The sequence below is a fragment of the Streptomyces sp. NPDC058284 genome (assembly GCF_042881135.1).
Taxonomy (GTDB): Bacteria; Actinomycetota; Actinomycetes; order Streptomycetales; family Streptomycetaceae; genus Streptomyces.
The window spans coordinates 3,483-118,825 of record NZ_JBHVYE010000005.1 but is presented as its reverse complement, the minus strand read 5'-3'; the positions used below and the strand labels follow the sequence as shown (position 1 = coordinate 118,825).

At 71.0% G+C, this 115,343-nt stretch carries 95 protein-coding genes and 1 riboswitch (1 of these 96 only partly in view); of the genes, 31 read left to right on the top strand and 64 right to left on the bottom strand.

From position 1 onward, the window contains the following. Window positions 1-536, top strand: partial view of a class A beta-lactamase gene (gene bla / locus ACFVYR_RS09845; protein WP_384249812.1) — the 3' portion only. Its footprint begins 382 nt before the window's first position; the window shows 536 of its 918 coding nt (coding positions 383-918); its start codon lies beyond the left edge, outside the window; it ends in the stop codon at window positions 534-536. 99 nt (window positions 537-635) lie between these two features. Here bla and pruA read toward each other — a convergent pair whose 3' ends face one another. Then, complete coding sequence (pruA, locus tag ACFVYR_RS09840) at window positions 636-2,267, bottom strand: L-glutamate gamma-semialdehyde dehydrogenase (protein WP_384249810.1); 1,632 nt, start codon at window positions 2,265-2,267, stop codon at window positions 636-638. Between the two features lie 40 nt (window positions 2,268-2,307). After that, entirely contained in the window at window positions 2,308-3,234 is a 927-nt protein-coding gene (locus ACFVYR_RS09835) for a proline dehydrogenase family protein (protein WP_384249807.1), read from the bottom strand. A gap of 163 nt (window positions 3,235-3,397) precedes the next feature. Here ACFVYR_RS09835 and ACFVYR_RS09830 point away from each other — a divergent pair, with 163 nt between their 5' ends. Both ACFVYR_RS09830 and ACFVYR_RS09825 read left to right on the top strand, forming a co-directional pair. Next, complete coding sequence (locus tag ACFVYR_RS09830; protein WP_384249805.1) at window positions 3,398-4,603, top strand: PucR family transcriptional regulator; 1,206 nt, start codon at window positions 3,398-3,400, stop codon at window positions 4,601-4,603. Window positions 4,604-4,699: 96 nt separating this feature from the next. Next, window positions 4,700-5,050, top strand: coding sequence for a hypothetical protein (locus tag ACFVYR_RS09825; RefSeq protein WP_384249802.1), 351 nt, complete (start codon window positions 4,700-4,702; stop codon window positions 5,048-5,050). A 40-nt stretch (window positions 5,051-5,090) separates the two neighbouring features. On the opposite strand, the gene ACFVYR_RS09820 is transcribed toward ACFVYR_RS09825, so the two are convergent. After that, a complete protein-coding gene (locus ACFVYR_RS09820) occupies window positions 5,091-5,675 on the bottom strand; it encodes a TetR/AcrR family transcriptional regulator (RefSeq protein ID WP_384249800.1) in 585 nt (194 codons plus the stop codon). 95 nt (window positions 5,676-5,770) lie between these two features. Between ACFVYR_RS09820 and ACFVYR_RS09815 the strand changes: the two genes are divergently transcribed. Continuing rightward, window positions 5,771-7,333: an MFS transporter gene (locus ACFVYR_RS09815; protein ID WP_384249798.1), complete on the top strand. Its 1,563-nt coding sequence runs from the start codon at window positions 5,771-5,773 to the stop codon at window positions 7,331-7,333. A gap of 78 nt (window positions 7,334-7,411) precedes the next feature. On the opposite strand, the gene serA is transcribed toward ACFVYR_RS09815, so the two are convergent. From serA to ACFVYR_RS09785, 6 genes are all read right to left on the bottom strand, one after another. After that, entirely contained in the window at window positions 7,412-9,016 is a 1,605-nt protein-coding gene (gene serA, locus ACFVYR_RS09810) for a phosphoglycerate dehydrogenase (protein WP_384249795.1), read from the bottom strand. 250 nt (window positions 9,017-9,266) lie between these two features. Continuing rightward, window positions 9,267-10,265 (bottom strand): ketol-acid reductoisomerase, encoded by a 999-nt coding sequence (gene ilvC, locus ACFVYR_RS09805; protein WP_384249793.1) that lies wholly within the window; start codon window positions 10,263-10,265, stop codon window positions 9,267-9,269. A gap of 93 nt (window positions 10,266-10,358) precedes the next feature. Next, entirely contained in the window at window positions 10,359-10,886 is a 528-nt protein-coding gene (gene ilvN, locus ACFVYR_RS09800) for an acetolactate synthase small subunit (protein ID WP_030785263.1), read from the bottom strand. 29 nt (window positions 10,887-10,915) lie between these two features. Then, entirely contained in the window at window positions 10,916-12,763 is a 1,848-nt protein-coding gene (locus tag ACFVYR_RS09795; protein WP_384249789.1) for an acetolactate synthase large subunit, read from the bottom strand. A 234-nt stretch (window positions 12,764-12,997) separates the two neighbouring features. Continuing rightward, a complete protein-coding gene (locus ACFVYR_RS09790) occupies window positions 12,998-15,949 on the bottom strand; it encodes a putative bifunctional diguanylate cyclase/phosphodiesterase (RefSeq protein ID WP_384250209.1) in 2,952 nt (983 codons plus the stop codon). A gap of 429 nt (window positions 15,950-16,378) precedes the next feature. After that, window positions 16,379-17,332: a 2-hydroxyacid dehydrogenase gene (locus ACFVYR_RS09785; RefSeq protein ID WP_384249786.1), complete on the bottom strand. Its 954-nt coding sequence runs from the start codon at window positions 17,330-17,332 to the stop codon at window positions 16,379-16,381. Window positions 17,333-17,456: 124 nt separating this feature from the next. Between ACFVYR_RS09785 and ACFVYR_RS09780 the strand changes: the two genes are divergently transcribed. Together ACFVYR_RS09780 and ACFVYR_RS09775 are read left to right on the top strand one after the other, a co-directional pair. Further along, window positions 17,457-18,488 (top strand): aldo/keto reductase, encoded by a 1,032-nt coding sequence (locus ACFVYR_RS09780; RefSeq protein ID WP_384249784.1) that lies wholly within the window; start codon window positions 17,457-17,459, stop codon window positions 18,486-18,488. 197 nt (window positions 18,489-18,685) lie between these two features. Beyond that, window positions 18,686-19,816, top strand: a complete 1,131-nt coding sequence (locus tag ACFVYR_RS09775) for a PQQ-dependent sugar dehydrogenase (protein WP_384250205.1) — start codon at window positions 18,686-18,688, stop codon at window positions 19,814-19,816. Here ACFVYR_RS09775 and ACFVYR_RS09770 read toward each other — a convergent pair whose 3' ends face one another. The 7 genes from ACFVYR_RS09770 to ACFVYR_RS09740 all read right to left on the bottom strand — a co-directional run bounded on the left by ACFVYR_RS09770 (window position 19,817) and on the right by ACFVYR_RS09740 (window position 29,710). Beyond that, entirely contained in the window at window positions 19,817-20,044 is a 228-nt protein-coding gene (locus tag ACFVYR_RS09770) for a DUF6191 domain-containing protein (protein WP_384249781.1), read from the bottom strand. An 80-nt stretch (window positions 20,045-20,124) separates the two neighbouring features. Next, window positions 20,125-23,241: an AAA family ATPase gene (locus ACFVYR_RS09765; RefSeq protein ID WP_384249778.1), complete on the bottom strand. Its 3,117-nt coding sequence runs from the start codon at window positions 23,239-23,241 to the stop codon at window positions 20,125-20,127. Window positions 23,242-23,362: 121 nt separating this feature from the next. Beyond that, complete coding sequence (locus tag ACFVYR_RS09760) at window positions 23,363-23,545, bottom strand: hypothetical protein (protein ID WP_384249776.1); 183 nt, start codon at window positions 23,543-23,545, stop codon at window positions 23,363-23,365. A 195-nt stretch (window positions 23,546-23,740) separates the two neighbouring features. After that, window positions 23,741-24,433, bottom strand: coding sequence for a hypothetical protein (locus ACFVYR_RS09755; RefSeq protein ID WP_384249774.1), 693 nt, complete (start codon window positions 24,431-24,433; stop codon window positions 23,741-23,743). A gap of 67 nt (window positions 24,434-24,500) precedes the next feature. Next, on the bottom strand, window positions 24,501-25,082 hold the full coding sequence (locus tag ACFVYR_RS09750; protein ID WP_384249771.1) for a GNAT family N-acetyltransferase: 582 nt from the start codon (window positions 25,080-25,082) through the stop codon (window positions 24,501-24,503). Further along, a complete protein-coding gene (locus ACFVYR_RS09745; RefSeq protein ID WP_384249769.1) occupies window positions 25,051-27,324 on the bottom strand; it encodes an MMPL family transporter in 2,274 nt (757 codons plus the stop codon). The genes ACFVYR_RS09750 and ACFVYR_RS09745 overlap by 32 nt, the downstream gene beginning before the upstream one ends. Window positions 27,325-27,574: 250 nt before the next feature. Further along, window positions 27,575-29,710 (bottom strand): phosphocholine-specific phospholipase C, encoded by a 2,136-nt coding sequence (locus ACFVYR_RS09740; RefSeq protein ID WP_384249767.1) that lies wholly within the window; start codon window positions 29,708-29,710, stop codon window positions 27,575-27,577. 348 nt (window positions 29,711-30,058) lie between these two features. Here ACFVYR_RS09740 and ACFVYR_RS09735 point away from each other — a divergent pair, with 348 nt between their 5' ends. Then, window positions 30,059-30,454 carry a PPOX class F420-dependent oxidoreductase gene (locus ACFVYR_RS09735; protein WP_384249764.1) on the top strand — a complete coding sequence of 132 codons (396 nt, stop codon included), beginning with the start codon at window positions 30,059-30,061 and terminating at the stop codon, window positions 30,452-30,454. A gap of 102 nt (window positions 30,455-30,556) precedes the next feature. On the opposite strand, the gene gatB is transcribed toward ACFVYR_RS09735, so the two are convergent. The 9 genes from gatB to ACFVYR_RS09690 all read right to left on the bottom strand — a co-directional run bounded on the left by gatB (window position 30,557) and on the right by ACFVYR_RS09690 (window position 41,474). Further along, window positions 30,557-32,071, bottom strand: coding sequence for an Asp-tRNA(Asn)/Glu-tRNA(Gln) amidotransferase subunit GatB (gene gatB / locus ACFVYR_RS09730; RefSeq protein WP_384249762.1), 1,515 nt, complete (start codon window positions 32,069-32,071; stop codon window positions 30,557-30,559). Window positions 32,072-32,088: 17 nt separating this feature from the next. Further along, entirely contained in the window at window positions 32,089-32,328 is a 240-nt protein-coding gene (locus ACFVYR_RS09725) for a hypothetical protein (protein WP_384249760.1), read from the bottom strand. Next, window positions 32,325-33,818 carry an Asp-tRNA(Asn)/Glu-tRNA(Gln) amidotransferase subunit GatA gene (gene gatA / locus ACFVYR_RS09720; protein ID WP_384249757.1) on the bottom strand — a complete coding sequence of 498 codons (1,494 nt, stop codon included), beginning with the start codon at window positions 33,816-33,818 and terminating at the stop codon, window positions 32,325-32,327. The genes ACFVYR_RS09725 and gatA overlap by 4 nt, the downstream gene beginning before the upstream one ends. Window positions 33,819-33,822: 4 nt before the next feature. Next, entirely contained in the window at window positions 33,823-34,119 is a 297-nt protein-coding gene (gatC, locus tag ACFVYR_RS09715) for an Asp-tRNA(Asn)/Glu-tRNA(Gln) amidotransferase subunit GatC (RefSeq protein ID WP_010984178.1), read from the bottom strand. A gap of 212 nt (window positions 34,120-34,331) precedes the next feature. After that, entirely contained in the window at window positions 34,332-36,683 is a 2,352-nt protein-coding gene (locus ACFVYR_RS09710; protein WP_384249755.1) for a putative bifunctional diguanylate cyclase/phosphodiesterase, read from the bottom strand. Window positions 36,684-36,997: 314 nt separating this feature from the next. Continuing rightward, a complete protein-coding gene (gene ligA / locus ACFVYR_RS09705; protein WP_384249753.1) occupies window positions 36,998-39,181 on the bottom strand; it encodes an NAD-dependent DNA ligase LigA in 2,184 nt (727 codons plus the stop codon). 31 nt (window positions 39,182-39,212) lie between these two features. Beyond that, window positions 39,213-40,226: a methionine synthase gene (locus ACFVYR_RS09700; RefSeq protein WP_384249751.1), complete on the bottom strand. Its 1,014-nt coding sequence runs from the start codon at window positions 40,224-40,226 to the stop codon at window positions 39,213-39,215. After that, window positions 40,223-40,921 carry an SDR family oxidoreductase gene (locus tag ACFVYR_RS09695; RefSeq protein WP_384249748.1) on the bottom strand — a complete coding sequence of 233 codons (699 nt, stop codon included), beginning with the start codon at window positions 40,919-40,921 and terminating at the stop codon, window positions 40,223-40,225. The genes ACFVYR_RS09700 and ACFVYR_RS09695 overlap by 4 nt, the downstream gene beginning before the upstream one ends. Before the next feature lie 7 nt (window positions 40,922-40,928). After that, complete coding sequence (locus tag ACFVYR_RS09690; RefSeq protein ID WP_384249745.1) at window positions 40,929-41,474, bottom strand: TIGR00730 family Rossman fold protein; 546 nt, start codon at window positions 41,472-41,474, stop codon at window positions 40,929-40,931. A gap of 61 nt (window positions 41,475-41,535) precedes the next feature. On the opposite strand from ACFVYR_RS09690, the gene ACFVYR_RS09685 reads away from it, so the two are divergent. Further along, window positions 41,536-41,865: a DUF427 domain-containing protein gene (locus ACFVYR_RS09685; RefSeq protein WP_384249743.1), complete on the top strand. Its 330-nt coding sequence runs from the start codon at window positions 41,536-41,538 to the stop codon at window positions 41,863-41,865. Window positions 41,866-41,871: 6 nt separating this feature from the next. Here the strand turns inward: ACFVYR_RS09685 and ACFVYR_RS09680 are convergent, their stop codons facing one another. Next, window positions 41,872-42,864, bottom strand: a complete 993-nt coding sequence (locus ACFVYR_RS09680) for a GlxA family transcriptional regulator (RefSeq protein ID WP_384249741.1) — start codon at window positions 42,862-42,864, stop codon at window positions 41,872-41,874. Between the two features lie 112 nt (window positions 42,865-42,976). Here ACFVYR_RS09680 and ACFVYR_RS09675 point away from each other — a divergent pair, with 112 nt between their 5' ends. Next, a complete protein-coding gene (locus ACFVYR_RS09675; protein WP_384250203.1) occupies window positions 42,977-43,912 on the top strand; it encodes an NADP-dependent oxidoreductase in 936 nt (311 codons plus the stop codon). Here ACFVYR_RS09675 and ACFVYR_RS09670 read toward each other — a convergent pair whose 3' ends face one another. Beyond that, window positions 43,913-44,386, bottom strand: a complete 474-nt coding sequence (locus tag ACFVYR_RS09670) for an ATP-binding protein (RefSeq protein ID WP_384249738.1) — start codon at window positions 44,384-44,386, stop codon at window positions 43,913-43,915. It abuts the gene before it with no gap. Window positions 44,387-44,659: 273 nt separating this feature from the next. Here ACFVYR_RS09670 and ACFVYR_RS09665 point away from each other — a divergent pair, with 273 nt between their 5' ends. Genes ACFVYR_RS09665 through ACFVYR_RS09650 form a run of 4 tightly spaced genes read left to right on the top strand, consistent with a single transcriptional unit; the run spans window position 44,660 to window position 46,241 of the window. Further along, window positions 44,660-45,514, top strand: a complete 855-nt coding sequence (locus tag ACFVYR_RS09665) for a helix-turn-helix transcriptional regulator (protein WP_384249736.1) — start codon at window positions 44,660-44,662, stop codon at window positions 45,512-45,514. 15 nt (window positions 45,515-45,529) lie between these two features. Continuing rightward, a complete protein-coding gene (locus ACFVYR_RS09660) occupies window positions 45,530-45,727 on the top strand; it encodes a DUF397 domain-containing protein (protein WP_384249734.1) in 198 nt (65 codons plus the stop codon). 50 nt (window positions 45,728-45,777) lie between these two features. Then, a complete protein-coding gene (locus tag ACFVYR_RS09655; RefSeq protein WP_384249731.1) occupies window positions 45,778-45,984 on the top strand; it encodes a DUF397 domain-containing protein in 207 nt (68 codons plus the stop codon). Between the two features lie 50 nt (window positions 45,985-46,034). Next, entirely contained in the window at window positions 46,035-46,241 is a 207-nt protein-coding gene (locus ACFVYR_RS09650; RefSeq protein WP_384249728.1) for a DUF397 domain-containing protein, read from the top strand. Window positions 46,242-46,315: 74 nt separating this feature from the next. Here ACFVYR_RS09650 and mnmA read toward each other — a convergent pair whose 3' ends face one another. Beyond that, window positions 46,316-47,446: a tRNA 2-thiouridine(34) synthase MnmA gene (gene mnmA / locus ACFVYR_RS09645; RefSeq protein WP_384250200.1), complete on the bottom strand. Its 1,131-nt coding sequence runs from the start codon at window positions 47,444-47,446 to the stop codon at window positions 46,316-46,318. Between the two features lie 67 nt (window positions 47,447-47,513). Here mnmA and ACFVYR_RS09640 point away from each other — a divergent pair, with 67 nt between their 5' ends. Continuing rightward, a complete protein-coding gene (locus ACFVYR_RS09640; protein ID WP_384249725.1) occupies window positions 47,514-48,221 on the top strand; it encodes an N-acetylmuramoyl-L-alanine amidase in 708 nt (235 codons plus the stop codon). Here the strand turns inward: ACFVYR_RS09640 and ACFVYR_RS09635 are convergent. From ACFVYR_RS09635 to ACFVYR_RS09625, 3 genes are all read right to left on the bottom strand, one after another. Next, window positions 48,218-49,387 (bottom strand): cysteine desulfurase family protein, encoded by a 1,170-nt coding sequence (locus tag ACFVYR_RS09635; protein WP_384249722.1) that lies wholly within the window; start codon window positions 49,385-49,387, stop codon window positions 48,218-48,220. The genes ACFVYR_RS09640 and ACFVYR_RS09635 overlap by 4 nt on opposite strands. Window positions 49,388-49,435: 48 nt before the next feature. Beyond that, complete coding sequence (locus tag ACFVYR_RS09630; RefSeq protein ID WP_384249720.1) at window positions 49,436-49,744, bottom strand: hypothetical protein; 309 nt, start codon at window positions 49,742-49,744, stop codon at window positions 49,436-49,438. A 102-nt stretch (window positions 49,745-49,846) separates the two neighbouring features. Beyond that, window positions 49,847-50,008, bottom strand: coding sequence for a hypothetical protein (locus tag ACFVYR_RS09625; protein ID WP_384249718.1), 162 nt, complete (start codon window positions 50,006-50,008; stop codon window positions 49,847-49,849). A gap of 108 nt (window positions 50,009-50,116) precedes the next feature. Here ACFVYR_RS09625 and ACFVYR_RS09620 point away from each other — a divergent pair, with 108 nt between their 5' ends. Both ACFVYR_RS09620 and ACFVYR_RS09615 read left to right on the top strand, forming a co-directional pair. Continuing rightward, window positions 50,117-50,767: a TetR family transcriptional regulator gene (locus tag ACFVYR_RS09620; protein ID WP_384249716.1), complete on the top strand. Its 651-nt coding sequence runs from the start codon at window positions 50,117-50,119 to the stop codon at window positions 50,765-50,767. A gap of 50 nt (window positions 50,768-50,817) precedes the next feature. Continuing rightward, on the top strand, window positions 50,818-51,672 hold the full coding sequence (locus ACFVYR_RS09615) for an alpha/beta fold hydrolase (protein WP_384249714.1): 855 nt from the start codon (window positions 50,818-50,820) through the stop codon (window positions 51,670-51,672). Here the strand turns inward: ACFVYR_RS09615 and ACFVYR_RS09610 are convergent. The 12 genes from ACFVYR_RS09610 to ACFVYR_RS09555 form a co-directional block, all read right to left on the bottom strand. Continuing rightward, entirely contained in the window at window positions 51,626-52,609 is a 984-nt protein-coding gene (locus ACFVYR_RS09610; protein ID WP_384249712.1) for a helix-turn-helix transcriptional regulator, read from the bottom strand. The genes ACFVYR_RS09615 and ACFVYR_RS09610 overlap by 47 nt on opposite strands. Window positions 52,610-52,672: 63 nt before the next feature. Then, entirely contained in the window at window positions 52,673-53,569 is an 897-nt protein-coding gene (locus ACFVYR_RS09605; RefSeq protein ID WP_384249709.1) for a thioesterase family protein, read from the bottom strand. Window positions 53,570-53,640: 71 nt separating this feature from the next. Continuing rightward, window positions 53,641-54,315 (bottom strand): trimeric intracellular cation channel family protein, encoded by a 675-nt coding sequence (locus ACFVYR_RS09600; protein WP_384249706.1) that lies wholly within the window; start codon window positions 54,313-54,315, stop codon window positions 53,641-53,643. Between the two features lie 191 nt (window positions 54,316-54,506). After that, window positions 54,507-55,904, bottom strand: a complete 1,398-nt coding sequence (locus ACFVYR_RS09595) for a M1 family metallopeptidase (protein ID WP_384249703.1) — start codon at window positions 55,902-55,904, stop codon at window positions 54,507-54,509. 109 nt (window positions 55,905-56,013) lie between these two features. Then, on the bottom strand, window positions 56,014-57,324 hold the full coding sequence (locus ACFVYR_RS09590; protein WP_384250198.1) for an ABC transporter ATP-binding protein: 1,311 nt from the start codon (window positions 57,322-57,324) through the stop codon (window positions 56,014-56,016). Window positions 57,325-57,377: 53 nt separating this feature from the next. Next, window positions 57,378-58,475 carry an ABC transporter ATP-binding protein gene (locus ACFVYR_RS09585; RefSeq protein ID WP_384249701.1) on the bottom strand — a complete coding sequence of 366 codons (1,098 nt, stop codon included), beginning with the start codon at window positions 58,473-58,475 and terminating at the stop codon, window positions 57,378-57,380. Beyond that, window positions 58,472-59,473, bottom strand: coding sequence for an ABC transporter permease (locus ACFVYR_RS09580; protein WP_384249698.1), 1,002 nt, complete (start codon window positions 59,471-59,473; stop codon window positions 58,472-58,474). Before ACFVYR_RS09580 ends, ACFVYR_RS09585 begins: the two co-directional genes overlap by 4 nt. Window positions 59,474-59,625: 152 nt before the next feature. After that, window positions 59,626-61,380 (bottom strand): ABC transporter substrate-binding protein, encoded by a 1,755-nt coding sequence (locus ACFVYR_RS09575; protein ID WP_384249696.1) that lies wholly within the window; start codon window positions 61,378-61,380, stop codon window positions 59,626-59,628. A 101-nt stretch (window positions 61,381-61,481) separates the two neighbouring features. Next, entirely contained in the window at window positions 61,482-62,486 is a 1,005-nt protein-coding gene (locus ACFVYR_RS09570; protein WP_384249693.1) for an ABC transporter permease, read from the bottom strand. A 347-nt stretch (window positions 62,487-62,833) separates the two neighbouring features. Then, window positions 62,834-63,565: an enhanced serine sensitivity protein SseB C-terminal domain-containing protein gene (locus ACFVYR_RS09565; protein WP_384250196.1), complete on the bottom strand. Its 732-nt coding sequence runs from the start codon at window positions 63,563-63,565 to the stop codon at window positions 62,834-62,836. A gap of 282 nt (window positions 63,566-63,847) precedes the next feature. Next, complete coding sequence (locus ACFVYR_RS09560) at window positions 63,848-64,627, bottom strand: enhanced serine sensitivity protein SseB (RefSeq protein WP_384249691.1); 780 nt, start codon at window positions 64,625-64,627, stop codon at window positions 63,848-63,850. A 48-nt stretch (window positions 64,628-64,675) separates the two neighbouring features. Then, window positions 64,676-65,380 carry an AAA family ATPase gene (locus tag ACFVYR_RS09555; RefSeq protein WP_384250193.1) on the bottom strand — a complete coding sequence of 235 codons (705 nt, stop codon included), beginning with the start codon at window positions 65,378-65,380 and terminating at the stop codon, window positions 64,676-64,678. Between the two features lie 148 nt (window positions 65,381-65,528). Next, window positions 65,529-65,636, top strand: a riboswitch (glycine riboswitch). A gap of 150 nt (window positions 65,637-65,786) precedes the next feature. Here ACFVYR_RS09555 and gcvT point away from each other — a divergent pair. From gcvT to ACFVYR_RS09535, 4 genes are all read left to right on the top strand, one after another. After that, window positions 65,787-66,917 (top strand): glycine cleavage system aminomethyltransferase GcvT, encoded by a 1,131-nt coding sequence (gcvT, locus tag ACFVYR_RS09550; RefSeq protein ID WP_384249689.1) that lies wholly within the window; start codon window positions 65,787-65,789, stop codon window positions 66,915-66,917. 111 nt (window positions 66,918-67,028) lie between these two features. Further along, complete coding sequence (gcvH, locus tag ACFVYR_RS09545; RefSeq protein ID WP_384249686.1) at window positions 67,029-67,409, top strand: glycine cleavage system protein GcvH; 381 nt, start codon at window positions 67,029-67,031, stop codon at window positions 67,407-67,409. Between the two features lie 23 nt (window positions 67,410-67,432). Beyond that, a complete protein-coding gene (gene glyA, locus ACFVYR_RS09540; protein ID WP_384249684.1) occupies window positions 67,433-68,695 on the top strand; it encodes a serine hydroxymethyltransferase in 1,263 nt (420 codons plus the stop codon). A 198-nt stretch (window positions 68,696-68,893) separates the two neighbouring features. Continuing rightward, entirely contained in the window at window positions 68,894-70,279 is a 1,386-nt protein-coding gene (locus ACFVYR_RS09535) for an L-serine ammonia-lyase (protein ID WP_384250191.1), read from the top strand. A gap of 17 nt (window positions 70,280-70,296) precedes the next feature. Here ACFVYR_RS09535 and ACFVYR_RS09530 read toward each other — a convergent pair whose 3' ends face one another. Beyond that, window positions 70,297-71,895, bottom strand: coding sequence for an alpha/beta hydrolase (locus ACFVYR_RS09530; RefSeq protein WP_384249682.1), 1,599 nt, complete (start codon window positions 71,893-71,895; stop codon window positions 70,297-70,299). 254 nt (window positions 71,896-72,149) lie between these two features. Here ACFVYR_RS09530 and ACFVYR_RS09525 point away from each other — a divergent pair, with 254 nt between their 5' ends. Then, on the top strand, window positions 72,150-72,362 hold the full coding sequence (locus tag ACFVYR_RS09525; protein ID WP_358709394.1) for an EF-hand domain-containing protein: 213 nt from the start codon (window positions 72,150-72,152) through the stop codon (window positions 72,360-72,362). Window positions 72,363-72,476: 114 nt separating this feature from the next. Here ACFVYR_RS09525 and ACFVYR_RS09520 read toward each other — a convergent pair whose 3' ends face one another. Both ACFVYR_RS09520 and leuA read right to left on the bottom strand, forming a co-directional pair. Then, window positions 72,477-73,289, bottom strand: a complete 813-nt coding sequence (locus ACFVYR_RS09520) for an ABC transporter ATP-binding protein (RefSeq protein ID WP_384249678.1) — start codon at window positions 73,287-73,289, stop codon at window positions 72,477-72,479. Next, on the bottom strand, window positions 73,286-75,091 hold the full coding sequence (gene leuA / locus ACFVYR_RS09515) for a 2-isopropylmalate synthase (protein ID WP_384249676.1): 1,806 nt from the start codon (window positions 75,089-75,091) through the stop codon (window positions 73,286-73,288). Before leuA ends, ACFVYR_RS09520 begins: the two co-directional genes overlap by 4 nt. A 404-nt stretch (window positions 75,092-75,495) precedes the next feature. On the opposite strand from leuA, the gene ACFVYR_RS09510 reads away from it, so the two are divergent. Further along, complete coding sequence (locus ACFVYR_RS09510) at window positions 75,496-76,188, top strand: FadR/GntR family transcriptional regulator (RefSeq protein WP_384249673.1); 693 nt, start codon at window positions 75,496-75,498, stop codon at window positions 76,186-76,188. A 73-nt stretch (window positions 76,189-76,261) separates the two neighbouring features. Here ACFVYR_RS09510 and ACFVYR_RS09505 read toward each other — a convergent pair whose 3' ends face one another. Continuing rightward, on the bottom strand, window positions 76,262-76,546 hold the full coding sequence (locus tag ACFVYR_RS09505) for a nuclear transport factor 2 family protein (protein WP_384249671.1): 285 nt from the start codon (window positions 76,544-76,546) through the stop codon (window positions 76,262-76,264). A gap of 87 nt (window positions 76,547-76,633) precedes the next feature. Between ACFVYR_RS09505 and ACFVYR_RS09500 the strand changes: the two genes are divergently transcribed. Continuing rightward, window positions 76,634-77,293 carry an NADPH-dependent F420 reductase gene (locus ACFVYR_RS09500; protein WP_384249669.1) on the top strand — a complete coding sequence of 220 codons (660 nt, stop codon included), beginning with the start codon at window positions 76,634-76,636 and terminating at the stop codon, window positions 77,291-77,293. Window positions 77,294-77,351: 58 nt separating this feature from the next. Here ACFVYR_RS09500 and ACFVYR_RS09495 read toward each other — a convergent pair whose 3' ends face one another. The 7 genes from ACFVYR_RS09495 to ACFVYR_RS09465 all read right to left on the bottom strand — a co-directional run bounded on the left by ACFVYR_RS09495 (window position 77,352) and on the right by ACFVYR_RS09465 (window position 84,708). Then, a complete protein-coding gene (locus ACFVYR_RS09495) occupies window positions 77,352-77,903 on the bottom strand; it encodes a glycoside hydrolase family 25 protein (protein WP_384249667.1) in 552 nt (183 codons plus the stop codon). Between the two features lie 146 nt (window positions 77,904-78,049). Further along, window positions 78,050-79,234 carry a YncE family protein gene (locus ACFVYR_RS09490; protein ID WP_384249665.1) on the bottom strand — a complete coding sequence of 395 codons (1,185 nt, stop codon included), beginning with the start codon at window positions 79,232-79,234 and terminating at the stop codon, window positions 78,050-78,052. Further along, window positions 79,234-80,052 carry a polysaccharide deacetylase family protein gene (locus tag ACFVYR_RS09485; protein WP_384249662.1) on the bottom strand — a complete coding sequence of 273 codons (819 nt, stop codon included), beginning with the start codon at window positions 80,050-80,052 and terminating at the stop codon, window positions 79,234-79,236. Before ACFVYR_RS09485 ends, ACFVYR_RS09490 begins: the two co-directional genes overlap by 1 nt. Window positions 80,053-80,426: 374 nt before the next feature. Next, window positions 80,427-81,029, bottom strand: a complete 603-nt coding sequence (locus tag ACFVYR_RS09480; protein ID WP_384249660.1) for an ATP-binding protein — start codon at window positions 81,027-81,029, stop codon at window positions 80,427-80,429. Window positions 81,030-81,203: 174 nt separating this feature from the next. Continuing rightward, window positions 81,204-81,971: an enoyl-CoA hydratase/isomerase family protein gene (locus ACFVYR_RS09475; RefSeq protein WP_384249657.1), complete on the bottom strand. Its 768-nt coding sequence runs from the start codon at window positions 81,969-81,971 to the stop codon at window positions 81,204-81,206. A gap of 110 nt (window positions 81,972-82,081) precedes the next feature. Continuing rightward, the gene (locus ACFVYR_RS09470) at window positions 82,082-83,320 is read right to left on the bottom strand and encodes an Ig-like domain-containing protein (RefSeq protein WP_384249654.1); all 1,239 of its coding nucleotides are present in this window, start codon (window positions 83,318-83,320) and stop codon (window positions 82,082-82,084) included. Window positions 83,321-83,538: 218 nt separating this feature from the next. Continuing rightward, window positions 83,539-84,708, bottom strand: a complete 1,170-nt coding sequence (locus ACFVYR_RS09465; protein ID WP_384250189.1) for an Ig-like domain-containing protein — start codon at window positions 84,706-84,708, stop codon at window positions 83,539-83,541. A 197-nt stretch (window positions 84,709-84,905) separates the two neighbouring features. Between ACFVYR_RS09465 and glgX the strand changes: the two genes are divergently transcribed. The 3 genes from glgX (at window position 84,906) to ACFVYR_RS09450 (ending at window position 89,761) form a co-directional block, all read left to right on the top strand. Beyond that, on the top strand, window positions 84,906-87,215 hold the full coding sequence (gene glgX / locus ACFVYR_RS09460; protein ID WP_384249651.1) for a glycogen debranching protein GlgX: 2,310 nt from the start codon (window positions 84,906-84,908) through the stop codon (window positions 87,213-87,215). 65 nt (window positions 87,216-87,280) lie between these two features. Then, window positions 87,281-88,234, top strand: coding sequence for a LysR substrate-binding domain-containing protein (locus ACFVYR_RS09455; RefSeq protein ID WP_384249649.1), 954 nt, complete (start codon window positions 87,281-87,283; stop codon window positions 88,232-88,234). A gap of 153 nt (window positions 88,235-88,387) precedes the next feature. Beyond that, on the top strand, window positions 88,388-89,761 hold the full coding sequence (locus ACFVYR_RS09450) for a carbohydrate-binding protein (protein ID WP_384249647.1): 1,374 nt from the start codon (window positions 88,388-88,390) through the stop codon (window positions 89,759-89,761). Between the two features lie 4 nt (window positions 89,762-89,765). On the opposite strand, the gene ACFVYR_RS09445 is transcribed toward ACFVYR_RS09450, so the two are convergent. The 4 genes from ACFVYR_RS09445 to ACFVYR_RS09430 are packed head-to-tail and all read right to left on the bottom strand — an operon-like array spanning window position 89,766 to window position 93,414. Next, window positions 89,766-90,398, bottom strand: coding sequence for a response regulator (locus tag ACFVYR_RS09445; RefSeq protein ID WP_384249644.1), 633 nt, complete (start codon window positions 90,396-90,398; stop codon window positions 89,766-89,768). Continuing rightward, the gene (locus ACFVYR_RS09440) at window positions 90,388-91,656 is read right to left on the bottom strand and encodes a sensor histidine kinase (protein WP_384249641.1); all 1,269 of its coding nucleotides are present in this window, start codon (window positions 91,654-91,656) and stop codon (window positions 90,388-90,390) included. The genes ACFVYR_RS09445 and ACFVYR_RS09440 overlap by 11 nt, the downstream gene beginning before the upstream one ends. Window positions 91,657-91,693: 37 nt before the next feature. Further along, window positions 91,694-92,515 (bottom strand): ABC transporter permease, encoded by an 822-nt coding sequence (locus tag ACFVYR_RS09435; RefSeq protein ID WP_384249639.1) that lies wholly within the window; start codon window positions 92,513-92,515, stop codon window positions 91,694-91,696. Further along, window positions 92,512-93,414: an ABC transporter ATP-binding protein gene (locus tag ACFVYR_RS09430; protein ID WP_384249637.1), complete on the bottom strand. Its 903-nt coding sequence runs from the start codon at window positions 93,412-93,414 to the stop codon at window positions 92,512-92,514. The genes ACFVYR_RS09435 and ACFVYR_RS09430 overlap by 4 nt, the downstream gene beginning before the upstream one ends. A gap of 197 nt (window positions 93,415-93,611) precedes the next feature. On the opposite strand from ACFVYR_RS09430, the gene ACFVYR_RS09425 reads away from it, so the two are divergent. After that, window positions 93,612-95,681: an ABC transporter ATP-binding protein gene (locus ACFVYR_RS09425; RefSeq protein WP_384249633.1), complete on the top strand. Its 2,070-nt coding sequence runs from the start codon at window positions 93,612-93,614 to the stop codon at window positions 95,679-95,681. Next, a complete protein-coding gene (locus tag ACFVYR_RS09420) occupies window positions 95,678-97,618 on the top strand; it encodes an ABC transporter ATP-binding protein (RefSeq protein WP_384249631.1) in 1,941 nt (646 codons plus the stop codon). The genes ACFVYR_RS09425 and ACFVYR_RS09420 overlap by 4 nt, the downstream gene beginning before the upstream one ends. Before the next feature lie 863 nt (window positions 97,619-98,481). On the opposite strand, the gene ACFVYR_RS09415 is transcribed toward ACFVYR_RS09420, so the two are convergent. Continuing rightward, entirely contained in the window at window positions 98,482-99,246 is a 765-nt protein-coding gene (locus ACFVYR_RS09415) for an alpha/beta fold hydrolase (protein ID WP_384249628.1), read from the bottom strand. 149 nt (window positions 99,247-99,395) lie between these two features. Between ACFVYR_RS09415 and ACFVYR_RS09410 the strand changes: the two genes are divergently transcribed. From ACFVYR_RS09410 to ACFVYR_RS09400, 3 genes are all read left to right on the top strand, one after another. Further along, the gene (locus ACFVYR_RS09410) at window positions 99,396-100,301 is read left to right on the top strand and encodes a LysR substrate-binding domain-containing protein (protein WP_384249626.1); all 906 of its coding nucleotides are present in this window, start codon (window positions 99,396-99,398) and stop codon (window positions 100,299-100,301) included. Window positions 100,302-101,177: 876 nt separating this feature from the next. Continuing rightward, entirely contained in the window at window positions 101,178-103,250 is a 2,073-nt protein-coding gene (locus ACFVYR_RS09405; protein WP_384249623.1) for a M4 family metallopeptidase, read from the top strand. A gap of 329 nt (window positions 103,251-103,579) precedes the next feature. Beyond that, window positions 103,580-105,199: a M4 family metallopeptidase gene (locus ACFVYR_RS09400; protein ID WP_384249621.1), complete on the top strand. Its 1,620-nt coding sequence runs from the start codon at window positions 103,580-103,582 to the stop codon at window positions 105,197-105,199. 98 nt (window positions 105,200-105,297) lie between these two features. Here ACFVYR_RS09400 and ACFVYR_RS09395 read toward each other — a convergent pair whose 3' ends face one another. The 5 genes from ACFVYR_RS09395 to ACFVYR_RS09375 form a co-directional block, all read right to left on the bottom strand. Next, window positions 105,298-105,864 (bottom strand): hypothetical protein, encoded by a 567-nt coding sequence (locus ACFVYR_RS09395; RefSeq protein ID WP_384249618.1) that lies wholly within the window; start codon window positions 105,862-105,864, stop codon window positions 105,298-105,300. Window positions 105,865-105,870: 6 nt separating this feature from the next. Further along, complete coding sequence (locus ACFVYR_RS09390; RefSeq protein ID WP_384249616.1) at window positions 105,871-106,428, bottom strand: barstar family protein; 558 nt, start codon at window positions 106,426-106,428, stop codon at window positions 105,871-105,873. Between the two features lie 7 nt (window positions 106,429-106,435). Then, window positions 106,436-110,959, bottom strand: a complete 4,524-nt coding sequence (locus ACFVYR_RS09385) for a DUF6531 domain-containing protein (protein ID WP_384249613.1) — start codon at window positions 110,957-110,959, stop codon at window positions 106,436-106,438. A gap of 126 nt (window positions 110,960-111,085) precedes the next feature. Beyond that, entirely contained in the window at window positions 111,086-113,710 is a 2,625-nt protein-coding gene (gene glgP, locus ACFVYR_RS09380) for an alpha-glucan family phosphorylase (protein ID WP_384249611.1), read from the bottom strand. A 105-nt stretch (window positions 113,711-113,815) separates the two neighbouring features. Further along, a complete protein-coding gene (locus tag ACFVYR_RS09375) occupies window positions 113,816-115,159 on the bottom strand; it encodes a carboxylesterase/lipase family protein (RefSeq protein WP_384249608.1) in 1,344 nt (447 codons plus the stop codon). Between the last annotated feature and the right edge of the window lie 184 nt (window positions 115,160-115,343).

The following is a 115,343-nucleotide window of genomic DNA, read 5'->3' as shown; positions in this document are numbered from 1 at the left end:
TCGAAACCGGCATGACCGTACGGGAGTTGTGCGACGCGGCCATCACGTACAGCGACAACAGCGCCGCCAACCTGCTGCTGCGGCGCCTCGGCGGCCCGTCCGGCATCACCGGGTTCGCGCGCTCCCTCGGCGACACCCGCACCCGCCTCGACCGGTGGGAGCCCGACCTCAACAGCAACATCCCCGGCGACCGGCGCGACACGACGACGCCCGCCGCCATGACGGCGAATCTGCACAGGCTCGTCGTCGGCGACGCCCTCCACCCGCTCGACCGCGGCCAGCTGACCCGGTGGCTCGTGGAGAACACCACCGGCGACAAGCGGATCCGGGCCGGGCTGCCCACGGGCTGGCGGGCCGGCGACAAGACCGGCTCCCCGGCCTACGGCGGGGTCAACGACGTGGCCGTCGCCTGGCCGCCGCGGAATGCGCCCCTGGTGATCTCCGTCTACACGACCCGCCTCGACGCGGACACCCCCGGCGAGGACCGCATCGCCGAGGACATCACCCGCGTCGTCGTCGACGCGCTCGGCGGCTGACCCCGGACTCGCGGGCGGATACGACGCCGCCTCCGACCGGGGTGGGGCCCAGGTCGGAGGCGGGGTTCGGGGGCGGGCCGCAGGGGCTCGCGGCGGGCGTCAGCCCATGTGCGGGTAGCCGTACTCGGTCGGCGGGACCAGCGTCTCCTTGATGGCGCGGGTCAGCGTCCAGCGCTGCAGGTTCTGCGGGGCGCCCGCCTTGTCGTTGGTGCCGGAGCCGCGGCCGCCACCGAAGGGCTGCTGGCCGACGACGGCGCCGGTCGACTTGTCGTTGATGTAGAAGTTGCCCGCGGCGTAGCGGAGCTTCTCCATCGTGTACGCGGCGGCGGCGCGGTCGTTCGCGATGACCGAGCCGGTCAGCGCGTAGTCGGAGACGGACTCCATCTGGGCCAGCATCTCGTCGTACTTGGCGTCGTCGTAGACGTACACGGCGAGGAACGGGCCGAAGTACTCGGTCGTGAAGACCTCGTTGGCCGGGTCGGTGCACTCGACGACGGTCGGGCGCACGAAGTAGCCGACCGAGTCGTCGTAGGTGCCGCCCGCGACGATCGTGCAGGTGTCGTCCGCCTTGGCGCGGTCGATGGCCGCCTTGTTCTTGGCGAACGCGCGCTCGTCGATGACCGCGCCGATGAAGTTCGACAGGTCGGTGACGTCACCCATCTTGATGCCGTCGACCTCGGCCGCGAACTCCTCCTTGAACCCGTCGTTCCAGATGGAGGCCGGGATGTAGGCGCGCGAGGTCGCCGAGCACTTCTGGCCCTGGAACTCGAAGGAGCCGCGGGTCAGCGCGGTCTTGAGGATCGCGCGGTCGGCGCTCGGGTGCGCGACGACGAAGTCCTTGCCGCCCGTCTCGCCGACGAGGCGCGGGTAGGTGCGGTACTTCTTGATGTTCTCGCCGACCGTCTTCCACAGGTGCTGGAAGGTCGGGGTCGAGCCGGTGAAGTGGATGCCGGCCAGGTCGCGGTGGTTCAGGGCGACCTCGGAGACGGCGATGCCGTCACCGGTGACGAGGTTGATGACGCCCTTGGGTAGCCCGGCCTCCTCCAGGAGCTGCATGAGCAGCACGGCGGCGTGGGTCTGCGTGGGGCTCGGCTTCCAGACCACCACGTTCCCCATCAGGGCGGGGGCGGTGGGGAGGTTGCCCGCGATGGCCGTGAAGTTGAACGGCGTGATCGCGTAGACGAAGCCCTCGAGCGGGCGGTGGTCGAGGCGGTTCCAGACACCCGTGGCGTTGGCCGGGGGCTGCTCGGCGAGCAGGTCACGGGCGTACTTCACGTTGAAGCGCCAGAAGTCGACGAGCTCGCACGGGGTGTCGATCTCGGCCTGCTGGGCGGTCTTCGACTGACCGAGCATCGTGGAGGCGGCCAGCGTCTCGCGCCACGTCGTGGAGAGCAGCTCGGCGGCGCGCAGGATGATCGCGGCGCGGTCGTCGAAGGACATCGCGCGCCACGCCGGGGCGGCGGCGAGGGCCGCGTCGATCGCGTCCTGGGCGTCCTGCTGCGTGGCGCCGCGGCCGTTGCCGATGACGACCTTGTGGTTGTGCGGCTGCACGACCTGGAAGGGCTCGCCGCCCCCGAGGCGCTTGACGCCACCGATGGTCATCGGCAGCTCGATCGGGTTCTCGGACAGCTCCTTGAGCTTGGCCTCGAGACGGGCGCGCTCCGGGGAGCCGGGCGCGTAGCCGTGCACCGGCTCGTTGACCGGCGCGGGGACCTGGGTCACAGCGTCCATGAGTTCCGTATCTCCTTAAGGGGGGTCGGGGGAAGGGAGCTCAGCCCTTGGTGAGGATGGAGCGGCCGAAGAAGAGGAGGTTCGCCGGCTTCTCCGCGAGACGGCGCATGAAGTAGCCGTACCAGTCGGTGCCGTAGGCGGTGTACACGCGCATCCGGTGGCCCTCCGCCGCGAGGCGCAGGTGCTCGTCGCTGCGGATGCCGTACAGCATCTGGAATTCGTACTCGTCCAGTTTGCGCCCCGCGCGCCGCGCGAGCTCCTGTGCGATGGAGATCAGGCGCGGGTCGTGGGACCCGATCATCGGGTACCCCTCGCCCTCCATCAGGATCCGCAGGATCCGGACGTACGCCTTGTCGATCTCGGCCTTGTCCTGGTACGCGACCTCGGCAGGCTCCTTGTAGGCACCCTTCACGATACGCACCCGGCTGCCGTTTTCGGCGAGCCTGCGGGCGTCGGCCTCGGTGCGGAAGAGGTAGGCCTGGATGACGCAGCCGGTCTGCGGGAAGTCCTTCCGCAGCTCGTCGTGGATGGCGAACATCGAGTCGAGGGTGGTGTGGTCCTCGGCGTCCAGGGTGACCGTGGTGCCGATGGCCGCGGCGGCCTCGACGACGGGCCGCACGTTGGCGAGGGCGAGCTCGTGGCCGCCCTCAAGCGCCTGGCCGAACATCGACAGCTTCACCGACATCTCGGCCCTCGTGCCGAGCCCGAGGTCCTTCAGGCGCTCGATGAGCTCCAGGTAGGCGTCGCGGGCGGCGTGGGACTGCTCGACGGTGGTGATGTCCTCGCCCACCACGTCGAGGGTGACCTCAAGGCCCTTGTCGGCGGCGTCGACGACGACCGGGACGACCTGATCGACGCCCTCACCGGCGATGAACCGGGCGACGACCTGCTTGGTGCCGGGGGCCGCCGAGACGAAACGGCGCATCTTGTCGCTGCGTGACGCGGCGAGGATCACGGGACCCAGCACGGGGCACCTCCACGGGTGTACGAAATCGATGGCTGTACCGACATGGCCCCACACGTAGGGGAATGCGGCGGTACGGCACGGAGAACCACCGTGAAATCTAAGGATCCACCGGAACGCGGGCCATCGACAGCTGTCACGCATCCGTGCCCTGGATCTCAGACAGATGTCTGAAGAACTGCGCGGGGTGCGTGAGAATGGGGTGGTGAAGGGTGATTACCAAGAACTGGTCGACGAGATCTCGGCGCTGCTCGGCGCCCCGGCGACCCTGGAGAACCGCGATTTCGAGCTGATCGCCTTCGGTGCGCACGACGGCGGCGGCGACGGCGAGAGCGGCTTCGACGCGAGCGTCCTCGACCCGGTCAGGACCCGCTCGATCCTGACCCGCCGGTCCACGGCCGAGGTCCGCTCCTGGTTCGAGAGCTTCGGCATCACCCGCGCCACGGCCCCCGTCCGCATCCCGCCGACCCCGGAGGCGGGCGTCCACCGGGGGCGCGTCTGTCTTCCCGTGCGCCATCGCGGCTTCGCCCTCGGATACGTATGGCTCCTCGACGGCGAGCCGGGGCCGAGCGAGCAGCAGCTGACCGCCGCCATGGAGGTGGCCACCCGGATCGGCGCGCTGCTCGCCGACGAGGCGCAGGCGGGCGCCGACCTGACCAGGGAGTTCCGCGCGGTCCTGACGGCGGAGCGCGGCTGGCAGCGCGACATGGCGGTCGCCGCCCTGCGCACGGCGCTCGGCGCCCGCGGCGACGGACTGCACGCGGTGGTCTGCGTGGCCCCGTGGCGCTCGGCCGACCCGGACGACGCCCCGGCGGCCCGTACGGTGCCGGGCGCGGCGGCGGTGTGCACGGTGCCGTGGGGCACCACCGCGCAGTCCCTGGCCGCCCTGGTGCGGCTGCGCTCGGCCGACGCGCTGTCCCCCGCGCACACGGCGGCGTCCCGCCTCCTGGACGCGGTGCCGGGCGCCGCGGCAGGCATCGCGGGGGCCAGGCACGGCCTGGAGGAGCTGGGTGCCGCCTGGTGGGAGGCGTCGGGGGCGGCGCGGGCTGCGCTGGCCGAGCGGCGCTTCGCCCCGGTGGCCCAGTGGTCGGACGTGGGCCCCTACCGCCTGCTGACCGCACTGCCCCCGGAGGCCGCGCACGACCCGGTGGGCAAGGAACTCCTCGGGCCCGCGCACCGCGAACTCGCCCGCACCGCCGAGGTGTTCCTCGACTGCGCGGGCCAGGCGGGCCGCGCCGCCGCGGACCTGGGCATCCACCGCCAGACCCTCTACTACCGGCTCTCCCGCGTGGAGCAGCTCACCGGCCTCGATCTGGACGACGGCGAGGACCGGCTGCTGCTGCACATGGTCCTGAAGTCGTCACGACTGTAAGAGCCGCGCAACGGACCGCCATGTCCATGATCGGGAGGCGGTACGGTTCTCCGCGTCCGAAGATCCATCCCTTACACACGGGAGAACCCACACCTCATGAAGTTCAGGCTGTTGGCCCCCGCGGTCGCCTTCTCCGCCCTCGCCCTCGTCGGCACCACCGTCGCCACGAGCGGCACCGCCGTCGCCGCGTCGAAGCCCGACTGCTCCCGCGGCATCGTCAACGTCCCCGCCAAGGAGGCGGTCAAGGTGCGCACCCACGCCAAGGTGAACGCCACCGCCGTCAGCCAGTGGAACAAGGGCAAGAAGGGCTACCTCTGCAGCGACGGCCACTTCTTCACGGGCCAGAAGTACAAGCTGTGCGGCAAGACCAGCACCAAGTGGCTGTACGGCAGCGAGTTCAACAAGAAGCGGGGCTGGGTCCCCGCCGCCTGCATCAAGTGGTCTTGACCCCCACTGCCCTGAGGCCGGTCCGCACCGCGGGCCGGCCTCAGCCGGTCCTGGCCGCCCGGTCCATCACCCGCCGCAGGCCCTCGGTGAGCTGCTCGGCGGTCGTCGCGGATTCCGGGTCGAAGAGCCACTGCACCATCAGGCCGTTGAGAAGCGTGGTGTAGAACCGGCCCTCGCTCTCCACGACGTCGTCCGGGAGCTCGCTCTCCTCGATGCCGGTGAACAGCGCCGCGAGCCCGCTGCGCCCCTCCTTCTGCGCCTCGATCAGCAACTCGCGGATCCCCGCGAGACGTTCGCCCTGCGTGACGACCTCCAGGGTCATCATCCAGATGGGCCGCGACTCGGGCACCGAGCGGATGATGTTCTCCCACACCTTCCGGAAGCGCTCAAGCCCGCCCGGCTCGCCGCCCTCCTCGGCCCGTGAGCCCTCGAACCCGTCACCCATCGGCTCGACGAGCGCGATGAACGCCTCCACCAGCAGCGCGTCCTTCGACCCGTAGTGGTAGCCGATGGAGCCGAGGTTCGTCCCGGACTCCTTCACGATGTCGCGGGCCGTCGTGCGCATGAACCCCTTCTCCAGCAGGCAGCGCTTCGCCCCTTCGAGCAGATCTTCACGGTGTCCCATGCGGGCACCCTACGCCGGGCCATACGGCCGTCCTACACGCATGATCTATACAGACGTACTAGACAAGCGTCTAAGACGCCCGTACTGTCCTCGCCATGCAGACGAACCCGCGCGCCACCCGCAAGGAATGGACGGCCCTTGCCGTCCTGATGCTCCCGCTGCTCCTGGTCTCGATGGACGTCTCCGTCCTGTACTTCGCGATCCCGGAGATCAGCGCCGACCTGCGCCCCAGCGGCACTCAACAGCTGTGGATCTTCGACATCTACGCCTTCGTGCTCGCCGGACTGCTGATGACGATGGGCTCCCTCGGGGACCGCGTCGGCCGCCGCAGGCTCCTCATGTTCGGCGCCACGGCCTTCGGCGCGGCCTCGCTCACCGCCGCGTACGCGGACAGCGCCGAGACGCTGATCGCGGCCCGCGCGGTCCTCGGCATCGGCGGCGCGACCCTGATGCCGTCCACACTGGCCCTCGTACGCACCATGTTCCGCGACGCCGGCCAGCGCGCGAAGGCGATCGGCATGTGGCAGGGCGTGATGGTCGCAGGCATCGCGCTCGGCTCGGTGCTGAGCGGCGTACTCGTCGAACACTTCTGGTGGGGCTCGGTCTTCCTGGTCAACCTGCCCGCGATGGTGCTGCTCCTGGTCCTCGCGCCGGTCCTCATCCCGGAGTCCAAGGACCCGAGCCCCGGCCGGTTCGACCTGCTGAGCGTGCCGCTCTCCATGGCCGCCGTACTGCCGCTCGTCTGGGGCCTCAAGGAGCTGCCGATCGAGGGCATCGAGGTCCCCTACGTCGCGTCGGTCGCCGTCGGCCTCGGCTTCGCCGCCCTCTTCGTCCGCCGCCAGCGCACCGCCGCCTCTCCGATGGTCCCGCCGGACCTCTTCCGCGGCCGCGGCCGGGCCTTCGGCGCCGCCGTCTCGCTGAACCTCATCTCCTCGCTCGCGATGATGGGTTCGGCCTACTTCACCACCCAGTACCTGCAGTCCGTGCTCGGCAACAGCGCCCTGGAAGCGGCGCTGTGGGCGCTGCTGCCCTCGGTCCTCATCGGCTTCGCCGCGCCCGTCGCCACGGCACTCGTCCAGCGCGGCATGAACCGCGCCCATGTCGTCGCCACCGGCTTCGCCCTCTCCGCCTGCGGCTACGGCCTGCTCGCCGTCACCGGCACCGATTCCCTCTGGCTCGTCCTCGCCGGAGCGGGCGTCCTCGCCTGCGGCGCCGTCATCGTCGGCTCGCAACTCACCGACCTGGCGCTCGGCGCGGCCCCGCCGGAGAAGGCGGGCACCGCGTCCTCTCTCCTGGAGACCGGCCAGGAGTTCGGCGGAGCCATGGGCATGGCACTCCTCGGCTCCATCGGCAACGCGGTGTACCGCGCCCGGATCCCCGGCTCCGCCCCGGCCGAGGCCCACGAGACGCTCGGCGGCGCGGTGGCGGCGGCGCGGCATCTGCCGGCCGACGCGGCGGACGCCCTGCTGACCGTCTCCCGCACCGCGTTCACCGACGGGATGCACGCCGCGGCGGTGACGGGGGCGGTACTTCTGCTGGCAGCGGCTCTGCTGGCCTCGACGGCACTGCGCGGCGTAACGGTCCGTGAAGCCCAAACGCCGGACGAACCGGAAGTACCCGAGCATGAGCGCGGGATTTCCAGCCCGTCCGGCGTGTGAGGACGAACTCGGCGAAGCCGGTGATCTACGGCAACCGAAGGCGCGGCGTACTGGGCGTACTAGGACGCATTGGGCGTACTAGTCCGTGAGGTCCACCGCGCGCGCGGACTCCGCCCCCGTCTCCGCCGCAAGCTCGTTGAGCACAGGCTGCGGCACCGTGTCGTCGACGGTCAGGACGGCCAGCGCCTCCCCGCCCACGTCGGCCCGCGCGACCTGCATGCCCGCGATGTTGATGCCCGCCTCGCCGAGGACGCGGCCCACCGTGCCGACGACGCCCGGACGGTCCTGGTACCGCAGGACGACCATGTGGTCGGCGAGGGCCAGGTCCACGTCGTACTCACCGATGGCGACGATCTTCTGGAGGTGCTTGGGACCGGCCAGCGTGCCGGAGACGGCGATCTCCTCACCACCGGCGAGCGTGCCGCGCACGGTGACCACGTTGCGGTGGTCGGGCGACTCGGAGCTGGTGGTCAGGCGGACCTCGACGCCACGCTCCTGGGCGAACAGCGGCGCGTTCACGTACGACACGGTCTCGTCGACGACGTCCTCGAACACGCCCTTCAGCGCGGACAGTTCGAGCACCTTGACGTCGTGCTGGGTGATCTCGCCGTACACCTCGACGTCGAGGCGGGCCGCGACCTCGCTCGCGAGGGCGGTGAAGATCCGGCCGAGCTTCTCGGCGAGCGGCAGCCCGGGGCGGACGTCCTCGGCGATGACGCCGCCCTGCACGTTCACCGCGTCGGGGACGAGCTCACCGGCGAGGGCGAGCCGCACCGACTTGGCGACGGCGATGCCCGCCTTCTCCTGTGCCTCGTCCGTGGAGGCGCCGAGGTGCGGGGTGCAGACGACCTGGTCGAACTGGAAGAGCGGGGAGTCCGTGCAGGGCTCCTTCGCGTACACGTCGAGACCGGCGCCCGCGACGCGGCCCTCCTTGAGGGCGGAGTGCAGCGCCTCCTCGTCCACGATGCCGCCCCGCGCGGCGTTGACGATGCGGACGCTCGGCTTGACCTTGTGCAGCGCGTCGTCACCGATGAGACCGAGGGTCTCGGGGGTCTTGGGCAGGTGGACCGTGATGAAGTCCGAGACCTCGAGCAGCTCGTCGAGGGAGAGGACCTTCACGCCCATCTGCGCGGCACGCGCGGGCTGCACGTACGGGTCGTAGGCGACGACCTTCATGCCGAAGGCACTCATGCGCTGGGCGACGAGGGCGCCGATCCGGCCGAGGCCGACGACGCCGAGGGTCTTCTCGGCGAGCTCGACGCCGGTGTACTTCGACCGCTTCCACTCGCCGTTCTTCAGGGCGGTGTTGGCCTGCGGGATGTTGCGCGCGGTGGCCAGGAGCAGACCGCAGGCCAGCTCGGCGGCGGTGACGATGTTCGAGGTCGGGGCGTTGACGACCATCACGCCGGCCTTGGTGGCGGCGGAGACGTCGACGTTGTCGAGACCGACGCCCGCGCGGGCGACGACCTTCAGCTTCCTGGCGGCGGCGATGGCCTCGGCGTCGACCTTGGTCGCGGAGCGGACGAGGATCGCGTCGACGTCGGCGATCGCGGGGAGCAGCTCGCCCCGGTCCGCGCCGTTGCAGTGGCGGATCTCGAAGTCCGGGCCCAGGGCGTCGACAGTCGCGGGCGACAGCTCTTCAGCGATGAGTACGACGGGTTTGCCGTTGGCAGCAGTGCTCACGTGAGTCCTCACAAGTCCCTTGCGGACGGCCGTCCCGACGGCCGCAGGCGGAGTCGCTTAGCCGCGTGGAAGACGCACGACGCTGTGGGCCCGACGCGAATGTTGAACAGAAGTGTAGTGGCGTGCCGCGACCGCTTCCCCCGCTCCGGGGGAAGGATCACTCGCACGGGGAGCATCAAGCCCCTCCGGCGTTTGAGGAGCGGGGTCCGGGGCGGAGCCCCGAGGCATCAGCCCCGGACCCGAGGAACACTCACTCCTCGTCGTTGACCCAGGACATGAGCTTGCGCAGCTCCTTGCCCGTGGTCTCCAGGAGGTGGTTCTCGTCCTGGGTCTTGTACTCGTTGTACTTCTTCAGGCCGCCGTGGTACTCGTCCATCCACTGCTTGGCGAAGGTGCCGTCCTGGATCTCGGTCAGGACCTTCTTCATCTCGGCCTTGGTGGCGTCCGTGATGATCCGCGGGCCGGTGATGTAGTCGCCCCACTCGGCGGTCTCGGAGACCGACCAGCGCATCTTCTCCAGGCCGCCCTCGTACATGAGGTCCACGATCAGCTTCAGCTCGTGGAGGCACTCGAAGTACGCGATCTCCGGCTGGTAGCCCGCCTCGGTCAGGGTCTCGAAGCCCGCCTTGACCAGCGCGGCGGTGCCGCCGCAGAGCACGGCCTGCTCGCCGAAGAGGTCGGTCTCGGTCTCCTCGGTGAAGGTCGTCTTGATGACGCCCGCCCGCGTGCCGCCGATGCCCTTGGCGTACGAGAGCGCCAGCTGGAAGCCGTTGCCGGTGGCGTCCTGCTCGACGGCCGCGATACACGGAACGCCGCGGCCCTCCTCGTACTGGCGGCGCACCAGGTGGCCCGGACCCTTGGGGGCGACCATGCAGACGTCGACGCCCTCGGGGGCCTGGATGAAGCCGAAGCGGATGTTCAGGCCGTGGCCGAAGAACAGCGCGTCGCCGTCCTTGAGGTTGTCCTTGATGGACTCCTCGTAGACCTGGGCCTGGATCGGGTCCGGCACCAGGATCATGATGACGTCGGCCTCGGCCGCCGCCTCGGACGGGGTGACGACCCGCAGGCCCTGCTCCTCGGCCTTGGCCTTGGACTTGGAGCCCTCGTGCAGACCGACGCGGACGTCGACACCCGAGTCACGGAGCGACAGCGCGTGGGCGTGGCCCTGGCTGCCGTAACCGATGACCGCGACCTTGCGGCCCTGGATGATGGACAGGTCGGCGTCGTCGTCGTAGAACAGCTCGGCCACTGGGAATCTCCTATGTGTGCTGGTGTTGCGTCCCACCGTACGGCGGGCGTGGGATGGGAAGTCTGCCGGTCTCGCCATGCGGTCCGGTTCTCGTTACGCGGACCGGTCCAGGGCGCGCAGGCTGCGGTCGGTGATGGAGCGGGAGCCCCGGCCGATCGCGATGGTGCCGGACTGGACGAGCTCCTTGATGCCGAAGGGCTCCAGCATCTTGAGCATGGCCTCCAGCTTGTCGCTGCTGCCGGTGGCCTCGATGGTGACGGCCTCCGGGGAGACGTCGACGGTCTTGGCGCGGAACAGCTGGACGATCTCGACGATCTGGGAGCGCGTCTCGTTGTCGGCGCGCACCTTGGCGAGGACGAGCTCGCGGGCCACGGCGGCGCCCGGCTCCAGTTCGACGATCTTCAGGACGTTGACGAGCTTGTTGAGCTGCTTCGTGACCTGTTCGAGCGGCAGGTCCTCGACATTCACGACGATGGTGATGCGGGAGATGTCGGGGTGCTCGGTGACGCCCACGGCGAGGGAGTCGATGTTGAAGCCGCGGCGGGAGAACAGGGCGGTGATCCTGGCGAGGACACCGGGCTTGTTCTCGACCAGGACGGAGAGCGTGTGCTTGGTGGACATGACGCGTGGTCTCTCTTTCGCTCTCGGTCTCAGTCGTCTTCGTTGTCGCCGAAGTCGGGGCGGACGCCCCGCGCGGCCATGACCTCGTCGTTCGAGGTGCCCGCGGCGACCATCGGCCAGACCTGGGCGTCCTCGTGGACGATGAAGTCGACGACGACCGGGCGGTCGTTGATGGCGTTCGCCTCGGCGATGACCTTGTCCAGGTCCTCGGGCCGCTCGCAGCGCAGCGCCACGCAGCCCATCGCCTCCGACAGCTTCACGAAGTCCGGGACGCGCGTGCCCTTGTTGGGGCCGATGTCCTCGGGACCGCTGTGCAGGACGGTGTTGGAGTAGCGCTGGTTGTAGAACAGCGTCTGCCACTGGCGGACCATCCCGAGGGCGCCGTTGTTGATGATGGCGACCTTGATCGGGATGTTGTTCAGGGCGCAGGTGGTGAGCTCCTGATTGGTCATCTGGAAGCAGCCGTCGCCGTCGATCGCCCAGACCGTGCGGTCCGGCCGGCCTGCCTTGGCGCCCATCGCGGCTGGGACCGCGTAGCCCATCGTCCCGGCGCCGCCGGAGTTGAGCCAGGTGGCGGGCTTCTCGTACTCGATGAAGTGCGCGGCCCACATCTGGTGCTGGCCGACGCCCGCGGCGAAGATCGTGCCCTCGGGGGCGAGTTGCCCGACGCGCTCGATGACGTGCTGCGGGGAGAGCGAGCCGTCCTCGGGCTGGGTGTAGCCGAGGGGGTAGGTGTCGCGCCAGCGGTTGAGGTCGTTCCACCAGGCGGTGTAGTCACCGGTGTGGCCCTCGGTGTGCTCGGCCTGGACGGCCTGGACGAGGTCGGCGATGACCTCGCGGGCGTCACCGACGATCGGCACGTCGGCGGCGCGGTTCTTGCCGATCTCGGCGGGGTCGATGTCGGCGTGGACGATCTTCGCGAAGGGCGCGAAGCTGTCCAGCTTGCCGGTGACGCGGTCGTCGAAGCGGGCTCCGAGGGCGACGATCAGGTCGGCCTTCTGCAGCGCGGTGACGGCGGTGACCGCACCGTGCATGCCCGGCATTCCCACGTGCAGCGGGTGGCTGTCGGGGAATGCGCCGAGCGCCATCAGGGTGGTGGTGACGGGCGCTCCGGTGAGCTCCGCCAGGACCTTCAGTTCGGCGGTGGCCCGGGCCTTCAGGACGCCGCCGCCGACGTACAGGACCGGGCGCCTGGCGGCGGTGATGAGCTTGGCGGCCTCGCGGATCTGCTTGGCGTGCGGCTTGGTGACCGGACGGTAGCCGGGCAGGTCCTGCTGCGGCGGCCAGGAGAACGTGGTCTGCGCCTGCAGCGCGTCCTTCGCGATGTCCACGAGGACCGGGCCCGGGCGTCCGGTCGAGGCGATGTGGAAGGCCTCGGCGATGGTGCGTGGGATGTCCTCCGCCTTGGTGACCAGGAAGTTGTGCTTGGTGATCGGCATCGTGATGCCGACGATGTCCGCCTCCTGGAAGGCGTCCGTGCCGATCGCCTTGGAGGCGACCTGGCCGGTGATCGCGACCATCGGGACGGAGTCCATGTGGGCGTCGGCGATCGGGGTGACCAGGTTGGTGGCGCCGGGGCCGCTCGTCGCCATGCAGACGCCGACCTTGCCGGTGGCCTGCGCGTACCCGGTGGCCGCGTGGCCCGCGCCCTGCTCGTGGCGGACCAGGACGTGCCGCACCCGGGTGGAGTCCATCATCGGGTCGTACGCCGGAAGGATGGCTCCGCCGGGAATGCCGAACACCGTGTCGGCCCCGACTTCCTCGAGAGAACGAATCAGGGACTGCGCACCCGTGACGTGCTCGACGGGGGTGGACTGCTGTCCTGAGGTTCGGGGCCGCGGCTGCGGATGGTGGGCCCCGGAGGCCTGCTCGGTCATCGGCATTCTCTTCTCGAAGCTGAGGGTTTTTGCGGGGTTTTTGCGGGGGTTTGGCGGGTGCCAGTGCAACAAAAAACCCCTCGTGCCGTGAGGCAAGCGAGGGGAGCGCGCCGGGTGCGGTCGCAAGGACTCCGGTGTTCGGACCGGTCAGTCCCAGCTTCAGCCGACGCGCTTTCCAAGTACGAGAATTCGGGTGCGCATGGCATTGACCCTCCCCCCGGCACGCAGTGCGTGTCAAGTAGGTGGGATGGGGGTCTCATTATGTGAACGGGCGTAGGCGGTGGGACCACCTGTGTACGCCACCGGAGATCCGCTGTACGCCACCGCGGGCCCACCCGCGTACATCCCGGAGGAGCTGCTCGCGTACGCCACCGGAGACGCGCCGGCGAGCACCGGTTCGGCCGGACCGAGCGGCACCGGATACTCCCCGAGCGAGAGCGCCCGGCGCAGCCGGTACTCGTCGAGGGGCCCGGTGAACGCCATGCCCTGTCCGTGCGTGCAGCCCATCGCGCGCAGCGCGACCACCTGTTCGGGCAGGTCGACGCCGTCGGCCACGGACATCAGGCCCAGGTCGCCCGCGATGCGCAGCAGCCCGGACGTGATCTTGTTCAGCCGCGCGGACTCCACGACACCCTCGGTCAGGCCGCGGTCCAGCTTCAGGATGTCGACGGGGAGCCGGCGCAGGGCGGTGATCGCCGCGTAGCCGTTGCCGAAGCCGTCGAGCGCGATGCGTACGCCGAGTCTGCGCAGGGACGCGAGACGGCGCTCAAGATCGTCGAGGGAGACTCGGGCGTCGATTCCGGCGAGCTCGACGATGAGCGCCCCGGAGGGCAGCCCGTGCCTGGTCAGGAGCGCCTCGACGGACCCCAGCGGCATGGAGCGGTCGAGGAGGCGCCGGGCGCTCATCCGGACGGCGACGGGCACGGCGTGGCCGGTCCTGCCGCGCTCGGCGGCCTGCTCGACGGCGGCCTCGACCATCCAGCGGCCGAGCTCGGCCGCGCGGCCGCCGTCCTGGCGCTCGCCCCGCTCGGAGACCCGCAGGAACTCGGCGGGCGTGAAGAGGACGCCCTGCGCCGAGCGCCAGCGGGCCTGGGCCGAGACCGCCGTGATCCGGCCGTCGTCGAGGGAGACCACCGGCTGGTGGAGCAGCGCGAACTCGCCGTCGTGCAGGGCGGCGCGCAGCCGGGTGGCGAGCTCCGCCTTGCGGACGACGTCGGCCTGCATCTGGGGTGCGTACAGCTCGACGCGGCCCTTGCCCGCGGCCTTGGCGCGGTACATCGCGAGGTCGGCGTTGCGCAGCAGCTCGCCGGCTCCGATGCCCGGTTCGGCGAAGGCCACGCCGATGGACGCCGCCACGCGCACGTCGTTGCCGTCGATGGCGTAGGGCTGGGACAGGGTGATTCTCAGCCGGTCGGCGAGCTCATAGATGTGCCGTTCTCTCGCGGCCTGGTCCCGGGTCCCGTCGCCGACGATGAGGGCCGCGAACTCATCGCCGCCGAGCCGGGAGGCGGTGTCGCCCGAACGCACCGCCTCCTGAAGTCTGCGCGCGGCCTGGATGAGGAGCTCGTCACCGGCCTGGTGTCCGATGGTGTCGTTGACGGCCTTGAAGCCGTCGAGGTCGATGAAGAGCACGGCCGTGCCGCGGTCGGTCACCCTGCGGCCGGTCAGGGCCTGGCCCACGCGGCGGGTGAACAGGGCGCGGTTGGGCAGGTCGGTGAGCGGGTCGTGCTCGGCGTTGTGCTGCAACTGGGCCTGCAGGCGCACCCGTTCGGTGACGTCCCTGCTGTTGAAGATGAGGCCGCCCTGATGGCGGTTGACGGTCGATTCCACGTTCAGCCACTCGCCGTGGCCGGATTTGAAACGGCACTCGATGCGGGTGGTGGGCTCCTCGACAGGGTCGGCGGCGAGGAATCTGCGCACTTCGTGGACGACTCTGCCGAGGTCCTCGGGGTGCATCAGCGTAGCCAGTTCGGAGCCGACGAGCTCTTCCGCGTCGCGGCCGTAGACCCCGGCGGCGGCCGGGCTCACGTACCGCAGGATGCCGTTCGGCGCGGCGATCATGATGACGTCGCTGGAGCCCTGGACCAGGGACCGGAAGTGGTTCTCCTTCTGCGCCAGCTCCTGGGTCAGCGTGATGTTGTCCATGAGCATGATGCCCTGGCGGACCACGAGGGCGAGGACCACGGTGCCCGCGGTGACGAGCACGACGTGGTCGACTCGCTGTCCGCTCAGTACGTTGTAGATGATCCCCAACGTGCAGACGGCCGCGGCCAGATAGGGCGTGAGGGCGGCGAGCGATCCGGAGATCGGCCGGGTCACGGCGGCTCGCGGCTCCTCGGGCCCGCTGTCGTACGACACGCGCCCGTGGCCCGGTCCCTGCGGCCCGCGCGCGTGCCAGGGGGCCGCCCAGGGCGCGTACGCGAGGAGCAGCGAGCCCGCGAACCATCCCGCGTCGAGCAGCCGCCCGGAGCGGTAACTGTCGTGGAGGACGGGTGAGGTGAAGAGCGCGTCGCACATCACGGTGAGGGCGAGCGCGCCGATCGCGGTGTTCACCGGGGTGCGCTGGGCGGACGACCGTCTGAAGTGCAGCGCGAGGACCATGCTGACCAGCGCGATGTCGAGCAGCGGGTAGGCGAGGGAGAGCGCGTCCTGAGCGACGCCCTGGTCCTCGAACCGCGCGGCGCTCGCGAGCGCCAGGCTCCAGGAGAGCGTGAGGAGCGAGCCCCCGATGAGCCAGGCGTCGAGTCCGAGGCAGACCCAACCGGCCCGCGTCACCGGGCGCTTGGCCAGCACGAGCAGGCCGATGATGGCGGGCGGCGCGAAGCACAGGAAGAACACGTCGTCGAGGCCGAACGGCGGCACGTGCCGGTCAAGGACGACCTCGTACCAGCCCCACACCGCGTTGCCCAGTGACGCCATCGTGGAGGAGAGGGCGAACAACAGCCATGCGGGTCGAAAGCGGCTGTGGCGCGTGCGGGCGTACCGGAAGCAGGAGACCGCGGCGGTCGCGGCGGCGGCGCTCAGCCCGAAGTCGCCCATGAAGGAGGCGAGACGCCCGGACCCCCACCCGAGGGCGGAACCGATGGCGTACGAACCGCAGATCAGCAGGAGCGCCAACTGCGCGGCCAGACCGCGGCCGCCCGGCAGCGGCCTGCGGAACTGTGTTCTGGACGCCAGCGCCGCCACGCCACCGCCGAGGACGGCGGTGGAGCTCACCCGGGCGCTCACCGGGCCGCCTTGACCCGTACCGCCCCCGTGTCCGCCCGGCCCGTGCGCCGGCCGGGCCGACAGAGGCGCTGGTGCGTGCGGCGACGGCCGCTCACGCGGCTCCCGACTCGCCTGCGCCTGCGGGCCGGTGTGCGCCAGAGTCGCGGGCTGCGCTCCCGCTGCGTCGGATCTTTCGCCCATAGGCCGTACATCGCCCGTCGCCCCCCTCGCGGTTTGCTGTGTCATCCCCGGCGCCGAACGGTCCACGGCGCATCCCCAGTCGGGACGATACACCAGACTCGTCACTCAGGGACATAGCTCCTCTACGCTCCGTGACTGTCGGCGGACAAGTGGACACGGGGCGCACGCGGGCGGATGCGGAGCGTGCACAAAGCGACAGTCGGGCGATCAACTGCCCGTCGTCAGCACGATGTTGTCGAGGGGCTTCCCCGTCGCGTACGCGGTCAGCTGCGAGGCGAGGAGTCGCTTGGCCCGCGGCCGGAACGCGGACGTGGAGCCGCCGACGTGCGGACTGATGAGCGCTCCGGGAGCGTGCCACAGAGGGTGACCCGCGGGCAGCGGTTCGGGATCGGTCACGTCGAGTGCGGCGGTTATCCGGCCGGACTCCAGTTCGGCGAGGAGCGCTTTCGTGTCGACGACGGGACCGCGGGCGACGTTCACGAGCAGCGCGCCGTCCTTCATGCGGGCCAGGAAGTCGGCGCCGACCAGCCCGCGGGTGGCCTCGGTGAGCGGTGTCGAGAGGATGACGACATCCGCCTCCGGCAGCAGGGACGGCAGGTCGGCGAGCGGATGCACGGGGCCGCGCTCCGTGGCACGGGCAGAGCGCGCGACGCGCGCCACCCGCGCGCATTCGAAGGGGGCGAGCCTGTCCTCGATGGCGGAACCGATCGATCCGTATCCAACGATGAGCACGGATTTGTCGGCGAGCGCCGGATAGAACCCGGACCGCCACTCCTCCTGCCGCTGCCCCTCGACGAAGCGCGGAACGCCCCGCAGGGAGGCGAGGGTCAGGGTGAGCGCGAGCTCGGCGGTGCTTGCCTCGTGCACCCCACGGGCGTTGCACAACCGCACACCGGGCGGGAGGAACCCGATGCCCGGCTGCACATGGTCGATGCCCGCGGTGAGCGTCTGTACGACGCGTACGGACGTCATCGCGGGCAGGGGGCGCACGGCGGTCTCCGTGGCCTTCATATAGGGCACCACGTAGAAGGCGCAGTCGGCCGGGTCCGCGGGAAACTCCGGGCCACCGTCCCAGAACCGATAGGTGAGCCCTGCCTCGGACGCCTCGGGCAGCCCATGGATCTCGTGCGCTTCGTAAGGAAGCCATACATCTGTGTTCATGCCTGGAGGTTAGGACCTCTCCGCCGGGCCGGTCACGGGCCGCTCGGGGAGGCAGCGCTCGGGGCCGGGGAGGCAGCGGCTAGTTTTGATGATCTCCGGACGGGGAGTGGGAGGGTACGGCCAGGTGGAGCGCAGGACGATCGGCGCGGGGGCGCTCGAAGTGGGCGCCGTCGGACTCGGCTGCATGCCGATGAGCTGGGCATACACCGGCTCGCGGCAGCGGGGCGACGCGTCGATGCGTACGGTGCACGCCGCCCTGGACGCGGCGGGCGCCGGTGCCGGTGGTCGCGGGGTGACGCTCCTGGACACCGCGGACATGTACGGGCCCTTCACCAATGAGCTGCTGATCGGCAGGGTGCTCAAGGAGCGGCGCGACGAGGCGTTCGTGTCGACGAAGTGCGGACTGCTCGTCGGCGAGCAGCACATCGTCGCCAACGGCCGCCCCGGCTACGTGAAGCGGGCCTGTGACGCGTCGCTGCGGCGGCTGCAGACGGACCACATCGACCTGTACCAGCTGCACCGCGCCGACCCCGAGATCCCCATCGAGGAGACCTGGGGCGCGATGGCCGAGCTCGTCGCCGCGGGGAAGGTGCGGGCCCTCGGGCTGTGCGCGGTGGGGGCGCGTTCCCACCGGCGCGCGGCGCCGGGCCGTCCGTCGCCGGGCCTGCACGACGCGACGATCCGGCAGCTGGAACGGATCCAGCAGGTCTTCCCGGTCAGCGCGGTCGAGGCCGAGCTGTCGGTGTGGTCGCCCGAGGCGCTGGACGCGCTGCTGCCGTGGTGCGTGGCGCGCGGGGTCGGCCTCCTCGCGGCGATGCCGCTGGGGAACGGTTTCCTCACGGGGACGCTGACGCCCGGCCAGGGCTTCGAACCGGACGATCTGCGGGCCCGCCATCCGCGCTTCACCGCCGAGATGATGGCGGCCAACCAGCCGCTGGTGGTGGGACTGCGCCGGGTGGCGGAGCGGCACGGAGCGACCCCGGCGCAGGCCGCGCTGGCCTGGGTCCTCGCTCAGGGCAGGCACGTGGTGCCGATCCCCGGGGCCAAGCGGGAGCGCTGGGCGGTCGAGAACGCCGGGGCGGCGGCGGTGCGGCTGACGGAGGCGGACCTGGCGGAGATCGCGGCGCTGCCGGCCGCGTTGGGCTCGTGGGACTGACCCCTTCACCGAGCCCCGGCTCCACCTTCCCCCGCGGCGGACCCGAGCCCATGACGGCGGACTCCGCGCCCGGGAGAACGGACTTTCGATCTCATGGCAGCGTGAGGGGAACTTGAGAGGCGCGAGCGGTGTATGAACAGTAGAAGCGCTGCGTCGAAGGGAACCTGATGGTGCAACGACCTGCTGTGACAGCCGTGATGGCCGCTGCCGCCCTCGTGTTCGCGGCCGGGTGTTCGTCCGGCGGCGATGGGCCGGACCGCCGCGAGAGCCCGGCGGAAGGAAAGACGTCCAGCCGTTCCCCCACCGGCAGGGCGGGCGAGGGGGTCCCGCCGGCGAAGGGCTCCGCGAAGGTCACCCGCACACTCGCCACGGACCTGAAGTCACCATGGGGCCTCGCGCCGCTGCCCGGCGGCGACCTCCTGGTGTCCTCGCGCGACGAGGGGACGATCACGCGCGTCGACGGAAGCACGGGCAAGAAGACGGAGCTCGGCTCGGTGCCCGGCGTCTCCCCCGGCGGCGAGGGCGGCCTGCTGGGCCTCGCACTCTCCCCGTCGTACGCATCGGACCACATGGTGTACGCGTACTTCACGACGGAGTCCGACAACCGCATCGCCCGCATGCTGTACGACGAGAAGAAGCCCCCCGGCGAGCAGCTCGGCGCACCGGACACGATCTTCAAGGGCATCCCGAAGGGCATGATCCACAACGGCGGCCGGATCGCCTTCGGCCCCGACAAGATGTTGTACGCGGGCGCGGGTGAGACCGGCGAGACCGGCCTGGCCCAGGACAAGAAGTCCCTGGGCGGCAAGATTCTCCGCCTCACCCCGGACGGCGACCCGGCCCCCGGCAATCCCTTCGACGACTCCCCCGTCTATTCGTACGGGCACCGCAATGTGCAGGGACTGGCCTGGGACGAGCAGAAGCGGCTGTGGGCGTCGGAGTTCGGCCAGGACACCTGGGACGAGCTGAACGAGATCGAGGCCGGTGGCAATTACGGCTGGCCGGACGCCGAGGGCAAGGGCGGCGGGAAGGGGTTCCGCGATCCGGTCGCCCAGTGGAAGACCTCGGAGGCCTCACCGAGCGGTGTCGCCTACGCCGAGGGCTCCGTCTGGCTGGCGGGGCTGCGCGGGCAGCGGCTGTGGCGCGTCCCGGTGCGGGGCGTGGACGGCGAGCCGGAGCCGCAGGCCTTCCTGAAGGGCGAGCACGGCCGGTTGCGGACGGTGGTCGCGGCGGGCGGCGACAAGCTGTGGCTGGTCACCAGCGAGACGGACTCGCGGGGAACACCGGAGAAGGAGGACGACAAGATCCTGGAGGTGGAGGTGAAGTAGTCAACTGCCCGGCTCGTCGGAGGTCTCCGTCTCCTCCGCGCCAGGTGACTCCTCGGACCGAGGGGACGGGACGGGTGGGCGTACGACCACCTTTCCCGAGGTCAGGTCTATCGGGCCGCGCCCCGGGTCACCGTCGGCGAGGTCGACGCGGGTCAGCTCCAGGCGTTTCTGCTCGTCGTCGGTGTGCTTGCGCCCCGGCGCGAACAGGGCCTCGATCGCGTTGAACACTGGGCCTCCCAGGAGCCGAGTCTCTGCCGTCAAGCGTAAGCGAGGGCGGGGCAAACCGGACGGGACGAGGAACGCCCAGGTCAGCGCGTGGCCGGAGTCCGCTCGCCGGCCCCGGCCCCGGCCCCGGTCACCGGGAACAGCCGCAGCCGGTGGGCGAGTGCGGCGGCCTCACCGCGGCCGGTGACGGACAGCTTGGCGAGGATGTTGGAGACGTGGACGCTCGCCGTCTTCGGGGAGATGAAGAGCTCCTCGGCGATCTGGCGGTTGCTGCGGCCCACGGCGACGAGTCGCAGGACGTCCCGCTCGCGGCTGGTGAGGCCCAGTGCCTCCGCGGGGTCGGCCGGAGCGGTTTGGGCGGCCGAGGCGCGGGTGGTTTCGGTGGGGTGCAGGGTGAGGCGGGCTCGCTGGGCGAGACCGGTGATGGCCTCGGAGAGGGGACGGGCGCCGAGCCGGTCGGCCACTTCGCCTGCCTGGCGGAGCAGTTGGGCGGCGCGGTCGCGGTCGGTGGTGTCCGGGGCGAGGAGGGACTCGGCCAGGCGCAGGCGGACGCGGGCGAGGTCGTAGGGGCGGTCGAGGGGTTCGAGGGCGGTGATGACGGCGGACCAGTCGGTGGGTGTGTCGCGGCCCTCCGAGCGAAGGAGTTCGGCGCGGGTCCATTCGTCGTAGACGCGCCAGAGCGGGACGGGGGTGGCGAGCGATGTGGCGGCTTTGCGTATCTGTTCGACGACGGCGGGGCGGCCGGGCTCCGCAGCGGGCAGGCCGCGCGCGTCGGCCTCCATGGAGGCGGCGGCGAGCAGCAGGGGCCAGCCGTACCGCTGGGTTCCGACGGGGAACCCGGTGGCGAGGGCGCGTGCGAGTTCGGCACGGCCGTCCAGGACCCGGCCTTCACCGGCGGCGATGCCGATGGCCATGCGGGTCAGCGGCAGGACGTACTGCGGCTGCGGGTCGTGGCTGCCGTAGTGCTGGTGGGCGGAGTGGATGTGCCGGGCGGCGGCGGCGTAGTCGCCGCGGGCGAGCGCCATGCGCGCGGAGCACTGGTCGGCGGAGCCCCGGGGCTTGGAACTCTGCGCGCAGCGGTGGGTCCGTGCGACGGCTTCGGCGCACTCGTCCCAGCGGCCGAGGCCGAACAGGGACTCGGCGGCATTGCCCCAGACCCAGCCCTCGGTGTCCACCAGACCGTACTTCCGGCAGAACTCGATGCCCTCCATCGCGGCCTTCACGGCCTCGGCGGAGCGGCCGACGCCCTCCAGGGCGGAAGGGAGGTTGATGAGCGCCCGGCTCAAGTCGGTGACCAGGGCGTCTTCGATGACGCGCGCCCTGACCTCGTACATCTCGGCGAGGCCGGCCTCGGGGTCGCCGGCCTCGATGAGGAGGTTGCCGCGGGTGAGGCGGGCGTTGAGTTCGATGGCGTCGGCCTTGACCATGCGGGCGTACTCGACGGCGCGTTCGGCGGCGGCCATGGTCTCCGGGCCCGGGTCGTGCAGCATGCCCCAGGAGGCGCGGCGGACGAGGATGTCCGCGTGCACCTCGGAGGGCGGCAGGCCGCGCATCAACTCCTGGGCCTTGGCGATCTCCGTCCAGCCGTCGCCGCGGCCGAGGGTGGAGACGAGGCCGGAGCGGGTCGCCCAGAACCAGGCGGAGCGCAGGGGGTCGTTCTCGCCGTCCAGGAGGCGCAGGGCGCGCTTGGTGATCTTCAGGGCGCGTTCGCGTTCGCCGCAGAGGCGTCCGGCGACGGTGGCCTCGGCCATCAGGTCCAGGTAGCGCAAGGGGGTCGCGGGATCGCATCCGCAGGCCGGGTAGCCCTCGACGTAGTCGGCGGGGCGCAGTTCGTCGCGGGTGGTTTCGGGGGCGTCGTCCCAGATCTCCATCGCCCGTTCGAGCAGGCGCAGTTGCTCGGCGTAGGCGTGCCGGTGGCGGGCTTCGACGGAGGCGGCGAGTACGGCGGGCAGGGCCTTGGCCGCGTCGTGCGCGTAGTACCAGTAGGTGGCGAGGCGGGCGGCGCGCTGGTCGGCGGAGACGAGGGCGGGGTCGGCCTCCAGGGCTTCGGCGAAGCGGCGGTTGATGCGGGAGCGTTCGCCGGGCAGCAGGTCGTCGCTGACCGCCTCGCGGACCAGGGAGTGCCGGAAGCGGTAGCCGTCGCCGTCCGGGGAGGCGAGGAGGATGTTGGCGCCGACGGCGGCCCGCAGCGCCTCGATCAGGTCGTCCTCGGCGAGGCCCGTGACCTCGGCGAGCAGTTCGTACTCGATGGTGGAGCCGCCCTCGGCGACGATCCGGGCCACCCGCTGGGTGTCCTCGGGCAGTTCCTCGACGCGGACCAGGAGGAGGTCGCGCAGGGAGTCCGTCAGGCTCGCGCAGCTCCTGCCGTGGGAGGCGACGGCGAGTTCCTCGACGAAGAAGGCGTTGCCGTCGGAGCGGTCGAATATGTCGTCGACCAGGCCCTGTTCGGGCTCGGCCGCGAGGATTCCGGCCATCTGGCGGGCGACCTCGTCCTTGCTGAAGCGGCAGAGTTCGATGCGGCGCACGGTGCGCAGCCGGTCCAGTTCGGCGAGGAGGGGGCGCAGCGGGTGGCGGCGGTGGATGTCGTCGGCCCGGTAAGTGGCGAGCAGGACGAGACGGCCGCCGCGCAGGGTGCGGAAGAGGTAGGCGAGGAGGTGGCGGGTCGAGGCGTCGGCCCAGTGCAGGTCCTCCAGGACCACGACGACCGTGCGGTCGCGGGAGAGGCGTTCCAGGAGGCGTGCGGTGAGTTCGAAGAGGCGGGCCATGCCCTGTTCGTCGGACCGGCCGGCGGGGCCGTGCCCGTGCGGGGCGGGTCCGGCGAGTTCGGGCAGGATCCTGGCGAGTTCCTCCTCCTGTCCCTCGGCCGCGGCGGCCAGTTCGTCGGGGAGCCGGCGGCGCAGCGAGCGCAGGGCGGCGGAGAAGGGCGCGAACGGCAGGCCGTCGGCGCCGATCTCGACGCAGCCGCCGAGCGCGACGACAGCGCCCCGCTTCTCGGCGGCGGCGGTGAACTCCTCGATGAGGCGGGTCTTGCCGACGCCCGCCTCACCGCCGAGCAGCAACGCCTGCGGCTCGCCCCGGCCGGCGGGCTGTTCGGCGGGGGCGCCCGTGGCGCGGGCGAGTGCTTCGTTCAGTGCGTCCAGTTCAGCGGTGCGGCCGACGAACACGGGACTGACGGACTTGGTCTCCACAGCCGTGAGCATCGCACAGCGGGTGGACGGCGCGGCACCCGTTATGCGTGGAGCGGACACCTGCGCCCGCACCGGTGCGGGCGCAGGCACCCTTACGCGCGCCGGCTCCGGTTCGGGTCCTGGCTCCCGCACTTCAGGCGGCCCGGGTGAAGCGGGACTTCAGAAGCGACGACGTACTCACCTGCCCCTCGGCTTCGTCGCGGGCTGCGCGGCGGGCGGCAGCGCGGATCTTGCGGGCCTCGCCGATCAGGCGGTGGTGGGCGCCCTCCCGGCTCAGCTCGGCGGCGCGCATCTGGTGCATCTCGTAGTCGAACATCTCGAACCCCTCGGGTTGTCGGTGGTACCGCCGGTCTCTCCCGGCGATGTCTCCACTTTCGTTTCCCAGGGGGGTCGCCCGCATCGGGCGGCTGCCGCATCTCCGGTGGGCGCGGGGCCTTAGATACGACGTAGGGCGGGGCGGGAGCCTTAGCCCCTGCCCCGCCCCTGCCTTATGCGCGGGTGCGGCGGTGGTTCAGGAAGGTGCTGACGGGATGCCGAGCAGCAGATCGCTGTACTTGGCGACGGCGAGGACCAGTCCGATCACGCCGAGCGCGACACCCGCCCACGCCACGGACTTGATCCACGGCGCCTGCTCCTTGCCGGGAGCGCCGAACGCGGGCCTGACGAGCACCAGGAAGCCGACGACCAGCGCGGAGAGCGCGAAGAGGCCTGCGACCAGCGCGGTGGCCTGCCAGGAGTCGCCGTACATGGCCTGGAGCTGGTCGGAGACGCTCGCGGACTGCTTGGTCTCCAGCTGCCCCATGATGTTGGAGCGGGCGCCGGCGATCGTGCCGAGCCAGCCTCCGGAGAGGCCGATCACACCGAGCGCGGCGGAGACGACGGCCGCGGCGCCCTGGCCGACCCCGGTGGACCCGGCGGCCTTGCCCGTGGCGTCGTACGCGTGGTCGGCCTCGGCGGCGTCCTCGTCCTCACCGGCACCGGCACCGGCTTCGGCACCGGTTTCCGCTTCCGCTTCCGCTTCCGCTTCCGCTTCCGCTTCCGCTTCGGGGACGGTGGCGGACGGCTCTCCGGCCTTCGTGACGTCGGCCTTGGCCTCCGTCTTCGCTTCCGACGTGTCGGAACCAGTCACTTCCTCGCTCCGGTCGGCGTCCTTGGCCCCGGTGGCATCCTGCGCCCCGGTCGCGTCCTCTGTCTTGGTACCCATGTTGCGCACCGTACGGACGGAGTCTGAGAGCTCCCTTAACGGACTCACGAGCTGATGAGCTGACGAGTTAAGGCGCCGAGGCCCCCGGCCGCCCCGCGCCCTCGCGCGCCGCCCGCCACTCCGGGGCGAGGACGGACCAGACCTCCATGTCGTGCCGGGTCCCCTGCCAAGGGAAGCTCTCCCGCAGCACGCCGTCCCTGGTGAAGCCGAGCCGCGCGGCGGTCGCCTTGCTGCGCTCGTTGAGCGAGGAGACGAGCCACTCCACGCGGTGCATGCCGCGCTCGTCCACGGCCCAGTCGATGAGGATCGTCGAGGCCTTCTGGGCGAGGCCGCGCCCGGCGGCCGACGGCTCCAGCCAGACGCCGATCTCGCACCCGTCGACACTCGTGTCGAAGATCCGGAAGAGGACGCCGCCCACGAGCGTGCCGTTCAGCCAGATGCCGTAGAAGCGGCCGGTGTCCTCGGCCTGCTTGTCGGCGTACTTCTGCAGGTGCCGCCTCGCGGACTCGAGGTCCTTCACCACCGCGGTGAAGGGCACCCACGGCGCCGTGTACTCCCGGGCCCGCTCGACGTTTTCGAAGAACTCCTGCGCCTGCCACGGTTCGAGCGGCCGCAGCTCAGCGCCCTCGCCCAGCGATATCGCGAACATCCTGCTCCTTCGGCCCACTCGCGTCGTCGTCCACGTCGTCATCCACATCCCGCTGTCCCGGGATCCTCGCACGTGCGCCGCTCGGATTCGAACGACATTCGGGCGGCTCGATGCTGATGCGCGGAAGGACGCGGTCCAGGCGGCGCGGCAGCCACCAGTTGGCCCCGCCGAGCAGGTGCATCAGCGCGGGCACGAGCAGCGTCCGCAGGACGAAGGCGTCCAGCGCGACGGCCGCCGCGAGCGCTATGCCGAACATCGCGACGACCCGGTCGCCGCTGAGCACGAAGGCGAGGAAGACCGAGATCATGATCACGGCCGCGGAGTTGATCACCCGACTGGTCTCGGCGAGGCCGACGCGGACGGCCCGCCGGTTGTCACCGGTCTCCAGCCACTCCTCGTACATCCGGCTGACCAGGAAGACCTGGTAGTCCATGGAGAGGCCGAAGAGGACGGAGACCATGATCACCGGCAGGAAGGGCTCGATCGGCCCGGCCCTGCCGAGCCCGAGGAGTTCGCTCCCCCAGCCCCACTGGAAGATCGCGACGACGATCCCGAAGGCGGAGCCGACCGCGGCGACGTTCATTACGGCGGCCTTGAGCGGGATGCCGATGGACCGGAAGGCCAGCAGGAGCAGGAGGCAGCCGAGCCCGATGACCACGCCCACGAAGAGCGGCAGCTTGCCGATGATGATCTCCGCGAAGTCGTCGTAGCTCGCGGTGACACCGCCGACGTACAGGTCGAGGGAGCTATGCGCCTCGGCGCGCGGCAGGACGTCCTCGCGCAGCCGGTCGACGAGCGCGCTGGTCGCCTCGGACTGCGGAGCCGAGTCGGGGACGACGGTGAGGTAGGCGGCGCGGCCACCGCCGTCGTACGTCACCGGGCTCACGGAGGCGACGCCCTCGGTCGACCGCAGCGTCGTGGCGAGGTCGTCGAGGGCCACCCGGTCACCGGCCCCGTAGGCCTCGCTCACCAGTGTCAGGGGCCCGTTCACACCGGCGCCGAACCCGTCGGCGAGGAGGTCGTACGCCTGCCGTGTGGTGGCCTTCGCCGGGTTGTTGCCCTGGTCGGACGTGCCCAGGTGCAGCGCGAAGGCGGGCAGCGCGAGCACCGCCATGACGAGGACCGCGAGGGCGCCGAGCAGCCGGGGCCTGCGCTCCACGAAGGCGGCCCAGCGGGCGGCGAACCCGGCAGGCAGCTCCGGTCGCGGCCCGTGCTCGGCGAGCCTGCGGCGTTCGCGACGGCTGAGGGCGCGCGGGCCGATCCAGGCGAGGAGGGCCGGCAGCAGGGTCACGGATGCGGCGACGGTGAGGACCACGGTCAGGGAGGCGGCGATCGCCACGCCGTTGAGGAAGCCGAGCCGCAGGGTGAGCATGCCGAGCAGCGAGATGCAGACGGTGGCGCCCGCGAAGACGACCGCGCGCCCGGTCGTGGCGACCGCGCGTTCGGCGGCGACGGCCACGGGCAGTCCGCGTCGGAGGCCCTTGCGGTGCCGGGTGACGATGAAGAGGGCGTAGTCGATGCCGACGCCGAGCCCGATCAGGGTTCCCAGCATCGGCGCGAAGTCCGCGACGGTCATCACGTGGCCGAGCAGGACGATGCCCGCGTACGCGGTGCCGACGGAGACCAGGGCCGTGGCGATGGGCAGGGCCGACGCGGCGAGCGAGCCGAAGGCGAGGAAGAGGACGACGGCGGCGACGGCCACCCCGACGACCTCGGCGATCCGGGTGCTCTTGGACTCGGTGAGCCCGATGGCGGTGCCGCCGAGCTCGACCCGCAGATGGTCCGACCGGGCCTCGGCGGCGGCGTCGACGACGGCCTGCGCGTCGGACTTGGCGAGGTCGTCGGCCTGCTCGCGGAAGGTGACGGTGGCGTACGCGGTGCGGCCGTCGGCGCTGATCCGACCGGCGCCGCCACTTTCGTACGGGCCGGTCACCGAGGCCACGGCGGGCAGTTCGGAGATCTTGCCGAGCGCGTCGGTCATCGTCTGCTCGACATCGGCGGCGCGGACGGTGGTGCCGGGTCCGGTGTGCCAGACGACGGTGTCGCTGTCGCCGCCGAGGCCGTGGAAGTTCTCGTTCAGGAGCCCGGCCGCGCGGCCCGACTCGGTGCCCGGCACCTCGTAGTCGTTCGAGTACGCGGATCCGGCGACCGCGGCGGCGGACGCGGCACCGCCGAGCGCGAGGAGCCACAGCAGGACGACGACGAGACGGCGCCTGACGCACCACCGGGCGAGTGCTGCCACGGACTGACTCCCTGGATGTTTCGTGGATCTTCACCGGGAGCAGCAGTCAACCAACTGGGGGGCCCGCAAAGAACGCATGAGTGGCGACATCAGCGCCGACGTCACTTTGGCAGCCATTGAAGATCCTTGGTCCGTTTCGTGGCCCTAATCACAAGGGCACAAGCGGGACCGGACGCGCCGCACGGGGCGCGGGGACCCACCCGGCCCCCGCGCACCGCACACGACCCACCGCGCCCTCGAAGACGGGCTCTCAGCCCGAGACGCTCGCGCGTCCGTTCTCGATGTGGCCCATGAGCCGCCGCCGGAAGGCGGGGTCGCCGTCGGCGGTCACCTCGACGTCGTACCAGCCGTGTTCGCCGACGGTGTGCCAGGCGACCGTGCGGCTGCTGCCCGCCTTGACGCGGACGGTCCGCGTCCGGGACCGGATGTCCGATTCGTCCACGTACCCGAGAGGCTTGACGGTGAAGACGAGGGCGTGGCGGCCCCGGTTGGCCAGGGTGAGGTGGATCTCGCGATGGGTGATCGCCGAGGCGAGCCGCGCGCCACCGTCCTTGCCGCTCCCGCTCCCCTTACCGCTCCCGCCGCTCTTGCCGCCCGCGAACTCGCGCCGGAAGCCGTTCGGGCCGGTGATGGTGAAGGCGTACGCGTCACCCGGCACCGGCACGCTCCAGCTGCCCTTGCGCACGACGTCCTGATGCTGCGGGACCTCGAACTCCCCCGCGTACGGGTAGAGCGCGAAGTGCGCGCTGGAGCTGCCGCCGTTGCGCAGCCGCACGGTGAGCGTGCCGTCCTCGGCGGGCCGCGCGTCCGCGTCGGGCTGGTACGGCAGCGGGCGGGCGCGGCGGGCGCCGGGCTCCTGGACCGGCATGGACTGCTTCAGGGGCGGCTGCGGGGCCCAGCGGCCACTGAACGCGGGGATGGCGCCCGGCCGTTCGACGTCGGGCTGCCGGTGGCCGCGCCGGAAGTCGAAGGCGCCGGTGAGATCGCCGGTGACCTTGCGGCGCCAGGCGCTGATGTTGGGTTCCCGCACCCCGGTCCACTTCTCCAGGAAGCGCACCACGGACGTGTGGTCGAAGACCTCGGAACAGACGTAGCCGCCGACGGTCCACGGCGAGATGACCAGCATCGGCACGCGCACGCCGAGCCCGGTGGGCCTGCCCTCCCAGCGCTCCTCCCGCTCCTCGGCGCTGTCCCCGCCGGGCACGGGCGGCGGGACGTGGTCGAAGAAGCCGTCGTTCTCGTCGTAGTTGATGAAGACGGCGGTGCGGCGCCAGACCTCCGGATGGGAGGCCAGGGCGTCGAGCACCTTGTAGACGATGGTCGCGCTGTGGATGGGCGAGGAGACGCTGGGATGCTCGGAGTCCTGGGCGGAAGGGACCAGATAGGTGACTTTCGCGAGCTTGCCACCGGCGACATCCTTGGCGAACTCCTCGGCGAGCTTGCCGGTCGGCACGCGCCGCAGACCGCGCTCGAAGAGGGAGCGCTCGCGCTTGCTCAGCGTGGCGACGCCCCTCTCCAGGGTGGCGAGCAGCTCGGCGCGCGCGGTCTCGTCCCTGGCGTCGCGCACCTTGGCGTAGAAGGCCTCCATGTAGGTGAGGCCCGTCGCGGCCAGGGCCTTCCTGGCGATGGCCTTGAAGGTGGTGAAGAACTCGATCTGGTTGTCGGTGAAGTTCTCCCACTCGGTGTACGTCTGCCAGCTCACGCCCGCCTTCTCCAGGCGCTCGGCGTACGTGCCCCAGCCGTATCCGGGGTGGGTGCCCTCGTCGTAGGCGTCATTGCCGACGGCCCGCTTGCCGTTCGCCTCGTAGCCCGTCTTCCCGCTCCACAGGTGGTTGCGGTTGGGGCTGGTGGAGCTGTGGATGGAGGAGTGATAGGCGTCGCAGACGGTGAAGGTGTCGGCGAGTTCGTAGTGCAGCGGGATGTCCTCGCGCGTGTAGTACGCCATGGTGGCCGCCGTCTTGGCGGTGATCCAGCCGTCCATCCAGCCGTCGTGCCAGGCGGTGGCGCCGCCGCCCCAGGAGTGGTCGAGCGCGCCGATGTACTGGAGGTCCTTCTTCTGCGTCTCGGCGGCCTTGCGGACGGGGAAGGGCAGGATCGTCCGCAGGGCTCCGGGCTGCTCGAAGACCGGCTTGCCGCCGGGGAGTCGTATCGCGTTGCGGTCGCCGAAGCCGCGTACGCCGCGCAGGGAGCCGAAGTAGTGGTCGAAGGACCGGTTCTCCTGCATCAGGATGACCACGTGCTCGATCTTGTCGAGGCCGCCGTGCTGCGGCGGCTCGTGCGCGAGCGCTTCCTGGAGCGAGGGCGGCAGGAACGAGCCGACGGTGGCGGCGCCGAGCGCGCCGCCGCCGATCGCCATCAGGCGTCTGCGCGAAATCTCCGGAGTCACGTGGGACCTCCCAGTAGTCCTTGCCAGTCCTGGCAGCCCTGACCGGCAGTCAATGGTTCTCTGCTGATCCATTGACCTGTACGGCGGGGACGCTAGTGACGCCCGGTTTCCTTGTGAAGACCGCGGGACGAAGTCGCGGTGAACGTCCAAAAGTTCACTGTGGGAGTCCATGGCGAACGGCGATGAAGTCCAGGGCGGGCAGCGTCGGCCGACCCCGTTACACAGATGTTCCGCTGTGACATGAAAGTGCCTTCTTCCGCCGTACTCCTCGGTCACAAAAGATGGATTCCGTAACAAGAAGTGCCCCGAGGGGCGCACGGGTCGGACGAACAGAACCAGGAGCACCCCATGAACACGACGCTCGACGAGCCGACGCGCCAGTTGCTCGACGGAAAGAACTTCGCCACCGTGTCGACGCTCAACGCCGACGGCGGGCCCCAGGCCTCCGTCGTCTGGTACCAGCGTGACGGCGACACCGTGGTCTTCTCCGCGACCGAGGGCCGGGCGAAGGTACGCAACCTCCGCCGCGATCCCCGTGTCAGCCTCACCGTCTTCGACCTGGAGAACCCCTACCACTCGGTCGAGCTCCGGGGCACCGTCGAGATCACCCCGGACCCGGCGAAGGAGCTTCCGCTCACGCTCTCGCTCAGATACCTCGGCGAGGCGCCGCCGCCCGAGCCCGACGAGGTCGCCCGGGTGATCGTCCGCGTGACGCCGACCAAGGTGAACAGCTTCTCGGTCTAGGCAGGCCCGGTCGCCGGGGCCGATACGCGAAGGGGGGCGGCGCCCCGGTCGGGTGCGCCGCCCCCCTCAGAGCCTGTGGCTCTCACGCAGGGGATGTGACCGTCAGCCCTCGCTGACGCCCAGCTTCTCCAGGATGAGTTCCTTGACGCGGGCCGCGTCGGCCTGGCCACGGGTGGCCTTCATGACCGCGCCGACCAGCGCGCCGGCCGCAGCGACCTTGCCACCGCGGATCTTGTCCGCGACGCCGGGGTTGCCTGCGATGGCCTCGTCGACGGCGGCCGTCAGGGCGCCCTCGTCCGAGACGACCTTCAGGCCACGCTTCTCGACGACCTCGTCCGGCGAGCCCTCGCCCTTCAGGACGCCCTCGATGACCTGGCGGGCCAGCTTGTCGTTCAGGTCACCGGCGGCGACGAGCGCGGTCACCCGGGCGACGTGCGCCGGAGTGATCGGCAGCTCCTCAAGGGCCACACCCGACTCGTTGGCGTTGCGGGCCAGTTCGCCCATCCACCACTTGCGGGCCGACGCCGCGTCGGCGCCCGCCTCGATGGTGGCGACGATCGGCTCGACCGCGCCCGCGTTGAGGATCGACTGCATGTCGTGCTCGCTGATCCCCCACTCCTCACGGAGGCGGTTGCGGCGCACGCGCGGCATCTCGGGCAGGCCGGCCCGCAGCTGCTCGACCCACTCGCGGGCCGGGGCGACGGGGACGAGGTCGGGCTCCGGGAAGTACCGGTAGTCCTCGGCGTTGTCCTTGATGCGCCCGGCGGTCGTGGAGCCGTCCTCCTCGTGGAAGTGGCGGGTCTCCTGCACGATGGTGCCGCCGGAGTTCAGGACCGCCGCGTGGCGCTGGATCTCGAAGCGCGCCGCGCGCTCCACGGAGCGCAGCGAGTTGACGTTCTTCGTCTCGCTGCGCGTGCCGAACTCGCGCTGCCCGTGGGGGCGCAGCGAGAGGTTCACGTCGCAGCGCATCTGGCCCTTGTCCATCCGGGCCTCGGAGACGCCGAGCGCCTTGATGAGCTCGCGCAGCTCGGCGACGTACGCCTTGGCGACCTCGGGGGCCCGCTCGCCCGCGCCCTCGATCGGCTTGGTGACGATCTCGATGAGCGGGATGCCCGCGCGGTTGTAGTCCAGGAGGGAGTGCGAGGCGCCGTGGATACGGCCCGTCGCGCCACCGACGTGCGTGGACTTGCCGGTGTCCTCCTCCATGTGGGCGCGCTCGATCTCCACGCGGAAGACCTCGCCGTCCTCCAGCTGGACGTCCAGATAGCCGTTGAAGGCGATCGGCTCGTCGTACTGGGAGGTCTGGAAGTTCTTCGGCATGTCCGGATAGAAGTAGTTCTTCCGGGCGAATCGGCACCACTCGGCGATCTCGCAGTTCAGCGCGAGGCCGATCTTGATCGCGGACTCGACGCCGATCTCGTTGACGACCGGCAGCGCGCCGGGCAGGCCGAGGCAGGTCGGGCAGGTCTGGCTGTTGGCGTCCTGCTTGAGCGCGGTCGAGCAGCCGCAGAACATCTTGGTCCTGGTGCCGAGCTCGACATGGACCTCCAGGCCCATGACGGGGTCGTACGTCGCGAGGGCTTCCTCGTACGACACCAGATCAGAAGTGACAGTCACGGTTGAAACTTTCCCTCTCAGCCCAGCAGGACGTCGTCGTCGCCGAGGCGCTTGAGCTCACGCAGGAGCAGCGCGACGCCGGTGGCGATGGCGGCAGCGGAGACGACGGCGTCCACGAGCCGGAGCGTGTCGTGGTCGTAGCGGGCCTTCTTGGCCTGCTTGATCACGCTGATCGCACCGAAAGCGGTGGTGCCGATCGACAGGTACGTGCCGGACTTGGTCTTCTTGAAGCCCTTGGCCTTGTTCAGTGCACTCACAGCGACGGTGCCTCCTCAAGCAGCGGGTGTCCCCACTTTTCCACGAAGGCGGCCTCGACGGCAGCGCCGACCTTGTACAGCCGGTCGTCCTTCATGGCGGGGGCGATGATCTGCAGTCCGACGGGCAGGCCGTCCTCCGGCGCGAGGCCGCAGGGCAGCGACATGGCGGCGTTGCCCGCCAGGTTGGTCGGAATGGTGCACAGGTCCGCGAGGTACATCGCCATCGGGTCGTCGGCGCGCTCGCCGATCGGGAAGGCGGTGGTCGGCGTCGTCGGGGAGACGATCACGTCGACCTGCTCGAAGGCGGCCTCGAACTCGCGGGTGATGAGCGTGCGGACCTTCTGGGCGCTTCCGTAGTACGCGTCGTAGTAGCCGGAGCTCAGGGCGTACGTGCCGAGGATGACGCGGCGCTTGACCTCGTCGCCGAAACCGGCCTCACGGGTGAGCGCGGTGACGTCCTCGGCCGAACGGGTGCCGTCGTCGCCGACGCGCAGGCCGTAGCGCATGGCGTCGAAGCGGGCGAGGTTCGAGGAGCACTCGGAGGGCGCGATCAGGTAGTACGCGGAGAGCGCCAGGTCGAAGGTCGGGCAGTCCAGCTCGACGATCTCGGCGCCGAGCTCCTTGAGCAGCTCGACGGACTCGTCGAAGCGCTGGACGACACCGGCCTGGTAGCCCTCGCCGCGGAACTGCTTGACGACGCCGACGCGCATGCCCTGTACGGAGCCGTTGCGCGCGGCCTCGACGACCGGCGGGACCGGGGCGTCGATGGACGTCGAGTCGAGCTCGTCGTGTCCTGCGATGACCTCGTGCAGCAGCGCGGCGTCGAGGACGGTACGGGCGCAGGGACCGCCCTGGTCGAGGCTGGAGCTGAACGCGACCATGCCGTAGCGGGAGACGCCGCCGTAGGTCGGCTTGACGCCGACCGTGCCGGTGACGGCCGCGGGCTGGCGGATCGAGCCGCCGGTGTCGGTGCCCATGGCGAGGGGGCTCTCGTACGCGGCGAGGGCCGCGGAGGAGCCACCGCCGGAGCCGCCGGGGATGCGGGTGAGGTCCCAGGGGTTGCCGGTGGGCCCGTACGCGCTGTTCTCCGTGCTCGACCCCATGGCGAACTCGTCCATGTTGGTCTTGCCGAGGATGACGACGTCGGCGGCCTTCAGGCGCTTGGTGACGGTCGCGTCGTACGGCGGGATCCAGCCCTCGAGGATCTTCGAGCCGACCGTGGTCGGCACGCCCTCGGTGGTGAAGATGTCCTTCAGCGCGATCGGGACGCCGGCCAGCGGGCCGAGCTTCTCGCCCCTGGCGCGCTTCTCGTCGACGGCGCGGGCCTGCGCGAGGGCGCCCTCGCGGTCGACGTGCAGGAAGGCGTGCACCTTCTCGTCGACGGCCTCGATACGGGCCAGGTGGGCCTCGGTGACCTCGACGGCCGTGAGCTCGCCGGACGCGATCCTCGCGGCGATCCCGGCGGCGGTGAGCTTGATGATGTCCGTCATGTTCTTAGTCCTCCCCCAGGATCTGCGGCACCTTGAAACGCTGCTGCTCCTGGGCCGGGGCGCCCGAGAGCGCCTGCTCGGGGGTGAGCGACGGACGGACCTCGTCCGCGCGCATGACGTTCGTCAGCGGCAGCGGGTGCGAGGTCGGCGGTACGTCTTGGTCGGCGACCTCCGAGACGCGGGCGACCGCGCCGATGATGTCGTCGAGCTGTCCGGCGAAGTGGTCGAGCTCCTCGGCCTTCAGCTCCAGACGTGCAAGGCGGGCGAGGTGGGCGACCTCCTCGCGCGTGATGCCAGGCATGCGGCGATCCTCAGGGGTGGTGAGTGTGTGGGTTGTGGCCCCAATCCTATGGGGCGGGGCGGTGTGCCCGTTAAACGGTTTCCTTCCGCCGGGGCTTCGGCCGCTCCGCGGCCGGGTTCTCCGCCCCGCAACCGCTGTCGGCGGGAAGCCCCACGGGAAGAGCCGCACCCGGCAACGGATCCACACGGGTGGTGCGGGAGGGGGTCCGGTGCCTACTGGACCACGTGGCCCGAGGACCGCTCCTCGGTGGAGGCCGAAGCCGCCGCCTCCGCGGCCTGCGCCGCCTCCGCGGCGACATCGACGGGCCTGCGCCACCCGCGGGACCCCCGCGCCCGCAGCCAGGCGGTCGTCTCCTCGGCCGGCATCGCCGCGGCGACCAGCCAGCCCTGCACCGCGTCGCAGCCGAGGTCCCGCAGCCGCTCCCAGGTCTCGTCGTCCTCGACGCCCTCGGCGACGACGAGCAGGCCGAGCGAGTGCGCGAGGTCCACGGTGCAGCGGACAATCTCCGCGTCCTCGTTGTCGACGGCGAGCCGCGCGACGAAGGAGCGGTCGATCTTCAGCTCGCTGACCGGGAGACGGCGCAGGTGGACCAGTGAGGAGTAGCCCGTGCCGAAGTCGTCGAGCGACATCTTGACGCCGTGGCCGGTGAGTCCGGCCAGGGTGTCCGCGGCGCGCTGCGGGTCCTCCAGAAGGACGTGCTCGGTTATCTCCAGTTGCAGGGCCCCGGCGGGGACCCCGTGGCGGGCGAGGCGCGCCGCCACCGCCCCGGCGAAACCGGGCGTGTGGACGTCACGCGGTGAGACGTTGACGGCGACGGGGACCTTGAGGCCCTGTGCCTGCCACTTCGCCACCTGGCCGAGCGCCGTCTCCAGGACGTACTCCGTCAGGTGGGGCATGAGGCCGGAGGACTCGGCGATGGCGATGAACTCGTCGGGCGGCACCTTGCCGCGCTCGGGGTGCACCCACCGCACCAGCGCTTCGAGGCCCGCGACCTTGCCGTCGAAGCGGACCTTGGGCTGGTAGTGGAGTTCGACGTCGCCCGCGTCGAGCGCCCGGCGCAGGTCGCCCAGGAGGCCGAGGCGGTCCGGGGTGTTGGAGTCCCGCTTGGACTCGTACACCTCGACGCCGGTGCGGTCCCGCTTCGCCTGGTACATCGCGACGTCCGCCCGCCGCAGGAGTCCTTCGGCGTCGAGCGCGTGGTCGGGGAAGACGGCGAGGCCCGCGCTGGCCTCCAGGACGAGGGTCAGGCCGTCCAGGTCGAGCGGTGAGCCGAGGGCCGCGACCAGTTGCCGGGCCGCGCGCGTGGCGGAGGTCGTGGAGTCGGCGATGGGCAGCAGTACGGCGAACTCGTCGCCGCCGAGGCGGGCCGCCTCCGCGCCGCGGGGCAGCGCGAGCCGCAGCCGGTCCGCTATCTGCAGCAGCAGCCGGTCGCCGGCGAGATGGCCGAGGGTGTCGTTCACCGACCGGAAGCGGTCCATGTCGATGAGCATTAACGCGGAGCGCGCCCCGAGCCGCTCGGCGTCGTCGAGGGCCGTCCAGGTCCGCTCCAGGAGCCACTGCCGGTTGGGCAGGCCGGTGAGCGGGTCCCGCAGCTGCTCCTCGGCCCTGGCGCGGGCTATCCAGAGGGTGGAGTCGAGCGCGACCAGCGGGATCGCGAAGAGCGGCAGCAGGATCGGCAGGGAGACCGCCACCACGCAGATCAGCGGGGCGATGCCGAGCAGCGCGATGCCGAGGAGTCCCTGGCGGACCAGGGCGGTGCGGGTGACGGTCGGCAGGGCGCCGGTGCGCGGCGCGTGGACGTACCAGAGCAGGACGCGGGTGAGGACGAGGTACGCGACGGCGACCAGGGCGACTTGGGGCGCGGTGTACAGGTCCCAGGTCTCGGGCAGCCAGGGTGATTCGGCGCTGGGTGAGGTGCCGAAGGCGGCCAGGGCGAGCGCGCCCGCGCCGATGCCGAGGATGTCGACGGAGCCGTGCAGGACGCCCTGGCGCCAGCGATGCCTGCGCGCGACGCCGACCAGGACGACGACGGTGAGGCTGACCATGCCGGCGGGCACCCAGCCGTAGAGCAGGAGGACGGCGACGGTGAGCGCGCCGCCGGAGCCCGTGCCGCCCCACCGGCGGTCGCGGCCGAGGGCGACCAGATGGCCGACGATGAAGCCGGTGAGGACGGCCAGGGACCAGCCCGCGGCGCCGGAGGGGAACAGCGCGTGCCTGCCCGTGAGGGCCTGGAAGAAGCCGGTGCCGAGCAGCACCGTGGCCGCCGTGATGACGGCGACGGGCAGCAGGGGCCATGGCTCGCGGGGTTCCTGGGCGGCGGGGCCGAGCGCGTCGGCGGTGGCCGTGGGCCTGTCGGCTTCGCTGCGCGCCCCGGAGATCCAGGCCCGCTCGCGGGGTTCGACGGCGGTGCTCAGCGTCCCTGAGCCGCATCCGGCGGCGGGCCCGGACGCGGTGCACGGGCCGGTGGCCGTCGCTGTTCGGCGACCGCGCAGCCAGAGGCTCGGCGCGCGCCACAGGCGCGCGCGCAGCCGTGAGTCCGGGGCGGCGCTCTCGGTCGGTTCCATTCCCGTCCCTCTCACAGCCGGCGGTGCCCACGCCACGCGGACCCGGCCCGGAGCCGGCCGCGCCCAAAATTCTTCCCGAGCCCTGCGCGAGCGGGGAGACGTGTCGCTCCCGGTCCCGCGCCGAACAGGGGATGCCCCCTTCCAAGCCCTTGATGAGCAGGAGATGCCCCGTTAGCAGCGCGGGGCACGGCAGGCGCACACCTCAACAGTAGGCCGCAGAAGGCTTCCACGGGCAGCGGTCGACTACGGTTGCCCGAATGCGACCCGGCCACCCGTATGCATCTGATATGCGCTGAACGGGTGGCCTTCAACCGCTACTCCTCGGTCGGAAGCGCGACTTCCTTCGCCGCTTCCGGTCCTTGTTCGAGCAGGACGACGAACCCTTCCTCGTTGAGAACCGGAACCTTCACCTGCATGGCCTTGTCGTACTTGGAGCCGGGGTTGTCGCCGACGACCACGAAGGAGGTCTTCTTCGAAACGGAACCGGTCACCTTGGCCCCCCGGGTCTGCAGCGCCTCTTTCGCGCCATCCCGGGTGTAGTGCTCGAGCGTTCCGGTGACGACCACCGTGAGGCCCTCCAGCGGACGCGGACCCTCGTCCTCGTCGCCGGCCTCCTCCTCCATGCGCACCCCGGCGGCCCGCCACTTGCGCAGGATCTCCTGGTGCCACTCCTCGGCGAACCACTGTTTGAGTGAGGCCGCGATGGTCGGGCCGACGCCCTCCGCCACGGCCAGCTCCGCCTCGGTGGCCTGTTCGATGCGGTCGATGGAACGGAACTCGCGGGCCAGCGCCTCGGCGGCCACCGGGCCGACGTGCCGGATCGAGAGGCCCGTGAGGATCCGGGCGAGCGGCCGGTCCTTGGCCGCCGCGATGTTCTCCAGCATGGCGAGGGTGTTCTTCTTCGCCTCGCCCTTCTGGTTGGCGAAGAAGGTGACGACCTTCTCCTCGCCGGTCTTGGGGTCGCGCTTGGGCAGGCCGGAGTCCTGGTCGAGGACGTACGACTTGATGGGCAGGAGCTCCTCGACCTTCAGGTCGAAGATGTCGCCCTCGTCGAGGATCGGCGGCTCGGCGGGCTCCAGGGGGCTGGTCAGCGCGGCCGCCGCGACGTATCCGAAGTTCTCGATGTCCAGGGACTTGCGGCCGGCCAGGTAGAAGAGCCGTTCGCGCAACTGGGCGGGGCAGGACTGGGCGTTGGGGCAGCGGAGGTCGATGTCGGCCTCCTTCGCGGGCCGCAGTTCGGTGCCGCACTCGGGGCACTCGGCGGGCATCACGAACTCCCGCTCGCTGCCGTCCCGCAGGTCCACGACGGGGCCGAGGATCTCCGGGATGACGTCACCGGCCTTGCGGATCACGACCGTGTCGCCGATGAGGACGCCCTTCTTCTTCACCACGTCCTGGTTGTGCAGGGTGGCGAACTCGACCTCGGAGCCCGCGACGGTGACGGGCTCGACCTGGGCGTACGGCGTGACGCGGCCGGTGCGGCCGACGCCGACCCTGATGTTGATGAGCTTGGTGTTGACCTCCTCGGGCGCGTACTTCCAGGCGATGGCCCAGCGGGGGGCGCGGGAGGTGGAGCCGAGGCGGCCCTGGAGCGGGATCTCGTCGAGCTTGACGACGACGCCGTCGATCTCGTGCTCCACGGAGTGGCGGTTCTCCCCGAAGTACGCGATGAAGTCCCGCACGCCCTCCAGGCCGTCGACGACCTTGTTGTGCTTGGCGGTGGGCAGGCCCCACTCGCGCAGCAGGTCGTAGGCATGGCTGAGGCAGTCGATGTCGAAGCCCTCGCGGGCGCCGATGCCGTGCACCACCATGTGCAGCGGCCGGGTGGCGGTGACGCGCGGGTCCTTCTGGCGCAGCGAACCCGCCGCCGCGTTGCGGGGGTTGGCGAAGGGCTTGTCGCCCGACTCCACCAGGCGGGCGTTGAGCTCGTCGAACTTCTCCATGGGGAAGAAGACCTCGCCGCGGATCTCGACGAGGGCGGGGACCCGGTCGCCCTCGAGGCGCTGCGGGATGTCCGCGATCGTGCGGACGTTCGGCGTGATGTCCTCGCCGGTGCGGCCGTCGCCGCGGGTGGCGGCGCGGGTCAGCCTGCCGTTCTCGTACGTGAGGTTGACCGCGAGGCCGTCCACCTTCAGTTCGCACAGGAGGTGGAAGTCCGGGGTGCCGGCCTCCTTGGCGACGCGGTCGGCCCAGGCGGCGAGCTCCGCGTCGTCGAAGGCGTTGTCCAGGGAGAGCATGCGCTCCCGGTGCTCGACCGCCGTGAACTCCGTCTCGTAGGAGCCGGAGACCTTCTGGGTGGGCGAGTCCGGGGTGCGCAGCTCCGGGTGCTTCTCCTCCAGTGCTTCGAGGGAACGCAGGAGCTTGTCGAACTCGGCGTCGCTGACGACCGGTTGGTCCTTCACGTAGTACCGGAAGCGGTGCTCCTCGATCTGTTCGGCCAGCTGGGCATGGTGATCCCGTGCCTCGGCGGGCACAGAGCCTTGCTGTTCGACAGCCACCGTTTCGTCCTCCCGTTTACGTCATACCCAATTACTCAGGGTTGTCCGCGAGCGATCTCGCCGCCCTGACGCAGTGGGCGAGCGCCGCGCGTGCATACGCGGGTGATGCGCCCGCGAGCCCGCACGACGGAGTGACCACGACCGACTCCGCGAGTGATCCCGGATTCAGCCCCAGCCTGCGCCACAGCGTCCTGACACCCATGACGCTACCGGCAGGGTCCGACAATCCGCCGTCCACGCCCGGCACGACACCGGCGAAGAGCCGCGTGCCCGCCTCGACCGCCTCTCCGACCGCGTCGTCGTCACGCTCGGTGAGGAGCGAGAAGTCGAACGAGATCGCGTCGGCCCCGGCCCGGCGCAGCAGCGCGAACGGCACGTCGGGCGCGCAGGAGTGGATGACCGCGGGCCCGTCGCCCCGGACGGCGAGGACGTCCCGCAGGGTGCTCTCGACGAGCTGGCGGTCCACTGCCCGGTAGGTGCGGTACTCGCTGGCGGTCTTGACCTGTCCGCGCAGCACGGCCATGAGGGAGGGCTCGTCGAGCTGAAGCACGACCTGGGCGTCCGGCACTCTGCGGCGCACGTCCGCGAGGTGCCCGCGCAGCCCTTCGGCGAGGGATCCCGCGAGGTCGCGGCAGGCGCCGGGGTCGGAGAGCGCGGCCTCGCCGTTCCTCAGCTCCAGGGCCGCGGCGAGCGTCCACGGGCCGACGGCCTGGATCTTGAGCGGGCCCCGGTACCCCTGGGTGAACTCCTCCAGGGCGTCGAGGTCCTCGCCGAGCCAGGCCCTGGCCCGCCGGGTGTCCCGGCCCGGCCGGTCGCCGAGGCGCCAGCCGCTGGGCTCCACGCGCGCGTACAGGTCGACGAGGAGCCCCGCGGTGCGGCCGATCATGTCGGCGCCGGGTCCGCGCGCGGGCAGCTCGGCGAGGTACGGCATGCCCTGCTCGGGTCCGTCGAAGCTGCCGGTCACGGTCTTGGCGGCCTCGCGGGCGTCGCCGCCCGGCATGGACCCGATGCCGGTGGCGGGGCCCGGAGTGAACGTGTCGCTCATCGTCCGGGCCGCACCGTCAGGTCGTTGACCTCCGCGTCGCGCGGCAGGTCCAGGGCCATGACGATGGTCGTGGCGACCGACTCGGGGTCGATCCAGCGGGACGCGTCGTACTCCTTGCCCTCCTGCTGGTGGACCTTGACCTGCATGGCGCTCGCGGTGCGCCCGGGGTAGACCGAGGTGACCCGGACGCCGCCCGCGTGCTCCTCCTGGCGCAGCGAGTCGGCGAGCGCCTTCAGGCCGTGCTTGGAGGCGGCGTACGCGGACCACTCGGGGCCCGCGCTGAGACCCGCGCCCGAATTCACGAAGATCACGTGCCCCTGGGCGAGGCGGAGCTGGGGCAGGAAGTGACGGGTGAGTTCGGCGGGGGCGATGAGGTTGACGTTGAGCTGGTGGCGCCAGGCCTTGGGGGTGAGCTCGCCGACGGGGCCGAGGTCGACGACGCCCGCGATGTGGAGCAGGGAGTCCACCCGCTCGGGCAGCGTCTGGTGGCCGAACGCCCAGGACAGCTTGTCGGGGTCGGAGAGGTCGCCGACGAGGGTGCTCGCGCCGGGGAACTCGGCGGCGAGCTCCTTGGCGCGGCCCGCGTCGCGCGCGTGCAGCACGAGGTCGTCGCCGCGTGCGTGGAGGCGGCGGGCGACGGCCGCGCCGATGCCGGAGCCCGCCCCGGTGATCACATGTGTTGCCATACCCGCCATGCTCGCATCACTGAGTGCCCTCCGATTCCTCCAGGTACGCCAGTGCGCCCACCGGCTCCTCGGCGAAGAACACCAGGTCGGTCAGGGGTACGGGCAGGAATCCCTCGTCCTCCATGCGCCGGAACTGCTCCTTGAGGCCGTCGTAGAACCCCTCGGAGTTCAGCAGGACCACCGGCTTGGTGTGCTTGCCGTGCTTCTTCAGTTCCAGGATCTCGGTGGCCTCGTCGAGCGTGCCGGTGCCGCCCACCATGATCACGATCGCGTCGGCCTTGGCCAGGAGCAGCGCCTTGCGCTCGGCGAGGTCCCGGGCGATCACCATCTCGTGGGGCTCGGAGACCTGCCTCGCCTTCGCGGCGAGGAAGTCCACGGAGACGCCGACGAGTCGCCCTCCGGCCTCGTCCACACCGTCCGCCACGACCTTCATCAGACCGCTCTCGGAGCCGCCCCAGACCAGTGTGTGGCCGCCCTTGCCGAGGAGTTCGGCGAACTGGCGGGCGGGGCGGGTGTAGCGCTCGTCGAGGTCGGCGGCGGAGAGGAAGACACAGATGTTCATGCGGCCACGGTACGTTCCGTCGTAGTCCGTTGTAGAAGGCACTCAACGAGGAGGGCATCTCATGACCGCGGGACACCGGATCACCGTCGAGCAGGGCACGGAGCACGTGCGCGTGGAGCACGACGGGCAGGTCGTCGCCGAGAGCACTCGTCCGCTGCTGCTGAGCGAGACGGGCTACCCGGTGCGCTACTACCTCCCTCCGGAGGACGTGCGCACGGACCTGCTGACTCCGTCGGAGACCACCACGTACTGCCCGTTCAAGGGCACGGCCTCCTACTGGTCGCTGCCGGGCTCACCCGACTCGGTGTGGGCGTACCCGGAGCCGAAGCCCGCCGTGGCCGGGATCAAGGACCACTTCTGCTTCTACGAGGCGGAGGTCACGGAAGCGTAGGTCAGATCACGCGGCCGTGAACGTCCGCCGGTAGGCGACCGGCGAGACGCCGAGCACGGAACGCATGTGCTGGCGCAGTGAGTTGCCGGTGCCGAACCCCGCGCGGTGGGCGACGACGTCCACGGGCAGGTCGCTGGACTCCAGGAGCTGCCGGGCGAGTTCGATGCGCTGAGCGGTCAGCCAGCGCCCCGGGGGCATGCCCACCTCCTCCTGGAAGCGGCGGGTGAAGGTGCGCAGGCTCATGCGCGCGTGGGCGGCCAGTTCGCCCAGGGGCAGCGGTTCGTGGAGCCGTTCGAGGGCCCACGCGCGCGTGGCGGCCGTCGTGGCGAGGGTGGGTTCGGGGACGGGCCGCTCGATGTACTGCGCCTGCCCGCCGTCGCGCCAGGGCGGTACGACGCAGACGCGTGCGACGTGGTTGGCGACGGCGGCGCCGTGGTCCCTGCGCACCACATGGAGGCAGAGGTCGATGCCGGCCGCGACGCCCGCCGCGGTCAGCACGTCGCCGTCGTCGACGAAGAGCACGTCCGCGTCGACCTTGATCCTGGGGAAGGACCGCTGGAAGTCGCGGGCGACGTGCCAGTGCGTCGTCGCCGGGCGCCCGTCGAGGAGTCCGACGGCCGCGAGGACGTACGAGGCGTTGCAGAAGGACACGATGCGGGTGCCGGGCCTGATCCTCCGCAGGGCCGCGGCCACCGGCTCCGGCAGTTCCTCGCCCGCCATCCCCCGGTCGAAGCTGCGGGTCGGCGTGATCACCACGGTGTCCGCCGCGTCGAGGGCCTCGGGCCCGTGCTCGGCCGCCACCGTGAACCCGGAGTCCGTGCGCACCGGGCGGCCGTCGACCGTGCAGACGACGACGTCGTAGAGCGGCTCTCCGCGGTCGTTCAGCGCGTTGCCGAAGATCCGGGACGGGATGCCCAGCTCGAAGGCGTACGCGCCGTCCAGGGCGATGACGGCCACCCGATGCGCGCCGTCGCGGTTGCCCAGGCCATTGAGGTTCATGGCCGAATCCTGTCACATCATGGCCATACTGCCAGCACTGCGCGGGCCCGCGCCGCCGCACCCTTGGTCCCACCAGCCCTTTTGCCGCTACAGAAAGACCAGGACCATGAAGATGCGTGCCGTCACCCCCCGCGCCTGGGGCGCCCCCGAGAACCTCGTCCCGGTGGAGGTGGACCGCCCCGAGCCAGGCCTCACCGAGATCCTGGTCCGGGTGCATGCGGCGGGCGTCAACCCCGTCGACTGGAAGACCCGTGCGGAGGGCGCCTTCGGCAGCTGGGGAGAGACCCCGATCCTCGGGTACGACGTGTCGGGCGTCGTCGAGGAGGTCGGCCCCGGAGTGACCCTGTACCGCCCCGGTGATGAAGTCTTCGGCATGCCCCGCTTCCCCGAACAGACCGGCGGCTACGCGGAGTTCGTCGCGGCCCCCGCCCGGCGCTTCGCACCCAAGCCCGCCTCCCTCACCCGCGTCGAGGCCGCCGCGCTCCCCCTCGCGGCGCTCACCGCCTGGCAGGGTCTGGTCGAGACGGCGGGGCTCCGCGCCGGGCACCGCGTGCTGATCCACGCGGCGGCGGGCGGCGTGGGCCACCTGGCCGTGCAGATCGCCAAGGCCAGGGGCGCGTACGTCATCGGCACCGCGCGCGCGGACAAGCACGACTTCCTGCGGAGCCTCGGCGCGGACGAAGTCGTCGACTACGCGCGCGTGGACTTCACCGAGGCGGTGCGGGACGTGGACATCGTCCTGGACGGAGTGGGCGGCGAGTACGGCACGCGCTCCCTGGTCGTCCTGCGCCCCGGCGGCCACCTGGTCACGCTCCCCGACCCCGGCGGCCTCCCGGACCCCGAGCGCGCGCGGGAGCGCGGCGTACACACCGGCTGGACCATCGTCGAGCCGGACCGCTTGGGCCTCCTGGAGATCGCCCACCTGGTCGACGAGGGCAAGCTGCGCGTGGAGATCGACACGGTGCTGCCCCTGGAGGAGGCGGCCAAGGCACACGCGTACGGAGAACAGGGCCGCACCCAGGGCAAGATCGTGCTCAAGGTCGCCTGATCAGACGGCGAGGAGGGGCGGCGGGGCCTGCGGCAGTGCCAGCTCGAACCACATGGTCTTGCCGCCCGGCCCGTACGCTCCCTCGCCTATGGCGCACCCGCCCCAACGGTCGGCCACGGTGTCGAGGATCACCAGCCCCCGGCCACTGTCCGCATGAACGCTCACCGAAGGGGGCGGGGCGAGCGGAGGCAGGTCGGGGCTCATGTCCCACACGCTGACGCGCAGCACGGGACAGAGCCAGTGCAGGCGTACGGAGGCGGGCCCCCTCGTGTGCCGCACGGAGTTCGTGGCGAGCTCGGTGGTCAACAGCTCTGCCCTGTCGGCGAGTTCGGCGAGGTGGTGAGCGGCGAGGACCGCGCGCAGGGTGAGGCGGGCGATTCCCGGCCCCCGGGGGTCGCGGGGGAAATGGAGCTCATAGGTCCAGGGGGCGGTAAAGGGGAGGGGGCTGGGGTGGATGTTGAGGGATGAACTCACGCGGCACCTCCATTGGTGCGGGGCGCTCTGGGGAGCGCGTGGACGTGAATGTCAGCCACGGGTCCCGAACTTCGCGTTGGGGCGGTGCGCTTGTCAGCTGGCTGCCGGTGCGCTTCCGCTGGGCGCGGGGCCCGGGTAGTGGCGTGACTCACACCGTAGAGCAATTGCGATTCACATGTGAGTCAACTTTCACGAACGAGTGCATGGTTGGTTGACTCACTAGACGCTTCACATCGGCACTGCCAAACTGTTCGCGCGCACGAGAGAGGACTCATGGCCCAACGAAACGCTCCGACAAGCCGTCATCGCCGCCTGGCTACGGAGATGCGTCGCATGCGTGAACAGGCAGGCATGTCCGTCCAGGAAGCCGCCTCGCTCCTCGGCGCGGACCGGACGATGATCTCCAACATCGAAGCGGGAAGGACCGGGCTGAGCGAGGAGCGGGTGCGCCAACTTGCCTGCCACTACAAGTGCCCCGACCAAGCCCTGGTCGAGGCGCTGGCGGGACTGACGGGTACGCGGCGGTCCAGCCATTGGTGGGACGAATACCGCAGCAAGCTCCCTGAAGGCCACTTGGACGTCTCGGAAGTCGAGCACTACGCGACGCGCATTCGCACAGCCCAGACTGTGCACCTGCCCGGCCTGTTCCAGACAGAGGAACACGCGCGCGCCATCTTCGAGTTGGCGGTTCCCAAACTCTCACGGCTGGACGTCGAGCTGCGAGTCGCTCACCGGCTCAGGCGCCAGGAGATCCTGAGTCGAGAGAACCCAACCCCGTACGTCGGAATCATCCACGAAGCGGCCCTACGACTGGAGTTCGGCGGCCGTGACGTGGCCCGCAAGCAGCTGGAGCACCTCGCCGACGCGGCCGACCGTGACAACGTGACGCTGCTGGTCATCCCGTTCAGCGCTGGAGGTTTTCACGGAGCCGGCCAGTCGGTCCTGTACGCGGAGGGGCCACTGCCCCAGTTGGACACGGTGCAGCTGGACACAGCGCTCGGCGCACACTTCGTAGATGCTCCGATCCCCTTGGCGAACTATCGTTCCCTACTGGACCTGATGGAACGGTCAGCGTTGGCTCCGAAGGATTCACAGGAGCTCATTCGTTCCATCGCACGCGAACCATGAGGGGGGAACCAGCACATGGCCGAGAGCAAGTGGCAACGTTCTTCGTTCTGTGGGGGCGGTGGCAACAACTGCGTCGAGGTCGCCGCCACCGGCACCGACCGCATCGCCCTCCGCGAAAGCGACAGCCCGACCCAAGTCCTCGCGTCGGACCGGGCCGCACTCGAAGCCCTGATGCGAAGCGTGAAGCACCGCGGCCACGCAGCCACGCCGTAGCTGAGCGATTCCTCCGTACCGTCACGAAAGAGCCGCAAGAGGTGCAGCGCATGTCCGAGCTGAAGTGGCTCAAGTCCTCGTTCTCCGAGGCTTCAGGCAACGCGTGCGTCGAGGTTGCCACGACGCTCGGCGACCGCATCGTCCTCCGCGAAAGCGACAGCCCGGCCCACGTCCTCGCAACGGACCGGGCCGCACTCGAAGCGCTGATGCGAAGCGTGAAGCACCGCGGGCACGCAGCTACGCCGCCTGCGCCATAGCCGAGGGATCCCTCCGCACCGGCACGAGAGAGCCGCAAGAGGTGTCACACATGTCCGAGCTGAAGTGGCTCAAGTCCTCGTTCTCCGAGGCTTCCGGCAACAACTGCGTCGAGGTCGCCGCCACCGGCACCGACCACATCGCCCTCCGCGAAAGCGACAGCCCGGCCCACGTACTCGCAACGGACCGGGCCGCACTCGAAGCGCTGATGCGAAGCGTGAAGCACCGCGGGCACGCAGCTACGCCGCCTGCGCCGTAGCCGAGGGATTCCTCCGTACCGGCACGAGAAAGTCGGCGGCGGCGTTCGGGGCCGCTCGCGCTGCCGGGAACGCGTCAGGCCGCCGCCGTCACCCGCTCCGTCGTCGCGATCGTCGCCGAGCCCACCACGCGCGTGCCGTCGTACAGCACGATCGCCTGGCCGGGGGCCACCCCCCGCACCGGCTCGTCGAAGGTGACCCGCAGTTCCCCTTCGACCAGCTCGGCGGCGACGGACGTCTCGCCGCCGTGGGCGCGGAGCTGAGCCGTGTACGTGCCGGGGGCGAACGGGGTGGTGCCGCACCAGCGGGGCTTGATGGCCGTGAGGCCCGTCACGTCGAGCGCGGCGGCGGGGCCGACCGTCACCGTGTTGTTCACCGGGGAGATGTCCAGGACATAGCGCGGCTTGCCGTCGGGCGCGGGGGTGCCGATGCGCAGGCCCTTGCGCTGGCCGATCGTGTAGCCGTACGCCCCCTCGTGGGAGCCGAGGACCGCACCGGACTCGTCCACGATGTCGCCCTCCGCCTTGCCGAGGCGGGCGGCGAGGAAGCCCTGGGTGTCGCCGTCGGCGATGAAGCAGATGTCGTGGCTGTCGGGCTTCTTGGCCACCGCGAGGCCCCGGCGCTCGGCCTCCGCGCGGATCTCCTCCTTGGTGGTGACCGTGTCGCCCAGGGGGAACATCGCGTGGGCGAGCTGGCGGTCGTCGAGGACGCCCAGGACGTAGCTCTGGTCCTTGGCCATGTCGGAGGCGCGGTGCAGCTCGCGGGTGCCGTCCTCGCGGACGATCACCTGGGCGTAGTGGCCGGTGACGACCGCGTCGAAGCCGAGGGCGAGGGCCTTGTCCAGGAGCGCGGCGAACTTGATCTTCTCGTTGCAGCGCAGGCACGGGTTGGGGGTGCGCCCCGCCTCGTACTCGGCGACGAAGTCCTCGACCACGTCCTCGCGGAACCGCTCGGCGAGGTCCCAGACGTAGAACGGGATGCCGATGACGTCCGCGGCGCGGCGGGCGTCGCGCGAGTCCTCGATGGTGCAACAGCCCCGCGCGCCCGTGCGGAACGATTGGGGGTTCGCCGAGAGCGCGAGGTGCACTCCCGTCACGTCGTGGCCGGCTTCGGCGGCACGGGCGGCGGCGACGGCTGAGTCCACGCCGCCGGACATGGCGGCGAGGACACGGAGGGGGCGCTGGGGACGCTGCGGGGTCTCGGTCAAAGTCATAGCCCTCACAGGGTACGGGGAGACGGGAACCGGATGCCCGTGAGTAAGCGTTGACGATCATATGGGGGAACAAACCGAGGGCGCGGGCGGGCAGCCGGGGCGGCGCGGGGTGGACCGGCGCACCCTGCTGATCGGCGGCGCCGCGGCGGCCGTCGGGACGGTGGTCCTCGCCAAGGACGAGCTGGGGCGGCTGTGGTGGCGGCTGCCGGGCGTGGTCAAGCGCCGCAAGGAGGGCGAGGTCGATGCCCGGGGCGCGCAGTGGATCGCCGCCTCCGACTACAACTGGCGGCGCGCGGACCGCCCCGACGACTACACCATCGACCGTGTCGTGATCCACGTCGTCCAGGGCGGGTACCAGACGGCGCTGCGGGTCTTCAAGGACCCGGCGCACGGCGCCGCCGCGCACTACGTGGTGCGCAAGGACGGGCACGTCGCGCAGATGATCCGCGAGCTGGACGTGGCGTTCCACGCGGGCAACAGGAGCTGGAACGAACGGAGCATCGGCATCGAGCACGAGGGCTTCGTCGACAAGAGGTCGTCGTTCACGGACGCGATGTACGCGGCCTCGGCGCGGCTCACCGCCGGGATATGCAAGCGCTACGACTTCCCGGTGGACCGCGAGCACATCGTCGGGCACGTCGAGGTGCCGGGCACGGACCACACGGACCCGGGCCCCTACTGGGACTGGGACCGGTACATACGCCTGGTGCGGGAGGCGCGGGACCGGCTCGACCGGCCACCCGCGAAGAAGCGGGCCGGGAAGCCCTAGCTGAGCCCCGCCGACCGCGCCCGTTCGACCGCCGGGCCGATCGCCGCCGCCACCGCGTCGACGTCCGCCTTCGTCGACGTGTGGCCGAGCGAGAAGCGGAGGGTGGAGCGGGCGAGGTCCGGGTCGGTGCCGGTGGCGAGCAGGACGTGGCTCGGCTGGGCGATGCCCGCCGTGCACGCGGAGCCGGTGGAGCACTCGATGCCCTGCGCGTCGAGGAGCAGCAGGAGGGAGTCGCCCTCGCAGCCGGGGAAGGTGAAGTGCGCGTTGGCGGGGAGCCGGCCCTCCGGGGCGGGATCGCCGCCGAGGATCGCCTCGGGGGCCACCGAGCGGACGGCGGCCACCAGGTCGTCGCGGAGCGCGCCGACCTCGGCGGCGAACTGCTCGCGGCGGGCCGCGGCGTACTCCCCCGCGACGGCGAACGCCGCGATGGCGGGCACGTCCAGCGTCCCGGAGCGCACGTGCCGCTCCTGGCCGCCGCCGTGCAGCACGGGCACGGGGCTGTACTCGCGGCCGAGCAGCAGCGCGCCGATGCCGTAGGGACCGCCCACCTTGTGACCGGAAACGGTCATCGCGGCGAGCCCGGAGGCGCCGAAGTCGACGGGGATCTGGCCGTAGGCCTGCACGGCGTCGGCGTGCAGCGGGACGCCGAACTCCTGGGCGACATCGGCCAGTTCACGGATCGGCATGATGGTGCCGATCTCGTTGTTGGCCCACATGACGGTGGCCAGGGCGACGTCGTCGGGGTTGCGGGCGATGGCTTCGCGCAGGGCTTCGGGGTGCACGCGGCCGTGCCGGTCGACCGGCAGGTACTCGACGGTGGCACCCTCGTGCTCACCGAGCCAGTGCACGGCGTCGAGGACGGCGTGGTGCTCGACGGGGCTGGCGAGCACCCGGGTGCGGGCGGGTTCCGCGTCGCGCCGCGCCCAGTACAGGCCCTTGACGGCGAGGTTGTCCGCCTCGGTGCCGCCGGAGGTGAAGACGGTCTCGCTGGGGCGCGCGCCGAGCGACTCGGCGAGCGACTCGCGGGCCTCCTCGACGGTGCGTCGCGCCCGCCGCCCCGCCGCGTGCAGCGAGGAGGCGTTGCCGGTGACGGCGATCTGCGCGGTCATCGCCGCGATCGCCTCCGGGAGCATCGGAGTGGTCGCTGCGTGGTCGAGGTAGGCCATGGTGCGCACGATTCTACGAGTCGTGCGGGCCCCTTCGCCCCGGCGGTATCAGCCTGCGAGACCCCAGGACACCGTGTGGTCCATCGAGACGAGCACGCCGAGCACGACGAGGTCGGCCACACCGAGCCCGAGTCCGAGCAGCGCGCGGCCCTTCCGGGCGGTGCCGCGCCACAGGGCGATGCCCGCGAGGACGATCGCGACGGGGCCGAGGAAGATGTTCAGGACGAGCAGTCCGAGCAGGCCGAGGACGAAGGAGGCGACGGCCATGCCGTCGGTGTCCCGGCGCCCCGTGGGGCGCGTCCCGGGGGTCTCGGGGGTCTCGGAGGTCTCGGTGGTGCGTTCTGCGGTGAGTGCCATGGTGCGACTCCTGACAGGTGGAGGTGTCATGCGGAGCGGATCAGCGGTGCCGAGGATGGCTCAGCGGCGCCGGACGATGGTTCAGCCGCGCCGGAAGATGGTTCAGCGGTGCCGCGTGTGGCGCGTGTGGCGCTCGCGGAGTGCGAAGACCATGAGCCATACGCCGATGACCGCGGCCGCGACGAGGCTGACCGGAAGCGGGGCGTGAGCCACGGAACCCATGGCGACACCCAGCAGCAGAAGGGCGGCGACAAGGAACAGCATGAGAACCCTCTCGTTCGGTGAACGCTTGTGGTTACAGTTGTTCACTGACTTAGAGAGTACTCCTTCTCCGGCTTTCAAAACTCGGAGAACAGTTGTTAACTGCATGGCATGAGTCACATCCTCGGCGCCCGGCAGGCCCAGAAGCAGAAGACCCGGCGGGCCCTCCTCGACGCGGCTCTCCAGCTGCTGGAGGAGCAGAGCCTCAGCAGCCTGGGCCTGCGCGAGGTCACCCGGGCCGTGGGCGTCGCGCCCACTGCCTTCTACCGGCACTTCCGCGACACCGCCGACCTCGGCGTGTCCCTGGTCGAGGACACCCTCGGCAGCCTGCACACGACCCTCACCGCGATGCTCGCGTCGGAGACCGGCGACAGCGAGCAACGCATCACGGGCACGGTCGAGCTGATAGCGGGATACGTCCGGGCGCACCCGGCCCACGTCCGCTTCATCGCCCGCGAGCGGCACGGCGGGGTGCGGGCGGTGCGGGACGCGATCGGCGCCCAGCTCGCCCTGTTCGCACGGGAGGTGGCGGAGCAGTTCGCCCGCGAGGAGCCGACCTCGCGGTGGACCGAGGACGATCTGCTGATGCTGGCCGGAATGTACGTCGACCACATGGTGATGACCGCGTCGGCGCTCCTGGACGCGGGCCCCGGCACCGCACAGGAGGCACGGGTCGCCGATGTCGCCCGCAGGCAGCTGCGCCTCATCGGCCTGGGCCGCCTGCACTGGCGGGACACCCCCTCGACACCGCCGACCCCCTGAACGCCCGAACCCCCTCGACTCTCCCGTAAGGAGCTACTAGCCTTACACTCATGACAGTCGACGCCCATGACCCCTGGCACCTCGACCGCACCTTCGCCGCCGCCACCGGCACGGTCCGCTGGGCCGCCCTGGGCCCCGCCGACGCCCCGCCCGTCGTCCTCGTCCACGGCACGCCCTTCTCGTCGTACGTCTGGCGCGCGGTCGCCCGCGCGCTCTCCCTCGACCACCGCGTGTACGTATGGGACCTGCCGGGATACGGCGCCTCGGAGATGCGGGCCGGGCAGGACGTGACGCTCGCCGCGCAGGCCGGGGTCCTCACCGAACTGCTCGACCACTGGGAGCTGCGCAGGCCCGCCGTGGTGGCCCACGACTTCGGCGGCTGCGTCGCGCTGCGGGCGCACCTGCTGCACGGCGCCGACTACGAACGCCTCGCCCTCGTCGACCCGGTGGCGCTCGCCCCCTGGGGCACTCCCACGTACCGGCTGCTCGGCGCGCACGCCGACGTCTTCGGGCAGCTTCCGCCCCAGCTGCACGAGGCACTGGTGCGCGAGTACGTGTCGTCGGCGAGCCACCGCGGACTGCGCCCCGCGGTCCTCGACCGGCTCATCGCGCCCTGGTGCACCGAGCAGGGCAGGCCCGCGTTCTACCGGCAGATCGAGCAGAACGACCAGCGCTACACCGACGAGGTCCAGGGCAGGTACGGGGAGTTGCGGCTGCCCGTGCTGATCTGCTGGGGCGCCGACGACACCTGGGTACCGCCGGAGCGCGGCCACGAGCTGGCCGGGCTGATCCCCGGCGCCGAGCTGCGCCTGATCGAGGGCGCCGGACACCTCGTACAGGAGGACGCGCCCGCCGAACTCACCGCGCAGCTGGGCCGTTTCCTCCCGGGCCGTACAACTCGGTGACCGAGGCCGCCGTCCGGGCGAGCAACTCGCATGCCTCGGGCGGCGAGAGCACCTCGACGTCGTCGGCGAAGGGCAGCAGCATCTTCGCCTCACCGAGGACCCCGTAGGCGAGCCGGACGGTGACCCACTCACTCCCGTCCGCACCCTCGGGCCACCCGGTGACGGCGGGGCTGTTGAGGCGCAGGAAGCGGTCGAGGCGTACGCGCCGCACCCGGACCGTCACCTCGACGCCGTTCGGGCGGTCCTCGACCCGGCGCTTCAACACCGCCCACACGTCGGCGAGTTCGACTCCGGCGCGGCGGAGCACCGCGTCGTCGGTGAGCGTCGCCGAGAGCACCCGGTCGGCGCGGAAGAGGTGCGGGGCGCCGCCCCGGTCGGCGACGAGGTACCAGACGCCCGCCTTGCAGACGAGGCCGTAGGGGTCGACGGTGTACGTCGTCGCCTCGGGGTCCCCGCTGTGCCGGTAGACCAGCCGCAGCCGCCGGTCGGCGAAGACCGCGTCCTGCAGCACGTCCAGGTCGACCGCGGGCAGCGGCCCCCGCATCCAGCGCGAGGCGTCCACCAGGATGCGGCGGCTCGTCAGCTCGGCGGCCGGCCGGTGCGGCGCGGGCAGCGCGGCCATGACCTTGCGCAGCGCGGAGCCGAGCGCGTCGTCCAGGCCGAGCGCGGCGTGCGCGCCCTGCGCGGCGAGGATGAACAGCGCCCGCGACTCGTCCGCCGTCAGCCCCGTCACGTCGGTGCGGAACCCGGCGAGCAGCTCGATGCCGCCGCGCCTGCCCCGCTCGGCGTAGACCGGGACGCCGGAGGCGGACAGGGCCTCGATGTCCCGGTAGATGGTGCGCACGGAGACTTCGAGCCGCTCCGCGAGCTCGTGCGCGGGGACCCGCCCGCGGGTCTGGAGCAGCAGCAGGATCGAGAGCAGCCGGTCGGATTTCACGCGTTCAGGATCTCCCACACCGGCTCCGGGGAGGGCCGCTCCGTGAAGCCCTGCGTGAGGGCCTCAGCCCAGCCGTACCCGCGCCAGCTGCCGCGACTGGGCCACCAGGCGGTCCCGGCTGTCCCAGACCTCCGCGTCCTCCTCCAGGAAGCCGCCCGCGAGGTTCCGGGTGGTGATCGCGACGCGCAGCGGCCCCGGCGCGGGGCGGTGGCGGACGTGGACCGTCAGCTCCACCGTCGGGACCCAGCCGGTGAGGCCCATCTCGAAGGCGGTCGGCGGCAGTGCGTCGACGGCGAGCAGCAGCGACAGGGGGTCCGCGTCGCGGCCGTCCGCGAGACCGAACCAGGCCCGCATCTCCCCCTTGCCGGACGGCTGCCCGAGCGCCCAGCCGAGCGTGGCGGGGTCGAGCTTGAGGAAGAGGCGGTCGGCGATGGCCGAGCTGCCGGGCACGGGGCGGTGGTCCGGGGCGTCCTGCGCGCCGAAGCACTGGTCGAGCGGCGGGATGGCGGGCGGTTCGGCAGTCGTGCGCACGTCGTCGGGGAGCGCGTCGAGGTCTCCGTACGAGGCGAGGACGCGGATCCGCTCGACCTCGCGGCCCTCGTCGTCGTACTGGAGGAGCGAGGCCTGACCGGTGGAGAGCGACCGGCCGCCGCGCGCCACCTCCGTGCGGATCACCGCGGGCCCCGGGGTCGACGCGGTGAGGTAGTGCGCGGAGACGGTGAAGGGGTCGGCGTGCGGGAGGGCGTCCGCGAGCGCGCGGCCGATGACGGCGAGGAGATAGCCGCCGTTGACGGCGTTGATGATCGTCCAGCCCGCGGAGAGCTCGGTGTCGTAGACGCCGGGCTCGCGCCGGGTGACCGCGGTGTCGCGGTCGAACTCGCTGTCCCCGATGCGGGCGGACGCCGATGCGGGTGCGGAGGACGCCGACGCCTCCGACGCTGCCGTTGCTGCCGTTTCCATGCCGAGCAACGTACAACAGGAAACTACTGAGCGGTAGCTTTTCTCGTGCCCCCGGCTCCCCCCTGTCCGCCCTAGGGTGTCTCCTTCACGTCGGCCTCCACCGCCGTGGAGCGGCGGTGCCAGGCGCGCGGTGCCCGCCAGTGGTAGTGCAGCGCGAGCAGCCGCAGCACGAACGTCGTCACGGCGGCGAGACCGCCGGTGAAGGCCGTCAGCTCCTCGAACCGGATGGCCAGGGCGACCATCGTGGCGCCCACGATGGCCGGTACGGCGTACAGGTCGCGGTCCCAGCGGACCAGGGAGGGCACTTCGTTGGCGACGACGTCGCGCAGCACGCCGCCGCCCACCGCGGTCATCAGGCCGAGGGCTGCCGACGCGGTGAGGCCGAGGCCGTAGTCGTACGCCTTGGTCGTGCCCGAGACGCAGAAGAGCCCGAGCCCCGCCGCGTCGAAGACGTTCACCGCGAGCTGGGTGCGCTCCACCTCCGGGTGGAGGAAGAAGACCAGCGCGGCGGCGAAGAGGGGGGTGATGAAGTAGCCGAGGTCGGTGAACGCGGCCGGCGGCACCGCCCCGATGACCAGGTCGCGGAAGAGCCCTCCGCCCAGCGCGGTGACCTCGGCGAGGACGGCGATGCCGAAGACGTCGAAGTTCTTGCGCACGGCGAGCAGCGCGCCGGAGATCGCGAAGACGAAGATCCCCACGATGTCGAGCGAGTGCTGGACGGAGGGGGTGAAGAGATCCTGGAGCACGCGCCATTCTTACCCGCGCGCGTCCCGCCTCCCGTGCCGCCCTCACCCCTGCTCGAGACTTCCGGACTCCCGGCACCCCTGCGACCAGCCCATTGCATGAGTCCATGTCCGCAAAGTCCCAAAAAGGAATTCAATGACAGAGTTGAAGGAGCGTTGGAGGAGTACGGACCAACGGACGGAAAGGAGGCGGATCAGCTCGAAGGAAGCGCCGGCTTCCCCTTCGTGAAGAGCCAGGTCCGGAAGAGCCCGTCGAGCTGCTTGCCCGAGATCTTCTCGGCGAGGCGGATGAACTGGTCGGTCGTGACGTTGCCGTACCGGTGCTGCGCGGTCCAGGCCGGGAGCAGCTCGAAGAACGCCTTGTCGCCGATGCGCTCGCGCAGGACCTGGAGGGTCATCGCGCCGCGCTGGTAGACGGCGGAGGCGAACATCGTGTCGCGCTGCGGGTCGCCGACGACGGTCTGCCAGAACGCGGAGTCGGCGGGGCGCGAGTTGTAGCCCGCGAGGAAGGCGTCGTGGGCGGACTGGGTGCCCTTGTGCTCGCTCCACAGCCACTGCGAGTAGGTCGCGAAGCCCTCGTTGAGCCAGATGTGGTTCCACGTCCTGGTCGACAGGGAGTCGCCGAACCACTGGTGGGCGAGTTCGTGGGCGATGGTCGACTCGCTGCGGATCGCGGAGTAGACCGGCTTGGTCTGGGTCTCCAGGGAGAAGCCCGCCTGCGGCATGTCGTCGACGATCGCGCCGGTCTCCTCGAAGGGGTAGGGCCCGAAGATCTCCGACCAGTAGTCGGTGACCGCGGCCGTGACGCCGTACACGTCGACGTTGTTGCTGTTCTGGAGGACGGGGTCGATGGCGACGTAGACCGGGATGCCGCCCGGGGTCCTGCCCTGCTTCACGTCGAACTTGCCGATGGTGGCCGTCGCCAGGTAGGTCGCCATGGGTTTGGTCTCGCGCCAGTGGGCGACGGTCTGCCCACCCTTGGTGGACGTGCCGACGAGGCGGCCGTTGGAGACCCCGGTCAGGCCCTTGGGTGCCTTGATGCGGATGTCGAAGGCCGCCTTGTCGGAGGGGTGGTCGCTGGACGGGAACCAGGTTGAGGCGGCGTTGGGCTCGCAGGCGACGAAGACGCCGTCGGTGGTCTTCATCCAGCCGTAGTCGGAGCCGAAGACGATGGGGCCGCTGAGCGCCTCGGGCACGCCGCCGTAGGTGACGGTCGCGGTGAACGTCTTGTTCTTGCCCAAGTGGCTGCGCGGGCTGATGCGGAGCTCGTCGCCTTCGCGGGTGAAATCGGCGCGTCTGCCGTTCACTTCGACCGCGGTCACCTCCAGCTTCTGGAGGTCGAGGTCGAAGGACGAGAGGTTCTGGGTGGCGCGCGCGGTGATCGTGGTGCGGCCGTCGAGGTGGTCGGTGTCGGGGTTGTACGCCACGTCGAGGCCGTAGTGGCGGACGTCGAAGCCGCCGTTGCCGAGCTTGGGGAAGTACGGGTCACCGATGCCGTCGGAGCCGGGGTGCGGCGCGGGTGCGGCGGCTATCAGGCAGAAGGAGGCGGCGGCGGCCAGTGCCCCCAGACGTGCCGAACGGGAGAGTGCCATGAGTCATCCCTTCGCGCGTGTTCCGATGAAACGGACACGCAGACTCTGCACTCTCCCGCCAGGGCATGTACATGACCCGGTACGCGTACTTCGCCCGGGTCAACTTGCCTTACGACTCAGTCGACTTCTGGCCCTTGCCCTTCGCGGCGTCACCCTTGGCGGTGTCGCTCTTCGCGGTGTCACCCTTCGCCGCTTCGGCCTCCGCGACGGCGGCCTTCGCGACCTCGACCTTCGCGGCGGCGGTCTTCGCGGCGTCGGCCTTCGCGACGGGCTCCGGATTCGCGCCGGGCTCCGGCTCGTCGGCGGTCCCCGGCTCGGCGACCGGCTCGGCCGCCTTCGGCACCACCGTCACCACCTCGATCGCCTCCTTGGCCACCGAGAGCAGCTCGGTGTCCTGCGGCGCCTGGTCCTCGGCGTTCTCCGGGTGGTGGCACGCCACCTGGTGACCGGTGGCGAGCGCCGTCAGCGGCGGCTCCTTCGTCGCGCAGATCGCCGTCGCCTTCCAGCACCGCGTGTGGAAGCGGCAGCCGGCGGGCGGGTCGATCGGCGAGGGGACGTCGCCGCGCAGCAGGATCCGCTCGCTCTTGACGCCGCGCCGCTTGGGGTCGGGCACGGGCACCGCGGAGAGCAGCGCCTTGGTGTAAGGGTGCATCGGCGTGGAGTAGAGGTCCTTGCGGTCCGCCAGCTCCACGATCTTGCCGAGGTACATCACCGCGATGCGGTCGGAGACGTGCCGGATGACCGAGAGGTCGTGCGCGATGATCACGTACGTGAGGCCGAGCTCGTCCTGGAGGTCGTCGAGCAGGTTGACCACCTGCGCCTGGATGGACACGTCGAGCGCGGAGACCGGCTCGTCGGCCACGACCAGCTTGGGCCGCAGGGCCAGCGCCCGCGCGATGCCGATGCGCTGGCGCTGGCCGCCGGAGAACTCGTGCGGGTAGCGGTTGTAGTGCTCGGGGCTGAGCCCGACGCGCTCCAGCATCTCCTGCACGGTCTTCTTCACGCCACCCTCGGGCTTGACGCCCTGGAGCTTGAAGGGCGCGCCGACGATCGTGCCGATGGTGTGCCGGGGGTTCAGCGACGAGTACGGATCCTGGAAGATCATCTGTACGTCGCGGCGGAGCGGACGCATCTTGGCGGTGTTGAGGTGCGTGATGTCCGTGCCCTCGAACTCGACACGGCCACCCGTCGGTTCCAGCAGCCGCGTGATCAGCCGGCCCATCGTCGACTTGCCGCAGCCGGACTCGCCGACCACGCCGAGCGTCTCACCGGGGCGTACGTCGAAGGAGAGCCCGTCGACCGCCTGCACCGCCGCGACCTGGCGCTGGAGCAGCCCCTTCTTGATGGGGAAGTGCTTCACCAGGCCGTCGACCTTGAGCAGCGGCTCGGGCGAGCCCTTCGTCTGCGCCGGGATCGTCATCTCCTGGCCCTTCGCGGTGTCTTTGGCGTCTTTCCGGTCCTTCGCGGCATCGTTCACAGCTTCGGCGCAATCTCTTCGGTCCAGATCCGGGTGCGCTCGTCCTGCGACATGTGGCAGGCGGAGTAGTGCCCGTCGGCGACCAGGCGCAGTTCGGGGCGTTCGCGGCGGGTGATCTGGTCCTTGGGGATGTCCGCGTAGGGGCAGCGCGGGTTGAAGGCGCAGCCGTTCGGCAGGTTGATCAGGCTGGGCGGGGAGCCCTTGACCGGGATGAGCCGCTCGGTCTCCTCGCGGTCGATGCGCGGCATCGAGCCAAGCAGGCCCCAGGTGTAGGGGTGCTGGGGTTCGTAGAAGACCTTCTCCGCGGTCCCGCGCTCGACGCACCGGCCGCCGTACATGACCAGGAGCTCGTCCGCCATCTCGGCGACCACGCCCAGGTCGTGCGTGATCATGATGACGGCGGAGCCGAACTCCTTCTGCAGGTCCCGGATGAGGTCGAGGATCTGCGCCTGGACGGTCACGTCGAGGGCGGTCGTCGGCTCGTCCGCGATGAGCAGCTCGGGGTTGTTGACCAGCGCCATCGCGATCATCGCGCGCTGGCGCATACCGCCGGAGAACTCGTGCGGGTAGGAGTCGACGCGCTTGTCGGGCTGCGGGATGCCGACACGGTCGAGCATCTCGATGGCGCGCTTGCGGGCCGTCTTCTTGTCGACGTCGTTGTGGACCCGGTACGCCTCGGTGATCTGCTTGCCGATGGAGTAGTACGGGTGCAGCGCGGAGAGCGGGTCCTGGAAGATCATCGCCATCTCGCGGCCACGCAGCTTGCGGACGTCGTTCGGGTCCGCGCTCAGCAGCTCCTTGCCGTCGAGCCAGATCTCGCCGGAGATCCGTGCCCTGCGGGCGCCGTACTGGCCCGCGGTGTGCAGGCCGAGGATGCCGAGCGAGGTGACCGACTTGCCGGATCCGGACTCGCCCACGATGCCGAGGGTCTTGCCCTTCTCCAGCTGGAAGCTGAGCCCGTCGACGGACTTGACCACGCCGTCGTCGGTCGGGAAGTGCACCTTGAGGTCGCGCACCTCGAGGAAGGCGGAGGGAGCGGGCGAGTCGGCGACGGGCTCGCCCACCGCTGCTCCGCTCTTGGACAGTTCGGTCATCCCAGCCTCACTCGCGGGTCGATGACGGCGTACAGAAGGTCGACGACGAGGTTGGCCACGGCGATCGCGAGCGCCGCGCACAGGGTCACGCCGAGAATGACGGGCAGGTCCTTGCTGCTGATGGCCCTGACCGCTTCGAGGCCGAGCCCCGGCAGGTTGAACGTGGACTCGGTGAGCACGGCGCCGCCCATCAGGACGCCGAGGTCGAGTCCGAAGACGGTGAGGATCGGCGTCATCGCGGAGCGCAGCGCGTGCTTGCGGATGACGGCGGCCTCGCCGAGTCCCTTGGCGCGCGCGGTGCGGATGTAGTCCTCGCCGAGCACTTCGAGCATGGTGGCTCTGGTGAGGCGGGCGTACATCGCGGCGTTGAGGAAGGCGAGGACGATCCACGGCAGGATCAGGGTCTGGAGCCAGACCCCGGCCGAGTCCTCGGTACTGAGGCTGTCCGCGATCTTCACCCACCCGAGCTGGTGGACGAAGATGCCCATCGCGATCATGCCGGTGAAGAAGACGGGCAGCGAGACACCGCCGAGGGCGATGGTCATCGCGGAGCGGTCCCAGATGGATCCCCGCTTGAGCGCGGAGACGACACCGGTGGCGACACCGGCGGCGAGCCAGAGGACACAGGCACCGGCGGCGAGCGCGGCGGTGACGGGCAGGGCGTCCTTCAGGGTCTCCCAGACGGGCGCCTCGGTACGGAAGCTGTAGCCGAAGCAGGGCGCGGGGCAGTGCGTGACGTCACTGCCGTTGACGTAGTCGCGCCCCATCGGGATGCCCTTGATGAACTCCCAGAACTGGACGAGCAGCGGGTCGTCGAGTCCCAGTTTGGTCCGGATGCCTTCGATCTGCTCGGCTCCGGTGGCCTTGCCGGCGAAGAGGACGGCGATGTCCTGTCCCGCCCACTTGGGCAGCATGAAGAAGACGGTGAAGGTCGCGAGCAGTACGACCAGCACCATGATGATTACGGCGATCAGGCGCCGGATGAGATAAGCAAGCACTGTGCGCGGCCCGGCGGTGGCCGGGGCCCCCTTGTGAGGGGTCCCGGCCATCGCCCGGGGCCATCACCTGCCCTTCGGACTGGCGGGATTCGGCGGCGGTGGGACGATCAACTACTGCATCCCTTGCGGGAGTTGCCCGGTGGTGCCGGGTGTTACTTGACGACGCCGAGCGAGGCGTAGTCGTAACGGCCGTTGTAGCCGTCCGACATGTAGGCGTTGGTCAGCCGCGACCCGCGCCAGGTGATGTTCTTCTCGTACAGGAAGGGCATCCAGTCGGCCTGGTCGAGGATCTTCTTGTCGAGCTTCTTGTAGACCTCGCCCGCCTCGGCCGGGTCGGTCTTCGCGATCGCCTCGTCGAAGAGCGCGTCGATGCCCTTGTCCTTGATCTGCGACTCGTTGTAGTTGCCGGTCGGCATCAGGAAGCGGCTGTCGAACAGCGGCTGCGCGTAGCCCTGGCCGGACGGGAAGTCCGGGCCCCAGCCGCTCATCGTCATGCCGTAGCCGCGCTTCTTCACGACGGACGGCGAGCCGGTGATGCTGGAGGTGTCGGCGCCGTCGAGGGAGTCGACCTGGACCTTGATGCCGACCTTCTGGAGGGACTGCTGCAGCGATTCGGCGGCGTCGACCTCACCCGGGTTGTTGCTGCGGGCGGTGAGCTTGGTGGAGAAGCCGCCGGGCTTGTCGCACTGCTTCAGCTCGTCCTTGGCCTTGGCGACGTCCGGCTTGCCCTTGCGCGCAAGGACGCCGTACGGGTCGTACTTGCTGTGGCCCGGGATCGCCACGGGGAAGGTGCTGTTGGCGATGTCGCCGGCCGCGACCTTGCCGCCGCGGGTCTGCTGGAGGCTCGCGAAGTCGGTCGCGTAGAACACGGCCTTGCGGCAGTGCACGTTGTCGAGGGGCTTGGCGTTGTGGATCAGCGCGACGTAGCGCACGAAGGACGTGTGCATGTTGTCGACGTTGCCGCGGTGGTCCGTGACGGCGCTGACGCGGCCGGACTGGGTCATGCCCGTGCCGTTGATGTCGACGTCGAAGTCACCTTCCATCAACTTCTTGTCGTTCTCCTCCTGGTTGGCGGAGAAGGTCACGTCGATCTTGTCGGGCAGCGCCGCGCGGATCGGGTCCGAGGACTTCTTCCACTTGTCGTTGCGGACCAGCACGATCTTCTTGCCGGCCTTGTACTCCTGGAACTTGTACGGGCCCGCGGAGAACGGCCGCTGGGTGTACTTGGCCTTGGTGTCCTTGGCCTCCTTCACCGGCGAGCCGGTGGGCATGGCCAGGAACTGCTCGAAGTCACCGTTGGGCTTGGGCAGTTTGAAGATGATGGTCTGGTCGTCGGGGGTCTCGATCGCGTCGAGGCCGCCCTTGTCCTTGTAGGGACCCTTGTACTTCTTCTTCGGGTCGAGCGTCTGGCGGATGTAGCCGGGACCACCGGTGATGGTGTCCGTCGCCCAGGCGCGCTCGATGCCGTACTTGATGTCCTTGGAGGTCAGCTTGGAGCCGTCCTCCCAGGTGAGACCGGAACGCAGCTTGTACGTGTAGGTCTTGCCGTCGTCCGAGATCTTCGCCGTGGAGGTGGCGAGGTCGGGGACCAGCTTCGTGCCCGCCTTGCCCGGCTTGGTGTCGTACGTCACCAGCTGCCGGGTGTAGAAGCGCATGAAGTCCCACGTCATGCCGTAGTAGGCGCGCTGCGGGTCGGCGGAGTCGAGGTCCTGCTTGCCGACCATCTTCAGCGTGCCTCCCTTCTTCTTCGAAGGGTTGGCGATCTTGTTCAGTGCCGCGTTGTAGCCGGCACCCTTGGAGTCGCTGTCGCCACCGTCACCGCCGCCGCACGCCGTGGTGGTCACCAGCGCCGCGACGACGAGGGCCGCACCGCTGGTGAGCCGTCGTTTCGTGGAACCTGAGGGCATTTTCTCGTAACCTCCGAGATCGCGGTCCCTGGCCTTGTGCTGCCGGAGAACCATGGTTATAGCCACCTGACATGCGGCAGGGGCAAGCCAGTCGGGACCTTCTAGCGCGTCCCCTTCGGGTCGAGCGCATCGCGCAGCCCGTCGCCGAAGAGGTTGAAGGCCAGGACGGTGATGAAGATCGTGACGCCCGGGAAGACCATGAACATCGGGTCGTGCTCGTACGTCTTGAGCGCGTCGCGCAGCATGCCGCCCCAGGAGGCCGTCGGCGGCTTGACGCCGGCGCCGAGGAAGCTGAGGGCCGCCTCCGTGAGGATGTTGGTCGGGATCATCAGCGTCGCGTAGACGGTGATGGGGGCGACCAGGTTGGGCAGCAGTTCACGGAACAGGATGTGGCGCTTGCCGCCGCCGAGGCTGCGGGCCGCCTCCACGTACTCGCGCTCACGGAGCGAAAGTGTCTGGCCCCTGACGATCCGTCCGACGTACGGCCAGCCGAAGAAGCCGATGACCATCACGAGGATCGCGACGCGCACGCTGGTGCCTTCGAGTCCGAGCAGGTCGTCGGGGAGCACGGAGACCAGCGAGATGATGAAGAGCAGCTGCGGGAACGAGAGCAGTACGTCCATCACGCGGCTGATCAGCGCGTCGATCCAGCCGCCGAAGTAGCCGGCGATGATCCCGAAGAGGGTGCCGAGCGCCACGGCCACGATGGCCGCGAGGAAGGCGACAAGGAGCGAGATCCGCGCGCCGTAGACGATCCGGCTGAAGACGTCGCGGCCCTTGTTCGGCTCGACGCCGAAGACGAAGTCGCCGCTCACACCGCCGAGGGAGCCGGTGGGCAGGCCGGTCAGCTCGTCGAGCTTCTCCTGGTGGAAGTCGTTGGGCGGGTGGCCGAAGAGGCTCACGAGCAGCGGCGCGAAGACGGCAACCAGCACCAGTACCAGCACCGTGATGCCGCCGGCGAGGGCGACCTTGTCCCGCTTCAGGCGGTTCCAGGCGATCTGCTTGAGGGACCGGCCCTCGACCTTCTTCACCCCTGCATCAACTGCGGGAGCGACGTCCTCGGTCGGGTCCGCGTCCGCAGGTGTGTCATGCAATGGTGCCGTCATCGTGGCAGGGACCCCTCTCAACCGGTGGTGACCGGCCCGCACTTGCCGCTGTAGCGACGTGATCAGTCCGTCGTACACAGGGGGCGAAGGCCCCTTGGAGCGGGAGTCTTCATCCACGTCGCGATCTGTTACCAGACTTGACGGGGAAAGGATGCGCAACCGTGATGCTGATCGAGGTGTTCCGTTATCCGGACGCCGGTGAACGAGGGTCGAACACGGGGCAGTTGGGGTGCAATGCGCCACTGGAGCCCATAGAGCCCCACCCGCATCACAACGGACATCACATCCGTCGGTGCTGCTCAGTGCCGCTCAGCGCTGCCCCGGCTGCCCCGGCCGCTTCGTGCTGCTCAGTACTGCGCCGGGTAGCCGTAACCGCCGGCCGGGGCCGGAGCGGGCTGGGCCTCGCGGTCGTAGAACGGGCGGGCGTTGGCCCGCAGCCACATCGCGACCGGGTCGTCCTCGTCGGACATCGCGACCGTCGAGACGGGCAGGCCCTCGGGGACGGCGGGGATCGACTGCTGCATCATCGTGCGGACCGTGTCGACGGACGGCGGCGACGTGTCGTACACGTCGAGGCCGATGGCCAGATATGGCGCCCCGAGCGCGGGCTGCACCCAGGCGCGGCGCAGCGAGCGCACGACGGGGGTGCGGTGCGCGTTCTGCGTGAGGAGGGCGTAGAACTGCGGGATCTCGATGCCCGGTTCGGTGAGACGCAGCGGCCCCGCGGGCAGCAGGTCCAGGCCGGAGGCGATGCGGCGCAGATCGAGCCAGGGCACACCGACGCCGCCGCCCGGCGCGTGCGGGTTGAGCCAGAGGCCGTAGTGGTCGGGGTAGAGGGTGCGGGCGGCGTCGATGCCGCGCACCACTTCATAGCTGCGGTTCCAGCCACTGGCGGAGAGCTCCTGGGCGGAGGTCACACAGGGGGCGTAGCCGAGGCCCTCGACCTCCATGTTCCCGTACTGGGCGTCGGGGGACCCGGCCTGGCCGTGCCAGAGCAGCATCCACACCCGGTCGGCGGCGAGGGCGCGCAGCAGTGCCTCGTACGCGTCGTAGCGCCCCGGGGTCACCTGGCGCAGCAGCTGCTCGACCTGTCCCCGGGCGCTCGAACCAGCTCGTGCAGGGGAGACCCCATCGCCCGCGGCCGTGCCCGACGCACTCACCCGTAACCGCCCCTTCGCTTCGCACCCGAACTACCCGAGAATCCCGTCGCCGGGCACGGATGTGCCCCGCCCCGGTCATGGAACCAGCTTAAGCGGCGATCCTGACACGGACTTGACGTACGACCCCTGAAGGGCCATGCCTACCGCGCCCCGTGTCCGGGGGGCGCCGGGGTGATGGCACAGGCACTCAAGGACAGGCGCTCAGGCCGGGCGCTGGTAGAACGGCCGCACCCGGGCGCGCAGCCAGTCGCCCACCGGGTCCTGCGCCACGTCGAGCAGGACGAGGTTGACCGGCCACGGGACCGGGACCCGGCCGAGCGCGCGGCCGAGGGCCTCCATGGGCAGGTCGCGGGCGTTCCCCTCCCAGCTGGACAGCTCGACGCCGACGAAGAGCGTCGGCTCGTCCGTCTCGACGCTCGCCAGGCAGCGGCGCGCGGTGAGCACGACCCCGGCGGCCTCGAACTCCTGGCCCGCGGCGGCCAGGAAGTCCACCGGATCGTGCTGCCAGTCCGGCTCGAACAGGCGCACCCGGCCTCCGGTGGCGGGCCCGTCGAGCTCGGTGCGGCCGGCCCTGGCGAGCTCGGCGACGGCGGCGGGCGGGAGCGGGACGCCGACGGTGCCGTCGGGGTTCAGCGCGACGCCCAGCTGCGGGGGGAGGCCGCGGGCGAACTCGACGGCGGGCGCGACGGTGCGGCCCATCCGGTCGGCGGCGTCGCCGAGCGCCTGGCGGAACTGCTGCTCGGAGCTGAAGACGGGGACGTACGCCTGGCCCTCGATCTCCAGGGTCGGCAGGTCCAGGGTGCCGCTGTCGGGGCCGCCGCCGTTCGGCAGCGGGATCCATATGTGGCTGCGGCCGAGGACCTCGACGATGCGGGCGCCCGCCGACGCGTCGGCGCCGAGGGAGGCCGCGAGGACCTCCTCCAGTTCGTTGCCCGGCCATCCGCCGTGCGGATGGGCGTGTGCCTGCGCCGGAAAGTCCATCTGTCCGTCCAACCCCTGCTCGCGACCGCTCTGCCTGCGGCTCGAACCCTAGCGCCGGGCGCCCCCGCGGTCGAAGGCGATCCCCCGCAGCACCCGCGCCGCGTCCCGGTCGAGGAGCACCGCCGAGCCGCAGCCGCGCGGCAGGTCGCCGCGCTCGGCGGCGCCGACGAGGCGCCCGAAGGTCCTGCGGTGGCGCGCGAAGGCGTACCGGGAGACGCCGCGGCCGCGTTCGCGCTGGCCCCGCAGCGCCGTGTCCACGGGCACGTCGAGCAGGACGAGGTGCAGGGCGGCACCGCGCCGGACGGCCTCGCGGGCGAGCCAGCGGCGCACCCACGCCTGGGTGCCGCAGTCGTGCACGACGACGCTCGCCCCGGAGCGCAGGGTGCGGCGAAGGCCCGCGTAGTGCGCGAGGCGGACCAGAGGGCGGTAGAGGGCGTACGGCAGCAGGCGCGGCAGGCGGCCGGCCCAGCGGTCGCGGGTGTCCTGGGAGTCGATGCGGGGGCCGGTGACGGCCTGACGCATCAGTGTCGACTTTCCGCTGCCGGGCAGCCCGGAGACGACGACCAGGTCGCCCTCGTCGAAGGTGAGGCGGTGCGGGCCGTGTCCCGCCCGGCGGCGCAGGTCGCGGACGACGGCGACGGGGAGCGGGCCGCAGCTCTCCGTGGCCGGGGCGGTGGCCTGCGCGGGCAGCGCCACTCCGGTGGTCGTGGCATACACACTGGTCCTGCTGCGCACCGTGATCGGCCTCCCCATAGCGGTCACGTACTGCTTCTCCGGCAAGTGTAAAGAGAAGGTAATGCGGCACAAGGTCATTCGGGGCGGCGTGATCCGTGCCCGGTCACGGGTCCCTCCGGACAGAGTCGCGTGCAATGATGTGCGCGCCAACTCCATACCGGCCGTTTGAATCCGCGCGGGAGAGTCTCCGGAGCCAGCATGCGCTGGGTGTCCGGGGCGCCGAAGGAGCAAGTCCCTCCCTTGAATCTCTCAGGCCCCGTACCGCGCGGGCGAGGCACATCTGAAAAGCGGGCCGCCTTCGGCGGTCCCACCCAAGGTGCAAGCCGGGACATCTCGTAGGTCGAGACGCTCTCGGCGAACCTCTCAGGTTCCGATGACAGATGGGGAGGATCGACCTCGCCCGTCCTGCCCTGGGAGTTCCTTCATGAGCACTGCCCGCCTGACCGCCCTCGACGCCGTACATCGGTCGCTGGGCGCGACGATGACCGATTTCGCGGGCTGGGACATGCCGCTGCGGTACGGCAGCGAGCGCGACGAGCACAACGCCGTGCGCACCAAGGCCGGTCTCTTCGATCTCTCGCACATGGGCGAGATCACGGTCACCGGACCCGAGGCCGTCGACTTCCTGAACTTCTCGCTGGTCGGCAACATCGGCTCCATCGGTGTCGGCCGCGCCCGCTACACGATGATCGTCGCCGAGGACGGCGGCATCCTGGACGACCTGATCGTCTACCGTCTCGGCGAACCCGAGGCCCCCGAGTACATGGTGGTCGCCAACGCCTCCAACGCGCAGACCGTCCTTGACGAGCTGAGCGCCCGCGTCGAGGCGTTCGACGCCGAGGTCCGCGACGACCGCGAGGCGTACGCGCTGCTCGCCGTCCAGGGCCCGGAGTCCCCCGGCATCCTGAAGTCCCTCACCGACGCGGACCTCGACGGCCTGAAGTACTACGCCGGTCTGCCGGGCACCGTCGCGGGCGTCCCCGCCCTCATCGCCCGCACCGGCTACACCGGCGAGGACGGCTTCGAGCTCTTCGTCCCCCCCGCCGACGCGGAGAAGCTGTGGGGCGCGCTGATGGAGGCCGGTACGCCGGTCGGCATGGTCCCGGCCGGCCTCTCCTGCCGCGACACGCTGCGCCTTGAGGCGGGCATGCCGCTGTACGGGCACGAGCTGACCGCCGGTCTCACGCCGTTCGACGCGGGCCTCGGCCGGGTCGTGAAGTTCGAGAAGACGTCGCGGTCGGAGGATTTCGTGGGCCGCGCCGCTCTCGCCGCCGCGGCCGAGCGCGCCGAGACCGCCCCGCCGCGCAAGCTGGTCGGCCTGATCGCCGAGGGCCGCCGCGTCCCGCGCGCCGGCTTCCCGGTGGTCGCGGACGGCAAGGTCATCGGCGAGGTCACCTCCGGCGCCCCGTCCCCGACGCTCGGCAAGCCGATCGCGATGGCGTACGTCGACGCGGAGCACGCGGCCCCGGGCACGCCGGGCGTCGGCGTGGACATCCGCGGCAGCCACGAGCCGTACGAGGTCGTGGCCCTGCCGTTCTACAAGCGCCAGAAGTGACGCTCGTAGCGACGCGCCCCGCGTGGGCACGGCGTCCGGCGCCACAGAAGTGACCCCACGCACACCGTCCCCGTTCCGCAGCACCCACCCGCGTACAGGAGAATTCAGGACATGAGCAACCCCCAGCAGCTGCGTTACAGCAAGGAGCACGAGTGGCTGTCGGCCACCGACGCCGACGGCGTGGCGACGGTCGGCATCACCGAGCACGCGGCCAACGCGCTCGGTGACGTCGTCTTCGTGCAGCTTCCGGAGGTCGGCGACACGGTCACCGCGGGCGAGACCTGCGGCGAGCTGGAGTCGACCAAGTCGGTCAGCGACCTCTACTCCCCCGTGAACGGCGAGATCGTCGCCGCGAACCAGGACGTCGTCGACGACCCCTCGCTGGTCAACTCCGCCCCGTTCGAGGGCGGTTGGCTGTTCAAGGTGCGCATCACGGGCGAGCAGGACGAGCTGCTCTCCGCCGATGAGTACACCGCCTTCGCCGCCGGCTGACCCATACCGATAGGGATCGTGTGATGTCGCTTCTCAACACCCCTCTCCACGAGCTGGACCCGGACGTCGCCGCCGCCGTCGACGCCGAGCTCCACCGCCAGCAGTCCACCCTGGAAATGATCGCCTCGGAGAACTTCGCTCCGGTCGCCGTCATGGAGGCCCAGGGGACGGTCCTCACCAACAAGTACGCCGAGGGCTACCCCGGCCGCCGCTACTACGGCGGCTGCGAGCACGTCGACGTCGCGGAGCAGATCGCGATCGACCGCATCAAGGACCTGTTCGGCGCCGAGTACGCCAACGTCCAGCCGCACTCGGGCGCCTCCGCCAACCAGGCCGCCCTCTTCGCGATCGCCAAGCCCGGCGACACGATCCTCGGCCTCGACCTGGCGCACGGCGGCCACCTCACCCACGGCATGCGCCTGAACTTCTCCGGCAAGCAGTTCAACGTGGTGCCCTACCACGTGGACGAGGCCGGCCTGGTCGACATGGCCGAGGTCGAGCGCCTGGCCAAGGAGAACAGCCCGAAGGTGATCATCGCGGGCTGGTCGGCCTACCCGCGTCAGCTGGACTTCGCCGAGTTCCGCCGCATCGCCGACGAGGTCGGCGCGTACCTGTGGGTCGACATGGCGCACTTCGCCGGTCTCGTCGCCGCCGGGCTGCACCCCAACCCGGTGCCGTACGCGGACGTGGTCACCTCCACCACGCACAAGACGCTCGGCGGCCCCCGCGGCGGCGTCATCCTGGCCCGCAGCAAGGAGTTCGCGAAGAAGCTGAACTCCGCGGTCTTCCCCGGCTTCCAGGGCGGCCCCCTGGAGCACGTGATCGCGGCCAAGGCCGTCTCCTTCAAGGTCGCGGCCTCCGAGGAGTTCAAGGAGCGCCAGCAGCGCACCCTGGACGGCGCCCGCATCCTGGCCGAGCGCCTGGTGCAGGACGACGCGAAGGCCGTCGGCGTCGACGTCCTGTCCGGCGGCACCGACGTGCACCTGGTCCTGGTGGACCTGCGCAACTCCGATCTTGACGGCCAGCAGGCCGAGGACCGCCTCCACGAGGTCGGCATCACGGTCAACCGCAACGCCGTCCCGAACGACCCGCGCCCCCCGATGGTCACCTCGGGCCTGCGGATCGGCACCCCGGCGCTCGCCACGCGCGGCTTCCAGGAAGACGACTTCCGCGAGGTCGCCGACATCATCGCCGAGGCCCTCAAGCCGGGCTTCGACGCGGAGGGCCTGAAGGCCCGCGTGACCGCTCTGGCCGAGAAGCACCCCTTGTACCCCGGCCTGAAATAGTTCCGTACCCTCCGTTTGTACGCTTTCGTTCGTATGCCGTTGTTCATACGTACGAAACATCGGGGCACCCCGCACACTGGAGAGTGAGCGGGGTGCCCCGCACCACGTAGCCCGCGTGTTCGTAGTTCCCGCACCGCCTTGTACTTCTGCACCACCCAGGCAGACAACGGCGTCTACCAACCACCCTTGGAGTTTCCCGTGGCCATCTCGGTCTTCGACCTGTTCTCGATCGGCATCGGCCCGTCCAGCTCCCACACGGTCGGTCCGATGCGCGCCGCCCGCATGTTCGCGGGCCGCCTCAAGAACGAGGGCCTGATGGCCCACACCACCGCGATACGCGCCGAGCTGTACGGATCACTCGGCGCGACCGGCCACGGCCACGGCACCCCGAAGGCCGTCCTGCTCGGCCTGGAGGGCGAGTCGCCCCGCACGGTGGACGTGGAGAGCGCCGACGGCCGTGTCGAGGAGATCAAGAGCAGCGGCCGCATCAACCTCCTCGGCACGCACGAGATCGACTTCGACTTCGACGAGGACCTGGTCCTGCACCGCCGCAAGGCCCTGCCGTACCACGCCAACGGCATGACGATCTTCGCGTACGACCGGGACGGCGGCCTCGTCCTGGAGAAGACGTACTACTCCGTGGGCGGCGGCTTCGTGATCGACGAGACCGTGCTGAAGCAGGAGGGCGAGGCGGGCGACAACCCGATCGTGCCGGACGCCACCGTCCTCAAGCACCCCTTCCGCACCGGTGACGAGCTGCTCCGCCTCACCGAGGAGACCGGCCTGTCCATCTCCGCGCTGATGCTGGAGAACGAGAAGGCCTGGCGCACGGAGGACGAGATCCGCGAGGGTCTGCTCGACATCTGGCGCGTCATGCAGGCCTGCGTCTCCCGCGGCATGTCCCGCGAGGGCATCCTGCCCGGCGGCCTCAAGGTCCGCCGCCGCGCCGCCAACTCCGCACGCCAGCTGCGTGCCGAGGGCGACCCGCAGGCCCGCGCCATGGAGTGGATCACGCTCTACGCGATGGCGGTGAACGAGGAGAACGCCGCGGGCGGCCGCGTGGTCACCGCCCCCACCAACGGCGCGGCAGGCATCATCCCCGCCGTCCTGCACTACTACATGAACTTCGTGCCCGGCGCCGACGAGGACGGCGTGGTCCGCTTCCTCCTCGCGGCCGGCGCGATCGGCATGCTCTTCAAGGAGAACGCCTCGATCTCCGGCGCCGAGGTCGGCTGCCAGGGCGAGGTCGGCTCCGCCTGCTCGATGGCGGCGGGCGCGCTCGCCGAGGTGATGGGCGGCTCCCCCTCCAAGGTCGAGAACGCCGCCGAGATCGGCATGGAGCACAACCTGGGCCTGACCTGCGACCCGGTCGGCGGCCTCGTCCAGATCCCGTGCATCGAGCGCAACGGCATGGCGGCGGTCAAGGCCGTCACCGCCGCGAAGATGGCGATGCGCGGCGACGGCTCCCACAAGGTCTCCCTCGACAAGGTCATCAAGACCATGAAGGAGACGGGCGCCGACATGAGCGTCAAGTACAAGGAGACGGCGCGGGGCGGGCTCGCGGTGAACATCATCGAGTGCTGAGAACAGGCCCTGGTGGTCTAGCACTCCTTGCCCGGGCGGACCCGCTTCAGGTCGATGAGGTAGTCGTCGACGGCGGTCGTGACGCACGTGTCGCTGCGGCCGTAGGCGGTGTGGCCGACGCCGTCGTACGTCAGGAGCATGCCGCCGGGGAACTGCTCGGCCAGGCTCTCCGCCTCCTCGTACGGGGTGGCGGGGTCGCCGGTGGTCCCGACCACCAGGACCGGGGGCACGCCCTTGGCACTGACGGGGTGCGGGCCCCGGCCGCCGGCTTTCGCGGGCCAGTTCCTGCAGGTCAGTTCGTCGACGACGCTTGACGTGCCGTAGACGCCCGCGGCCTTCTCTGCGGGGCCGAGGGCCTTCCAGTACGGGGCGGCCGTGCGCGGGTGCGGCACGTCCAGGCAGCTGACGGCGATGATCGCGTCGTCGTCGTTCTCGGTGGCGACGCGGGCGCGTCGGCCTCGGCGGGACTCCGTGTCCTGCTCCCCGGACTCCGCCATGCGGGAAAGCTCCGTCGCGTCACCGTCGTACGCCGCGCCCAGCGCCGTCGACAGCTCCTCCCAGTCGTCCTCCGGGCTGTACATCGCGCCGGTGACGACGTCGAGGAGCGTGCGGGCGTCGACGTCGTACAAGTCCTCGTCGGTGACCGGCAGCGGCTCGCGCGCCGCCCGCTCGTACAAGTCGTCGATCAGCGCCGATATCTCCTCCGGGGACGAGCCGGGGCAGCTGTCGCCCGCGATGTCGGCGCAGAACTCGGCGTAGTCGTCGACCGCCGCGCTGAACCCCGTGCCCTGGCTCAGCGCGCGTCGGCGCCAGTCGAGGGACGGGTCCACGGCGCCGTCCAGGACCAGGGCCCGGACGCGGTGCGGGAACTGCTCGGCGTACGACGTGCCGAGGCTCGTGCCGTAGGACCAGCCGAGGTAGCTGAGTCTGCGGTCGGCGAGGGCGGCCCGCAGGACGTCCAGGTCGCGGGCCGCGTCCTCGGTACCGACGTGGGGCAGGACGCCGCGGCTGCCCCGCGCGCACGCGGCGGCCTGCTCGTCGGCGTCGGCCAGCGCGGCGGCCCGTTCGGCGGCGGTGCGGGGCGCCACCGGCTCGGGGCCGTCGTCTTCGTCCTCATCGTCGTCGGGCTCCGCGCACCTGACGGCGGGAACGCTGCCGCCCACGCCCCTGGGGTCGAAGGAGACGATGTCGAAGCGGGCGCGCACGGCCCTGCTGAACACCTCGCCGCCGTCCGACTTCAGATCGCTCACTCCGGAGGCGCCCGGACCGCCGGGGTTGTAGACGAGCGAACCGACGCGGTCCTCCGGATCGGCGGTCACCGCCTTCGCCACGGGCAGCACGAAGGTCTTGCCGTTGTCCGGGTGGGCGTAGTCCATGGGAACGGTGAGGCGCGCGCAGCGCAGGTCGCCGCACTTCTTCCAGGCCAGCTTCTGCCCGTAGAACCGCTGGAGTTCCGGGCGCTCGGCGGCGTCCGGGGAGGAGCCGCCCGGCGCGGTGCAGCCGGTGAGGGAGACGGCGGTGAGGGCGGCCAGGGCGAGGACGAGGGGACGGGTGCGGGGGCGGGGGCGGGGGCGGGTGCGGGGGTGGGCGCGTCGGTGCGGCTCTGTGGGTTTCAACGGGGCGCTCCCAGGGTCGGTCCGGGCCGACGTGCCCGGGTCGTACCGAGGCGGCGGACCTCGCCTCGCACTGGGAGACGTGCGCTGCGCCCGACCCGCTCCGCCACCCGGCGAAATCCCACGGTGGCGCAGCTCACCCCGTACGCCATCCGTGATGCCAAAGCGCTGGCCACGGGTGCGCACTCCTGTCACCGCGTGCCGGAACGGCCGCTACCCTGAGCCCGTCAGTAGTGCACCAAGAAGGGGTGGATCCGGTGGCGGACATCGAGGAAGCGCGCAAGACGTTCGAGCAGTTCGACGCGGACGGCGACGGCTTCATCACGGCGGCCGAGTGGAAGAGCGCCATGGCCAGGATGGGCGACTTCTACCAGACCGAGGCGGTGGCCGAAGCCGTGATCGGCTCGAAGGACACCAACGCGGACAAGCGGCTGTCCTTCGACGAGTTCTGGGCGAGCCTGAACAAGTAGTCGGCGGTCGAGGAGGGGCCCGGAACGCATCACGTTCCGGGCCCCTCCTCGTGTTCCTCGTGTTCCTTGTGTTCCTTGTGTTCCTCGTGTCCTCGTGCCCGCCCGTTCCGTGGCTCAGCGGTGCGTGCGGACGCTCCACCTGCCGTCCCTGCGCTCAAGGCGCACAGGGTGGTCGAAACACTTGCTGACCTGGTCGCTCGTCAGCACGTCGGCGACGGCGCCGGAGGCGAGCGCGCGGCCTTCGCGCAGGAGCAGCGCGTGCGTGGTGCCCGCGGGCAGCTCCTCCAAGTGGTGCGTGACCAGGACGGTGGCGAGTTCCGGGTGTGCCTCGCGCAGGGTGTCGAGGCTGTCGAGGAGGCGCTCGCGCCCGGCGAGGTCGAGCCCGGTGGCGGGCTCGTCCAGGAGGACGAGGCGCGGGCTCGGCATCAGGGACCGGGCGATCAGCGTGCGGCCGCGCTCGCCCTGGGAGAGCGTGGGCCAGCGGGCGTCCGCGCGGTGCGCGAGGCCCAGGAGGGCGATGAGATGGCGGGCCCGCTCCTCCTGTCCGGGCGTGGGGCGCCGACGCGGCACCGGCTCGATGCTGTTGGTGAGCCCGGTGAGGACGACTTCGCGCACGGACAGCGGCGAACGCAGCGGATGGCGCGGGTTCACATGGCCCACGTAGCTTCGCAGCTCGCGCAGGTCGACGGTGCCGAGACGGCGGCCGAGCACTTCGACGGTGCCGTGCGTGGGGTGGGTGACGGCGCCGCAGAGGCCGAGCAGGGTCGACTTGCCCGCGCCGTTCGGGCCGAGCAGCGCCCAGTGCTCGCCGGGGCGGACGGTGCAGGTGACGTCGTCGAGGATGGGACGCCCTTCGCGGACGACGGTGACGCGGTCGGCGTGCAGGACGGGGGCGGGCGGGCCCCCTCCGGGTGGTGTGGGGCTCATCGGACGGCCCCTGCCCGGTTCACCGCGGCGAGCACGGCCCGCACGGACGCGGTGAGCACTGAGGTGTCCAGGCCCGCGCCCCAGCGCTCCACGTCGCCGACCCGACACCGCACGTACGCGACGGCCTCGCTGCCGCCGCCCTCCGCCACGGCGTGCTCGGCGTAGTCGAGGATGCCGACGTCGATTCCGGCGGCGGCGAGGGCGTCGACGAAGGCGGACAGCGGCCCGTTGCCGACGCCCTCGTAGTCGCCGGCCTTCTCCCCCACCTGGAGAGTGCAGACGAAACGGTGCGCGCCGTCCGGGACCCGGTCGGTGGTCCAGGAACTCAGCGCCACCACGCCGTCCTGACCGCCCCGACCGTCCTCTCCGGGTGCGACATACGTCGCCAGGAACAGCTCGTACAGCTCCTTCGCCGTCGCCTCCGCGCCGCTGTCGTCGGTGGTCTCCTGCACCACGCGGGAGAAGTCGGGGCGCATCGCCCGCGGCAGGTCGAGGCCGTGCCGGGTCCGCAGCAGGTACGCCATGCCGCCCTTGCCCGACTGGGAGTTGACGCGGATGACGGCCTCGTAGCTGCGGCCGATGTCCGCCGGGTCGATCGGCAGGTACGGCACGTCCCAGGGGGCCTCGCGTTCCGGTACGCCCAGGTCGGCGGCGCGCCGGGCGTGGTGGGCGAAGCCCTTGCCGATGGCGTCCTGGTGGGTGCCGGAGAAGGCGGTGTGCACGAGGTCGCCCGCGTAGGGGTGGCGGGGGTGCACGGGCAGCCGGTTGCAGTGCTCGACGACCTCGCGCACGGCGTCGATGTCGGAGAGGTCGACCATGGGGTCGACGCCCTGGGCGTACAGGTTCAGGGCGAGTGTCACCAGGTCCACGTTCCCCGTCCGCTCGCCGTTGCCGAACAGGCAGCCCTCGACGCGCTGGGCGCCGGCCAGGACGGCGAGTTCGGCGCAGGCGACGCCGGTGCCCCGGTCGTTGTGCGGGTGGACGGAGAGGATGACGGAGTCGCGGCGGGCGAGGTTGCGGTGCATGTACTCGATCTGGTCGGCGTACACGTTCGGGGTGGCGATCTCGACGGTCGCCGGCAGGTTGTGCGTGACCGGGCGGTCGGGGCTCGCGTCCCACAGCTCGGTGAGGCCGTCGCAGACCTCCAGGACGTAGTCGGGCTCGGTGAGGTTGAACGTCTCCGGCGCGAACTGGAACCGGATGTCGGCCTGCGGCCGCTTGTCGGCGAGTCGCGCCATGTGCGCGGCGGCCTCCTGGACCACGCCGTACACCTCGTCCCGCGACCGTCCGAGAACGGTGTCGCGCCAGACGGGCGAGGTCGGGATGTAGAGGTGCACGACGGCGCGCGGCAGACCCTCGATCGACTCGAAGGTGCGGTCGATCAGCTCGCGCCTGGCGGGCGTGAACACGACGATGTTCACGTCGTCCGGCAGCCCGCCGCGCGCCGCCCGCCCGGCCAGATACCGCACGAAGTCGAAGTCCGTCCTGCTGGCCGACGGGTAGCCGACCTCGATCTCCTTGAACCCCATCGAGACCAGCAGGTCGAAGAAGCGCCGCTTGCGCTCGGTGTCCATGGGCTCGGCAAGCGCCTGATTGCCGTCCCGCAGATCCACGGGCACCCACAGCGGGGCACGCCCGATCCGGGCATCCGGCCAACTCCGCTCCGGGGCGGGGGCGGGGACCTCGACGCGGTCCTGGTAGGGGCGGTAACGGTGGTGGGGCATGCGGCTGGGGCGCTGCGGATTCCAGTCGTACGTGGGTTCGCACGTGGGCCCGTACGTGGGTGTGGTCGCGGATGTCATGGGGAGAACTGCTCCTGAGCTCGGTCGGCAGGACCGGCAGCACGGCACCCCGCGGCGGGGTGCCGGTCGCTTCAGGCCCCGCCGCGGCAGCCGAGAAGGAGGAGCCCGCGGAAGATCATGCGGCTACACTAGCCACACCTCAGGTCCTCAGACAAGTACCCCTCAGACAAGTTCTGGGGCGAGTACTCATCGGACAAGTACTCCTCAGACGTGTACCCCTCAGACAAGTCCGGAGGGTCGGGCATCCGAGTACTCGCCGGACAAGTACTCCTCAGACACTTGCTCCTCGGACACTTGCTCCTCGGACACTTGCTCCTCGGACACGTACAACTCAGACAAGCCCCCACCCCCACCCCCCATCCCCACCCCTCACCCTTCGCCCGTCACCCCCGAAAGGCCCGCCGATGCCACTCGGCTCCGTACGCCCCAGCCCCCTCGTCGAACAGGCCGCCGCCCGTCTGCGCGAACAGATCACCGGCGGCACCTGGCCCATCGGCACCAAGCTGCCCGGTGAGACGACGCTCGCCAAAGAGCTCGGCGTGGGGCGTTCCACGGTCCGCGAGGCGCTGCGGGCGCTGGCGGGCGCCGGGCTGGTGCGGCCTCGACAGGGGGCCGGCGTCTTCGTCGTCGCGACCGAGGCCGTCGTGGACTGGCCGACCCGGTTGCGCAGGGCGGCGGTCGCCGACGTGTACGAGGTGCGGATGCTCGTCGAGGTGCAGGCCGCGCGGCTCGCCGCCCTGCGCCGTACCGATGAGGACATCTCGGCGATGCGGGCCGCGCTCGCGGGGCGCGGGGCCGCGGCTGCGAAGGGTGACGCGGCGTTCGTCGACGCCGACATCGCGCTGCACGCGGCGGTCGTGGCGGCGGCGCGCAACCCCGTACTGACCGATCTCTTCGCGGAGTTCGCGCCTGCCCTGCGGGAGGCCCTGGTCGATCTTCTGGAACTGACCGGCGTACGCGCCGAGGAGGCGAACCACGGCGACGCCGCCCACGCGGACCTGGTGCGGGCGGTCGAGGCCATGGACGCGGAGGAGGCGGCACGGGTCGCGCAGGCCGAACTTCAGGCGACGCTCCGCAAGTTGACGCCGCCGGCCTGATACACCACGCACCTGATCCACCGCGCGCGCCGGGGTCACATCACCGCGCCGGGGTCACATCACCGCGCCGGCCTCACATCACCGCGTCGGTCCGCAGCGGCCCCGCGGTGATGCGCAGTTCGCGGATGCGGATCTCCTCCTCGTCGGCGAGGTGGAAGATGTGCATGAACGGGGCGCGCACTACGCGGTCGGGTTCGCTCTTCCTGGCCATGGTGGCCTCTCCGCGCAGCAGTCGGACGCCGTCGCCCGCGGCCCAGAATTCCAGGACCTCGTGGGTGATGACCAGCGGTTCGTCGATCTTAACGAAGAACGCCTTGATGGCTTCGACGCCGTGGACGTGCGCGGTGCCGAAGTACATGTCGCCGAGGGCGGGGAATACCCCACCCTTTCCGGAGGTTGCCTCCGCTACAACAGCGGAACACCGGAACACCGGAAGGGCAGTGTCATGAAGATCGGCATCATCGGCGCGGGCAACATCGGCGGCAACCTCACCCGCCGACTCACCACCCTCGGCCACGACGTCTCCGTCGCGAACTCGCGCGGCCCGCACACCCTGACCGCCCTCGCCGAGGAGACCGGCGCCAAGCCCGTCACCGTCGCGGAGGCCGCGAACGGCGCGCAGGTCGTCGTCGTGACGATCCCGCTCAAGGCCGTCCCCGACCTGCCCGCGGGCTTCCTCGACGGCGCGGCCGACGACGTCGCCGTCCTCGACACCGGCAACTACTACCCGAAGGAGCGCGACGGGCGGATCGCCGAGATCGAGGAGGGCCTGACCGAGAGCCGCTGGACGGAGCGGCAGATCGGCCACCCCGTCATCAAGGCCTTCAACGGCACGTACGCGCAGGACATCCTCGACAAGCCGCGATCCAAGGGCGCCCCGGACCGTGTCGCCCTGCCGGTCTCCGGTGACGACGAGGCCGCGAAGAAGGTCGTACGCGACCTCATCGACGAACTCGGTTTTGACACCGTCGACAACGGCGGCCAGGACGACTCCTGGCGCCAGCAGCCCGGAACTCCCGTCTACGGCAACACCGGTGGCGTGGACGAGATCCGTAAGGCCCTGGCGGCGGCCTCCCCGGAGCGCACGGCGGAGTGGCGCGCCTGAGACCCCCGAATAACCCGGACAACCGGAGACATCGGGAACGCCAGGAACGCCGGGGCCGTCAGGGCGTGGCCCAGTCCCGCAACGCGGCCTTGCTCGCGAACGCGGCCACGTCCTTGTCCAGCGGCGACGACGCGTACTGGTGGATCGTCCACTTCGCCTGGATGCGCGGCTTGCCAGCCGTCACGTAGTCGGCGATCCACAGTCCGTCTCCGGCGTAGGACGTGGTGTCGCGGTTGAGCCAGAAGTCGCGGTTCGCGTACAGGAGGACCCGGTGCGACGGCCGCAGCCGCTTCACCTCGCGGATGAACCGGTCCTTCTCCGCGTTGGACGCGACCGTGCCGTCCCCCGTCCGCTCCCAGTCCACCGCCAGGAGATCCCCCGCCTTCTCCGGCGCCTTGCTCACGAAGTACGCGGCCTGGGCGGTGATGTTCCCCGGCCACAGGAAGTGGTAGAACCCGACCACGCAGCCTGCGTCGCGGGCGCACTTCACCTGGGCGGGCATTTTCGGATTGACGTACGAACGGCCCTCCGTCGCCTTGATCATGACGAAGGAGAGGCCGTCCGTGCTGAAGGTCGATTGGTGCGAGCTCACGTCGATGCCACGGATCACGGGCGCCTCCAGGGGTGGGGGGAAGGCAGGTGCGTCGGCTCCCTGTACTTCCTGAACTGCCCGTTTGGTGCCCGGTGTTGGCCTCGGTCAACCGTCAACCATCAACCCGTGACACTCCGCCCGCGACCGTCGGAGGTGCGGCGGGTTCAGCGGAAGATCCCCGTGTGGCCGAGTGAGTAGCGGCCCGGTTGCGGGTAGACCGCGAGGCCGTGCGGGCCGTCGCCGACCGGGATGCGGGCGAGCTGGACGCCGGTACGCGTGTCGATGGCGTACACCTCGGAGTCGTAACGCCCGGCGAGCCAGAGGGTGTTGCCGTCCGCCGAGATGCCGCCCATGTCGGGGCTGCCGCCCTGCGGGAGCTTCCACTTCTTGGTGAGCCTGTTCCTGGGGAAGTCGAAGACGGAGATGGTGCCCTCGCCGCGGTTGGAGATGTACATCTCCTTGGAGTCGCGGCTGACGTACAGGCCGTGGCAGCCCTTGCCGGTGGGCAGCAGCTTCGGCTCCGTGAACTTCTTTCCGTCCAGGACCCACATGCCGTGCGCCATCATGTCCGCGATGTAGAAGGTCTTGCCGTCCGGGGACATCTTCACGTCCTGCGGCATGGCGCCCTTGAAGGGCAGCTTCCGCTGGCCGACGATCTCCATCTTCTCCGTGTCGACCTTGAGGAGTTCGCCGGAGAACTCGCAGGACACGATGAAGTAGCGGCCGTCCATGGAGAAGTCGGCGTGGTTGACGCCCGCGCAGGTGACGGGGACGGTCTTGACGCGGTTCATGGTCTTCGGGTCTCGGAAGACGAGCTCGCGGTCCATGGAGGCCATCACGACGGCGTACCTGCCGTTCGGCGTGAAGTAGAGGTTGTACGGGTCGGAGACCTCGACCGTGCGGCCGGTCCTGCCGGTCACCGGGTCGATGGCGGTGAGGCTGTCGCCGAGGTCGTTGTTGACCCAGAGCGTCTTCATGTCCCAGGACGGGACGACGTGCTGGGGCTGCCTGCCGACCTTGATGGTCTTGATGACCTCGTACTTCTCGGGGTCGATGACCGACACGGTGTTGGAGTTGGTGTTGGGCACGTAGACGCGGTTCAGGAACTTCTTGGCGACGGGCTGCAGGGCGTTCGGGCGGTCGGCGGCGTACGCGTCCTTCGGGTCGAGGACGGGTGGCATGCCGGGCAGGCCGGGGGCCGTCTTCGGCTCGGCGGGCTTGCGCACGCCCTCGGTGCCGAGGGCCTCGTCGGCCTGCTTGTCGGCGCCGCAGCCGGCGAGCACGGCGAGCGCGGCGCCGGCGGCGAGCACGGCCGCGGTGCGCTTGGTGAGGTTGAGTTTCTGGGACATCAGGTCAGCAGCTCCGTGGTCGTGACCGCGCGCAGGCCGCGGCGTTCCAGTTCTTCCAGGACGGCGGGGAGCGCGGCGACCGTGTCCGCGTACCCGAAGTGCAGGCTCACGACGGACCCCGCGCGGATCTCACCGGCGAGCTTGCGGGTGACGGCCGGGGCGCCCGGCGAGGTGAAGTCGAGGGAGTCGACGTCGTACGAGAGGACGTGCGGGTAGCCCGCGCGGCGGGCGAGCCGTTCGACGAGAGGGGTCGCCGTCCGGGCGCGCGAGGGGCGGAACCAGGTGCCGATGGAGCCGGTGAGGCGGCGCAGCCGTTCCGCGCAGCCGGTGATCTCGGCGTAGGCCCGCGCCTCGGGCATGCCGTTGATACCCAGATGGTGGTGGGTGTGGTTGCCGAGGTCGTGGCCGCCGTCGAGGATGCGGCGCGCCAGCTCGGGGTGGTCGTCGAGCCAGCCGCCGACGGCCAGCACGGTGACCCTCGCGCCGGCCCTCTCCGCCTCGGCGAGCAGCGCCTTCGCGGTGGCCGGGTCGCCCTGGCCGTGGAAGGTGAGGGCGACCTGGGGGCGGGTGCGGGGGCCGTGGGCGATCTGGGTGGGCAGGCCAGGGAAGCGGCGGGGGGCGGGGGCGGCGGCCGGGGCGGGGCGGCGGCCCTTGTCCGGGGGGCCTGCGGGGGACGCGGGTGGGCGGTCGGGTGCGGGGGCGGGGCCGTCCGCGGCGCACCCGGTGGTGAGCGCGCCCGCGGCGAGAAGGCCGACGCCCGCGCGCAGGGCTCTGCGGCGATCGGTCTCGTTCACCCACCCATTTAATGGGAAGAACATGCAAAAGATGCTGATTGCCCGGTTGGGGGCGTTACGGGTCGGGCTCCCCGGGTTCGATTCCGCACCTTAGGACCTTGGGTATCATCTGCCACAGCTGTCGCTTAACCAGCGTTTACCAGGCAGGTGTCCCATCTCACCAAGGATTCACTTCTAAACTGTCCGCATTTGTCCCTCTATGATGGGGTACGGGATTTTGGCGCGTCGGCGCCCGTCTGCCATAGTCGGAGACACGACCCCCATTGACCCGGGCTCAGGTCGTCATCAGCCGCCGTGGACACACCCCAAACATCCACGGCGCTTCACGAAGGCCCCCATCGCGCCGAACCCCGGCCGCCGGGGGCTTTCGCGTATCCGGCCCCATCCGCTCCCCCGCCTCAGCGGTCGGCGACCCGCATCTCGAACCACGTCGTCTTGCCGCGCGGCAGCAGGTCCACGCCCCACCGGTCGGCGAGCTTGTCGACCAGGAACAGGCCGCGGCCGCTCAGATCCGTCTCGCGGACGGGCATCAGGCAGGGCAACCCGCGTGAGGGGTCGCGGACCTCCACGCGGATCCAGCCGCGCCGCCGCTGCATGCGCAGGCCGAAGATGCGGGCGCCGGTGTGCCGCACGGCGTTCCCGACGAGTTCGGAGACGAGGAGGACGACGTCTTCGGTGAGCTTCGGGGAGAGCCCCCAGTGGCGCAGGACGACGACCTGGGCGAGACGGCGCGCGATGGCGGCGGACTCCGGGCGCGACGGCAGCGGAACCTCCGCGTCCGTCGGATTGCCGAACAACTCGAGCGCCTTGAGCGCGTGTTCGTCCTCTACCGCCGGCGACCAGCGTGCCGCGGTCGCACTGCCCTGCCGCCGCGGCCGTTCATGACCCTCCAGCCCCGCCATGCAACCATCATGGCCGCCCAGAGCGCTTTCCGGGGCCGTTCTGGCGGAATGAGCCCCCCGGAACCATCCATTCCGGGGGGCTCGTCTGACATATGCCATTGGCAGCCGAGAGGCTCAGAAATGGCGCTGACCTGCGATGACTTCCCGCTTACGGGTGATCACCCAACGCCTTGATACGGCCGCACTTAAGCTTGTGTTAAGTCGCGCATAATCCGCCCCTTCGAGGGACATGCTCTCTGGCGGGCGTCCAACTGCGCTCCCGCGATGGCCAGTTCAGACGAACTTGGCCTTGCCCGGACCCTCCTCGACGAAGCTGCGCATGCCCCGCTCGCGGTCCTCGGTGGCGAACAGGCCCGCGAACCACGTGCGCTCGATGGCCAGACCCGTGTCGAGGCTCGTCTCCAGGCCCGCGTCGATGGACTCCTTGGCGGCGCGCAGCGCGATGGCCGGACCCCGCGCAAGGCGCGCGGCCCACGCGTGCGCCTGCTCGTACACCTCGGCGGCGGGCACGACGCGGTCCACCAGGCCGATGGCGAGCGCCTCGTCGGCCTTCATCTGGCGGCCGGTGAAGATGAGGTCCTTGGCCCGGGACGGGCCGACGAGCCGGGCCAGGCGCTGGGTGCCGCCCGCACCGGGGATGAGGCCGAGCAGGATCTCCGGCTGGCCGAGCTTGGCGTTGTCCGCGGCGATCCGGAAGTCGGCGCAGAGCGCCAACTCGCAGCCGCCGCCCAGCGCGTAGCCGGTGACGGCGGCGACGACGGGCTTGGGGATGCGCGCGATCGCGGTGAAGGACTCCTGCAGGGCCCCGGAGCGCGCGACCATGGCCGCGTGGTCCATGGCCTGCATCTCCTTGATGTCGGCGCCCGCCGCGAACACCTTCTCGCCGCCGTAGAGCACCACCGCGCGTACGTCGTCGCGGCGCGTCGCCTCTTCGGCGAGCTCCTTGAGGCGGTCCTGGACGGCGATGTCCAGGGCGTTCATCGGGGGGCGGTCGAGTCGGATCGTGCCGACGCCTTCGGCGACTTCGAGGGTTGCAGTCATGACAGGCACGTTAGCGGGGGTTAACGGGGAAAGGCCCGGTGCACTTGGTCACAGTGCGCCGGGCCTCTCGCCGGGATCACCGGCGGATCACCGGCGGATCGTCGTAAGGGCTACGCCTTCCACTTGTCCCACGACATGTTCCAGCCGTTGTAGCCGTTGTCCGGCTGGATCTTCTTGTCGGCGGAGTTCTTCACGACGACGAGGTCGCCGATCATCGAGTTGTCGAAGAACCAGCCGGCGGGCGTCTTCTTGCTGTAGCCGCCCCGCACGTCGCTCAGGCCTATGCAGCCATGGCTGGCGTTGGTGTTGCCGAAGGCGCCGCCCGACCAGTAGTTGCCGTGGATGAACGTGCCGGAGGTCGACAGGCGCATGGCGTGCGGGACGTCCTTGATGTCGTACTCGCCGCCGAAGCCGACGGTCTCGCCGTTCATCCGGGTCACCTGGAGCTTCTCGCTGATGACCATCTCGCCGTTGTACGTGGTGGTGCCGGGGGCGCCCGCGGTGATCGGGATCTTCTTGATCTGCTTGCCGTCGCGGACGACCTTCATCTGGTGCGTCTTGGCGTCGACGGTGGAGACCTGGCTGCGGCCGATCGTGAACTTCAGGGTCTTGGCCTGCTTGCCGTAGACACCGGGGCGGCCCTCGACGCCGTCGAGGTTGAGCTTGACGGTGACCTTCGTGCCGGCCTTCCAGTAGTGCTCAGGGCGGAAGTCCAGGCGGTCGTTGCCGAACCAGTGGCCCTCGACCGGCACGGCCGGATCAGTCTTGATCTCGATGGCCTTCTCGACGGCCCCGGGGTCGGTGATGCCCCGGGTGAAGTGCACCGAGAACGGCATTCCGACGCCGACCGTGGAGCCGTCCTCCGGGTTGAACTGGCCGACGAAGGTGTTCTTCGGGGTCAGCGTCGTGAAGGCGGTGTCCTTGGCGGACGCGCGGCCCTCGGAGTCCTTGGCCACCGCGTGCACCTTGTACTTCGTGGCGGCCGCGAGGTGGTGCGCGGGCTTCCAGGCGGTGCCGCCCCCGGTGATCCTGCCGGGCACCGGATTGCCCTTGCTGTCCTCGACCGCGACCTCGGACAGCTTGCCCTTCGTCGCGCCTATCCTCAGCGCGCCGCTGGTGGCCACGGAGTCCGCGCCGTCCTTGGGGGCTATCGTCACGACGGCCGCCGAGGGGGCGTTCTTGCCCGTATCGCCCTTGCCGTCACCGTCGCCGGAATCCGAGCCGCCCCCGCATGCCGCGACGAACAGCAGCGTCGCCCCCGATGCCACCGCCGTCAGACCTCTGGCGCCCCGCCGCCGCGCGCGCGATCGCGCGCCAACCGACGTCCCCGATATCGGTCGCCCGTTCAAGATGTCGTCTCCCCTCGCACGGCCTGATCCAGGCCCGCACCCCGTTGCACCTGCCCGTTTCGGACACGCGCCAGCGATAGGTAACCACACGGTCCCCGGCGATGACTCCCCGCCAATGTCACCGTTGCGTTCCAACTGCCCAGGGGTGCGGGCGGACCAGGGTCACCTGGCGGTCCCCGGCCGGACACCCGGGGATCACCGTGCGAGTACCCGCGAGTTCAGCCGTTCTTCACCCAGTCCTTCCACTCCATGTTCCAGCCGCCGAGGCCGTTGTCCGGAGCGACTGTCTTGTCATTGCTGTTGACCACCTCGACGACGTCCCCGATGAGGCTCCGGTCGAAGAACCAGCCCGCGGGCGTCCGTGAGCTGCCGCCCTTCACGTCGCGCAGGCCCACGCAGCCGTGGCTGACATTGGTGTTGCCCGGGGCGTCCGGCGACCAGTAGTTGCCGTGCAGGAAGGTGCCCGAGGTCGTCAGGCGCATGGCGTGCGGCACGTCGGGGATGTCGTACTCGCCGCCGAAGCCGACGGTGCGGCTGTTCATGCGGGTCACCTCCAGCATCTCCGTCACCACCATCTTCCCGTTGTACGTGGTGGACTTGGGGGCGCCCGCGGTGATCGGCACAGTGGAGAGCAGCTCGCCGTCGCGGCGTACCTCCATGGTGTGCTCGGCGGCGTCGACCAGGGACTGCTGGCTGCGGCCCACGGTGAACGAGAAGCTCTTGTCCTGGAGGCCGTAGACCCCGGGGGCGGCCTGGACGTCGCGCAGCCGCAGCCCGACGGTGACCTTCGTGCCGGGCTTCCAGTACTTCTCGGGGCGGAAGTCGACGCGGGTCCTGCCGAACCAGTGCGGGCGGATGTCGACGGCCGGGTGCGCGGTGACGCGGATGGCGCGCTGGACGGCGTCGCGGTTCTCGACCTCCCGGTTGAACTCCAGGGAGACGATCATGCCGGTGCCGACCGTGGCGCGGTTCTCCGGCGTGACGTACGCGGTGAAGCGCTCGTCGGGGACGTACGTACGGAAGGTGGTGTGGCGGGCCGAGCGGCGGCCGTGGCCGTCAAGGGCGACGGCGTCGATCTTGTACGTGGCGGCGAGCGCGAGCGGTCTCTCGCCGAGGGGCCGCCAGGTCATGCCGTCCTCGTCGATGCGGCCCGGCACGTCGGAGCGCTGCGCGTCCTGCGTCCGGACGACCTTCACCGACTCCAGGCGGCCGGTGGGGACGGTGACCTCGATGCGTTCGTCCGGCTTGATCCCCTTGCTGTCGTCACCGGGCGACACCCGGATCGCGTCCGCGGGCGAGCGCGGTTTCCCCATGATCGTGTCGATCTTCCCTGCGGAGCAGCCGGACGCCCCTGCCAGCAGGCCCGCCCATGTCACCACCGCGGCCAGCACGGCCCCTGCGCGCCGTGCGCGCCTCGCAACCTGTCTCACGTGGGACCCAACGACGTTCCCCCTGCCCGGGAAACGTGAGTGCGACGCGCACGGTGGGCAGAACATGGGGGAGGACGACGTAGGGGGGAGCCGCGGCCGGGACGCCGCACGCCCTTCTTCGCGCGTCGGCCGACGGAGCCGCGGGAGGCGAGCAGGTGTCGAGCGCACCCGATCAAGGGGCAGTGCACGAGGCGCGGGCGATGGGGCACGGCACGACCGAGCGGCCCGCCCCGACGGTGAACGGGAGCAGGAGCAGGCGGGCCGCGCCGCGCGCCGCGCCGACGCGTCCGGTGTGGCCGGGTGCGCCGACGCCGCTGGGCGCCCGGTTCCGGGTGGGGCCCGACGGGGTGGCGGGCACCAACTTCGCGCTGTGGGCGGGCGGGGCGGAGGCGGTCGAGCTGTGCCTGTTCGACACGGAGGGGGGCAGGTCCATCGAGACGCGCTGCCGGCTGACGGAGCTGACGCACGAGATCTGGCACGGCTTCGTGCCGGGCGTACGCCCCGGGCAGCGGTACGGCTACCGCGTACACGGCCGCTGGGACCCCTGGACCGGCGCCCGCTGGAACCCGGCGAAGCTGCTCCTCGATCCGTACGCGCGCGCGGTGGATGGCGGCCCGGGCAACGACTACGGCCGGCTGCCCGCCGAGGTGTACGGGCACGTGCGCGACTGGCCCCAGCAGCACGTGGCGGACACGGTCCGCGACGAGCGGGACTCGGCGCCGTACGTACCCAAGGGCGTGGTCGTGCACGACGACGCGCCGGACGACGAGTGGACGGACGACCGGCGGCCCAAGACGCCGTGGGCGGACTCGGTCATCTACGAACTGCACGTGCGCGGCTTCACCAAGCTGCACCCGGACGTGCCGCGGGAGCTGCGCGGCACGTACGCGGGGCTGGCGCATCCGGCCGCGCTCGACCATCTCGTACGCCTCGGGGTGACGGCGGTCGAGCTGCTTCCGGTGCACCAGTTCGCGCACGAGGACCACCTGCTGCGCCGGAACCTGCGCAACTACTGGGGCTACAACTCCATCGGCTACTTCGCCCCGCACGCGGCGTACGCGGCGACCGGCACCAGGGGCGAGCAGGTCGGCGAGTTCCGGCGGATGGTGCGGGCGCTGCACGAGGCCGGCATCGAGGTCATCCTCGACGTGGTCTACAACCACACGGCGGAGGCCGGTGAGCTGGGCCCGATGCTGTCGCTCAAGGGCATCGACAACCGCGGCTACTACCGGCTGCAGCCGGACGCCCGCCGGTACGCGGACTACACGGGCTGCGGCAACACCTTGCAGGTCGTCCAGCCGCATGTCCTGCGGCTCATCACGGACTCCCTGCGGTACTGGGTGACGGAGATGGGCGTGGACGGGTTCCGCTTCGATCTCGCGGCGGCGCTCGCGCGCTCCTTCCACGACGTCGACATGCTCTCGCCGTTCCTCGCGGTGATCGCGCAGGATCCGGTCCTGCGGCGCGTGAAGCTGATCGCCGAGCCGTGGGACGTGGGCTCGGGCGGCTACCAGGTGGGGGCGTTCCCGCCGCTGTGGACGGAGTGGAACGACCGCTACCGGGGCGCGGTGCGGGACTTCTGGCGGGGCGCGCTGCCCGATGTGCGGGATCTGGGCTACCGGCTCTCGGGGTCGAGCGACCTGTACGCGTGGGGCGGGCGCAGGCCGTACGCGTCGGTGAACTTCGTGACGGCGCACGACGGTTTCACGCTGCGGGACCTCGTCAGCTACGAGCGCAAGCACAACGAGGCCAACGGCGAGGGCAACAGGGACGGCTCGGACGACAACCGGTCCTGGAACTGCGGCGCCGAGGGCGAGACGGACGACGAGGGCATCACGGCGCTGCGGCGCAGGCAGCTGCGCAACCTCATGACGACGCTGCTGCTCTCCACCGGCGTGCCGATGCTGGTGGCGGGCGACGAGATGGGCCGGACGCAGCGCGGCTCCAACAACGCGTACTGCCAGGACAACGAGATCAGCTGGGTCGACTGGGGGCTCAGGGAGGAGCCGGGGTGGCGCGAGCTGTGCGCGCTCACCGCCCGCCTCATCGAGCTGAGGCGCCGTCACCCGGTGCTCCGCAGGCGGGCGTTCTTCTCCGGACGCGCCCATTCGGCGGACGGCCTGCGGGACCTCGCGTGGTTCACGGCGGCGGGCAGGGAGATGACGGAGGCCGACTGGTACGCGCCGACGGCGACGCTCGGCATGTATCTGTCGGGGCGCGACATACCGGGCCGCGACGCCCGGGGCGTCCCAGTCGTCGACGACAGTTTCCTCGCGGTCCTGCACGCGGCGCAGGAGCCGTCGGCGTTCGTGCTGCCGGGGCCGCCGTGGGCCGACGCGTACGAGGTCGTCGTGGACACGTCCGCCGAGAAGCAGGACGCGGCGCCCGGGGCCGTGCACCGGGCGGGGGACACGATGACGGTGGCGGGGAGGTCGGTGGTGCTGTTGCGGGTGACCGGTGGCTGAAGAAGGTGCCCTTTGGTCCGGACCAAAGTCTTGCCCCGGCCCGGGGAGGACCCCAAGCTCGCCTTATGGACCTGGAGTTGCGGCACCTTCGGACGATCCGGGCGATCGCCGACGCGGGCAGCCTGACCAAGGCCGCCACCGCGCTCGGGCTCGCGCAGCCCGCGCTGAGCGCGCAGCTGAAGCGGATCGAGCGCGCCCTCGGCGGTGAGCTGTTCGAGCGCGGCAGGCACGGGGTGCGGGCCACCGCGCTCGGCGAGTTCGTGCTGGCCCGGGCCAGGGTCGTACTGCCCGCGGTCAGCGGGCTGCGGGAGGAGGCGCAGCGGTTCGCGCAGACCTGGGAGGGCGGCGCGGGGTTCCGGCTCGGCGGCACCCACGGGCCGCTGCTCGGCGCCCTGGTGGACCGGCTCGCCGCCGCGTATCCGGGGGCGCCGGTGACGACCCACACCTCGTGGTCCGAGCGGGAGATCGCGTCCCGTACGGCGGCGGGCCGTCTCGACTTCGCGCTGGTGGGCACGTGCGGGGCGAGCGCGCCGCCCAAGGACGAGCTCCTCGTCTGGCGCGAAGTGGCCCGCGATCCGGTCTTCGTCATGCTGGCGACCGGCCACCCGCTGGCCGACCGCCCGGAGATCGATCTCGCGCTGCTCGCGGACGAGGCGTGGACGGACGTGCCGGGCGACGGCTGTTTCGCGGACTGCTTCTCCGCGGCGTGCGCGCGTGCGGGGTTCACGCCGACGCGCGTGTACGAGACGGATGTCGCGTCGTGCGTCCATCTGGTGCAGGTGGGGCGGGCGGTGGGGCTCTGCCGCGCGACGTTCCCGCCGACGCCGGGTCTGGTCACCAGACCGTTGGCGGGGGCGCCGCTGTACTGGCGGCATCTGCTCGGCTGGCACCCCGCGGCGCCGGCCCACGACACGGCGGCCGCCGTCTTCGCGCAGACGCGGGCCGCGCACGCCGAGGCCGCGGCGCGCAGCGAGAGCTACACGGCGTGGCTCTCCGCGCCGTCGCCCCCGTCGATGTGACCGTCACCCCGGCGCACGGCCGCACCCGTGTTCCATAACGCCGGTGCCGGGGGTCGGCTGACAGCTACTTGCGGGCAGTTGAGGCTTCTACGGTGTGGGCGATCCCCGCTTCCCCGGCAACTCCTTCTCCCTGGTAGATCGAGGAGACCCCGCATGCTCCCCACCCCTCCCCGACGTGTCGCGGCGGCGTGTGCCGCGGCGGTCGCGACCGGCGCGCTGGTCCTCGCCGGCCTGCCCGCGACCGCCTCCGCGCAGAGTGACCCCGCCCCCTCCCGGCCCCTCTCCCCCGCCCGGAGCGCCGCCGTCGGCCAGACCTCCCCCGAAGTGCTGCGGGCCATGCGGCGCGACCTCGGCCTCACCGCGGCACAGGCCAGGGCCCGGCTGGTCAACGAGGCCGAGGCCGGCGCCGTCGCGGGGGCGCTGCGCAACGCCCTCGGCCGCGACTTCGCGGGCGCCTGGGTGCACGGCGCCACCTCCGCGCGGCTCACGGTGGCGACCACGGACGCCGCCGACGTCCCGGTGATCGAGGCACGGGGCGCGCGGGCCGCGGTGGTCGCGCACTCGGCCGCCCAACTGGACGCCGCCAAAGCCAGGCTGGACCGGGTGGCGACGAAGAGGGCGACGCTCGACGCGCCGGTCCGGTACGTCGACGTACGCTCCAACGCGGTCGTGGTGCGGGCCGTGCGCGCCTCGGCGGCGGCGTCCCTCGTCGCCGCGGCGGGCCTCGACGCCTCTCTCGTACGCGTCGAGAGGACCGCGGAGCGGCCGCGGCCGCTGTACGACCTGGTGGGCGGCGACGCGTACTACATGGGCGGCGGTCGCTGCTCGATCGGCTTCCCGGTCACCAAGGGCACGCAGCAGGGCTTCGCCACGGCGGGCCACTGCGGGCGCGCGGGCACCGCGACCAGCGGCTACAACCAGGTGGCCCAGGGCACGTTCCAGGCGTCGATCTTCCCCGGCCTGGACATGGCCTGGGTCGCCGCCAACTCCCAATGGACCGCCACCCCGTACGTGGAGGGCCCGGGCGGGCAGCAGGTCGGCGTCGGGGGCTCCACACAGTCCCCGGTGGGTGCGTCGATCTGCCGCTCGGGCTCCACTACGGGGTGGCACTGCGGCACGATCCAGCAGCACAACACCAGCGTCACCTACCCCGAGGGCACGATCAACGGCGTGACGCGGACGACGGTCTGCGCCGAGCCGGGCGACTCGGGCGGCTCCTTCATATCCGGGAGCCAGGCGCAGGGCGTCACGTCCGGAGGCTCCGGCGACTGCTCCGGCGGCGGCACGACGTTCTACCAGCCCATCAATCCGCTGCTCCAGCAGTTCGGCCTGACGCTGAGGACGACGGGCGGGGGCGACCCCGGGCCGGGCGACCCCGAGCCGGGCGGCACGTGGGCCGCGGGCAAGGTGTACGCGGCGGGTGACACGGTCACCTACGGCGGGTCCAGCTATCGCTGCCTTCAGGGGCACCAGGCGCAGACCGGCTGGGAGCCGCCGAATGTTCCCGCGTTGTGGGAGCGGGCGTAGGGCGTCAGCCGAGGATTCCGCGGCTGTACGCCGTCGCCACCGCCGCCGCCCGGTCCTTGGCGTCCAGCTTGCCGTAGATGTGGGTGAGGTGCGTCTTGACGGTGGCCTCGCTGATGAAGAGTTCGGCGGCGATGGCGCGGTTCGACGTGCCCTTGGCGACGAGTGCGAGCACCTCCTTCTCGCGGGTGCTCAGCGGTTCGTTGCCGGGGGCGCGTACGCGTGAGACGAGCCGGGACGCGACGGCGGGCGAGAGGACCGTGCGGCCCTGGGCGGCGGCGCGGACGGCGGTGAACAGCTCGTCGCGCGGGGCGTCCTTGAGGAGGTAGCCCGTGGCGCCCGCCTCGATCGCGGGCAGCGTGTCGGAGTCCGTGTCGTACGTGGTGAGAACGAGGACCCGGGCGCGGGAGCCGCGCCGGTTGAGCTCGGCGATCGCGTCGACGCCGTTGCCGCCCGGCATGCGGAGGTCCATCAGGACGACGTCCGGGTCGAGTTCGGCGGTCAGGGCGACGGCCTCCACGCCGTTCGACGCCTCGCCGAGCACCTCGAAACCGGGGGCCGACAGGAACATGCCGCGCAGCCCGTCGCGGACGACGGGGTGGTCGTCGACGAGGAGGAGAGTGATCACTTCAGTGGTCATGACGCACCAACGGTACGCGAGCCGACACCGCGGTGCCGCCGCCCGGCTCGGACTCCACGGTGAGCGATCCCGCGATGCGTTCCGCCCGTGCCCGCATGCCGTCGAGGCCGAACCCGCCCGAGCCGGTGCGCGCGGCCGTGGCGAGCGGGTCGAAGCCCCGGCCGTCGTCGCGCACGTCCAGGCTGACCTCGTCGCCCATGAAGGACAGGGTGACGCCGAGGCGGGCCGCGTCGGCGTGCCGTGCGGCGTTGGACAGGGCCTCCTGGACGATGCGCAGGAGGGTCGCCTCGATCTCGTCGTGGAGGTGCTCGGCGGTGCCGGTGACGGTGAAGTCGGCGCGTACGCCGGTGCGCTCCGCCCACTCGGCGACGGTCTTCTTGAGCGCCTCGGGGAGCCGGTCGTGCTCGAGCGGCGCGGGCGAGAGGTTGTGCACGGAGCGGCGGGCCTCGCCGAGGCTGTGCCGGGCGAGGTCGGCGGCGCGGCCCAGGTGTTCGCGGGCCAGGGTCTCGTCGGAGGCGTTCGCGACGACCTGGAGCTGGGCGATGATGCCGGTCAGGCCCTGCGCGATGGTGTCGTGGATCTCGGCGGCGAGCCTGCGCCGCTCGTCGGCGACACCGGCCTCCCGTGCCTGGACGAGTAGCTGGGTGTGAAGGGCGGCGTTCTCGTCCATGGCCTGCTTCAGGGCGCGGTTGGTGGACTCCAGTTCCTTGATGGTGACGGCCTGGACGCGGGCCCGCTCGTCCTCCTGGGCGGCGAGGTGGGCGAAGACGGTGAGCAGGGCGACGTTGACGGCGAGGAGCGCGCCGAACACGCCCCAGGCCGCGCCGTTCGCCGGTGGCAGGCCGCCGGACTGGGAGCCCGCCATGATGACGGCGGTGGCGAAGAGGCCGGGTTTGACGAGGCGGGGCGGCAGCAGCCGTTCGGCGCCGAAGTAGCCGACGACGGCGTAGAACGCGAAGAACGGGTTGATCCAGGTGAGGGCGAAGGCGATCGCCCACCGCACGGCGTAGTAGCAGACGCCCGCGGCGGAGGGGCCGGGCCGCGTGTGGGCGGCCCGGCCCCAGCACAGCTGGAGCACGAACGCCGCGGCGACCAGGGCCCCGGCCGCGTACCAGTCGGCCGGTCCCATCCCGACCACGCCGCCGGTGGCGAGGGCCATCAGGGTGCCGAAGCAGAGCAGGCCGTAGGGGCCCCACCGGTTGAACAGGCCCCAGCGCTGCTCGACCGTCGTCACGGCGTCCGCCGAGGTCGCGTCCATGGACCAAGTGTCGGTCACGGGCCTGCCCACCGCGGCCTCACTCCCACCGGAACCAGCGCGCGGCTCCCGCCGACAGGGCCACGGCCCACAGCGCGAGGACGCCCAGGTGGACCCAGCCGGGCCAGTCGCCGGATGCGGCGTCGCCCAGTGCCTGGGAGGCGGCGCCGAGCGGGGTGACCTCGACGGCGCGGGCGAGCGCGTCGGGCATCGCCTGCACCGGCAGCCAGACGCCCGCGCTGAACATCATCGGGAAGAAGACGGCGGAGCCGATCGCGGTCGCCGCCTTCGTGGTGCGGGCGAGCGCCGCGACCAGGGCGCCGAGGGCGAGTCCGCACGCGACGGCGAGGAGCAGCGCGAGGGCGTACCCGAAGGGCTGGCGCGGCAGCGGCACGTCGAACGCCAGGCGGCCCACGGTCAGGGAGAGCAGTGCCGAGCCGAGCGCGGCGGCGCCGAGGATGCCCATCTGCGCGCCGAGCACGGCGGAGGGGCGCACCGGGGTCGCGGACATGCGGCGCAGGATGCCGCGTTCGCGGTAGCCGGTGAGCAGCGGCGGCATGGCCTGCACCCCGGCCATGATCAGGGAGAGCAGCACCGTGACGGGAACGTACGCGTCGACCAGGCGCAGGCCGTCCAGCGAGGCGTCGGTCTCCCGGAAGGACGGGATGGAGCCGAGGATCACCAGGAGCAGGGTGGGGAACGCCAGGATCCAGAAGACGGCGCCCGGTTCGCGGCGGAAGAGCCGGATCTCGGCCTTGAGGACGGCCCTGGCGGCCTTGTTGCGGGCGGTGTCTGTGTTGCCCGTGTTACCAGAGTTGCCAGTGTTGTCTGGGTTGCGCGGTGCGGCGGTGGCCGTGGTCATGCCGATGCTCCCGTCAGGTCGAGGAAGGCGTCGTCCAACGTGGCGTCGGCGACCCGGAGTTGGTGGGCGGTGATCTGGTGCCTGGCGAGCAGGGTGATCGCGGCGTCGACGCTCTCGTCGGTGCCGTGCAGGGTGTAGCGGCCGTCGCGGTGTTCGACGGAGGTGACGGCGGGCAGCCCCGCGAGCGCGCGCTCGTCCAGCGGCGCGGACGGCGTGAACGACATCACCGTGGAGTTCGCGGAGCGGCTGATCAGGCCCGCCGGGGTGTCCAGGGCGGCGACCCGCCCCTTGTCGATGACGGCGACGCGGTCGCAGAGGCGCTGCGCCTCCTCCATGAAGTGGGTGACCAGGAGGACGGTGACGCCGCGGTCGCGGACGTCCTCGATCAGCTCCCAGGTGTCGCGGCGGGCGCGCGGGTCCAGGCCGGTGGTGAGCTCGTCGAGGACGACGACCTTCGGATCGCCGATGAGCGCGAGCGCGATGAACAGGCGCTGCTTCTGACCGCCCGAGAGCTTGCCGAAGCGGCTGTCGAGCTTGTCGGTCAGGCGCAGGCGTTCGGCGAGGGGCCGCCAGTCGGCCGGGGCGGGGTAGAACGCCGCGTACAGTTCGAGGGCCTCGCGCACGGTCAGCTTCGGCTGGAGCTCGCTCTCCTGGAGCTGGGCGCCGAGGATGCGGGTGAGGCGTTCGTGGTCGGCGACCGGGTCGAGTCCCGCGACGCGGACGGTGCCGGAGTCGGGGACGCGCAGCCCCTCGACGCACTCGACGGTGGTGGTCTTGCCCGCGCCGTTGGGTCCGAGGATGCCGAAGATCTCACCCTCCTCCACGGCGAAGGAGACGCCGTCGACGACGGTACGGTCGCCGTAGGCCTTCTTGAGTCCATGCGCTTCGATGAGGGGCATACGTCGAGGTTCCCCGGCCGGCCCGGGCACGGGCATCGCCCATCACGCTCGAAGACGCATCAGCCGATCGGTTGACGGCGGGGTACGACTCCCCCACCGGTGGCCCCTCCGCCCATGACGTACGACCCGGCCGCGCGCCGCCCTCCGGTGGAAAACTCGGTGGGCTCTGTCAGTGGCGATACGTAGGCTCACTCCTGATGCCGAAATCAGCTGCCCCCGCCGAAGAACGGTCCACCGTACGGACGTTGCTGCGCCTGTGGCCGTACGTACGGCCGATCCGCGCCCGCCTCGTCACAGCGGCGGTCATCGCGGTCGTCGCCTCCTGTACGGGCCTCGTCTTCCCCCTCGTGCTCAAGTGGATGGTCGACGGTCCCGTGGCCGACCGGGATGCGGCCGGGGTGTGGCTGGGGGCTCTCCTGCTGCTTCTGCTCGGTGTCGCGGAGGCGCTGCTCTTCGGGTTGCGGCGGTGGCTGATCGCGCGACCCCTGGCGGGCGTGGAGGCCGCGATGCGGGCCGACCTCTACCGCCATCTGCAGCGGCTCCCGGTGGCCTTCCACGACCGGTGGGCGTCCGGACAGCTGCTCTCGCGCGGTACGACTGATCTGATGCTGCTGCGGATGTTCCTGGCCTTCCCGCTGACGTTCCTGCTGGTCAACGGCGCGACCATCCTGGTCGGCGTGATCATCCTGCTCGGGCAGGACTTCACGCTCGGCCTGGTGCTGCTCGCGCCCGTGGCGCCGATGGTGATCGCGCTCGCGTACTACGAGGGGCGCTACACCGCCGTGGCGCGGCGCGCGCAGGACCAGGTCGGCGATCTGACGACGGTCGTCGAGGAGAGCGTGCTCGGCATCCGCATCATCAAGGGCTTCGGCCGCCACCGCAGCCAGGCGCGGGCCTTCCGCGACCTTTCGCACACGCTGCGCGGCACCGAACTGGCCAAGGCGCGGATCCTCGCCGCGATCTACGCCGTGATCATGACGCTGCCGGAGGCGGCGATCGGGGCGGCGCTGGTGCTCGGCACGGTGCGGGTCGCGGACGGCGACCTGTCGGCGGGCACGCTGGTCGCCTTCCTGTCGACGGCGCTCGCGCTGCGCTGGCCGGTGGAGTCCATCGGCTTCCTGCTCGCGATGAGCCAGGAGTCGGCGACGGCCACGGAGCGGTACTTCGAGGTGATGGACGCGGAGCCGGAGGACGGGGTGGGGGGTACCGATGCCCGTCCCGACACCGATGCTCGCCCCGAGACCGATACCCGTCCCGACACCGTTGCTCGCCCCGAGACCGATACCCGTCCCGACACCGTTGCTCGTCCCGAGACCGATACCCGTCCCGACACCGATGCTCGCCCCGAGACCGATACCCGTCCGGACGCAGATACCCATCCCCATCCCGACACCGATGCCCGTCCCGACACCGAGACCCGTCCCGGCACCGATACCGGTGGGATCCGTTTCGACCGTGTGGTGTTCAGGTATCCGGACGCCGCGCCCGACGCCCCCGCCGTCCTCGACCGCGTCGACCTGCATGTGCGCCACGGCGAGACCATGGCTCTCGTCGGCGCGACAGGCAGCGGCAAGACGACGCTCACCGCTTTGGTGCCCCGCCTGCACGAGGTGACCGACGGCCGCATCACGCTGGACGGCGAGGACATCACGGCGATGGACCGCGAGCACCTGCGTACGCTCGTCGCCGTCGCCTTCGAGGAACCGACCCTGTTCTCCGCGACGGTCGGCGAGAACGTCCTGATGGGCGCGGCGCGGTCCGCGGGCGACGCCGAGCTGCGCCGGGCGCTCGACGTGGCCCAGGCCGACTTCGTCCACGCCCTGCCGCAGGGCACCGAAACCCAGGTCGGCGAGCAGGGCCTGAGCCTGTCCGGCGGCCAGCGCCAGCGCCTCGCCCTGGCCCGCGCGGTGGTCGGCCGCCCCCGCTTCCTGGTCCTGGACGACCCGCTCTCCGCCCTCGATGTGCACACGGAGGCGCTGGTGGAGGCGGCGCTGCGGCGGGTCCTCGCGGACACGACCGCGTTGATCGTCGCCCACCGCCCCTCCACGGTGCTGCTCGCCGATCGTGTCGCCCTGCTCTCCGGGGGCCGTGTCGCCGCCGTCGGCACCCATCAGCAGCTGCTCCGGGAGAACGCGGAGTACGCGTGGCTGATGTCGGGAGCGGACGCCGCCGACGGCCCCGACGCCGGCCCCGACCCCGACGCCGGGGCCGAGCACCCCTCCGACCGCCCTGCCGCCCACCGCCCCGCCGAGGAGCCCGCCCGATGACCTCGTCGACATCCGTACGGGAGAAGCCCGTAGACCCGGAAGAGCCCGAGGAGCACGGGAGGGACGGGGGAAGCGGCGAACGCGGGGAGCCCGCGGGGCACCGCGCCCCCGGGAGTCCCGCGGGCTCGCCCGCGCCGGACGACCCCTTCGACAAGGACGAGCTGCCCGCGCCGCCCGGCGCCACCCGCGCCCTGCTGCGCTCACTGCTCTCGCCGCTGCGCGGCCGCGTCGCGCTCGCCGCCGTACTGCTCCTCGTGCAGCAGGCCGTCGTGCAGGCGGGACCACTGCTCGTGGCGTATGCCATCGACCGCGGCGTGCCCGCCGTGCGCGCCGACCACTACGGTCCACTGATCGCCGTCGGCATCGGCTACCTCTGCTGCGCGGGTGCATCGGGCGCGCTGCAGTACGCGTTCATCGTCGCCTCCGCGCGCGTGAACCAGGACGTGCTGCTCGATCTGCGCGGCCGCATCTTCCGGCACGCGCAGGCGCTCAGCGTCGACTTCCACGAGCGGTACACGTCCGGACGGCTGATCTCCCGCTCGACCACCGACGTCGAGTCGCTGCGCGAACTCCTCAGCGAAGGCCTGCAAGAACTCATCACGGTCATCCTCTCCTTCGTCTACATCTCGGCGATGCTGCTCTGGCTCGACCTCGGGCTCGGCGCGGTGGCGGTCGCGTCGTTCGTGCCGCTCTACCTCCTCATCCGCCTCTACCAGCGGCGCGCGGGGGCGATGTTCCGCGACCGCTCGACCGCGATCGCCGCCGTCATCGTGAAGTTCGCGGAGACGATGAACGGCATCAGGCCGGTGCGGGCCTTCCGCAGGGAGCAGGCCAACGACGCGGAGTTCGGCGAGCTCAACCGCCGGCACGAGCGGACCAACGGCGCCGCCATGCTGGAGATGGCCCGCTACGTGGTCGGCTCGCGGCTCGTGGCCAACACCGCCGTCGCCGCCATCGTGCTGTGGGGCGCCCAGCGGGTCGCGGACGGCGGGCTCGCGCTCGGCGTGCTGGCCGCCGCCGTGCTGTACCTGCGGCGCCTGTACGACCCGATCGACCGGCTCGGCATGTTCCTCAACTCCTACCAGTCGGCGGCGGCGTCCCTGGAGAAGGTCGCGGGGCTGCTCGCCCAGACGCCGACCGTGCCCGAGCCCGCGGCGTCCGACGTGCGCCCGCTGCCCGTACCGGAATCCGGCCGGCCGGGCCGCGAGGTGCGGTTCGAAGGGGTGCGGTTCGCCTACCGCACGGGCGGCGAGGTGCTGCCCCGCTTCGATCTGACGCTGCCGGCCGGGCAGACCGTCGCCGTGGTCGGCTCCACCGGCGCGGGCAAGTCGACGCTGGCCAAGCTGCTCGCCCGCTTCTACGACCCGACGGAGGGCCGCGTCCTCCTGGACGGCGTCGACCTGCGCGAACTTGCGGGCGCTGAGCTGCGGCGCGGGGTCGTGATGGTGACCCAGGAGGCCTTCCTGTTCTCCGGGACGGTCGCGGAGAACATCGCGATCGGCCGGCCCGACGCCACCCGCGACGAGATCGAGCGCGCCGCACAGGCCATCGGCGCCCACGACTTCATCATGTCGCTCCCCGACGGGTACGACACCGACGTACGCAAGCGGGGCGGCCGGATCTCCGCGGGCCAGCGGCAACTGGTGGCCTTCGCCCGCGCGCTGCTCGCCGATCCGGCGGTACTGATCCTCGACGAGGCGACCAGCTCCCTGGACATCCCGGGCGAACGGGCCGTACAGCGCGCCATGCACACGGTGCTGCGCGGCCGCACGGCCGTGGTCATCGCCCACCGGCTCTCCACGGTGGAGATCGCCGACCGGGTCCTGGTGATGGCACACGGCCGAGTCGTGGAGGACGGCGCCCCCGACGAACTGATCGCCGGTACGGGAGAGTTCGCCGGCCTGCACAGGGCGTGGCGGGAGAGCGTGGTGAGCTGAGGGCGCGGTGACGCTCCGCGGCGTGCCTGGCGCGGTGCAGGGTCCGCAATCTGATGCGCAATGTCGGTGCCCGATGCGCACTGGATGCGCAAATCCGGGGTTCGGTGCGCACTGGATGCGATCCGTAGCCGTTGATGTTGATCCCTCGAATGAGTCCCTACGGCAAGTCTCCTTCGATTGGCTGCGGTTGGCGGACTTTTTGGCGTCGGCCGCCATGGCGGCGGGTCCGGTCGGTGCACGGGAAGGCGCTACTCGGGCAGCTGTGTCTCGGCGACGACGGGCGAGCACGTGGCACGGGAGAGCCGTGTGGAGCCGGCCCGTTTGCTGCTGTCGGACTTCGATCCGGCATTACGCGAGATCTTCGCTCAGCCGTGTCGGCTGGCTGCGACGGCGATCCGATGGGCGTCGCAGAGCGGCGGTTGGCCGGTGACCGTCCCGTCCACGAGGTGAGGTCGGCGCTGATGGCGCTGTCGTGGTCTGGGGGGTGGTGGTGTGCTGTTGCGGGTGCGAGGCCATCTGACGCGGTCGAGGTGTTCGGTGACTTTGGCGGTCGGGAAAGCCGGGTTCTCAGGTCGGTGAAGGCGACTGCCGCCTGCGTGAAACCGGTCCGGTCCCAGGCGCGCAGGGTGTCTTTGCCCCTGGCGGTGGGCAAGAGCACCCATGCCATGGCGGCGGAGTCGGTGAGCACCAGCTGTTGCCACAGTTCGAACTGGAACACCATCTGCAAGTCGGGCTTGACCCATCCGGCATGGGCCGTCAAGGAGTGGACCAGGTCGGGGTGGAGACCAGCGGCAGCTGTGGCGACGACGGCGCCGAGCGCGTGCCACGAGGTGGAAGCGGTCGAGGGCGGCGTGCCGGGCTGTCTAGCGCAGGGCCTCGCGAAGCGCCTGGTTGAAACGCTCGGCCTGGTCCTGCTGCGACATGTGGCCGGCGCCTTTGATGACCGTGAGCCGGGCGTCGGGGATCAGGCTCGCGCACTCACGGGGAATGCCGAGCGGGACCTCGGTGTCCAGTTCGCCGTGCAGGAACGTGGTGGGCACGCGCACCCGGCCCAGGCGGCCGCGCGGATCGTAGTTGGCCTGGTCGACGACGAGTTGGTCGATGAGGAAGGCCGAATCCAGGAGCTGCCGCACCGTCCAGTCGATCATCGCGGTACTGACGCCGGGGCGGTACCACTGCGGGACGAAGTCGGCGAGTGTGCCCGCTCGGTCGGCGCGCAGGTCAGCCAGCAGCTTGTCCATCGCGTTCTGCATCCCCGAGAAATGGTGGATGCCGGCGTCGACGGGAACGATGGCACCGATCTTGTCCGGAGCGGCCAGGGCGGCCTCGATGGTGAACGCCCCCGCGATCGACGACCCGATCAGCACTGGCTTGTCCAGTGCCAGAGCGTCGAGGAACTCCAGGACGTCGTGGGTGACCTCGGCGATGGTGTAGCCGGTGACGGGCCGGTCGGAGCGGCCGCAGCCCCGCCAGTCGACGGTGATCACGCGGTGGTCGGCCATCAGGTCGGCGGCCTGGGCGTCCCACACCCGGCCGCTGGTGCCCCAGCCGTGCAGGAACACCAGGGGGCGGCCGGCGCCGTGGTCCTCGTAGTAGAGCCGGGTGCTGTTGACGGTCGCGTAGGTCATCTTCTCGTCCTTCCTTCAGCGGTCCCGCCTTGCGGGGCCGCTCTCGCCGAGCTGCGCTGACGTAGGCAATTCCAGCGGAGCGGCCGGTGACGACCAAGGAGAGATCCGCTCCTAGACTGATCAAGAAGCGTGATGAATGCGAGGTGTCCGTGGAACTGCGTCAGGTGCGTTACTTCGTGGGCGTGGCCGAGGAACTGCATTTCGGACGCGCCGCCGAGCGGCTGCACATCGTGCAGCCGACCGTCAGCCAGCAGGTCCGCCGGCTGGAGCGCGAGTTCGGGCTGGACCTGTTCGACCGCACCACCCGCACTGTGACCCTGACCGCGGCGGGCCGGGCCTTCCTGCCGCATGCCCGCGCCATCCTGCAGGCCGAGCGCGCGGCGACCGAGACGATGGCCGCTCTGCGCACCGACCAGGAAGCGATCCTGCGCCTCGGCACCAACGTGGGGCTGGGCACCCGCCTGGACGCCTTGTTGACGGCACTGGCCGAACGGGCTCCCCAGCTCATGGTCGAACTGGTCAGCGCGCCCCCGGCGACCCGGCTCCAGCAGGTCCGCGAAGGAGAACTGGACGCCGCCTTCATCCGGGGCGTCGAGCACAGCCCAGACCTGGAGTTCCTCCCCCTGTGGCGCGACGTCCTGGTGGCGGCCCTGCCCGCGCGGCACCCCCTGGCAGCACAACAGAAGGTCGCTCTCGCCGACCTGGCCGACCTGGCCCTGCGCCTCGCACCCCGGGAAGCCAACCCGCACCTGGCCGATATCGTCGTCGGCGCCTGCCGGACAGCCGGTTTCGAACCCATCATGGGCCCCGCCTTCACCACCGACCAGGACACCCTGGCCGCCATCGCCTCCGGCAGGCCGAGCTGGACGGTCTACTACGAGGCCCAAGCCCGGATCCAGCCGGCTCCCCGCGTCACCTTCCGGCCCTTCGCCGAACCCGCCCCGGCCGTCCGGACCTGCCTGGCCGTACGCCCAGGTCCCCCGTCCCACCGGCTGACCGCACTACTGGACGCCTGCAACGAACTGGAGCGGACTGACCACCCGGGGCGCCCGTAGGCAAACGATGCGGGCGAAGGGTCTCAACCCTTGCATGAGATGCGCCACGTCCCCTGGAGGGTGAAGCGGCCGGACGGAGGTGTCACGGACGCACATTCCAACCTTCTCCACATCAACTCACGGTGATCAGAAGGGGCGGACCGGGACTGCTCACCCCATCGCGTCACAGGCATGGACCACCGGCGAAATACAGCCACGCGCCACCGATCACTGGCAGCGCTCCGCTTTCGAACAGTGTGCCGCACGGTGTCGTTGAGGTGGCGTGGCGGGTACGCCCGTGGAGAGGCGACGGGGCCGCCGGCGAGCGGGGCGGGCCCCGGCCGCCCGGCCGGGGCCGTGGGACAACGGGGAAGGGCCGCGGGCGACGCCCAGCAGCTGAGCCGGGCAGGGCACGGACCGGGGAGCCCAGGCCCCACCCGCGCGGGACCTCGCCGGACATCCGGCCCACCCGGCGTCCGGCCCACCGGGCGTTCAGTGCCTACGCGGGCCTCGGCCCAGCACGCCGGAGGGTCCCGCCGAAGGCCCGCTCCCGTCTCCCGCGAGCGCCCCCGCCCCCTCCCTTCAGGCCCCCCGACCGAACTCCGGATACCGAACGTGCCCCACCGGCCAACGGACTGATTCCGGCCAACTACTGATGCGCACCTGACAACTGGGGTCCTCTGGTGCCACTCTTCCCCTCGACCGTCGCACGGCTTTCAACAAGCCGACGGTTTCTTTTCACGCAGTACCCGTTGCGCATCGCCCGGTTCTTTCCGCGCAACGCCAGTACTGCTTGTGCACCGCCCAGTTCTGCGTTCCGCCTTGCTCTGCCCGGAGGGCGACCCAGCCATCCGGTAGTTCTGGCCGCGCACCCACGCGGCCGCGCAGAAGGAGTCCGTGTTGAGAAACACCTCCCACAGACCCACCTCCCACAGCCGTTCGGTCCGCACCCGTGCGACCGCCGTCGGCGCCCTCTCCGCAGTCGCCGCGCTCCTCGCCGTCGCCGTTCAGGCGGGCCCCGCCTCGGCCGACGACCCCGCGGCCAAGGCCGCGCCCGCCGCCCAGAAGCTCGGGAAGGTCGACCCCGGCGCCCTGGCCGTCAAGCTCTCCCCCGCCCAGCGCGCGGAGCTCATACGCGACGCCAACGCCACCAAGGCGGACACCGCCGAGCACCTGAAGCTGGGTGCCAAGGAGAAGCTCGTCGTCCGCGACGTCACCAAGGACCGCGACGGCACGGTCCACACCCGCTACGAGCGCACCTACGCGGGCCTGCCGGTCCTCGGCGGCGACCTGGTGGTCGACACGGCGAAGTCCGGGAAGACCGAGGGCGTCACCAAGGCCTCGAAGGCGCAGCTCAAGGGCGTCGACACCAGCGCCGCCGTCAAGGCGTCGGCCGCCGAGAAGCAGGCGCTCGGCGCCGCGAAGGCCGAGGGCTCGAAGAAGACCGACGCCGACCGGGCGCCCCGCAAGGTCGTGTGGGTGGCCAACGGCAAGCCGGTGCTCGCGTACGAGACCGTGGTCGGCGGCCTCCAGCACGACGGCACGCCGAACCAGCTGCACGTCGTCACGGACGCCACCACCGGCAAGAAGCTGTTCCAGTGGCAGGGCATCGAGAACGGCACCGGCAACACGCAGTACAGCGGCCAGGTCACCGTGGGCAGCGTCCAGTCGGGGTCGAACTACACGCTCACCGACTCCGGGCGCGGCAACCACAAGACGTACAACCTGAACCACGGCACGTCCGGCACCGGCACCCTCTTCTCGGGCCCGGACGACGTCTGGGGCAACGGCTCCCCGTCGAACGCCGAGACCGCGGGCGCGGACGCCGCCTACGGCGCCCAGCTCACCTGGGACTACTACAAGAACGTGCACGGCCGCAGCGGTATCCGCGGTGACGGCGTCGGCGCGTACTCCCGGGTGCACTACGGCAACAACTACGTCAACGCCTTCTGGGACGACAGCTGCTTCTGCATGACGTACGGCGACGGCTCGGGCAACTCCAAGCCGCTCACGTCCATCGACGTGGCCGCGCACGAGATGACGCACGGCGTCACGTCGGCGACCGGCAACATGACCTACAGCGGCGAGTCCGGCGGCCTGAACGAGGGTACGTCTGACATCTTCGCGGCGGCCGTGGAGTTCAACGCCAACAACCCGCAGGACAAGGGCGACTACCTCGTCGGCGAGAAGATCAACATCAACGGTGACGGCACCCCGCTGCGCTACATGGACAAGCCGAGCAAGGACGGCGCGTCCAAGGACTCGTGGTACTCGGGCATCGGCAACGTCGACGTGCACTACTCGTCCGGTGTCGCCAACCACTTCTACTACCTGCTGAGCGAGGGCAGCGGCAAGAAGGAGATCAACGGCGTCCAGTACGACTCGCCGACCTCCGACGGCCTGCCGGTGACCGGCATCGGCCGTGACAAGGCGTCGCTGATCTGGTTCAAGGCGCTCACCACGAAGTTCACCTCGACCACCAACTACGCCTCGGCCCGCACCGGGACGCTCGCGGCGGCCGGTGAGCTGTACGGCACCACCAGCCCGGAGTACAACGCCGTGGCGAACGCCTGGGCCGGCGTGAACGTCGGCGGCCGTCCCGGCGGCGACCCCGGCGGCGGCACGTCCTTCGAGAACACCACGGACGTCAGCATTCCGGACAACGGCCCCGCGGTCACCTCGACGGTCAACGTCACCGGACGCACCGGCAACGCGCCGAGCGCCCTGAAGGTCGGCGTCGACATCGTGCACACGTGGCGCGGTGACCTCCAGGTCGACCTGGTGGCGCCCGACGGGTCGGTCTACCCGCTGAAGCCGACCAGCGCCTCGGACTCCGCGGACAACGTCAAGGAGACCTACACGGTCAACGCCTCGTCCGAGGTGGCCAACGGCGCCTGGAAGCTGCGGGTTCAGGACAAGGCCGCGCAGGACACCGGCTACATCAACAGCTGGAAGGTCACCTTCCCGTAAACCCGCCTGAAGACGCCCGAGGACGCCATCGCGCGCCCGACGGTCCCCCTTCACGCAGCTCCGAGCAGAACGAACGCCGCCGCCCCGGGTCGATCAACTCCCCGGGGCGGCGCGCTCGTTCACGGCGTCACGCCGTTCACACCGTGTTCGCATTACGTATGTTGACCATCGCTCAACGGACGATTTCCGGCCAACATCCAGCCAAGGGCTGACATGTACCTGGCTCGAATGACACTCTTCCCTCGCACCACACAAGCACCATCCGCACCGCATCTTTCATGCCCGGGCAGTCCCCCATGCCTCCCGGGCCCCCCACAGAAGGAGCCTGCGTGACCCCCCACATATCCGTTAAGCGTTCGACCCTGGCCATAGCCACCGCCGTCGCGGCCGGCGCGCTGCTCACCGCCGGTCTGGCCACCGGTGCCTCGGCCGAGCCGGCCGCGCCCTCCGGCGCGCCCGCCGCCCTCTCCATCTCCGCCAAGGCGGGCCTCCTCAAGGACGCCGACGCGGGCAAGGCCGCCACCGCCGAGAAGATCGGCCTGGGCGCCAAGGAGAAGCTGGTCGTCCGCGACGTGGTCAAGGACCGCGACGGTACGGTCCACACCCGCTACGAGCGCACCTACGACGGTCTGCCCGTCCTCGGCGGCGACCTCGTCGTGCACACCGCGAAGAGCGGCAAGGTGAAGAGCGTCACGAAGGCCACCAAGGCGAGCGTGCGGGTCGCGTCCACCGACGCGAAGCTCGGCAAGGCATCGGTCGCCAAGTCCGCCGAGTCGGCAGCCGCCAAGGCCAGGACCGCCAAGGCCGACGCGCAGTCGCCCCGCAAGGTGATCTGGGCCGCCACCGGCAAGCCGGTCCTCGCCTACGAGACCGTCGTCACCGGCACGCAGAAGGACGGCACGCCCAGCAGACTCCACGTCGTCACGGACGCCGCGACGGGCAAGAAGCTCTTCCAGCACCAGGCCATCGAGAACGGCACCGGCAACAGCCAGTACAGCGGCAAGGTCGAGGTCGGCTCCAAGAAGGGCACGGGCGGCTTCGAGCTGACCGACGACACCCGCGGCGGCCACTCCACGGTCAACCTGTCGAACGGCGAGGGCGAGGGCAAGCTCTTCACGGACGACGACGACACGTGGGGCACCGGCAAGGCCGACGACCCGCAGACCGCCGCCGTCGACGCCGCGTACGGCGCCCAGGTCACCTGGGACTACTACAAGAACGTGCACGGCCGCGAGGGCATCAAGGGCGACGGCAAGGGCGCGACCTCCCGCGTCCACTACGGCAACAACTACGTCAACGCCTTCTGGGACGACAGCTGCTTCTGCATGACGTACGGCGACGGCGAGGGCAACAAGGCCCCCCTCACCTCGATCGACGTCGCCGCCCACGAGATGTCGCACGGCGTCACCTCGGCGACCGGCAACATGGAGTACAGCGGCGAGTCCGGCGGCCTCAACGAGGCCACCTCGGACATCTTCGGCTCCTCCGTCGAGTTCAACGCCAAGAGCCCCGAGGACATCGGCGACTACCTCATCGGCGAAGAGATCGACATCAACGGCGACGGCACCCCGCTGCGCTACATGGACAAGCCGAGCAAGGACGGCAGCTCCCTGGACAGCTGGAGCGCCGACGCAGGCAACGTCGACGTCCACTACTCCTCGGGCATCGCCAACCACTTCTTCTACCTGCTCTCCGAGGGCAGCGGCGCGAAGGAGATCAACGGCGTCAAGTACGACTCCCCGACCGCCGACGGCTCCAAGGTCGAGGGCATCGGCCGCGACAAGGCCGAGAAGATCTGGTTCAAGGCCCTGACGGCGTACTTCACGTCGACGACCGACTACAAGGCGGCCCGTGAGGGCACGCTGAAGGCGGCGACGGACCTGTACGGCGCGGACTCGGCCGAGGTCAAGGCCGTGGGCGCGGCCTGGACGGGCGTCGCGGTCAAGTAGGGACGCGCGACCGGCGGCACCCGGGGGTTCCTTCCTCCCCCGGGTGCCGCTTTTCCGTTCACTCCGCCTTGAGCCCGTTCACTCCGCCTTGAGCCCGTTCACTCCGCCTTGAGCTCACGGCTGTTGGCCCGGTTCTTCGCGATGTTGCGGGTCTTCTTGGTGCGGGCCGACTCGGCGACGACCGCGAGCGCCTCCGGCGACCTCGACCACTCGGCGAGGTGGCGCTGCATCCAGTCGGTGACCCCCGCCAGCTCGTCCGGCGTCGGCACGTGGCCGTCCCTCACGGACAAGTAGAGCAGCCAGTCGTGGATGCGGCGGCGGATGAACTCGCGGGAGCCCCCCGCCTCGAACCGGTCGATCTCCGGCAGCAGTTCGTCCGACCACCGCCGGAACTCGGCAGCCCCTGTCGCCTTCTCCGCGATCTCGTCCACGAAGGCGACGACCGCCGTCCTGGCCCCCATGCCGTTGGGGTCGCGCAGAATCGTGGCCACGATCGCGCGGTCCCGGTCCCGGTCCCGGCCGCGGCTCGGCGAGGAAGCGGTCGCCGAGACGACGCGCAGGTACGCGGAGGTCCGGGCATGGTCGTCCGCGACGGCCTCGTCGACGTCCACGTCGACGATGCCGGCCTGCGCCAGCAACTCGGCCACGTCGGAACGCAGGGTCACCGCTGCTCAGTGCCACTCGTCGGGATCAAGAGCAGCTGCCACGAACCCTTCGCCCCTCGTGACGATCAGATCGGGTTGCTCCACTCTGCGAGCGACCTTCTCCTGCATCTCCCGATCGAACTCGACAAACTCGAAAACGAAATGCTCGGCGATAGCAGGCCGGTCCAGGGGGCACCCGTCGAGATCCACTGCGGAATTGGCCCGGTCCGCCGCCAGGCACAGGACCGAAACGAAGTCGGGGAAATGCTCGGCTTCGAGCAGCCGGTCGTCCGTTCCCGTAATGACGCCTGCGATCCCGACCTGGCCACCCGTGACCGCGCCGCACAGATCATCCAGGCAGTCCACCATGGCATCCCAGTTCCGCCCGAAGTACCCGGGAAATTGGAGAGCTTCAGCGAATACCCGATAGACGCTCTGCTCGGTCATCAGGTCGGATGCGGCGAAGCGGTGGACGCGTCCGCCCTTCCCTTCGAGGGCGGTCATCTGCTGACGCACCTCGGCGGACCCCTCGGGGACGAAGATGACCCAAGGCTCCGAGGTGCCCGCGAGGTCGAATCCGGTCATGACTGCATCACCCTGTGAATTCACCGACGTAATAGAAAGTTCCGTAGTGGTCCGGTGTGTAATACGCGGGACCAGGGCCGTCTTTCGGAGTCAGGAGACGTTCGGGTCCCCTGATCTCTTTTCCGCAACCCGGCGCACTGCACCTCGGCAGATCGACCTTGGCGTTGACGTCCCATTCCTTGAACTTGCCGCCAGGCAGCTCGTTCTTCTTGTTGGCCCAGTTCTGGTTGCCATGGTACCCGTCGACTTTCCCGAGCCCGTCGGGCCGCCTGTTGACCTTATCCAGCATATCTTGCGCCTTCTTCGGTGCGGGGCCAGGAAGCAGGCCCAGGCCATCGGGGCTACCGGTGTCGCCGCCGTGCTGATGGCAGAGGGGCGCGAGGCCCAGCGGGTCGGACCAACTGTGGGGGTTGTGGACGTAGGTGACGGGGTTCGGCGCGGGGAGCAGGCCGAGGGGGTCGGGGCTGGTGTAGCGCGCGGTCTCCGGGTCGTAGTGCCGGTGGTGGTTGTAGTGAAGGCCCGTCTCCGGGTCGTGATACTGGCCGGGGAAGCGCAGGGGGGTGTACGCGGTCGCGTCGCGATTCCAGGCCGTGGTCCCCCAGAGTGTGGACCGGGTGTGCCAGGCCGTCTCGCCGTCCGGAGTGAGCAACTGGGTCGGGGTACCGACCAGATCGGTGATGATGGCGAAGAAGCGCTCGTCGATCACTTCTTGAGGCGCGTAGGCGGCCCAGACGCGTTCGGTCTGGCTCAGTGGCGAGAGCCCGTTGTGGTCCCAGGTGAGCGTGGTGTACCGGCCCGTGCCGCCCTGCTCGGTGGTCTGTTCACAGAGCGTGTTGCCGTCCCAGACAAAGATTGTCCGCTCCAGGACGTGCTCCCCGTCGACGCCGAGACGGAGCTTCGCCGTCCGCCGGCCCAAGGGGTCGTAGGTGTAGCGCCAGCGGCTGCCGTCCGGTGTGGTGACCGCGGTGAGGCGGTCCTCGGCATCCCACTCGTAGCGCCACACATCGGGCTTACGGGAGAGCCGGGTCTTACGGCGCACGACCACACGCCCCTGGGCATCGTGCTCGTAGTGCACGCCACCCGCCCGGGTCAGCCGCGTACCCACGTAGGTCCGGGGCCCGGTGGCCTCATGGCCGGGGTGTTTGGCGGGCCACTCCGCGTCGGTCTGGTTGCCCGCCGAGTCGTAGGCATAACGCTCGCTCCAGCCCGCCGCCCGCACCGCCGTGACGCGGCCCTGAGCGTCGAGGTCGAAGCTCCGGCGGCCGGTGCGGGAGTCATCGGTGCCGATGAGGTAGCCGTCGGGCCGGTAGGTGTAGGAGCGCGCCGCGATCGGCTGGTTCCCGGGCGCCGTGCTCTGTTGCGTGACGAGCCTGCCGAGGCTGTCGTAGCCGTGGGTGAAGGTGAGGGCCTGGTCGATGTGGCGCTGGACCTCGCGGTCGGCCGCGTCATGGGTGAAGTCGATGGTGTGGCCGGCTGTGGAGAGGCGGACGGCGCGTCCCGCGGCGTCGTACTCCCAGGTACTGCGGGCGCCGGAGGGCGTGGTGCGCAGGGTGCGGTTGCCCGCGGGGTCGTAGCCGAAGCGCATGGTCCGGCCGTCCACCGTCTCCGTGACGCGGCGGCCGACCGCGTCGAGTTCCACGTGCAGGCTGCTGCCCGGGCCGGTGGCACCGGTCAGGGAACCGGTCGCCGAGTAGGTGTAGGTGGTGACCGTCCCGTCCGCGTCCTTGGCCGTGATCTGCCCCAGCGGGTCCCGCCGGTAGCGGATCCGCTGACCGAGCCCGTTCGTCCGCTCGGAGAGCCGACCCGCCGCGTCGTAGGCGTACCTGGTGGTGCGCCCGTCGAAGTCGGTTTCGGAGAGCAGTTGTCCCGCCGCGTCGTAGGAGTAGTCCCAGGTCAGCCCCTGAGGATTAGTCACCCGGGTGAGGCGGAGGGCGGCGTCGTGCGTGAAGGAATACCGCTCCCCTCCCGGTTCGATACGCGCGCTCTGCCGGTCGAAGTGGGTGTACTCGAAGGTGCTCGCCCGGCCCATGGCGTCGAGGTGACGGACGCAGTTGCCCTCACCGTCGTACTCCCAGCTCTCGTACCCTCCGTCCGGATCGGTGCGTCGGGCCGGCAACCCCTCGACGGTCCAGTCGAGGCGGGTGCGGTGGCCGAGAGGGTCAGTCACCTCGGTCGTCAGGCCGAAGGGGTTGTACGCGTAGTGAGTGGTGTTGCCCAGGCTGTCCGTCACGGAAAGCGGCAGACCCGCGGCATTGTTCGTTTGGGTGGCAGTGCGGCCGGCGGCGTCCCGCGTCTCGGTGAAGCTGCCGTCCGGACCACGGAGGTATGTCGTGGTGGCGCCGGTGGGGTCGGTGATGGCCGTGACGTTTCCGCGCTCGTCGTTGGTGTACCGCCAGGAGGTGCCGTCAGGAAGGGTCAGTTCCGTGGGGAGGTACAGGTCGTCGTAGGCAATGCGCACGACGCTTCCGTCGGGTCGCGTCACCTGGACAGGCTGTCCCAGCTCGTTGTTCACGAAATCCGTGCGGTGACCGAGTTGGTCCGTCGTGGCCGAGACGTGCTGGTGGGAGTCGTACGTGGTGGTGACCGTGGCGCCCAGGGGGTCGGTCTCGGCGACCACCAGGCAGTCGTCGTCGACGACGACGCGGGAGCAGGCGCCCTCGGCCGTGGTGACCTCCGTGACGCGGCAGCCCGGCCAGGCGGGGTCGATTAGGTCGTAGGCGAAGTTGAACGCCTGGTGCCCGGCCATACCCCACTGGGCGACGCACCGGTCCTGGTCGTCGTAGATGTAGTGGTAACGGCTGTTGTTGGTGTCCTCCCACGAGGTGACGCGCAGCTGATCGTCGTAGGTGAACCGCAGTGGCAGGCCGGAGGAGTTGGTGACGGTGGTGAGGTTGCCGTCGGTGTAGCCGTACCGCTTGATCGGAATATCCATGCCGCCCGCGGGGCCGGCCAGGTCGAGGGCGGTGACGCGGTCACCCTCGACGGTCAGTCCGAGGTGGTAGCCGCCGGAGTGGCGCAGGGCGAGCGGCGTGCCGTCGGCGTCGTAGTCGATGTCGACCGTGTGGTGGTTCCGGCCGCTGATCCGGTGCAGGCGCGCCACATGACGGTCGTCGTCGGTGGGCTCGGCAAAGTGGCGGCTGTGACCGGTGATCGGCTCGTGGACGACGTAGCCACCGCCGACGAGGCGGGTCAGGGGCCAGCGCGGCCCGGACTCCGGAAGGACCGGAGTGTCCGGTCCTTCCGGGTGCGGATATGCGAGGAGCATGCCGTCCACTGTCACGAAGACGATGCCGTCCTCGTCGAGCTCCAGGCGCTGGTCGATCGTCGAGGTCCAGGTGGGGCCGAACCAGCCGCCGGACCGGTAGCCCGAGGCGACCCTGCGGGTGAAGAGCAGCGGCAGTGTGCCGGGCAAGGTGACGTCGGTCTCGTCCAGGAACATCTGCCCGGTGGCCGCGTCGACCGGGTCGCCGCAGCCCTTGATCTTGGACTTGACCCGGTTGTACGCGCCCTTCGCCCCGTCCTTGAGCGCCGTGCGCGCGGACTTGAACCCCTTCAGCCCGCCCTTGAGTCCCTTCAGACCCTTGCCGAGTTTGGCGGCGGTGGTGATGCCTTTGCCGCCGGGGATGCAGTCCATGGCGGCGAAGGCGACATCCATGAGGCTGGCCTGGCCTTTTGCGTATTTGCTCAAGGTGTCGGCAAGCACGATAGCGCCCGCGATGATGACGATCGCGGCGAGGATCGGACCGCCGACGATCATCGCGATCACACCCACGACCGCGACGACGACCTTGCACACGGCGACGATGGTGTCCCAGTTGTCGGAGACCCAGTCGCCGATCTCCTCCCACCAGTGCCGGTTCCGGATCCCCGCGTCGGACGCCTCGTCGATCTTCTTCTTCGCCGTCCCCGCGGCCTCCGCACGCATCTTGCGCGCGTCCTCGGCCATCTTCTTCGCCGCGTCCAGTGCGCTCTGCGCGGCGGAGACATCCGACTTCGCGGACTTCTGCGCCTTCTCCGCGGAGGTCGCGTTGCGGGTGGCGGCGCGCACCTTCTCCTCGTCCGGCTTGGGCACGTCCTTGCCCTTGGAGCCGCCCTCGTCCTTGTACTTGTCGGCCTCCTTGCCCGCCCTCTCCACCCAGGAGTCGGCCGAGGAGAGCCGGGACTTGGCCGAGGTGAGGTCGGCCTGCGCCTCTCGTCCCTTGGCCAGCGCCTTGTCGGCCAGGGACTGGGCGCGCTCCAGCTCGGGCCAGTACGCGGCCAGCGCGTCGCCCGCCATCGAGTAGCTCTTCTGGAGCTTCTTCAGCTTGCTCGGGGCGTCCTCGAACTTCTCCGTGAACGCGTCCGCGGTCTTGCCCACCCACTTCAGGATGGCCTCGTCGCCCGCCATCCCCTTGATGTCCCGCAACACCCGCCCGACATCATCGGAGAAATCGTGCAGGTTCTTCGCCAGCGAACGCACCCGGTGCGGATCACCCGGCGTCGGATCCTTCTCCAGATCCAGGACATGCCAGTCGGTCGGCCGGTACGACATCGTTCATTCCCCCGTGCTGATAAAAGTCGCGCGCCCACAGCCATAGCTCCTGGTGGGGCGAGGGCTTCATGGGGGACATGACAATACCCATGCGCGGATTGGTTCCACGGGACCGCCCGGCACCTCTCACCGCATGAGAACCCCCGCCTCCTCCCCCGTCGCCTCGGACGGCACCGCGACAAGCCCCAGCTCCGCGCCACCCGCCAGCAGCCGGTGCGCCGGAAGAATCCGCACCGTGTAGCCGAACGGCCCCGTGCGGTCCAGGGCGAGCGGCCCCTCGTACACCCGCCGCCCCTCCCCGTCCGGCCCGCTCGCCGGTTTCAACGGCACCGGCGCGGCGTCCGCGATGTGGTCCTCCGGATCGACGCGCCCCGCGAGCACCTGCACCTCCACGTCGTCCGGGGTCAGCTCGCCCAGATGGACACGGACCCGCAGCGAGAGGGTCGCGCCCAGTTCCGCCGTGGCGCCGATCGCCGACGCCTCCACGTGGTCGACGGCCACCCGCGGCCAGGCGGCGCGGACCCGGGCCTTCCAGGCGGCCAGTTCCCCGGCGGACGTGGCGTCCAGCGTGCGGTGGGCGCGCGCGGCGGGGACGTACAGCTTCTCGACGTACTCGCGCACCATGCGGCCCGCGAGGACCTTCGGGCCGAGCCGGGTCAGGGTGCGGCGGACCATCTCGATCCAGCGGTCGGGCAGGCCGCCGGGGCCCTGTTCGTAGAAGCGGGGCGCGATGCGGCGCTCCAGGAGGTCGTAGAGCGCGGCGGCCTCCAGGTCGTCGCGGCGGTCCTCGTCGGTGGCGGCGCCGTCCGCGGTCGGGATGGCCCAGCCGAAGTCCGGCTCGAACCATTCGTCCCACCAGCCGTCGAGGACGGAGAGGTTGAGGCAGCCGTTCAGGGCCGCCTTCATGCCGCTCGTGCCGCATGCCTCGAGGGGGCGCAGCGGATTGTTCAGCCACACGTCGCAGCCGGGGTAGAGCTTCTGCGCCATCGCCATGCCGTAGTCCGGCAGGAACACGATGTGCGGGCGCACCCGCGGGTCGTCGGTGAACCTGACCAGCTCCTGGATGAGCCGCTTGCCGCCGTCGTCCGCCGGGTGCGCCTTGCCCGCGACGACGATCTGCACCGGCCGCTCGGGGTGGCGAAGCAGCTCCATGAGGCGGTCGCGGTCGCGCAGCATCAGCGTGAGCCGTTTGTACGAGGGGACGCGGCGGGCGAAGCCGATGGTGAGGACGTCCGGGTCGAGCACCCCGTCGATCCAGCCCAACTCGGCGGTGGCGGCGCCGCGCTGCCGCCACGAGTCGTGCAGGCGCCGCCTGACCTCGTGGACCAGCTGTTCGCGCAGGGTGCGGCGCAGCTCCCAGATGTCGGCGTCCTGGATGTCGGCGACCGCGTCCCAGCGGTCGGAGCCGCCGACGGAGAGCGCGTCCTCGGTGCGCCGCTCGCCGATCTGGCGGGCGCCGAGCCTGAAGACCTCGGGGGCCACCCAGGTCGGGGCGTGCACGCCGTTGGTGACGGAGGCGATCGGCACCTCGTCGGCGTCGAATCCGGGCCAGAGCCCCGCGAACATCTCCCGGCTGACCGCGCCGTGCAGGGTGCTCACGCCGTTGGCGCGGCTGCCGAGCCGCAGGCCCATCACCGCCATGTTGAAGAGGTTGGGCTCGCCGCCCGGGTAGGTCTCCATGCCGAGCCGCAGGACGTCCGCCGCGTCGAGGCGGGGCAGTTCGGCGCCGGGGCCGAAGTGGCGCGCGACCAGCTCGCGGTCGAAGCGGTCGATGCCGGCCGGGACGGGGGTGTGGGTGGTGAAGACGGTGCCGGCCCGGACGGCTTCGAGGGCGGCGTCGAACTCGACTCCTTCCAGGGCGAGTTCGTGGATGCGCTCCAGGCCGAGGAAGCCCGCGTGGCCCTCGTTCGTGTGGAAGACCTCGGGCTCGGGGTGGCCGGTCAGGCGGCAGTACGCCCGGACGGCGCGCACCCCTCCGATGCCGAGCAGCATCTCCTGGAGCAGCCGGTGCTCGCTGCCGCCGCCGTAGAGCCGGTCGGTCACGTCGCGCTCGCCGGGGCCGTTCTCCTCGACGTCGGAGTCGAGCATGAGCAGCGGTACGCGCCCGACCTGGGCCTGCCAGATGTGCGCGCGCAGCGAGCGCCCGCCGGGCAGGGCGAGCGCGACGGTGGTGGGCGTGCCGTCGGGCTCGTGCAGCAGGGCGAGGGGCAGCTCGTTCGGGTCGAGCACCGGGTAGTGCTCCTGCTGCCAGGCGTCCCGGGACAGCGTCTGGCGGAAGTAGCCGTGCCGGTAGAGCAGCCCGACGCCGATGAGCGGGGCGCCGAGGTCGCTCGCGGCCTTCAGGTGGTCGCCCGCGAGGATGCCGAGGCCGCCCGAGTACTGCGGCAGGGCGGCCGTGATGCCGAACTCGGGCGAGAAGTAGGCGACGGCGCGTGGCAGGGGTTCGCTGCGGGCCCGCTCCTGGTACCAGCGCTCCCCGGTGACGTACTCGCGCAGCTCCTCGGCGGCCTCGTCGAGCCGCCGCAGGTACTCCGGGTCCTCGGCGAGCGCGGCGAGCCGGGCGGCGGGCACGCCGCCGAGGAGGCGCACGGGGTCGCAGCCGGAGGCCTCCCAGAGCCGGGGGTCGACGGCCTGGAAGAGGTCACGGGTGCGCGGGTGCCAGGACCAGCGCAGGTTGCGGGCGAGATCGGCCAGCTGGGTGAGGGGCTCGGGCAGGACGGGTCGTACGGTGAATCGACGGATTGCCTTCACGGTCTCCACCTTCGTACGGCGTGTACGTGCGCGTGAGCGTGTCGACGGCTCGCATCGACGGTAGCCGGGTGCCGCCCTCCTCAACCACGGCGCACGGGGAGCACATCAGTCGGAGCGGGCCTCCCGGACCGCCCGCAGCGGGTCGTCGGCGAGGCGCGGCTCGGCGTCCCAGACGCGGACGGCGCGCCGTCCCTGCGTGTAGCGCGGCCACGCTCCGCCGGGGTCGAGATCGCGGACGAAGGCGACGTACGCCCCGTGCATCGCGTCGGCGAGCGGCTGGGGCGGCGTGTCGCCCGCCGCCGCGGTGACGCCGTCGGCGCCGAGCAGGTCGAAGGCGAAGGGCAGATCCAGGCAGTGGAAGGCGAGCCCGTGGGCGGGTCCTGGCACGGGTGAGGGCCAGGCGAACTCGTACAGCCAAACGGGGTATCCGCGGGCGGCGCGTGCCTCGGCCACCGCGAGGTTCGGCCGGCGGAAGACGAGGTCGGTCAGCTCCTGGCCGCCGAACGCGTCGAACTCGTGCCGGGTGAAGCCGAGCAGCAGCGGCACGTCCGCCGCGAGGTCGCCCTCGGTGAGCTCGGTGCGGGCGGAGCGCGGCAGCAGATCGCCGTCGGCGAAGGGGGCGAGCAGCAGGCCGGGCAGCTCCGCGCGGTCGGGTCCCGGCGCGCTCACGGCGTCCTGGAGGGCGAGGAGCTCGGTGTCCGACGCGTCGCGCAGGGCCGCCGCGGTGGCGGGGCGGCCGGTGCGCCGGGTGAAGAGCTCGGAGACCGCGATGCCCGCCCACCGCTCCTGCGGCTCCATCATCGCCCCTGACATGGCGAGGGCGGCGCGGAACAGGCCGCGGGCGGCGGGTGTGGCGAGGAGTGTCTGGACGGCGCCGCCGCCCGCCGACTGGCCGGCGACCGTGACCTTGGCGGGGTCTCCGCCGAACGCCGCGATGTTGTCCCGCACCCACTCCAGGGCGGCGATCCAGTCGCGCACTCCACGGTTGTCGGGGGCATCGGCCAGATGGAGGAAGCCCTCGATGCCGAGCCGGTAGCCGAGCGAGACGAGGACGACGCCGTCACGGCTGAACGCGTCCCCGTCGTACCAGGGGCTCGCCGCGGATCCGGCGACGTATCCGCCGCCGTGGATCCAGACCAGGACGGGGAGCGCCGCTGCCGGGTCCGCGGCGGGCGTGAAGACGTTGAGGTTGAGGGTGCCGGGGCCGGGCACCGACGGCTCGGGGATCGTGGCGCCCGCGCCGAAGCCGCGGCGCTGCGCGGTCGGCCCGTACGCGGTGGCGTCCAGCGGCTCGGTCCACGGCGCGGGCGCCACCGGCGGCGCGAAGCGCAGCCCGCCCACGGGCGGCGCGGCGTACGGGATGCCGAGGAACCGCAGCCCGTGCGCGCGCCGCTCGCCGCGCACGGGGCCGTGGACCGTGGTGACGGCCGGGCTCGGACGGTCGGTCATGGCGTCACTCGACACCACATTCGCGTGGCGGCGCAACGGCCGCGGCTCGGCCGCCGCCGGCAGACGCCTCTGCGTGGTGTGGCGGGCTGGCCGGTGCGGCCCGCGGGAGGAGAGCTTGCTCTCAGGGGCGCGGAGAACTGCGCGAACAACCACCGACAGCCCGCACCCGCAGGCGTGCCGCCAC

Excerpts from the sequence above, each read along its gene's own strand:
- ACFVYR_RS09490 (WP_384249665.1), bottom strand. The coding sequence starts at position 79,234 with ATGTCCCAGAAACTCAACCTCACCAAGCGCACCGCGGCCGTGCTCGCC.
- ACFVYR_RS09485 (WP_384249662.1), bottom strand. The coding sequence starts at position 80,052 with ATGTTCTTCCCATTAAATGGGTGGGTGAACGAGACCGATCGCCGCAGA.
- ACFVYR_RS09815 (WP_384249798.1), top strand. The coding sequence starts at position 5,771 with ATGCAGACGAACCCGCGCGCCACCCGCAAGGAATGGACGGCCCTTGCC.
- ACFVYR_RS09375 (WP_384249608.1), bottom strand. The coding sequence starts at position 115,159 with ATGACCGACCGTCCGAGCCCGGCCGTCACCACGGTCCACGGCCCCGTG.
- ACFVYR_RS09415 (WP_384249628.1), bottom strand. The coding sequence starts at position 99,246 with ATGACCTACGCGACCGTCAACAGCACCCGGCTCTACTACGAGGACCAC.
- ACFVYR_RS09635 (WP_384249722.1), bottom strand. The coding sequence starts at position 49,387 with ATGGCCTACCTCGACCACGCAGCGACCACTCCGATGCTCCCGGAGGCG.
- ACFVYR_RS09620 (WP_384249716.1), top strand. The coding sequence starts at position 50,117 with ATGAGTCACATCCTCGGCGCCCGGCAGGCCCAGAAGCAGAAGACCCGG.
- ACFVYR_RS09615 (WP_384249714.1), top strand. The coding sequence starts at position 50,818 with ATGACAGTCGACGCCCATGACCCCTGGCACCTCGACCGCACCTTCGCC.
- ACFVYR_RS09665 (WP_384249736.1), top strand. The coding sequence starts at position 44,660 with ATGGCCCAACGAAACGCTCCGACAAGCCGTCATCGCCGCCTGGCTACG.
- ACFVYR_RS09775 (WP_384250205.1), top strand. The coding sequence starts at position 18,686 with ATGGCCGCTGCCGCCCTCGTGTTCGCGGCCGGGTGTTCGTCCGGCGGC.
- ACFVYR_RS09450 (WP_384249647.1), top strand. The coding sequence starts at position 88,388 with ATGCTCCCCACCCCTCCCCGACGTGTCGCGGCGGCGTGTGCCGCGGCG.
- gcvH (WP_384249686.1), top strand. The coding sequence starts at position 67,029 with ATGAGCAACCCCCAGCAGCTGCGTTACAGCAAGGAGCACGAGTGGCTG.
- ACFVYR_RS09685 (WP_384249743.1), top strand. The coding sequence starts at position 41,536 with ATGACCGCGGGACACCGGATCACCGTCGAGCAGGGCACGGAGCACGTG.
- ACFVYR_RS09575 (WP_384249696.1), bottom strand. The coding sequence starts at position 61,380 with ATGCCCTCAGGTTCCACGAAACGACGGCTCACCAGCGGTGCGGCCCTC.
- ACFVYR_RS09570 (WP_384249693.1), bottom strand. The coding sequence starts at position 62,486 with ATGACGGCACCATTGCATGACACACCTGCGGACGCGGACCCGACCGAG.
- ACFVYR_RS09675 (WP_384250203.1), top strand. The coding sequence starts at position 42,977 with ATGCGTGCCGTCACCCCCCGCGCCTGGGGCGCCCCCGAGAACCTCGTC.
- ACFVYR_RS09650 (WP_384249728.1), top strand. The coding sequence starts at position 46,035 with ATGTCCGAGCTGAAGTGGCTCAAGTCCTCGTTCTCCGAGGCTTCCGGC.
- ACFVYR_RS09435 (WP_384249639.1), bottom strand. The coding sequence starts at position 92,515 with ATGACCACGGCCACCGCCGCACCGCGCAACCCAGACAACACTGGCAAC.
- ACFVYR_RS09585 (WP_384249701.1), bottom strand. The coding sequence starts at position 58,475 with ATGACCGAACTGTCCAAGAGCGGAGCAGCGGTGGGCGAGCCCGTCGCC.
- ilvN (WP_030785263.1), bottom strand. The coding sequence starts at position 10,886 with ATGTCCACCAAGCACACGCTCTCCGTCCTGGTCGAGAACAAGCCCGGT.
- ACFVYR_RS09680 (WP_384249741.1), bottom strand. The coding sequence starts at position 42,864 with ATGAACCTCAATGGCCTGGGCAACCGCGACGGCGCGCATCGGGTGGCC.
- ACFVYR_RS09760 (WP_384249776.1), bottom strand. The coding sequence starts at position 23,545 with ATGTTCGACTACGAGATGCACCAGATGCGCGCCGCCGAGCTGAGCCGG.
- ACFVYR_RS09820 (WP_384249800.1), bottom strand. The coding sequence starts at position 5,675 with ATGGGACACCGTGAAGATCTGCTCGAAGGGGCGAAGCGCTGCCTGCTG.
- ACFVYR_RS09425 (WP_384249633.1), top strand. The coding sequence starts at position 93,612 with ATGCCGAAATCAGCTGCCCCCGCCGAAGAACGGTCCACCGTACGGACG.
- ACFVYR_RS09710 (WP_384249755.1), bottom strand. The coding sequence starts at position 36,683 with ATGGAACCGACCGAGAGCGCCGCCCCGGACTCACGGCTGCGCGCGCGC.
- ACFVYR_RS09520 (WP_384249678.1), bottom strand. The coding sequence starts at position 73,289 with ATGAGCCCCACACCACCCGGAGGGGGCCCGCCCGCCCCCGTCCTGCAC.
- ACFVYR_RS09625 (WP_384249718.1), bottom strand. The coding sequence starts at position 50,008 with ATGCTGTTCCTTGTCGCCGCCCTTCTGCTGCTGGGTGTCGCCATGGGT.
- ACFVYR_RS09630 (WP_384249720.1), bottom strand. The coding sequence starts at position 49,744 with ATGGCACTCACCGCAGAACGCACCACCGAGACCTCCGAGACCCCCGAG.
- ACFVYR_RS09385 (WP_384249613.1), bottom strand. The coding sequence starts at position 110,959 with ATGTCGTACCGGCCGACCGACTGGCATGTCCTGGATCTGGAGAAGGAT.
- ACFVYR_RS09445 (WP_384249644.1), bottom strand. The coding sequence starts at position 90,398 with ATGACCACTGAAGTGATCACTCTCCTCCTCGTCGACGACCACCCCGTC.
- ACFVYR_RS09475 (WP_384249657.1), bottom strand. The coding sequence starts at position 81,971 with ATGACTGCAACCCTCGAAGTCGCCGAAGGCGTCGGCACGATCCGACTC.
- ACFVYR_RS09500 (WP_384249669.1), top strand. The coding sequence starts at position 76,634 with ATGAAGATCGGCATCATCGGCGCGGGCAACATCGGCGGCAACCTCACC.
- ACFVYR_RS09505 (WP_384249671.1), bottom strand. The coding sequence starts at position 76,546 with ATGTACTTCGGCACCGCGCACGTCCACGGCGTCGAAGCCATCAAGGCG.
- gcvT (WP_384249689.1), top strand. The coding sequence starts at position 65,787 with ATGAGCACTGCCCGCCTGACCGCCCTCGACGCCGTACATCGGTCGCTG.
- ACFVYR_RS09390 (WP_384249616.1), bottom strand. The coding sequence starts at position 106,428 with ATGACCGGATTCGACCTCGCGGGCACCTCGGAGCCTTGGGTCATCTTC.
- ACFVYR_RS09455 (WP_384249649.1), top strand. The coding sequence starts at position 87,281 with ATGGACCTGGAGTTGCGGCACCTTCGGACGATCCGGGCGATCGCCGAC.
- ACFVYR_RS09590 (WP_384250198.1), bottom strand. The coding sequence starts at position 57,324 with ATGACGATCCCGGCGCAGACGAAGGGCTCGCCCGAGCCGCTGCTCAAG.
- ACFVYR_RS09660 (WP_384249734.1), top strand. The coding sequence starts at position 45,530 with ATGGCCGAGAGCAAGTGGCAACGTTCTTCGTTCTGTGGGGGCGGTGGC.
- ACFVYR_RS09785 (WP_384249786.1), bottom strand. The coding sequence starts at position 17,332 with ATGAACACAGATGTATGGCTTCCTTACGAAGCGCACGAGATCCATGGG.
- ACFVYR_RS09595 (WP_384249703.1), bottom strand. The coding sequence starts at position 55,904 with ATGGCACTCTCCCGTTCGGCACGTCTGGGGGCACTGGCCGCCGCCGCC.
- gatC (WP_010984178.1), bottom strand. The coding sequence starts at position 34,119 with ATGCCTGGCATCACGCGCGAGGAGGTCGCCCACCTCGCCCGCCTTGCA.
- ACFVYR_RS09480 (WP_384249660.1), bottom strand. The coding sequence starts at position 81,029 with ATGGCATATGTCAGACGAGCCCCCCGGAATGGATGGTTCCGGGGGGCT.
- ACFVYR_RS09700 (WP_384249751.1), bottom strand. The coding sequence starts at position 40,226 with ATGAGCGACACGTTCACTCCGGGCCCCGCCACCGGCATCGGGTCCATG.
- ACFVYR_RS09655 (WP_384249731.1), top strand. The coding sequence starts at position 45,778 with ATGTCCGAGCTGAAGTGGCTCAAGTCCTCGTTCTCCGAGGCTTCAGGC.
- ACFVYR_RS09750 (WP_384249771.1), bottom strand. The coding sequence starts at position 25,082 with ATGTTCGCGATATCGCTGGGCGAGGGCGCTGAGCTGCGGCCGCTCGAA.
- ACFVYR_RS09440 (WP_384249641.1), bottom strand. The coding sequence starts at position 91,656 with ATGGACGCGACCTCGGCGGACGCCGTGACGACGGTCGAGCAGCGCTGG.
- gatA (WP_384249757.1), bottom strand. The coding sequence starts at position 33,818 with ATGACGGACATCATCAAGCTCACCGCCGCCGGGATCGCCGCGAGGATC.
- ACFVYR_RS09735 (WP_384249764.1), top strand. The coding sequence starts at position 30,059 with ATGAACACGACGCTCGACGAGCCGACGCGCCAGTTGCTCGACGGAAAG.
- glyA (WP_384249684.1), top strand. The coding sequence starts at position 67,433 with ATGTCGCTTCTCAACACCCCTCTCCACGAGCTGGACCCGGACGTCGCC.
- ACFVYR_RS09640 (WP_384249725.1), top strand. The coding sequence starts at position 47,514 with ATGGGGGAACAAACCGAGGGCGCGGGCGGGCAGCCGGGGCGGCGCGGG.
- pruA (WP_384249810.1), bottom strand. The coding sequence starts at position 2,267 with ATGGACGCTGTGACCCAGGTCCCCGCGCCGGTCAACGAGCCGGTGCAC.
- ACFVYR_RS09795 (WP_384249789.1), bottom strand. The coding sequence starts at position 12,763 with ATGACCGAGCAGGCCTCCGGGGCCCACCATCCGCAGCCGCGGCCCCGA.
- ACFVYR_RS09420 (WP_384249631.1), top strand. The coding sequence starts at position 95,678 with ATGACCTCGTCGACATCCGTACGGGAGAAGCCCGTAGACCCGGAAGAG.
- ACFVYR_RS09755 (WP_384249774.1), bottom strand. The coding sequence starts at position 24,433 with ATGGGTACCAAGACAGAGGACGCGACCGGGGCGCAGGATGCCACCGGG.
- ACFVYR_RS09825 (WP_384249802.1), top strand. The coding sequence starts at position 4,700 with ATGAAGTTCAGGCTGTTGGCCCCCGCGGTCGCCTTCTCCGCCCTCGCC.
- ACFVYR_RS09695 (WP_384249748.1), bottom strand. The coding sequence starts at position 40,921 with ATGGCGGGTATGGCAACACATGTGATCACCGGGGCGGGCTCCGGCATC.
- ACFVYR_RS09690 (WP_384249745.1), bottom strand. The coding sequence starts at position 41,474 with ATGAACATCTGTGTCTTCCTCTCCGCCGCCGACCTCGACGAGCGCTAC.
- ACFVYR_RS09765 (WP_384249778.1), bottom strand. The coding sequence starts at position 23,241 with ATGCTCACGGCTGTGGAGACCAAGTCCGTCAGTCCCGTGTTCGTCGGC.
- ACFVYR_RS09555 (WP_384250193.1), bottom strand. The coding sequence starts at position 65,380 with ATGGGGAGGCCGATCACGGTGCGCAGCAGGACCAGTGTGTATGCCACG.
- leuA (WP_384249676.1), bottom strand. The coding sequence starts at position 75,091 with ATGACATCCGCGACCACACCCACGTACGGGCCCACGTGCGAACCCACG.
- ACFVYR_RS09605 (WP_384249709.1), bottom strand. The coding sequence starts at position 53,569 with ATGGAAACGGCAGCAACGGCAGCGTCGGAGGCGTCGGCGTCCTCCGCA.
- ACFVYR_RS09430 (WP_384249637.1), bottom strand. The coding sequence starts at position 93,414 with ATGCCCCTCATCGAAGCGCATGGACTCAAGAAGGCCTACGGCGACCGT.
- ACFVYR_RS09830 (WP_384249805.1), top strand. The coding sequence starts at position 3,398 with ATGTCTGAAGAACTGCGCGGGGTGCGTGAGAATGGGGTGGTGAAGGGT.
- ACFVYR_RS09560 (WP_384249691.1), bottom strand. The coding sequence starts at position 64,627 with ATGGACTTTCCGGCGCAGGCACACGCCCATCCGCACGGCGGATGGCCG.
- ACFVYR_RS09510 (WP_384249673.1), top strand. The coding sequence starts at position 75,496 with ATGCCACTCGGCTCCGTACGCCCCAGCCCCCTCGTCGAACAGGCCGCC.